The sequence below is a fragment of the Pseudoalteromonas sp. 19-MNA-CIBAN-0066 genome (genome assembly GCF_040308705.1).
In the GTDB taxonomy this organism is placed as follows: Bacteria; Pseudomonadota; Gammaproteobacteria; order Enterobacterales; family Alteromonadaceae; genus Pseudoalteromonas; species Pseudoalteromonas nigrifaciens.
In genome coordinates this window covers 1-99532 of sequence record NZ_JBEONZ010000011.1, presented here as the reverse complement: position 1 = coordinate 99532, position 99532 = coordinate 1, and the positions used below count along the sequence as shown (strand labels likewise).

The window sequence follows — 99532 nt, the reverse complement described above, 5'->3', positions numbered from 1 at the left end:
ATCACGTAAAGCCCAGTTGTACAACTGGTGATGGTGGACAAACAAATCCATCAGCGATTCTTCTTGAGAAACTGATGATTTCATTTTATATGTAACTTTACGGATTGCTTTTTTCATAACAACTAATTATATTTAGTTATTATGAAAAAACAAGCCCTAAATACGCTGTATCACAGCGTTTATAATATTCACTATTATTTAGTTCTTGTAACTAAATATCGTCATCGCTGTATCACGCCAGAGGTTGCCGCGTACTTAGAATCTCAGTACAAAAGGTTGTTAAAATCTTGGGATTGTGAGCTTTTGGAGTGCAATGGTGAGCCAGATCACCTTCACCTTTTAATTTCTGCTAATCCCAAGATGCAACCAAGTAAAATGGTGAACAGTTTAAAAACTGCTACATCAAGACTTGTGCGAAAGGAGTTTTCCGAACACTTGGGTGAGTTTTACTGGAAGCCAGTTTTTTACAGCAGAAGTTATTGTCTGGTTAGTTGCGGAGGTGCGCCACTTGAAATCGTGAAGCAATATTTAGCTCAGCAGGAAGGATTTGATTAAAGCCACCACTTCGTGGTGGTGCGCCTTTCACCACCACCTAAATTAACTCGCTTTGGCTCATTAGATTTAGATGGAGCACTTGGCGCTATTGGGTAGACGTTAGTTTACCTCGCGCAGGGTTTTAAAAATTTAACAAGCGCGGCATAAAGCCCCACCTACGGTTTAACCCAAACACCGAGCTTGGTTTTTTTCTACCTAAAACCTGACGCCTAATACCTAAAATCTAAACCTTTACCGTAGGCGTGAGTTTACCTCGCGCAAGGTTTAAAACTTAACAAGCGCGGCATAAAGCCCCGCCTACGGTTTAACCCAAACACCGAGCTTGGCTAATTCCTACCAAAACCTGAAATCTGAAACCTACAACCTAATACCTCAAACCTGCTCTTCCACATCTATTCGCAAAACTGGTACAAACTTGTTAGCAGTGGCTGGCGTATTTCATCACGTTCAAATAATAGTTCGTGTTTAGCGCCGGCAAAGCTTTTTATTACTGCTTGGTTATGTCGGTTTGCCAGTTTATGTTGCGCGGTGTTATCTACTACTTCGTCGCGCTCTGCGCTGGCTATAAACAGTGGAATATTAATACTTAACTTATCAACCGATGCAATAAAGGTAAATGCGGCTTGTAGCCAGCCATAGGTTACGCCACCAAGCTGCAGCAGTGGGTCTTGATAGGTTTGCCTAAAAAATTTATAACGCACTTGGCTGCTAGTTAATGTATTTAAGGCAAACTCATCTGGGCTGTAATCGTTTTGCCCAAGGGCATAACTTTGTGAAAAACCGAAAAGCACAGCTGCGTTAGCAATTAGTTTTGCCAACGGTTTTGGGGTGTTTTTAGTGTGAATGTCAAACATGGGTGCCGATAAAAACAATCCACTAAAACTATTTTCAAAGTGGGCTAAATAGTCAAAGGCAATTGCACCGCCCATTGAGTGGCCAAGCAGTATTTTTTTGCCTTGCCAGTGATTATCAACAATTTGTTGATTAAATAAATGCAGATCGTGGCGATAATCAGTAAAACATTTTACATAGCCTTTATGCTTATTAGCTAAGTGTCGGTAAGAGCGACCTTGCCCTTGATGATCAACAATAAACACGGCAAAATTATTAGTGTACAGCTCCCACAATAGCTCTTTGTATTTATCAAGCCCTTCTATGCGCCCTGAGCTAATTACAATCGCGGTATGCGCCTGCTCAGGTTTTGCATAGGCATAAAATAACTGCCCGGCAGGAGTATTTAAATAGGCTTTAACTAGGGTGTTGTTATAAAAATCATTAATACTGGGTTGATTATTAACAAGCTCGTTTTCGCTACTGTAAAACATTCACTACTCTTTTATTATTGGTAAAGTAACCATGGCGCACAGGCCACCTTGTGGTTTATTTGATAAAACCAAGCTGCCGCCATGAGCAATAATGGCATTTTTAGCAATTGCTAAACCTAAACCCGTGCCACCACTCACTCGGTCACGCGCATCTGACTGCCTAAAAAACGGCTCACATAACTTACTAAGCTGGTTGTTTGGTACACCTGGGCCATCATCACATATTTCAATATAAATGGCATCACCGTGCTTTAGGGTAAGGCTAATAGTGTGCTGTGCATATTTAATCGCGTTGCGCAGTAAGTTTTCCAGTGCGCTGGCAATTAGCGCTTCATCGCAATTTAGCGTTACCGCCGCCGAGCCACTTACCTGCAGTTGCTTGTTATGCTGTTTTGCTTCAAAAGTGGCATCGTTAAGTACATGATCAACAATATCTTGCAGTGACTGTTTGTGTAGCGATAACGCTTGGCTATTTGCCTCCAAACGCGACACTTGCAATACATCGGCAATCATTTTATCAAGCTGGTTGGCTTCCTTTTCTATGCGTAGTAAATATGATTGGCTGGCTTCGTTAGCTTGCATTTGCGCAAGGCCGGTCGCCATTTTTAAGCGAGTAAGTGGCGAACGTAGCTCGTGTGATATATCGGCCAGTAGGCGCTTTTGTGCGCTAATTAATTGCGCTAATTGGTCGGCCATACGGTTAAAGTCGCGCCCTAATATTCCCAGCTCATCTTTACGATTAGCGGATATAGCAGCCCGGGCTGTTAAATCGCCGGCAGAGAGTTTAATAGCCGCTTTTTTTAAGCTATTAATAGGGGCAATTAAGTTACGGCTAAATAAAAAACTCAAAATAAGTGAGGCAATAATCGCAATCGATATTTTTATCCATTTAGGCATTAACATTAAGCGCACGAATAGCGGCGGCTGGTGGTTTATGTCTATTTCGTATAAATAAAAATGGCCCTCAGGTACATTTATACTGATAGGGCCAAAGGCCTGAAAATGCTCGGTAAATATTACCTGCGGCAGCATATTTTTACTAAAATTAAGCAAGCTTAAATCAATATTGCTCGGCACTTCTTTACTGGTTATAAAGTCATCGCTTTGCGCGGCACTTAAATACAATAACTTACGTTTTGATAGCCTAGGGTGAGTAACAATATCGCTCAAGGTACGCTGATGCTTGGTAACTGCGCGCTCAATACTTTTAGCGGTATGAGCGAGGTTTTTTTTCATCGGCCCTTTTAATGGCTCATTACTGAGAACATTAATTAGCGTAATATGGCTTAAAAAAACAAGCGCAGCTATGGTGCCTATAATGGTAAGCCAGAACCAAATAAATACTTTAAAAAACAAGTAGTGATGCGGTTGCTTTAGCCACGCAAAGTAGGGCGCTTTATTCGCCTTGAATAAAGACATAGCCCGTCCCTCTAATGGTTTTAATTAGCTCGTTAGGTAAGTGCTCAGCTATTTTTTTACGAATGTTGCTAACGTGCATATCAATAGAGCGATCAAACGAGGCTAAGCGCCTGCCAAGTACATCTTCACTTATTTGCTCTTTACTAACCACCTCGCCAGCATGTTTGGCAAGTAATGCGAGTATTTCGTATTCGGTGCCAGTAAGGGTTAAGGTTGTTTGTTTAATTAAGGCTTCACGAGCAGCCAAATTAATAGTAACCCCGTTAACCACTAATTTATTATTGCTAGTGGCATTCATGGTGGTTATATGTTCAATTCGGCGCGTAATTGCTTTAACTCGAGCAAGTAATTCACGATGATTAAAAGGTTTAGGTATGTAATCGTCTGCGCCAAGTTCAAGGCCAAAAATACGATCAAAATCTTCGCCTTTGGCGGTAAGCATAATTACCGGCGTAAGCTTGGTTTGCCTAAGTTGTTTAAGTACTTCAAAACCATCAAGGGTAGGCAGCATTACATCAAGTAGTATTAGTGCGTAGTCGTTCGCTTGCGCTAGCTTTAGGCCTTGCTCACCGTCGTGTACGCTTTGCACGCTAAACCCTTGCGCAGTTAAATACTCGCTTAATAGCTCACACAAACCTGTGTCGTCATCAATCATTAATAGTTTCATTTTCAAACCCTTGGGTTGTGCCGTATGTGCTGATTTTACCTGCTTAATAGTACAAAAGTGAATCTTTACATAACCTTTACACTGCTTTGCGTTACTTTGCATTGCAGCGGGTATAGTTAGCTCAACAGATTAAAACAACCAATCCAATAGTAAAGGTAATGATTATGACTAAAGTAAATACACTTTCAAAACTAGTACTTATTTGTGGCTTAGCAACCGCTACTTTCGGTGCAACCAGTGTTATGGCCAAAGGCGATATGCATAAGCAAGGTCGCCACTCACAAGCGCACTTTTTACTATCGGAGCGCGGCGCTGATAAACTCGATTTAACACAAGAGCAGCAAACTAAATTAGAAGCTATATTTGCAGCACAAAAAACGCAAATGCAAGCACTTAAAGGCACCGACAAAGAAGCGCGCAAAGCACAGCGTACCGCTCACAAAGCTAAAATGGAAAGCTTGTTATCAGCTGCAACGTTTGACGAAAATGCAGCAAAAGAGCTACTAGCTCAACGCCACGAAAAAGGTGAAGAAATGGGTTTAATTAAATTAAAAACTCAACACCAAGTATGGCAAGTTTTAAATGCAGAGCAGCAAGAAAAGTTTGCAAAAATGCAAAAGCGTATGGGTAAGAAAAAACATTCAAAATAGCTTTTAGTTGGATAAGTTTTTGACTAGATAAAATAAAACACCGAGTTCAATTTGAGCTCGGTGTTTTGCTTTGTATGTTGTTTAAGTAAAACAAGGTGTCAGGTTTTAGATAGAGACAAATCCAAGCACGGTGTTTAAATTACCCGTAGGCGGGGCTTTATGCCGCGCTGGTTAAAATTTAAAAACGATTGCGCGAGGTAAACTCTCGCCTACAAACTCTAGGCAAAACCTACTTACTACTTAAAAAAGTCATCTTCATTTTTTGCCATCATGGCTTCTATGTCTTCAATCATGTCTTGGCTAAAATCTTCAGCTGAAGTAATAGGGGCTGAAATTCTATTATTTTCAAACGACCATTCGCCTAAATCAATAAGCTGACAACGTTTTGAACAAAACGGGCGGTGTGGGCTTTGCTCTGACCATTCAACCTTACTTTTACAGGTTGGGCAGTTAACAATAGTTGGCATAGTAATCTCTCAATCTTGTTTTAAATAGTGCTGTCTAATAGCCAAACTCTAAGTCAGTTTAAATGCTTTTAGTATTGTATTGGCTTTTAGAGGGTCGTATCATTTTTCTGATACCTGATACCTGATACCTGATACCTGATACCTGATACCTGATACCTGATACCTGATACCTGATACCTGATATTAAAAACTCGTTACCCGGTTAATCTCAGCTAACGAGGTCATGCCGTCGGCGGCTTTACGAATGCCCGATAAACGCAGGTTATTAAATCCGGCTTTAAGCGACACTTCAGCTATTTCTAGTGAGTTACCACCGCGCATTATAATTTGTGCTATTTCTGGGGTAATTTTCATTACTTCGTAAATACCTACACGTCCTTTATAGCCATCGGTACAGTTTTCGCAACCTTTAGGAGCATACAAGGTCATTTCACTAATTTGCTGCTGGCTAAAACCTTGGCGTAGCAGTTCTTCACTAGGTAAATTTTCAGGCGTTTTACATTGAGGGCATAAGCGGCGCGCTAGCCGCTGAGCTATAATTAAGCTAATTGAACTTGCTACGTTATATGCAGGTACGCCCATGTTTAATAAGCGGGTAATGGTTTCGGGCGCTGAGTTAGTATGCAGAGTCGAAAGCACTAAGTGACCTGTTTGCGCCGCTTTAATAGATATTTCGGCGGTTTCTAAGTCACGTATTTCACCTACCATTACTACATCGGGATCTTGGCGTAAAAATGCGCGCAATGCGTTGGCAAAGGTCATATCGGCTTTAATATTAATTTGTACTTGGTTAACCCCTTCGAGGTTAATTTCTACCGGATCTTCGGCGGTACTAATATTACGCTCAGGCTGGTTTAATATATTTAAGCCGGTGTAAAGCGATACCGTTTTACCCGAGCCAGTAGGCCCAGTTACTAATATCATCCCTTGTGGTTGCTCAAGCGCATCCATATACAGCTTTTTTTGCTCGGGTTCGTAACCTAATACATCAATGCCAAGCATGGCGCTAGATGAATCAAGAATACGCATTACAATTTTTTCGCCCCACAAGGTGGGCATGGTGCTTACCCGAAAGTCGACACTTTTACGTTCGGTTATTTTTAGCTTTATGCGGCCATCTTGTGGTTTACGCTTTTCGGCAATATCAAGGCGCGACATTACTTTAATACGCGCCGACAGCTTAGTTGCTAAAGTGTTTGGTGGGCTGGCTACTTCGTGTAAAATGCCGTCAATTCTAAAGCGAATACGGTATTTGTGCTCGTAGGGTTCAAAGTGTAAATCAGACGCACCTTTTTTAATCGCATCCATTAATATTTTATTAATGTAAACAATGATTGGTGCATCGTCTTTATCATCATCTTTAGAGGTGTCTTTTTGTATATCGGCGTCTAGTTCGGCAAATTCTTTAAACTCGTCATCACTTAAATTTAAGCTGCCAGAGGCATCAAGCAATTGTTCTATTTTTTTATCGAGTTGAATGTAGTCAACCACTACCACTTCGCAAGACAAGCCGGTACTAAATTCAAAGTTTTCAAATGCGCCGTAATCGGTAGGATCAGAGGCGGCAATATACACTTTTCTGCCTTTTTGTACTAAAGGCAAAATATGATGTTTACGGATCAGTTTTTCTTTTACTAACTCAGGAGAAATAAGTGCAGTATTAAAGTCTTTTAAATCAAAAAAAGGCACCCTAAATAAATCAATGCATTGCGCCGCTAAATCTTTACTGTCAATTTTTCCACATTTAGCAATAAGCTCAGCAGTAGAGGCAAACTCTTGCTGTTTAGTTTTTACTATACCGGCATCAACACGGCCAAGGGTAATAAATTTTCTTAATAACGGTGAGTTAATATTCATTGCGCACCTGTATAAATCCTTCAATAGTTAGCAATTTATCAGAAAAAAGCAGGGATTACATTGCCCATCACAATCTAGGCTAATTTTAGCAACTAAAATAACTGTTTTTATAATTTATGGCTATTTTAACGCCAGTTTTAAATAGCCTTTATGTAAAGCTATTAAGTCGTGCTTAACCAAAGCTAAGCTACGATCGTTATCTAAAATATCATCTGCTTGTTGTTGTTTTTGTTCACGCGACATTTGCGCGGCAATAATACTATTTACTTGCTCTAAGCTTATGTTATCACGTTTAACCGTGCGCTCTATTTGCACATTTTTTGGCACGTCTATAAGTAAAGTGCGGTTACAGTATTTATCGAGGCCGTTTTCAAAAAGTAGCGGGGCAACCAGTATCACATAAGGGCTGGTGGCATTATTTAAATCGGTAATAATTTGCTGGCGAATAAGTGGGTGTAACAGGGCATTTAACCAGTTTTTATACTCAGTATTGCTAAAAACTAGCTCGCGTAAAGCACTGCGGTTTAAACTGCCGTCGGCTAAGAGTATATCAGCACCAAAGTGTGTAACAATTGCCTTTAGCCCTTCGCTGCCTGGCTCAACTACTTGGCGCGCAATAATGTCGGCATCAACAACGCAAATATCCAGCGCTTCAAGCATATTGCTTACAGCCGTTTTACCACAGCCTATACCGCCAGTTAAACCCAGCACCCAATTATTTATGTTTGTTACTTTAACAGTTTGTTCGCTCATATTAGTAACCAATTAAATTAAAGTAGCTAGTTTGCAATTGCTCGCCCCATAACATGGTGATCCAGCCTGCAATAGCAAGGTAGGGGCCAAACGGAATGGGGGTGGCTTTGTCTTTACCCTGAATAGTTAATAGCGCAATACCAATAATGGCGCCCACTACGCTCGAGAGCAAAATAATGGTTAATAGTGATTGCCAGCCAAGCAAAGCACCAAACACGGCAAGTAATTTAAAATCGCCATAGCCCATGCCTTCTTTACCGGTAAGTAATTTAAATAGCCAAAATACGCTCCACAAACTCAAATAGCCGCAAGCAGCACCAATAATGGCATCAGTTGGGGTAACGGTATAGCCCAGTACTGCAGCAATAAGCGCCAGCCATACTAATGGCAGGGTAATTTGGTCAGGCAGTAGCATATGGTCAATATCAATAAAGGTAAGTGCCACTAAAGCCCAAGTAATTGCTATATAAAGTAAAGCTTGCTCGGTAGCGCCTAGCTTATACGCAACTACTAAGCTTAATAGTGCAGTTATTGCCTCTACAATAGGGTAGCGAGCCGATATAGGGTTACTACAACTGGCGCATTTACCTTTTAAAAATAACCAGCTAACAACGGGTATATTTTGCCACGCTTTAATTGCAGTTTTACATTTAGGGCAGGTAGAGTTGGGTTTTACTAAATTAAAAGTTGAGTTTAAAGACTCGCTTTCATCTGCTTTATTACTTTTAAGTTCACTTTCTAACAGCAAGCGGCATTCGCCTTGCCATTCGCGTTGCATCATTAAAGGTAATCGGTAAATAACTACATTTAAAAAACTGCCAACACATAAACTCACCAAGCCAATAGTGGTTAAATAAAACCATAATTGGCTTTGCATTACTTCTATAATACTTTGCATATAACGACCAAATAATTAAATAATGAGTTTAAAAAAACTAAATAACAGAGCCTAGTTGGAATATAGGTAAGTACATGGCAACAATTAAACCACCTACTAGCACGCCTAGTACTGCCATAATCATCGGCTCTAATAGGCTTGATAGTCCATCTACTGCATCATCAACTTCTTGCTCATAAATAGTCGCTACCTTACCTAGCATGCCATCGAGCGAGCCTGACTCTTCACCAATAGCCACCATTTGTATTACCATATCAGGGAATATTTTAGAGTTACGCATTGCCCAGTTCATTTGATTACCCGAGCTAACTTCGGCTTTAATATCTAAAATGGCATAACGATAAACCGCATTACCTGAGGCACCTGCAGCAGAGTCCAGCGCATCAACTAGCGGTACACCAGCCGCAAAAGTAGTCGAAAGCGTACGAGCGTAACGGGCAACAGCAGCCTTATTCAAAATAACGCCAATGATTGGTAGTTTTAAAATGGCTCTGTCGGTAGCGTCGCGCAGTTTTAAACTTTTAAGGTGCGCTTCTTTAAACGCCCAGCCAAATGCAAACATTATTATAAGTATTATCCACCAGTACTCTTGCATAAATTCCGATATACCAATTACGAACAAGGTAAAAGCAGGCAGTTCAGCACCAAACCCAGCAAAAATATCCTGAAATTGCGGTACAACAAATATTAGTAATATGGAGGTAACAATAAGTGCGATAACTAATACCGCAATAGGGTAAAACATCGCTTTTTTAATTTTTGATTTAAGCGCTTCAGACTTTTCTTTATAAATCGCAACCCGGTCGAATATTTTATCTAAAGCGCCAGACTGCTCTCCCGATGCCACTAAATCGCAATATAAATCATCAAAATAACGCGGGTGGCGTCTTAGTGCTTGCGATAGCGGTTGCCCAGCTTTTACTTCATCAGCAATGGTTTCCATTAATTTACTAACGCTTTTATTGGATGAGCCGGAACCTATCATTTCAATTGACTGAATTAGCGGTACGCCCGCCATCAGCATTGTAGCAATTTGCCGAGTCACCAAAGCAATATCTTTTGGGGTTATTTTTTGTTTGCTTGCGATACCAAAAAGGGGCTTTGCTTTACGTTTAACTTTTGAGGGGGTGATACCTTGTTTACGTAATTGGGCTTTGACTAAAGCAATACTTGCGCCTGACATCTCGCCTTCAAGGCGTTTACCACGAGCACTTACGCCTACCCACTCAAAGGTATCAAATCCTTTTTTGTCTGGTTGTTTTGCCATTACTGATCCTCGAAGTAAGTAAGTTTACAGTTTGCATGAGATATTTGCCCGTGGGACCAGAAGTTAGGTCCTAAGAAGCGATCATTTTTACAGTCATAACTGATAAATGTTAATACTAAATATAAGATTAACACTGGTATGAGTGCTATGTGATATTTAATTTTTTTTCTTTTTAATATTATCTCACCTGAATTGTTGTAATAAATTAACACGCCAATAAATAGAAATAAAAATGTTTGAGGGATTGGCATCACTACTATCCCACTAAAAAGTGAATATGATAACGCTCCTACAACACATAGAAAGCAGCTTTGGTAGTAACCTCCACCTTTTTTATTTAATCTTTTTATGGAGGAGTTTATCAATTTATATAATAAATATAAGAATAAGGCTGTTGCTACTGCACCCCAGTCATATATAACTTGCAAAATACTATTATGTGGGTGGCTTACACGGAAGTGCTCATTATAATAACTCCCAGGACCATTCCCAATAAGTAGATTTTTCAATTGTAAGTTTGTTATTAAGTCATGCCAAATCTGAACTCTGCCAGAGCTTGTTGTCCTTAATACGTATGTAAATGATGTGTTGAAAGAAAAATATAAAGAGTTAAAAATAAAGAGTGTTACAGCTAAGATAATGAGAAAAGTTATTTTTTTTAGTGTGGTAACGTTATATATTTTTAAAATATACCCAATAAATATTGTTGCTAAAGTTGCTATTATTGCTCCTCTAGCACCTGTGATGAGGAGCAGTGTTAGATTAAAAATTAAAAATATAGTCGCTATTCGCTTTAATTTAATATCATTTAAATAATAGATGAAAATAGGTATGCTAATAACTTGTATTTGGTTAAAAAAGCGAATGTTATTAAAACCAAATATAATATCATCTGCTGTCGGTATGTTTTTATCGAAAATATAAAAGCTATAGTTTAAAAGTGAACAACAAATAATTACTATGTTGAATGAGGCGATGGATAAAAAAATAATAGGTAAATTTTTACTTAAGTTTATACCTAAAAAGATTAGGTTGATAAGTAAAATAGAATGTAAAAAATAGTGTAGTGATGTAAATAGGTGCTCACTATAAAAGACCGATAATATTCCTGATGAAACTAAAATATATAATAAAATAGAATTTTTTTTGCTAATTTTTGGAATGAATCTTATTGTAAAACAAGTAGTAGTTAATAAAACCACTTGCATAAAGCGTTTTGAATCATAGAGTTGGGAAGTTAATATATTTAATAAAAAAATAAAAAATAAAAAAAATGTAGGTAAAAAATAGTTAGTGTCACAGACATAGAAAGGGGCAGAGCCCCTTTCTTTAAATCGATTAAGTGCCACGACAATTTGATGGTAAGTATTTGTCGTCAACAGTACCAGCTGAACATGTCCATTTGATTGAACCCGTTCCTGCAACGCTAGGAGTAAATACTACTGTTTTTCCGTCTTCAACTTTAGCTGTATATGTAACAGTTATCACACCGGCATCAACAACAACGCTTTTAACTGCATTGCCAGTGATTGTTGTTCCAGTTGGTAGACCAGCGGCGGCATTGTCGGCAGGCCAGCCTGCTTCTGATACGTAGTATTCAGTTACTGCTGCTTTAGCTGATGCGCCTAAAGTGATTCCTTCACTTACATGAGCGCGCTTTGTATAATCTTGATACGCAGGCAACGCGACTGCTGCCAAAATACCGATGATTGCTACTACAATCATTAATTCAATTAGGGTAAAACCCTTTTGACTTTGTTGTGTCATTTTTTCCATGTTCCTCTCCTAAAGGATAGTGTTTTTTGTAAGCTAAATAAATTATGTTAGTAAAGTGTGTAATCACGTTAGCTATTGTAACTGCTTTATCTTACGTTTTTTTTAAAATCGTTAAATTACTAATACCTGACCCAGTGCCTAGCTAACTAATGCTGGATAGGTTTTAGCAACTATTAAAATTACTCTGTTAGATCTACTTTAGCACTAAAACAGCTGATTGAAAGCGGCTTTAACTGCATTTCATCGAATTTTAAAAACTTTCTTCACCCACTACTTGGTATTAATGTTGTTTATTTAACTCACAGCTTTCATCAAAGTAGCCGTGCGGTGTAAAACAATACCTGAAAGTAGTTCTTTAGAATTGGTTGAAAGTTAATTCATTCATCCTAGAGGCTTACATTAGCACTATTTCGTATTATATGAAGCACTAAAATTAACAATTTGTTACAGTGTAAGCCTTTCGGCGTATTTAATGCTTTTTTAATCAGTTTGTCAACGCATTAGGGAAACATAATATTTGTTATTTAGTTTAATTATTAATCAAATCGCATTGATAAATCGATTGATTGTAAGTTTTTTGTTAACGCCCCGCTCGATATAAAGTCTACCCCAGCTTGTGAGTAAGTTTTAAGCGTTTGTAGGGTCATATTGCCCGAAACCTCAAGTTTTGCACGTTTGTTAGTAACTACTACAGCTTGCTTAATTTGCTCTACGTTAAAGTTGTCGAGCATTATAATATCGGCACCCGCATCTAGCGCTTGTTTTAGATCAACAAGTGATTCAACTTCTACTTCTATTGGTTTGTTTGGTTGGTTTTGTTTAGCTTGCGCCACGGCTTTGTTTATACCGCCACACGCTGCTATGTGATTTTCTTTTATTAAAAACGCGTCGTATAAACCAATACGGTGGTTTGCACCGCCGCCACATTTAACGGCGTACTTTTGTAAAATGCGTAAACCAGGTATGGTTTTACGGGTATCGAGTAGCTGGGTTTTTGTACCCGCAAGTTCTTTTACATAATGAGCTGTGGTAGTAGCAGTACCCGAAAGTGTTTGTACAAAGTTAAGTGCTGTACGCTCGGCAGTTAAAATAGCGCGAGCCGAGCCAGTTGCTGTAAATAAAGTACTGTTAGCTTTAACTGCATCGCCATCGTTTACTAGTACATTTACTACAACGCTTGGATCTACTTGCTTAAATACTTCAATAATTAGGTCTTTACCACAAAATATGCAGTCTTCGCGGGTAATTACTTTAGCGTTCGCTTGCTCGTTTTCAGGAATAAGTTGCGCGGTAATGTCGCCATTTTCAGCACTTTGGTAATTTAAATCTTCACCAAGTGCAAGAGTAACTAGTTGACTAACTAAAGTGTGTGGAATAGGCATAAAAAAGCTCGTAACAGTAAATAAATTAAGCAAATTTTACTATGTTTGAATTGCAATAACCAGCTTTGTGGTAAAGGCTGGTATCAGGTTTTTGGTAGAGAGCAAAGCAAGCTCAGTGTTTAGGTTACACGTAGGCGGGCTTTATGCCGCGCTAGTTAAAATTAAAAAACTGCGCGAGGTAAACTCGCGCCTACAAGTTCAAGATCAATCAAGCTCGGTGTTTGGTAAGCTTTTATTGCTGCGTCTATCATTTTTAAATTAAATCCTTTAGCATCGATGTTATGTCGATCTTTTGATTTAAATTATGAACATAGATTTAAATGGGGTGGTCAATAGTGCTGTGCAGCGTGGTTGTACGCATTTTGATGAGCGCCCGAGTGATACTGATGTTTCTTTATTGGTAATTCACAATATATCCTTGCCGGCGGGGCAGTTTGGCACGCCCTATGTTGATGATTTATTTATGGGTACGCTTAATTGTGAAGCGCATAGCAGCTTTAGCGATTTACACGGTGTGCGGGTGTCGGCACATTGCTTTATTAAACGCAGCGGTGAGTTAGTGCAGTACGTGCCATTTACTAAGCGAGCATGGCATGCTGGGGCGTCTGAATTTAATGGGCAAACTAACTGCAATAACTTTAGCATTGGCATTGAGCTTGAGGGAACCGACACCACCGCTTATACTTTAGCGCAATACACTAGTTTAAAAACACTAAGTAAAGCCATAATGCAACGCTATCCAAATATAACAACAGAGCGAATTGTAGGGCATTGCGATATAGCACCAGGGCGAAAAACAGACCCCGGTAGTAGCTTTAACTGGCATTTATTTTTAACTATGCTTAAACAATCAGGCTAAGTGAGTAACAACAATGATTTTGGTTTCGATAATAATTGCATTAATACTTGAGCGCTTAGGTGCTCGTTCAGCCCATTGGCAAATTAGCTACTACGCAGACGGTTATGTAAATCGCTCGGCAAACCTGCTCACTAATAAAGGCGTATTTGGCTCGGGCGTTGGCTTTTTAGTGTGGCTACTTTTACCTGTACTGGCTATTGGTTGTTTATATTTGCTGTCTGACTTTGTGCTGTGGCAACTTATTTTTAATGTAACAATATTATTAGTCTGCTTTGGTTGTGCTAAACAGCGTGCTTTATATAAGTCGTACTTAAACGCTTTAACCCGAGATGATAAAACCGCAGCGACCTTATATGCACTGCAAATAGGGCAAAATCGCACCGAAGAAGAACAAGACGGCGAAACTGTTGGGCAAACCCTGGCATGGGTTAACTTTAGATTTTACTGCGCGGTGATTTTTTGGTTTGTAATATTAGGCGTAGCCGGTGCGGTTTTATATGCACTCGTACGCACATTCGCCGATTTAGTAACGCAAGATGAAGACGAAATAATAGCAAAGCATTCTAAAATGCTACACAGATTATTATTTTGGCTTGACTGGTTACCAGCGCGTATTACCAGCTTTGGTTATTTAGTAATAGGTAACTTTAATAAAGGCACTAGTTGCTGGTTACGCTACGCGCTTGATTTTTCAAGCCCTAACCGCAAAGTGGTTACTTACACCGCCTTAGCCGCAGAGCAAGTAGAAAAACGCTACTACGACTGCGCGTACGAAGCCACTTGTATGATTAAATTGGTAAAACGTAATGTATTGTTTTATTTAGTACTGATTGCATTATTAACCCTGTTTGGTGGGCTGGATTAAAGGGCAGGCTTTAGGCGTCAGGTTTTAGGAAGAGATAAAGCCAAGCTCGGTGTTTGAGGTTATACGTAGGCGAGGGGCTTGCCACCGCGCGCACGTAGTGCGAATGTTTTAAGTAATTATAGTTTTTGTTAAAAATATCGCGCCAGCAAGCTTGGCACTTACAAATTCCAGACAAAAGATAAAACTAAGCACGGTGTTTGGATTGTGTAAGTGCGGTTTTACACTTCTCTTTTCAAACAAAGATACTATTTCACAAAGAGAAGGCAATGAGAGTAAATGAGAAAACATTAAAAAGTTATCATTTTAAGCTATTACTTTTCACTGCTCTAAAGCGCAGCGCTCTTAACCTCCTTATGAATAAATGGGCTGTAATTAAAGTTACACTGCGGGCTATGGGGTGTTTACTTATTTTTGACTGCTAACACCTAAACTCTCCGCTATCACTTTTACCCTCCCTGGTCTGACCAATTTATTTTCGTCTCATTTACCTTTCTTTATTTATACTATTTTGTGTATTCTTTAAACTTTGCGCTGAATGCGTTACGCTGGCTAAGTGTCCTTAAAGCTACTGTAAATTGACAGCAATTAGGCTTTTTGTTACCGTATATCAAAATTTGGTATGACCAATTTACCTTTTGGTTAAATTGTTCAGTTCAAAGCCTGGTTTTAAGGGCTTTTGGTATTTATACAACGCGGACGTTGACTGATGTCTTTAAAGATTAAAGCTGCAAAATTATCGGATGTGATTTTACAACAACTTGAGAACATGATTCTTGAGGGATCGTTGGCACCAGGCGAAAAACTGCCACCGGAGCGTGAGTTAGCTAAGCAATTTGAAGTATCGCGGCCATCACTGCGCGAAGCGATTCAAAAGCTTGAAGCGAAAGGTTTAGTAACTAGGCGCCAAGGCGGCGGTACGTATGTAAAAAATCAGCTAGAAGAAGGGCTTACTGATCCGCTGTTTGATTTGATCAGTAAACATCCAGAGTCGCAGTTTGATTTACTTGAATTTCGCCATGCATTAGAAGGGATTGCTGCGTATTACGCTGCACTGCGTGGCACCAATAACGATTTTATTAAAGTAAAACAAAGCTTTGATCAAATTGCTTTGGTACAAGACGATTTACAACAAAAAGCGAAAGCAATAAATGCTTTTCATTTTTGTATTGCAGAGGCGTCACATAACATTGTTTTACTACATTTAGTGAGAGGCATGCAGGCATTGCTTGAGCAAAATGTATTACAAAATTTAACCGTGTTATTAACAAAATCAGATATCAGTAACCAATTAGGCCACCACCGTGGTTTGCTAATGGATGCTGTTATTGAAGGTAAGCCCGAAGAAGCACGCTTAGCTAGTAATGCGCATTTAGCATATATAGAAGAAGCATTACTGGAAGCGGGTAAAGAACATTCGCGAATTGAACGCAGTTTAAGACGCACCAAACAAAATTAAGCAAATACATCCTTACTCAAAATTAGTAAGTGGGATGTGTTAAATACACAACATTCGTATTTTAAACATAAGGAAACCTCCATATGTCTGAAGTCAATAAAATTGACGTAGACGCGCTAGAAACACAAGAGTGGTTACAAGCTCTTGAATCGGTTGTGCGCGAAGAAGGTGTTGAACGAGCTCAGTTTTTACTTGAGCAAGTGTTAGAGCAAGCCCGTTTAGATGGCGTAGATATGCCAACGGGTATTACCACTAACTACGTCAATACAATTCCGGTAGAGCAAGAACCTGCTTACCCGGGAGATGTAAATATTGAACGCCGTATTCGTTCAATAATTCGTTGGAACGCGATTATGATTGTATTGCGTGCATCGAAAAAAGATCTCGATTTAGGCGGCCATATGGCGTCTTACCAATCGTCTGCGGCATTTTATGAAGTGTGTTTTAACCACTTTTTTAAAGCACCAAACGATGTAGATGGCGGCGACTTAGTTTATTACCAGGGGCATATTTCTCCAGGTATTTATGCACGCGCATTTGTAGAAGGGCGTTTATCGGCATCGCAGCTAGATAACTTCCGTCAAGAAGTAGGTGGCGAAGGTTTACCGTCGTACCCGCATCCTAAATTAATGCCTGAATTTTGGCAGTTTCCTACGGTTTCTATGGGCCTTGGTCCTATTTCGTCTATTTACCAAGCACGCTTTTTAAAATACCTAGACGGCCGCGGCTTAAAAGACACTAAAAACCAACGTGTATATGCGTTTTTAGGTGATGGCGAAATGGATGAGCCAGAATCACGTGGCGCTATTTCATTTGCTGCACGCGAAAAGCTAGACAACCTATGTTACTTAGTTAACTGTAACTTACAGCGCCTAGATGGCCCAGTTATGGGTAACGGTAAAATTATTCAAGAGCTAGAGGGCCTATTTAAAGGCGCTGGCTGGAACGTAATTAAGCTAGTGTGGGGCAGCGGTTGGGATATATTACTGGCTAAAGATAAAACCGGTAAGTTATTACAACTAATGAACGAAACGGTTGACGGCGATTACCAAACGTATAAAGCAAAAAATGGCGCGTATGTACGTGAACATTTCTTTGGTCGTTACCCTGAAACAGCTGCACTTGTTGCTGATATGACAGATGACGAAATTTTTGCGCTTAAGCGTGGTGGTCATGAGCCATCTAAATTATTTGCTGCATTTAAAAAAGCAGAAGAAACCAAAGGTCGTCCTACTGTTATTCTTGCTAAAACCGTTAAAGGTTACGGCATGGGTGAAGCGGCTGAAGGTAAAAACATTGCGCACCAAGTTAAAAAAATGGACATGTCGCATGTTGCACACCTACGCTCACGCCTAGGCCTTGACGATTTAATATCTGAAGAGCAACTAACCGAACTGCCTTATTTAACGCTTGAAGAAGGCACTCCTGAGCACACTTACTTACACGCTCGTCGTGAAGAGCTTAAAGGTTATACACCTAAGCGTATTGCACGCTTTAGCGAAAAGTTAACAGTGCCAGAAGTAGAAGCGTTTAACCCGCTACTTGAAGAACAAAAACGTGATATTTCTACCACTATGGGTTTTGTTCGTGCACTTAATATTTTATTAAAAGACAAAGGCATTGGTAAAAACATAGTACCTATTATTGCCGACGAAGCACGTACCTTTGGTATGGAAGGCTTGTTCCGTCAAATTGGTATTTATAACCCACATGGCCAAAACTACACACCTCAAGATCGCGATATTGTTTCTTACTATAAAGAAGCTACATCGGGTCAAGTACTGCAAGAAGGTATTAACGAGTTAGGTGCAATGTCGTCATGGGTTGCTGCAGCAACATCGTACAGCACCAACGATTTACCAATGATCCCATTTTACATTTACTACTCTATGTTTGGTTTCCAACGCGTTGGCGACATGGCATGGATGGCAGGCGATCAGCAAGCACGTGGTTTCTTATTGGGTGCAACAGCTGGTCGTACTACGCTTAACGGCGAAGGCTTACAACACGAAGATGGCCACAGCCATATTCTTGCCAGCACAGTACCTAACTGTATTTCTTACGATCCAACGTATGCATACGAAGTAGCGGTTATCATTCAAGATGGTATTCGTCGTATGTATGGTGACGATCAAGAAAACATTTACTACTACTTAACGTTAATGAACGAAAACTACCATCAGCCAGCTATGCCAGAAGGCGCTGAAGAAGGTATTCGTAAAGGTATTTACAAGCTAGAGAGCTACGCAGGCAAAAAAGCCAACGTACAGCTATTAAGCTCGGGTACTATTATGACTGAAGTACGTAAAGCAGCTAAAGTATTGAGCGAAGACTACGGTGTTGCGTCTGACGTATTCTCGGTAACGTCTTTCAACGAGCTAACGCGCGATGGCCAAGATGTTGAGCGTTTTAACATGCTTAACCCTGAAGGCGAGCAAAAAACAGCGTATATCACTAGCGTATTAAACGATTCAGTAACGGTTGCAGCAACCGATTACATGAAAAACTACGCAGAGCAAGCGCGTTCGTTTATTCCTAGCAATAACTATAAAGTGTTAGGCACCGATGGTTACGGCCGCTCTGATAGCCGCGAAAACCTTCGTCGTCACTTTGAAGTTAACGCAGACTACGTTGTAGTTGCTACGTTATCTGAACTTGCTAAACGTGGTGAAGTTGAAAAGTCGGTAGTTATTGAAGCACTTAAAAAGTTTAATATCGACACCAACAAACTTAACCCACTGTACGCATAAGAGGTTTGCAATGAGTATTGAAATTAAAGTACCCGATATCGGTGGTGATGAAGTAGAAGTAACCGAAATCTTAGTAGCCGTTGGCGACGTTGTTGAAGTTGACCAAGCATTACTAACCGTTGAAGGCGACAAAGCATCAATGGAAGTGCCGGCCGATACAGCTGGCACAGTAAAAGAGATTAAAGTAAGCGTTGGCGACAACGTAGCTACTGGCTCTTTAGTGTTTATCTTTGAAGGCGAGAGTGAAGGCGAAAGTGCAGATAAAAGCGCAAGTGCAGACAAAAGCGACAGTGCAGCAGAGCAAAAAGCGCCTGCAACTGACGCTAAACCAGCACCAGCGGCTTCTAGCTCTGCAGCACAAGACGTAACCTTGCCAGATATTGGCGATGACGAAGTTGAAGTAACTGAAATTTTAGTAGCCGTTGGCGACAGCGTTAGCGAAGATCAGTCTATTTTAAGCGTTGAAGGCGACAAAGCATCAATGGAAGTGCCTGCGCCGTTTGCTGGCACAGTTAAAGAAATTAAAGTAGCGACTGGCGATACAGTAAAAACCGGTTCATTGGTATTTGTATTTGAAGTAGCGGATAGTGAGTCTGCAGCACCAGCTGCTGAGTCAACACCAGCCGAAACTAAAGCAGCACCGGCAGCCGAGCAAAGCTCAGCATCAAGCACAAAAGAAGTTAACGTGCCTGATATTGGTGGCGACGAAGTTGAAGTGACCGAAATTTTAGTAGCCGTTGGCGACAGCGTTACTGAAGATCAATCGCTACTAAACGTTGAAGGCGACAAAGCGGCAATGGAGCTTCCGGCACCGTTTGCAGGCACAGTTAAAGAAATTAAAGTAGCTACGGGCGATAAAGTATCGACCGGCTCGTTAATTTTTGTTTTTGAAGTTGCTGGTGGCGCACCTGCTGCAGCCGCTAAGCCTGAAGCCGAAAAGTCAGCACCTGCTGCTAAAAGCGAAAAGCCAGCGCCAAAAGCCGAAACAGCGACGCAATCTGCTCCAGCAGCTAGCAACGAAAGCTTTGCTGATAACAGCGCGTATGCACATGCATCGCCTGTGGTACGCCGCTTAGCACGTGAGTTTGGTATAAACCTAGCTAACGTAAAAGGCTCTGGTCGTAAAAACCGCGTAGTAAAAGAAGACGTGCAAAACTATGTTAAAAACTTAGTTAAGCAAGTTGAATCTGGTCAATTGTCGGCAGGTAAAGGCAACGCAGGCGGCAGTGAGCTTGGGCTTATTCCATGGCCTAAAGTTGATTTTGCTAAGTTTGGCGAAATTGAAGAGAAAAAACTATCGCGTATTCAAAAGCTATCGGGTAAAAACTTACACCGTAACTGGGTGCAAATCCCACATGTTACTCAGTTCGACGAAGCCGATATAACCAGCCTTGAAGAATTCCGTAAAGAGCAAAATGCCCTTAACGAGAAGAAAAAGCTAGGTGTTAAAATTACGCCATTAGTATTTGTAATGAAAGCCGCAGCAAAAGCGTTGGCCGAATTTCCAACTATTAACTCGTCACTGTCTAACGACGGCGAAAGCTTAATTCTTAAAAAGTACATTAATATTGGTGTAGCGGTTGATACGCCAAATGGTTTAGTAGTACCTGTGTTTAAAGATGTTGATAAAAAAGGCATTATTGAACTATCGCGCGAGCTAATGGAAGTATCAGCTAAAGCACGCGACGGTAAGCTTACCTCGGCAGATATGCAAGGTGGCTGTTTTACTATTTCAAGCTTAGGCGGTATTGGCGGTACGGCATTTACGCCGATTGTTAACGCGCCAGAAGTGGCTATTTTAGGTGTGTCTAAATCTGAAATGAAGCCAAAATGGAATGGTAAAGAGTTTGAACCAAAACTTATGGTGCCATTGTCAATGTCGTACGACCATAGAGTGATTGACGGTGCGCTAGCAGCACGCTTTACTGTTACGCTGGCAAGCTACATGAGCGATATTCGTCAATTAGTGATGTAATTGCTAAAAATGTATGAAATCAAATCCCAGTCAGTTGTTTTTTGCTGGGATTTTTACCATTTGCAATGATACAATCTTTGCACAGAATTTCTGCCTCGCAGAAGCATGGCAGTTAAACCTTGGGGCTGTGTCCCGTTCAAATAATTAAGGTAATAGCATGAGCAACGAATTAAAAACTCAAGTTGTTGTACTAGGCGGTGGTCCTGGTGGTTACTCTGCGGCTTTCCGTGCTGCTGACTTGGGCTTAGAAGTTACACTAGTTGAGTCTCGCGATACACTAGGCGGTGTATGTCTAAATGTGGGTTGTATCCCTTCAAAAGCGCTTTTACACGTAGCTAAAGTAATTGATGACGCAGCGGCAATGGCCGAGCATGGCGTTACTTTTGGCGCACCACAAATTGACTTAGACAAAATCCGTTCATGGAAAGACTCTGTTATTGGCCAACTTACTGGTGGCTTAACTAGCATGTCTAAAATGCGTAAAGTTAAAGTTGTATACGGTTACGGTAAATTTACTGGCAGCAACACCATTGCTGTTGAAGGCGCCGACGGTACAACAACAATTACGTTCGATAACGCAATTATTGCTGCAGGTTCTAAACCAGTTAGCTTACCTTTCATCCCAGAAGATGATCGCGTAATTGATTCAACTGGCGCACTAGAGCTTAAAGATATCCCTGAAAAGCTACTTGTACTTGGTGGTGGTATTATTGGCCTAGAAATGGGCACAGTATACCGTGCACTAGGTTCAGCAATCGACGTAGTTGAATTTGCTGATCAACTAGTACCTGCTGCTGATAAAGACATTGTTAAAATTTACCAAAAGTACGTAAGCGACAAATTTAATGTAATGCTTTCTACTAAAGTAACGGGCATTGACGCAAAAGACGATGGCCTATATGTAACGTTTGAAGGTAAAAACGCACCAGCAGAACCAGTACGTTACGACAAAGTACTTGTAGCAGTTGGCCGTACACCAAACGGTAAGTTACTTGATGCAGATAAAGCAGGCGTTAACGTTGATGATCGCGGCTTTATTAATGTTGATAAGCAGCTTAAAACAAACGTTGAGCACATTTTTGCAGTGGGCGACATTGTTGGCCAGCCTATGCTTGCGCATAAAGCGGTTCACGAAGCACACGTTGCAGCTGAAGTTATTTCTGGTCAAAAACATTACTTTGATCCTAAATGTATTCCTTCAATTGCCTACACAGATCCAGAAATGGCGTGGGTTGGTGTAACTGAAAAAGAAGCAAAAGAGCAAGGCCTTAGCATTGAAACTGCGGTATTCCCGTGGGCTGCATCAGGTCGTGCAATTGCATCTGCACGTACTGAAGGTTCTACTAAGCTTATTTTTGATAAAGAAAGTGGCCGTGTAATCGGTGGCGCTATGGTTGGTATTAACGCAGGCGAAATGCTGGGCGAAATTGGCCTAGCAGTAGAAATGGGCGCAGATGGCGAAGACTTAGCACTTACCATTCATGCTCACCCAACATTGAACGAATCAATCGGCCTAGCAGCTGAAATTTACGAAGGTTCAATCACTGACTTACCAAATAAAAAAGCAGTTAAAAAGAAAAAGTAATTTCTTTTAGTTAATTGTTTAAAAACCCAAGCCCAGCTTGGGTTTTTTTATGGGCGAAAAGCAGGTTTTAGGTATCAGGTTTCAGGCAGAGATCAAACCAAACTCGGTGTTTAGGCCGTCCGTAGGCGGGGCTTTATGCCACGCTTGTTTAAGGTTTAAGATTTAAAAAAACATTGCGCGAGGTAAACTCCCCCTACAGGGTTGGGTGTTTATTGTAGGCGGGGCTTTATGCCGCGCTTGTTTAAGGTTCAAAAACATTGCGCGAGGTAAACTCCCGCCCACGGGGGGGGTTGTAGGCGGGCTTTATGCCGCGCTTGCTGGTAACAAAATTAAAAAACATTGCGCGAGTTCAAGTAATATAAATACAATCCCAATGAGGATAAAAAGCAACACTCTTAACTAAAGATGCTCTAAGGGGATTTGCTACTATATAACGAGCACAATTAGTTAAGTCGCTTTCATCCCTAATTAAATGGTCATAAAAATCAGGTTGCCACAGCTTTTGTATTAAAAATTGCTCCCTTGCTTGTTTTGTACAGCGACCTTTGAATGTACGAATCAAGCAGCTAAGAGAAGAGCTCATTTTTAATTGAAATAACCAATGTATATGATCGGGCATAAACACAAAGGCAATCGTTTTAGATGCGTCTTGTTCCTCCAGAATTCTCATTTCATTTATTAATAATCTATTTAAATAAAGATCAGTAAATAAGCATTGTCTGTCATATGTAACTAGAGTTACGTTGTAATAGTGATTAGCTAAAGATACACGCCCTTTACGAAGTAGCTGTGATTTTTTCATTTAAAATAATCATTAGAAAAGTCATAATTTAAAAGTAGCAGTAATTTTTAAATTTGCCTAAGGTAAAGCTTTACGCCGCGCTTGTTAAAATTAAAAAACATTGCGCGAGGTGATCTTCCGCCTATAGGGTTGTATCACCTTGTTAATACCTAAAGCCCTTACATATCTATTTTCATCAAATTTAGCTACAATGCGCGCCTAATTTATTTAAGGTAAACCCCCAGTGAAAAATGCCGTTTTAGCATTACGTGCCCAACAAATAAGCGAATCGCGCCGTGAGTTTAACGCTCGAGGCGCTAAAATGACACGTTGCCAGCAATGCCTACTTGCAGAGCTTTACTGTATTTGTGAAGGGGTTGTACAAGCCGATTGCGACGCCGCTGTGTGTTTACTTATGTATCATAATGAAAGCTTTAAACCTTCAAATACTGGGCGTTTAATTGCCGAAATAGTACCTGAAAACTATGCATTTAGATGGGACAGAACTGATCCCGATGCCAAACTTTTAGCATTAATAAACGATCCTCAATATCAACCTATGGTTGTATTTCCTGCTGAAGATGTAGAGCCGGGCAGAGCGGTAACTGAAGTAAATATAACAGCCGGTAAAAAACCGCTACTTATATTTTTAGACGGCACCTGGCGCGAAGCTAAAAAAATGATCCGCAAAAGTCCGTATTTAGATAACCTTCCGGTATTGTCGATCACTGCCGACAAACTCTCAGACTACCGCCTTCGCGTTGCTCCCCATGCGCATCAACTTGGCACCGCAGAAGTGGCCATTATGGTGTTAGCGTTAGCGGGAGAGAAGGATGCAGCCTCTAAATTAGAACAGCACTTTATAAAATTCCGCGACGCGTACTTATTAGGTAAACGCAATAAAGGCAGGCCAGAGTAAAAGGGCTGGTTTCAGGCAGAGATTAAACCAAAATCGGTGTTTAAGTTGCTCGTAGGCGGGGCTTTATGCCGCGCTTGTTAAAATTAAAAAACAGATCGAGGTAAACTCCCGTCTACAAGTCGGTCTATATCACTTATCTATAGCTTAAAAGCTAGAACCTTATATCTATAGCTTTTAATATTTTTATAATTTATTTCCTGCTTCCCTCACGTTACTCAAAAAACAAACTACTCTTTTAACAATAGTTATTTGTAACTAAAAATACACTCAATACAATCAACTTTTTTACTATTTAAAAAATAAAACAAATAAAAAAGCATTACAATTGCGCCTTTTACATTTATAAATTATCCTTCAGCGATATATCACCCTAAGGGAATATCATTCAAATGAGTCAGCAAAAACAAGCTATAGTCGACCAGGAAGTTACTTTTGGTATTGATGAAGAACTACTCTCTACTACAGATTTACAAGGAGTCATAACTTACGCAAATGATAATTTTTGTAAAGTTGCTGGGTATACATTAGACGAGCTAGTAGGTAATAACCATAGTATGGTGCGCCACCCAGATATGCCCAAAGCTGCGTTTGCCGATTTATGGTCTAATTTAAAAAATGATATTGCTTGGCGAGGTGCAATTAAAAACAGATGTAAAAATGGTCAATACTACTGGGTTGACGCATTTGTAACGCCAATTTATGAAAATGGAAAAAAAATAGGCTATCAATCTGTTAGGCGCCGACTATTACCTGAGTACTTAAACAGCGCAGAAAATCTGTATAAGCGTATTAATAGTGGCAAGTCTATAAATACATTTACTCATAAGCTATCGGCACTCAAACTCCCTCTATATTTATGCTTTAGTGCACTTTTTGCTTGGTTAGCTAGTTATTCACTGTGGTTTATTTTGCTGTTTATTCCTCTGCCATTTGTTATTTATTATGATCAGCTCGTTTTATCACAGCGATACCTTAAAAAAAGAAAAACTGAGTCAGACAGTATCTCTCGCCATGTGTTTTCGGGCAGTAATATATTTAGTTTTGCTGATTTTCAAATTAAATTACTCGAAGGAAAAGTCACTACAATAGTAGGGCGGATCATCGATGGAACATTGAGTTTAGAAAAGGGTGCCAACTCGCTCAAAGCCGTTGCTCAAAAATCTAAATTGGGAGTTGAAAAAGAAGCTGCAGAGCTACATCAGGTTTCGTCAGCGGTTGAGCAAATGGTTAACTCAATTGATGAAGTTGCCAAAAGTACTGTTATAACTACCCAGAAAGTAAATCAAGCGCATTCAAATTGTGAAGCAGCTACGCAGGCTATGTCGCAAACTATGGATAAAGTTTCTTTACTCGCAAATGAGGTAGATAATTCAGCTAATTCAGCAACAGAATTAGCCAAAGAGGCAGGTAAAATTGGCGATATCATGCAAGAAATTCAAGGTATTGCAGATCAAACTAATTTACTTGCGTTAAACGCAGCCATAGAGGCAGCGCGTGCTGGAGAGCATGGTAGAGGTTTTTCTGTCGTTGCAGATGAAGTTCGCGCACTATCAAGTAGAACCCACTCTGCCACTGAGCAAATACAAACATCTATAGCAGAAATGCAGTCAACGTTATTAAGCTGGTCTAAAACGATGGAAGTTGGAAAAAACGCTGCCGAAGACTGTGTTAAAGAAACACGCCAAACACAAGACGTTGTTTCTCAGGTGCATCTTTCTATTAGTGATATTTCAGATCTCACGAGCCAAATATCTACAGCTGCCGAAGAACAAAGTATGGTATCGCAAGAGATTAGCCGTAACATTTACAATATTAGTGAAACCTCAAGCGAAAACCTAACTCAAGCACAATTAGTAGAAGTCGAATCAGATTCTATTGATAAACGCTCAAAAATGCTTGCATCATTAGGGCTATCTTTCAAAGTAGATTAAAGGGCGGGTAAGAGCAGGTTTCAGGCATTAGGTTTTAGGCAGAGATTAAGCCAAAATCGGTGTTTAAGTTGCCCGTAGGCGGGGCTTTATGCCGCGCTTGCTAAAATTTGCGCGAGGTAAACTCCCGCTTACGGGGTGTGTTTATTGTAGGCGAGGCTTTATGCCGCGCTTGTTAAAATTTGCGCGAGGTAAACTCCCGCTTACGGGGTGTGTTTGTTGTAGGCGGGGCTTTATGCCGCGCTTGTTAAAAATCAAAAAAGCGCAAGGTAAATTTCCTACTACAAGTTCTGTATTTTTGTTTGTTTAATATGGGTTTTTAAAAGCGTAAAAATTTGAGAAGCAACGTAAGGAATTTAAAGTTTTCTTGAGGAAAGAAAAATTGGGGCGATTGACGGGGCTTGAACCCGCGACAACCGGAATCACAATCCGGGGCTCTACCAACTGAGCTACAACCGCCACAACACACCTTGGTTGGTGTGAGGCGCATAATACATAAAGTATTAAAAGTTGTGAAGCAAAAAAGTGAAAAAAATTAAAAAAAGAGTGGAGTAGCATGTTTAGCGTGCGTTTCGCACGAAAAGTAGTCAAGTTAACTATTGTTTTAATAAGTAACTGGATTAAATCTCATTCATGCAAACCCATTATCTAATGAATCTAAAATGTAAATAATATATAATTTGCCGATAAAATCAGATGAACGACCTTCAGGGACCAAAAATGGAATCGGTACTCAATTGGCTTAATGAAAACTCAGGCCTAATTTTACACTATGGAATACAAGCGGTAATAGCGCTGGTTATCTTTTTATTAGGTGGGCGAATTGCAAAATTTTGTGCAAACTTAACCGAAAAAGCATTCGACAAAAAGAAAGTAGACAAAGCAGTAGGCTCATTTGTTTCTAGTATTGTATTTGCCATAGTATTTATGGCGACCGTTTTAATGGCGCTGTCGCAAATAGGGATCGAAACAACCTCATTTATTGCTATTTTAGGTGCTGCGGGTTTAGCTGTAGGTTTAGCATTGCAAGGATCGCTTTCTAACTTTGCATCAGGCGTGCTGATTATTTTACTACGCCCTTTTAAATCGGGCGACTACGTAGAGGCAGGTAATAAAGCCGGCACTATTAAAAAAATCGAAATATTTTCAACAGAGCTGCGCACCCCAGATAACAAAGTTATCATAATGCCAAATTCAAAAATCATGTCAGATGCAATCGTTAATTACTCACGAGAGTCAACACGCCGTATAGATTTAGTCATTCGTGTAGATTACGATGCCGATTTACGCAAAGCGAAAGAAGTGCTTAAATCAATACTCGATAGCGAGTCACGCATTTTAAAAGATCCGGCTTATAACGTATCAGTATCTGAGCTTGCTGAATCAAGCGTAAACTTTATAGTTCGCCCGTGGGTTGAGTCAGCCGATTATTGGCCTACATACTGGAGTTTACTCGAAGAAATTAAAATCATATTTGATGAGCAAGGGATCAATATTCCAGCTCCTCAAATGGATGTACATTTACGCAAACAAGATTAATTTACTTACAGCTATACAAAGGTTATTTTTAAATGAAACTAAAGCTTTTATCAATTTTAGTTGCAGCAACAGCAGCAACTAACGCATTTGCAGACGACGCTGAGCAAAAAACCTGGGAAGTTACCAGTGAGCTAGGCGCTATTATTACCAGCGGTAACACCGAAACCACCACACTTAAAGGCGGTATTAAGGTATTGCATCATCTAGAACGTTGGAATAATGAGTACAAAATCGACGGTATTTATAAAGAAGACGAAGTAGAAAACGACGATGGTACAAAAGACAAACAGCGTACTAACGAAAAATACGCTATTTCTGCACAAGGCAATTACAAATTAAATGAAAAACACTCGCACCTATTCATTTATGGTTCACACGTTTCAGACTATTTTGGTGCCTATAGAAGTGAGTCGGTAGTTTCTGCTGGTTATGGTAGGCGTTTAATTAACGAAGACACTATGTGGCTAAATGCCGAAGTCGGCCCAGGTTATAAACGTTTTAAATACCCAGACGAAAGCAGCGAGGTTGACGACAACGGTAACTCACTTGCGGGTGAGTTTGAAGGCGAAATTATTGCCTTAGGTAAGTTAGATTACAACTGGCAGATTTCTGATAACGCCCGTTTTACGCAACTAGTAACAGTAGAGTATGGTGACACCAACACCAAAACACGTTCAGAAACTGCACTACTTGCTAAAATAAATGGTTCATTACAAATGAAGGTTGCTTACAACATTATTAACAACTCAGACGTTGCTGATGACAAAGAAAGTACCGATACAGAGACCTCACTAACATTGGTTTACAGTTTTTAACCAATAATACCAAGTTAATGACATTTAAATGACTAAGGGGGCGAAAGCCCCTTTTTTATTAGTTTAATAGTAATGTACAATACACAGCAATTCTTGTTGTAGACCTAGGGAAATACCCACTCGTGAACGTTTTTAAACACTTGTTTAGTGCTTTAGTATTAATATGTAGCTTTAGCACATTAGCACTCACCCCGAGTGCGTCGCAAATAGAGCAATTTAAAAAATTACCAAAGTCTCAACAGCAGGCATTGGCAAAGCAGTATGGTGTTGATCTATCGGTAATAACTGGGTCAAGCCAATCAAGTAATCAACCTACTGTTGAAGAACCAACAATTGGTGAGCGCGATTCTACACAGCAGCAAAACCAAGCAGAAATTAACAAAAACCAATTCAAACCAAAAACAGACGAAGTAAAACCATTTGGTTACGAACTTTTTGCCGGTGAACCGACTACATTTATGCCTAGCGAAACCGCAGCAGTGCCCGACACCTACTTAGTAGGTCGTGGCGATCAGCTACTAATCAATTTTTATGGTAAAGAAAGTAATAACTTTGAAGTAATAGTCGATCGCGAAGGGCGCATTAGCATTCCTAACTTAAGCCCAGTACAAGTAGCGGGTTTAACTTTTGGTGAGGTTAAAGAGCTAATAAAAGTTAAAGTAGAACAAGAAATAATTGGCGTTAAAGCTTTTGTGTCACTTGGTCAGCTACGTAGTATGCGCATAATGGTATTAGGCGAAGCCTATAAGCCAGGTAGCTATAGCGTATCGTCGTTAACTACTGTATCGCATGCATTATTTGTAAGTGGTGGTGTGTCGGATATTGCCTCATTACGTAATATTCAGGTAAAGCGTGCGGGTAAGGTAGTTGCTAATTTTGATTTATACGATCTACTTATTCATGGTGATAGCAGTAACGATATAACTTTAAAACCAGGTGACGCCGTATTTGTACCTTCAGTTGGTGCTCAAGTAACGGTAGAAGGCTTAGTTAAACGCCCGGCTATATTCGAACTTAAAAAAGGAGAAACTGCGAAAGAGTTGTTAGCTATGGCTGGTGGCTTAAAACCAGGTGCCTATACTAAAAATGCAGTGGTAGAACGTTTTAATAACAACCGTAAAGAAGTGCTAACTGTAGACTTTTCAGCTGAAAATATAAATTATATTCCGCAAGACGGTGATCGCGTACGCTTTAATACCATAAGCTCGCAATATAAAAACTCAGTTAATTTAATTGGTGCCGTAGTACGCCCCGGTAGCTATGAATGGCATCAAGGTAAACGTATTTCCGATGTACTAAAGTCGGTACGTGGCGACCTACTTCCGCAAGCTGATTTAAGCTATGGTTTAGTAGTACGAGAAGTAAACATTAATGGCGATATACAAGTACATCAGTTTGATGTAGCTCTCGCCATTATTAAAAATAGCGAAAACGACTTAGCTCTGAGCGCTAACGATAAAATAATTATATTTAGCCGATTTGAAGAAAAACAGGCTGAGCAGTTAGCGCTTAAAAATATGGCACTAAGCCAAAAACAGCAAGAACAGCAACTCAAAACAGAGCTGTGGCATAAATACGAACAAAAAGAGTTTGAAAAATACGTTGGTGCCGAACTAAGTATTAATACTGCATTGCAAAATAGCGATCAAACTTTAACTATTTCTCAGGTGTCTAAAAAAACAGCGGATAATAAAAGCTTAGTATCAGAGGAGTTTACCTTCTTTAGCCGCAATAAATTGTTATCGCCGATAATAGCTAAATTAAAACAACAAGCATCACTTAATAAAGAAATGCAGCTAGTTGAAATTAATGGCAGTGTAACGTACCCAGGTATTTACCCATTAATGGTTAATGGAAGTGTTGTTGATTTAGTTACCGCTGCAGGCGGTTTGCTTGAGTCGGCTTATACAAAACAAGCAGAAATAACACGCATAGCAATTAACGATGGATCTCAAATTGAGCATGTTAGATTCGATTTAGCAAGTGCCATTAAAGGAAACCCTCAAAGTAACATTACACTGCGCAGTAAAGACAGTATCAATATTTTTGCAATTCCAAACTGGCAAGAAAACGTAAAAGTAACTTTAAAGGGCGAGCTATTATTCCCAGGAACTTACACAATTCGCCGCGGCGAAACATTGACTAATTTACTAGAGCGTGCGGGTGGATTTTCAGATTTTGCAGAGCAAAAAGCTGCGGTGTTTATTCGCCAATCGGTTAAGCAGCAAGAGCAACAGCAGTTAGCGCGTTTGGCAACTGAACTGCGTCGCGATGTGGCATCTAAAAGCTTTCAAGACTCTGTAAGTAGCAGTGCGCTTTCGTACGACGAAATGAACAAGTTACTTAACGATTTGGCTAGCGTGGAAGCAGTTGGGCGTTTAGTGATTGACCTGCCTTTAATTGCAAATAACCAGCAAAACTTAGTGCTACAAGATGGCGATACACTTTACGTGCCTAGTAAGCGCGACTCTATCAGCGTAGTGGGAGAGGTTAATTATGCAACTACTCACTTATATAAAGCGGGTATAAGCGTAGACGACTACCTTAAGCTAAGTGGTGGCCTTAAAGAGCGTGCCGATGACGACCGCATTTATATAATTAAAGCGAATGGCTCGGTAAAAATACCTAACACGGGTAATTGGTTTGCAGTTAATAACTCAGAGCAGTTAGAGGCTGGTGACACCATAGTAGTACCTATGGACGCAGGGCATATGGATAAGCTAACGCTGTGGAGCACAGCTACCCAGATCCTTTATCAACTGGGTGTCGCAGTTGCAGCAATTGGTAGTCTTTAATTTAGAGCAGTTTTTTTATAAATATTTGTTGAGTCGATTCTAATATGATAAGCATAACTAAAAAGGTGATGAAGTGAGCACTGAAAGTTCAGTCAAAAATATTGAGTATAATAATCAGTCACATGTATCAAACGATGTACTCGAATTAGGTGAACTAATTATTATTCTTTGGCGTTGCAAGTGGTTCATTGCTATTTTAAGTACAGCTTTTTTACTCTTATCGATATTTTATGCGATTAATCAGCCTAATATTTATCGTTCTGAAGCACTTATTATTCCAACAGTGCAGGAGAAACCTTCATCATTAACATCACAATTTGGTGGTATCGCTAGTTTAGCGGGTATAAATGTTGGAAGCGCTAATGCTGGGAATAATGTTCAACTAGCGTTAGAAATAATGAAATCTCGTAAATTTATTGATGCATTCATAAATAAACATCAAATATTGGCTGATTTAATGGCTGCTGAAGGCTGGGATTCTAATTCGCAAAGTCTCTTATATAACAAAGATTTATATGATATTGATAATAAGGTCTGGTTAAGGAAGGTTGCTCCACCATTGGAAGCAAGACCTTCAGCACAAGAGGCATATAAACGTTTTTCGAAAATACTTAGTATTGAAGAAGATGAAACGACTGGCTTAGTGAGAGTCGCGATTGAACACTACTCAGCTCAAGTAGCAAAGAATTGGGTAACTCAACTTATTTTAGATATAAATTCAGAGATGAAAAAGCGCGATGTAGATGAAGCAATTAAAAGCCAAGACTTTTTAACTAAACAGCTTAAGACAACCAAAATTGTAGATATGCGCTCTGTTCTTTTCGGCCTTTATGAAGAGCAATCTAAAACAATTATGTTTGCAAACGTGCGTGATGAATATATTTTTAAAACAATCGATCCAGCTTTCGCTCCTGAAGAGAAAGAGAGTCCTCGTAGAGCATTAATTTGTATTCTTGGGGCTATTGGTGGGTTTCTTATTAGTATTTTTTTGGTAGTGGCACGTCTACTTTATACCCGTCCAAGAGTAGCTTAATTATGATTTATTTTGATTCCAATAAAAAAGATTGTCACAGGGAAGAACGCCCAAATGAGTAATATAATCTCTCTAATGGTTGCTTTTTTTACTTGTTTTTTCATTATTTGTCTTTGCGAACCTGTAGCTGTAAAAATGGGTTTAGTTGACACGCCAAACAATAGAAAAAAACACGAAGGGCAAGTTCCTTTGGTTGGTGGGGTGGCAATATATATTGGTGTATTGATTTCTTCACTAATGCTTTTAGATTACACACATACTTTCCAAGTTTACATACTTACATCTTCTATTGTTTTGATGGTAGGTGTACTTGATGATCGCTTTTCACTTAGCGTAAAACTTAGGGTGGTCGTTCAAATTTTATTGGCTTTGATAATGTTTTATTGGGCTGATGTATCGCTAAAGAGCCTTGGTAATATTTTGGGTTTTTTTGAGGTGGAATTAAATAGCTTTAGTGTGTTTCTAACTATTATTGCGGTTATTGGAGGGATAAATGCCTTTAATATGGTAGATGGTATTGATGGGTTAGCTGGTGTATTAAGTATGATTAGCTTTATCGCTTTAGCTATTCTACTGGGTACTGCTGGTTCGACATGGTATTTGCTTTGTTTGTTATTTATTTCAGCCATCACAGCCTTTTTACTATTCAATCTTCGCTGGCCAAGTAAGCAAATGAATAAGGTATTTATGGGGGATGCTGGAAGCATGTTAATAGGATTTACAGTGGTATGGCTTCTGTTGATCGGAGCAGATGAAAAAGTTGCAGCATTTAAGCCAGTAACAGCCTTGTACTTAATTGCAATTCCCCTTATGGATATGGCTGCAATAATGTATCGAAGAGTCAGAAAAGGTAAGTCGCCTTTTGATCCTGATCGTGACCATTTACACCATATATTTGAACGTGCAGGCTGCACCAGAAAACACTCGTTAGTAATTATTTCTCTGATGTCTATAACATGTGCTCTATTAGGTAGTGTTTTAGATTATTTAGGAGTACCTGAGTGGATATTATTAACTATCTTTATTTTAATATTTATTCTTTATTGTTACGCCCTATCTCGTATATGGCGAATATTAAGCTGGGTAAGAAAACATTAATCTAAAAGAATAAATAAAGGTGAATTCATGAGTATTAAAGTATTAACTGTTTTTGGAACAAGACCAGAAGCTATAAAAATGGCACCTCTTGTAAATGGATTTATTACAGACGAGCGATTTAATTCAAAAGTTTGCGTTACAGGTCAGCATCGAGAAATGTTAGATCAAGTATTAGAGTTATTTGAAATCACTCCAGATTATGATCTCAATATAATGAAATCAGGCCAAACTTTACCTGAGATAACATCAAAAATACTTGTTGAACTTACTCCAGTGATAAAATCATTTAAGCCAGATCTAGTTTTAGTTCACGGAGATACTGCAACAACTTTTGCAGCTAGTTTAGCCGCATACTATGAGCAGGTGCCAGTTGCTCACATAGAAGCAGGTTTAAGGACCGGAGATATATATTCACCATGGCCAGAAGAAGCAAATAGAAAGCTTACAGGAACCCTAACGAAGCTTCACTTCGCTCCTACAGAATCCTCTAAACAAAACTTGTTAAATGAAGGCTATCCAGAAAAAAACATAACAGTTACTGGCAATACTGTAATTGATGCGCTATTTCATATTCGAAAAATTTTGGAGTCAAATGAACCTTTAAAAGCAGAGCTTAAACAGCAATTTCCTTTTCTAGAACAAAATAAAAAAATAATTTTAGTAACGGGACATCGAAGAGAAAGTTTTGGTGACGGTTTTGAAAATATTTGTAAAGCGCTAGCAAGCGTAGCAAGTGCTTATCCAGATGCTCAAATTGTCTATCCTGTTCATCTCAACCCTAATGTACAAGAACCTGTAAATCGTGTATTAAAAGGTATCGATAATATTTACCTAATCGAGCCTCAGCAATATTTACCATTTACCTACCTAATGGATAATGCTTATATTATCTTAACGGACTCAGGCGGAATACAAGAAGAAGCGCCGAGCTTAGGTAAGCCGGTATTGGTAATGCGTGATACAACTGAAAGACCTGAAGCCTTAGAGGCTGGAACTGTAAAATTAATTGGAACTGATAAAGATAGAATCATCCGAGAAATAAAATTATTGATGGATGATGACACAGAATATAAAAAAATGAGTCAGGCGCATAATCCATACGGTGATGGGATGGCTGTTAAGCGTATCCTTGATGAAATCAGTAAGAAAAATTTTAAATAAAAAATCTTTAAAGTTTTAATAAATTAAAAAGTAATTGCTATGAACCTATACAAAGCGATATTGAGTGTTGGAACGTCTCGTTTAGTTTCTGCGTTTATAGCATTTTTAACTTCTGTAGTGATAATGAATGAGTTATCAGTAACCGAATATGGGGACTTTTACTTTTATTTATCTATAATCACATTAGCTACTACATTGCCTTCTGTAGGTATTAATAATAGTTACGTATTTAATTGTGATACATCTTTAGAGCGGAAGTTCATATCAATAAAAATGTTAATCGCGCTTGCTTTGTCAGTTTGTGCATTAATACTATATATTTTAAGTTTAATACCAGACCAGTTAATTATTGTTTGTTTAATTACCGGGTTTTGTTTATCTATTTTTGATTCACATCTATCTAATTTACAATGCAAAAAAAAATTCTTTAGTTATGCTATTACGCTTCCTCTTAAAAATATAGTAATTTTAATTACTGCTTTATTTTACTTATCTTCATTTGATAATCCTGTTTATATCTATTCGTATTTATCTGTCGTTATTTTAATCATATTATTATTTATCTATTCCAAGCATATTAATTTCAAGCTAAATTTTTCATTATTTAGTAAAATGGCCGGAAACTTCTATTTTTTTGAAATATCTTCACTAATAATGATACGCTCAGAAACATGGTGGTTAAAATACTATAGTGATGGAGGACAAATAGATGGTAAACAGTTAGGAATATATGGCGTCGCATTTACTGTTTGTGCAGTCGTTTCGATTGTCTCTACAGCGATAAACTCTGCATTATTACCTTTTGTTAAAAATAAACCCTCATTATTAAAAATTAAAAATATAATTATATTGTTCTTACTATCATCGTTTTTCTTAGTTTTATTTTATTTTGTAACTTATTTGATTGTTCAGTATTTTTTCAGTGAAAAATACGGAGAAGTTATATTTTATTTAGGTCCAATCCTACTTGGAATGCTATTTAGCTTTCTCGCTGGGTTCGTTCGTTTAGAACTGGTTAATCGAAATCTTAATACTTACCTTAATAAGGTATATACGTTTCAATTGTTGCTTACAATTATATTAGGAGGGGGGCTTATTGCCTTCTTTGGTATTTTTGGTGCGATAACTGTTTTCGCTGTTGTACGTTTTATAGGCTTAATACTAATACTTTTAAAATATGATTATAAAAATGATAAAATCTCTCTTTAAAAAGAGTCCAAACTTTAAGTTTGTAGGCAAAAAAACATTGATATCAAAAGGTAAGTTTTACTTTCCGGAAGAAATTTATATTGGTGATTATTGTTACGTAGGCCCTGAAGCGTATTGGTATGGAGTTGGTGGAGTAAGCATCGGACCAGGGACATTAATTGGTCCTCAATCGACTATTTGGACCGCAAATCATAACTATGAATCACAAACTTTGGTCCCTTACGATGAAGAGATCATTAAAAAGAAAGTTACAATTGGAAGTGTTTGCTGGCTCGGTTTTGGCGTAAAAATATGTCCAGGAATTAATATAGGGGATGGAGTGGTTATTGCTATGGGAAGTGTAGTAACTAAAGACATACCTAGTTATTCGATAGTAGGTGGAAACCCTGCAAAAATAATAGGGCAAAGAAAGAACTTAGATGAATTTAAGCAGTTGCTTAAAGAAAAAAAATACTATTTAGAGTCTAAAAATGGATAAATTTAAATGTTTGATTAGAGGAGCCTACGGGGCTTCCAACTTTGGTGATGATGCTCTATTGGATGTTATATATACAAAGTTACTATCAAAATATTCAGAGCAAGAAATAGCTATTTGGGGAAGTAATAATGCTTACATTTCGAAATGCTACCCAAATTCAAAAGCGATTGTTAAAAAAGATTTATATAAGACAAGGTGCAATAGCCTGATATATGGTGGCGGGACTCAGTTCTACGACTTTGGAAAAGCAAGAAGCTCCAAACAGTTATGGGACCTATTATTAAATCCAAGCTATACACTAAATAAATTAAAGAATAAGTTGTTCAATAAAGGTATTAAGCCTATTGAATATGATAAGGAATTTTATTTAGCCGTTGGCTTAGGCCCATTCTTACCCGATTCTAAAGTAAAAGAAAATGTACTTAAAAGAATGAAAATCTCTAACTTTGTTTCACTAAGAGATAATAAAAGCATGTGCTTTGCTGAAGAAGGAGATGTTCAGGCAATTAAAACTGTTGATATTTGCCTATCTAAAACGATAGCTGAAGGAAAAAAAGATAATGGTCGCATTGCTGTTGTGCTTAGAGATTGGGAACATACACATAGTGAATATACAGTTGAATATCTTTTCGAACAGGTTAAAGGGTTAGAGCTTTCAGAAGTAGACTTTATTACGTTTGGCCCCGATACAAAATTAAAAGAGTTCCTTAAAGAAAATAACTTGAGCTCATTTGAGTGGGACCCATATTCAATGACCATAAATGAGTTTTTAGAAACATTTGGTAATTATAAAATGGTGTTTTCTAGTCGTTATCATGGCGTAATATATTCCGTACTTCTTGGAATTCCTGTTATTGCATTACCAATCGAGCCAAAATTAATCCAAGCTTCTATAGAGCTCAATGGTGTAATTCTTTATAAACCTCAAATGGGCTTTAAGCATTATAAAAATCAGATTGAAAATAATTATGATAAAATATCTGCTGATTTATTAGAGACTAAAAGACTCAAGTTTATTGAGTCAAATAAAACGATAGATACCTTATTAGCGAGCTTATAATATGCACAATTTTGTAATTTTAATTGATCGTCTTTATACCCTTGATGGCGATCATAAAACGATAGGGGGCATCCAAACCTATTTAAGTGCGTTAGCAAAGGTTATTTTTGATAACTTTAAAATTAAGCCTGTTATTTATCAAAGCGCCAAACATTTTTTTGAGATTGAACAACCACATTATATTGTTAAGGGAGTAGATACTAACGGGCAAATTAATCCCAAAAAAACATTTGAGTATCTTAAATCTGAAAACTCAGTAAAAAGTACCTTATTAATTTGGGGTTCTGATCAATACTCTCAACCTAGCACTAAATTTGAATCAATTAGTATCCAACATGGTATCGGTTTTGATACTGAAGCTATGCACTCACCTTTAAAAAGAGCATTAGTTAATTACGGTTTAACGTGGGTTTATAAAACATTACAACGACATAAAGCGATTAAAATTTTTGAAAACTCTAAAGCAGCGGTGTGTGTTGACTACAATTTTTTAAACTGGTACCGAACTTATCGTTCGAGTGCACAAATTTCAAATAAGATACATGTAATACCTAATTTTACTGATATACCAGCAGAGCCAATTGAAAAAAGTAACGACAAAATAAGTATTGTATTTGCAAGGCGCTTTGTTGACCGGCGGGGTGTAGATATTGCGCTTCAGCTAGCAAGTAAACTAGTTAGTAAGTACGATAATGTTGAGTTTTATTTTGCTGGAGATGGCCCGAAACTTCCACTAGTCAAAAAGCTTGTAGAGTCTCATGAGCGTGTATTTTTAACTAAATTTGATTCTTCAAAATCAATCGACTTTCATCGTGATTTCTCAATTGCAATTGTTCCTTCTGTAGGCTCGGAAGGAACTTCATTATCGTTACTAGAAGCAATGGCTTCAAATTGTGCAGTTGTTGCATCTAATGTAGGTGGTATGACAAATATTATTCTTAATAACTTTAATGGCTCATTAGTCCCCCCCACATTTGACGAGTTTTACAAAGAACTATGCGATTTAATCGAAACGAAAGAGCGATTAATAACATATCAAAAAAATGCATATATCACGGCTAAGAGTTCATTCTCTAAGGCTAATTGGGAAAAAGAATGGGTAAAAGTCTTAAACTTAACATTGAAGTAATCCTTTCTTATTTTTGCTTAGTTTGGATTTGGGTAACGATTTTTTTACCTTCAATGAAATTTTTTGTTTTCAGCCCTGCTTTAAATTTAATTTGTTTAGCTTTTGCTCTAGCTATTTTAGCTTTGGGTTATAAGTATTTTACTATTAACAGGGAAGGGCTTTTTGCCCTAAGTATCTTAACTTTATTGTTTGGTTATTTGGTACTTTCATTTTGGCAAGGACGCGCAACTCTCAGTTTCGAGTATGTTTTTAAGTTAATAAATATTATTTGTATTGTAATTTTAGGGGTTATATTTTCCAGCAAAATAAATTTATCAGGTACATTTTTGATGAAAATCGCAGCTTTGTATGGGCTCGCCTTCTGTAGCTTAAGCTTTTTAGGTATCATTAAGGCCTCGCCTTCGGGTGCGTTAAGTTATCTAAATTTAGGCCTACCCATTGGAATTACGGTCTTGGCTTGCTATCTACTATTTTTAAGAGAAAAAAGAGTTATATTAAAGGTTTTTCTGCTGCTATGTTTTGCTTTTTCTTTCTTTATGGTTTTAAAAACGCCTGCTCGTGGTGTTCTTTTAGGAACTTTACTGCTTTTAATATATATGAGCTTTAAATATAAAAGAAAAAGATATTTACTCTATGTTTTTCTTATTACAGCGCCTGTTGTTGTTACCTACTGGGAAGAAATATACACTCTTTCATCTTTTGTCATTGCAAAAATGGAACGTCTGATTTTTAGTATTGAAGAAGAAGCTAGGTATACTTATTACATTGAAGTATTTAACTATAGTTCGGAACAGTTTTGGGGTTACGGTTTAAGATCTTACGTACCACTTTTAGGGTTTTATCCTCATAGTTTAATGTTAGAGTTTTTAATAGTGGGCGGCTTTGCACTTGCTTTATTGTTTACTCTAATAATTATTTTTACTTTAGTAAAAATATATAAAAACATAGGCAATAAATCTGATCTCGATTTTATATTTTTAATAACAATTTACTTCCTAATACAATGGCACCTGTCGTATGAGCTTAGCTCTGCTTACGGACTTTTTTTATGTCTTAGTATTGTTTTAAGTAAAAAATCAAAAGAGTTAAAGTTAGCTTGATTGATATATTCAGGAGCCCGTAATGAGAGTGAAATTTTTTATAGCTAAAGTATTGAGCTTTGTACCAGATAAGCTTTTCTCAATAATTAAGTATTCTTTATATCATAAGAAAATCCCTAATTTAAATGGCAGCAGTTTTAGTGAGAAGCTGCTTAGTAAAAAATGTGGTTTGATGGGGAGCGAAGAAAAGCAACTCCGTGAAACCGTTACTGACAGGCTGCTAGTTAGAGACTTTGTAGAAAAAACAACAAGTGGTGTAGATTTAATACCCTTGCTTTGGTCTGGAAAAATATTCACTAAAAAGATTTGGGATGGGTTACCAGAACGGTTTGTGATTAAAGCTCGCCACGGTTCTCAAATGGTAAAAATAGTCGATAAAAATAAGTGTCAGTTTAACGAAGTTTATAATGCGACCGAAGAGTGGAAAAAAACAGATTACTACCTGCTAGGAAGAGAGTGGGTGTATAAAAATACACCAAGAGAATTAGTGGTCGAAGAGTTTATCAGCTTTAACTCTGATGTACCGCCTGACTATAAGTTTTTTTGTGTCAATGGCAAGGTCGAGCTAGTACAAATAGATTTAGAGCGATTTAAAGATCATAAAAGAAATCTTTATAGCAGAGACTTTGAGCAATTAGATGTGAAGCTTATTTACCCTTCTGGTGAGCCAACCAAAAAGCCGCGTTTATTTGAACAAGCTTTAGATATAGCTGAAAAATTATCGCAAGAATTTGATTTTATCAGAGTTGATTTATATATACTGGATGAGAAAATTTACTTTGGTGAATTAACTAACTTTCCTGAAAATGGCCTTGGAGCCTTCGAACCTCAAAGTTACGATCAAGCACTAGGTGCTAAAATGAGATCAAATAATGCCTGATAAAATAGCCGTATTAATGTCTGTTTATAAAGCAGATTCACTTGTTTACTTAATTGAATCAGTGGAGAGCATTCTAAATCAGACATATCAACAATTTCATTTTTTCATAGCTGTAGATGGAGTTGTCGATAGTGATTTGAATGACTTTCTAACTGTACTTAATACCAACGATAAAGTGAGTGTATATTTTAATCAGTACAACGAAGGTCTAGCTACTAGATTAAACGAGCTACTAAACATAGTCCAACAAGAGGATTATAATTATATTGCAAGAATGGACGCAGATGATATTTCGCACGTAGATCGCTTTAAAAAGCAGCTTGAATTTATAAAAAAAAATGGCCTAGATATTTTAGGTAGCGATTTAATAGAAATAGATGAGAACGGTACTCATCAGCAAGAAAAAAAGATGTTTAGTGACCCCTCCGAAATTTTAAAAAATATTGTACGAAGGTGCCCTGTTAACCATCCAACGGTATTTATGAAATCTGAAGTGTTTACTAAAGATAACTTTAGATACGATGCAACACTATTAAACACTCAAGATTACGACCTATGGATCAGGTTATTAGAGCAAGGTTATAAGTTTGGGAACCTAAACGAACCATTATTGTTTTTTAGAGTGGGTAATAATTTCTTTGAAAGACGCAGTAAAAAAAAGGTACTTAACGAAGTTAAACTCAAATTTTTTGCATGGCAAAAGTTATCAAAAAAACCTTTAGATTTAGCCTTTATAGTTGTGTTTTTTTTAATGAGAGTTTCACCAACGAGGGTCAAAAAGTTTGCTTATAAGAGGTTCAGATAATGGATAGCGCAGTTGTAATCACAACTAAAGATAGAATTGACTACTTAGAAAGAGCTGTTAAATCTGTTTTTTCTCAAACTTTGCTGCCTGCAGAGTTGGTTATTATAGATGATTGTTCAGTTCATCAACTTCCAGATAATCTTTTAAAAAGGTTTCAAGAATTAGCTATACAACGAAACATAAATTTTAATTACATTTATAACTCTGAATCAAAAGGAGGCAATTACTCTCGTAACTTAGGAATTAAAACAACCTCTAGCTCTATTGTTCATTTTTTAGATGATGATGATTATTGGCTTAATGGCAAAATTAAAGATCAATTAGAACAGTTTGAAAGTAATGAAAAAGTAGGCTTAGTTTTTACAGGGAAATGTTTCGTACAAGATACAGATCTCGATATTATAAAAAGAAAAAGTAGACATAAAAAATTAGAAGGTTCTATTTGGAACGGAAACTATGTTGGCTCTACTTCAGGGGTTGCAGTTAAAAGAGAGTTTCTTGAGCGAACGAAGGGCTTTGATAATAACTTACAATCATTACAAGACTATGATCTGTGGATTAGAGTGTTAGAACTAACTAAGGGTATTTGGGACACTAAACATAACCTAATTTACACAGTGCATTCTAATGTAAGCAAACAAATTACAGGTAATGTTGATAAGCATCTAAATACGGTAGCCTATTTAAAAGAAAAATATAAGCAAAAGCTCAAAACAATACCCAGCAAAGATAGAAAAGTGTTCGAATCAAGATTAGAGCACGTTTTAGCTAGGGCTTATCGAAGCCAAAAAAGTAATCGTTATATAAAACATGCGCTTGCTTCTTTGTGGTTACATCCATCAATAAGAACGTTCCTTTTGTTCTTTAATATCAAATAGCATTAAATAGATAGTTATTAGTCAACCTTATGGTTAATAAAATAAAACCTAAGTTCTTTACGAAATATTTGGTAACGGGTGTTGGAGGTTTTTATTGGTGCAGCTACAAGTAAAAAATTATTAGCTGCAAGGTATCAAGTTGTAGTCATGGGTAACCTCAATGAATATTACGATGTAAACCTAGAGCTAGTCCGTTTAGTTTTATTTGAACGCCATAACAACATTATCTTTATTAAATTAGATATAACCGAACGTGTATTACTGGGTGAGCTTTTAAAGCCGAGCAGTTTGATAAAGTCATTCATTTAGCGGCACAAGCAAGGGGACGCTACTCAATTGAGTTCCTCAACGCGTACGCCGATTCAAATTTAGTAGGGCATTTAAATGTACTTGAAGCGTGCCGTCACCAAAAAGTTAAGCACCTAATTTACACATTATCTAGTTCGGTAAATAGTTTAAACGAAAAAACGCTGTTTGAAACCGAAGATGGTGTCTAAGACTCTGTATTATTTTATGCTGCGAATAAAAAGCAAATGAATTAATAGCGCATAGCTATTCACTCTTATATGGTTTACTAACAATAGGGCTGCGTTTTTTCATAGTTTACGGCCCATGGGATCGCCCGAATATAGAGCCGTATATGAGGATGTATCAAATTGTGTGGGTAAGCTTCTCGCCTATGACTTACCTATCTCAATTTTAACTTCATTACCTAATACCTCTTTATATTTTTCGGCCAAACCCGCTTTAGCTTCAACATCGCCATGTTGCCGCTAGATACATGATTTATTACTGTACTGAAGTCGAAAATGCCCACCTAAGAATATAGAACAGGGTGATCTTTAGAACAGGGTATTTTATTTTTTACCAGCCCTTTTATATTTTAAACCTGTCCTTTAATTAGTCATTTACATGTGGACTGCATCGGGTATAATTATGCGCTCATTTAGTTTGATGTTGTATATACTGCAATTGATTTAATGTGCAGATAGCTATGGAAAGCGAGTACTATTACCAGTAAACCTCGAAATAAATCGCGAGTATCCCGTAATAAATAAAAATACACTTCTCCAAAGCCAGTCACAAAAATCAATTCTCAGTGCAGTAACGCAAGGTAAAAGCGACGAGCCAAAACAAAAAATACAATAACCTTTATGCAATTTGTAATTGTAGTTTTAATCTCACTTATAAATATCAAAATTTAAGCTGCATCAGTACGTAGGAACTGCAACCTAGGGGCGGAAGCGTGGGGGAATTTACGTGGTTAATTTTTTTGTAGGCGCTAAGCTTACTGGCGTGATGGGTAAAGGTTCGTAATCTCTATATTTTAGTGAGCTCCATCTACTCTTATTTATTTCTACTTTTGTAATGGGTGATGAGTGAGTTTGGTATTTTACTGAAAACTGTTTTCATTTGAATTTACTCATAAATATCGTATGAAAACCCTGATATAATTTCAGCGTTAATTAAGATAAAGTTACACAACTTTTACAAACTATAGCCTATTGCTTCACAATGGTGCGCATGCTTTAATTAGCCAGTTAAAAACAAGTGCTCACCAAGGTTGGTGGGCAAGTGCAATATTTAAAATAATTTTGGGATTCTACAATGGCGTTAAGCTGTAAATCACTCGCATCAATACTCGCAATACTAAGCATGACAGGTTGTACTATTATACCTGGTAGTCATTTTGAAGGCATCAACCCAGGTGTGCAAACTCAGAATCTTGAAGAAGATCTCGAAAAAGTAAATATTCAAATAATAGATTCAAAGCTAATAGCTGCAGAAAAACAAAAATACCAAAAGATTAATAACTTAGCTAAAGTTACAGCCTTGGATACATCAAGCTACCAATATAAGCTGGGTGTAGGCGACGTTATAACAATAGGTGTATGGGACCATCCCGAGCTAACAATACCAGCTGGAACGCAACGTACAGCAGAATTTGACGGTTTTAGAGTGCAAGAGAATGGAACAGTAACCTTTGCGTATGCTCCAAATGTACCCGCTGTAGGAAAAACCATTCCACAAATACGTGATGCACTTGTAAAGCGTCTTAGTCGAGTTATAGAAGAACCTCAAATAGATGTGAAAATAGTTAGTTTTAAAAGTCAAAAAGCTTACGTAACAGGTGAGGTGGCCAAGCCAGGCGTATATCCAATAACAGAAACACCTCTTACACTTATTGATGCGTTAAACCAAGCTGGCGGTTTAAATAGTGCAGCAGATTGGCGAACAGTGACATACACCCATAATGGAAAGACTGAAATAATAAAGTTAGATGACTTTTATACAAATGGTGATATATCGCAAAATCGACTTTTAGAGCATGGTGATATAGTGCACGTAAACCGAAACGATGCACAAAAAGTATTTATGTTAGGTGAAGTAAAGCGACCAGGTACATTAAAAGTAAATCGTTATGGGTTAAATTTAGCTGAAGCACTAAGTGATTCGGGCGGTATAAATGAAGGCAGTGCTGATGCTAATGGCGTATTTGTAGTGCGTAAACGAAACTTAGAGCAAACAGGTTTAATTGCAGATGTATATCAATTGCATGCAAAAAATATTACAGCGATGGTTATAGCAGAACAATTTAAGTTACAACCAAACGACATAGTTTATGTAACGTCGGCACCATTAGCACGTTGGAATCGTGTAATTAGTTTACTATTACCTTCGGTAAGTGCTATCGATAAAATAGATGATACAATTGACTCTGTAAGCAACTAATCGGAGAGAATATGTTTGATTCAGTTTTGGTTGTATGCGCGGGTAATATTTGTAGAAGTCCTACCGGTGAATATGTTTTAAAGCAAAAGCTTAAAGGTAAAAATATTAAGATCTCATCAGCGGGGTTAACAGCATTGGAAGGCAAACCTGCAGATGCAAAAGCTAAGCAAATTGCAGAGTTGCATGGAGTTAATATGAATGCTCATAAAGGGCAACAGCTTACATCGGCATTAATTGTACAGAACAGTGTAATATTGGTAATGGAAGAGCGACATTTAAGTGACATACACGCCCGTTATCCAGAAGCTCGTGGTAAAACCTTCTTACTTGGTAAATGGATTAACAACGCCGAAATACCAGACCCATATAGGCAAAGCGAAGAAGCTTTTGAACACGTATATAAGTTAATTGATAGCGCATGCAGCGCTTGGCAAAAGTATTTATAAGGAATGGCTAATTAATGAATTCTCAGCCAAGTACAACTCAAGCAAATAAACAAACTGAAAATGTACAAGATATAGATTTAATGGTATTTGTAGGCGCCATAGTTGACCGGAAGTTTTTAGTACTAAGCGTTACAATAATATTCATGCTTATGGGGATTGTTTACGCAAAATACTCGACACCTGTTTATCAAGTTAACTCAATTTTGCAGGTAGAAAGCTCAGGCTCAAATGTACCGGGATTAGCTGACGTAGGTGGTATGTTTGAATCGTCGAGTAACTCAACTGCAGAGATTGAATTGCTAAAATCGCGAAGCATAATAGGTGAAGCAGTAGATAGCCTTAAGCTTGATGTAGTTGTTACCCCAAAATTTTTTCCTTACATTGGAGAAAATGCATACAACTCTTTTTCAGCGATTAAACCAAATCAATTAGCAGAACCTAAATATGGTGCCGATAGTTATGCTTGGGGAGGAGAGGCTATAGATGTGTTTAGGTTTAAAGTACCTAAATCGGCTATAGGCAAAACTTTTATTTTAAAAGCGACTGATAACGATACTGTGGCTTTATTAAATAGCGATGAAGAGCAAATACTAAAAGGTAATGTAGGCGAGGAGCTAACCAATGGAAGTTTTGCGCTAACAGTTAAGAGTATTAATGCGCGGCCAGGTACTGAATTTTTAATTGTTCGCAAAAATCGCCACAGCACAATTTTGGCTTTACAAAACAGTTTAATAGCGAGTGAGCTAGGTAAAAGTACGGGTATAATCGCACTTGAAATGTTACATAAATCACCTGGTTATGCTCAGCAAGTAATAAATAAGATTGCACAAATTTATGTACGCCGAAATGTTGAGCGTAATAGTGAAGAAGCGCAAAGTTCACTCGACTTTTTAAAAGTACAACTTCCAGAGATAAAAAAACAGCTTGAAGCTGCAGAAGCTAAGTACAATAATTACAAAATTAAACAACAGTCTGTTGATATAAGCTTAGAAACACAATCAGTACTCGATCGCGTTGTAACCTTAGACACAAAACTACAAAACTTAGATTTACAGCGTTTAGAATTAAGCCGGAAATTTAAAAGTGAACACCCACTTTACCAAGGCTTAGTTGAAAAAATAAACGAGATGAAAAAGCAAAAAGAGCAGCTTGTACAAGAAGTTGGCAATTTACCAGCCACTCAGCAGCAGCTGTTGAGTCTTAGGCGCGACGTAGAAGTAAACAATCAAATTTATATGTTGCTTTTAAGTAAGGCTCAAGAGCTTGACATAGTTCGCGCAGGTACTGTGGGTAACGTACGAATAATCGACTCAGCAGAGTTAAACTCAACAGGCCCAATAAAGCCTAAAAAGCCATTAATCGTAGTGATTGCAACAATTTTAGGTGCGTTGCTGTCAATAACTATAGTAATTATGCAAAAAGCACTTCATAAAGGTGTTGAAGACCCAAGCGAAATAGAGGCATTAGGGTTGCCTGTATACGCAAGCGTTCCCTACTCGGAACATCAAGAAAAATTAATAAATTTTACTAAATTGCGTAAGAGTAAAGCAGCTAAAGCTAAAAACATACTCGCAGTTGATAACCCAGCAGACCTTTCAATTGAAGCATTACGTAGCTTACGTACCAGCCTGCATTTTGCGATGATGGAAGCTAAAAATAATATCATAGCTATATCGGGCCCAAGCCCCGGTGTGGGTAAGTCGTTCATATCGGTTAATTTAGCAGTAGTACTAGCGCAAAGTGGTAAAAAAGTACTTATTATTGATGCCGATATGCGTAAAGGCCACTTGCAAACGCCGTTTGGTTTAAAGTGGAATAATGGTTTAAGTGATTATTTATCAGGGCATTTGAATCTAGAGCAAGTTACTAAGCCAACCAGAGTTGAAAACTTACATGTAATCACGCGAGGGCAAATACCGCCAAACCCTTCAGAACTATTAATGCACTCTAATTTTAGTAAATTAGTTGAAGAAGTAAGTGCAGCTTACGACATTATAATTATCGATACTCCACCTATACTCGCAGTTACTGATCCTGCAATAGTAAGTGCTCATGTTGGTACAACGTTATTAGTTACGCGCTTTGGGCAAAACCATTTGCGCGAGATTGAACTAACCCGTAACCGTTTTGAGCAAAATGGTACATATGTAAGAGGTGTTGTATTTAATGGTGTTGTTAAAAAAGCGAGTAACGCTTATGGCTATTACGGTTACTATAATTATGAGTATAAAAGCGATAAATAAAGAAAAAAGCCTAAAATTTAGTTTAGGCTATTTCAATGTAGAAAAGTATCTCAGAGGATAAGTAATTAGCTCAAATGCAATAAATCATATTTCGGGCTGTATAAAAACAGCTTTCCCACAGATAATTGCTAAAATATAAAGGTATTTGTTGTGAAAATATTAGTAACTGGTGGTGCAGGTTTTATTGGTAGCGCTGTTATTCGCCACATTCTCTCTAACACTAAAGATAGTGTCATTAACCTTGATGCGTTAACGTATGCGGGGAACTTAGAGTCACTTCCAAAGGCGGAAGATTCTAACCGATACTATTTCGAACATGTTGATGTATGCAACCGTGCAGAATTAGATCGAGTTTTTAAAACACATAAACCTGATGCAGTAATGCATTTAGCAGCAGAAAGCCATGTAGACCGCTCTATAACTGGCCCCGCTGAATTCATTCAAACTAATATCATAGGCACTTATAATTTACTAGAAGCAACTCGAGAATACTGGAATGCATTAGATATTAAAGCTAAAGAAGCGTTTAAGTTTCATCATATTTCAACCGATGAAGTATATGGTGACTTGCCTCATCCCGATGAGCAGGAAGGAAGTGCTTTGGGTAAAGATCTACCTTTATTCACTGAGCAAACGTCATATGCGCCTAGTAGCCCTTATTCAGCTTCAAAAGCATCAAGCGACCATTTAGTTAGAGCTTGGTTACGCACTTATGGTTTGCCAACTATTGTCACCAACTGCTCTAATAACTACGGGCCTTATCATTTCCCTGAAAAGCTAATACCATTAGTAATACTTAATGCGCTTGAAGGTAAAAACTTACCAATTTATGGTAAAGGTGACCAAATACGTGACTGGCTATATGTTGAAGATCATGCACGTGCACTTTATAAAGTAGTAACCGAAGGTGAAATTGGTGAAACTTACAATATAGGTGGTCATAATGAGAAACAAAATATTGAAGTAGTGCAAACTATTTGCAGTATCTTAGATGAGTTTATACCTAAAGATTCTAAATACTCAGAGCAAATAACATTTGTAACTGATCGACCAGGTCACGACCGCCGCTATGCAATAGACTCATCAAAAATGAGTGAAAAATTAAATTGGGCACCTATTGAAACATTTGATACGGGCCTACGCAAAACTGTTCAATGGTATTTAGACAACCAGCAGTGGTGTAAAAATGTGCAGGATGGCTCGTATCATCGTGAGCGTCTTGGTGAAATAAATACGCAAGCTCAAGGAGAGTAACATGAAAGGAATTATTCTTGCAGGGGGCTCAGGCACCCGCCTTTACCCAATTACTATGGGGGTATCTAAGCAACTACTACCAATTTACGATAAGCCGATGATTTATTATCCGCTATCGGTATTAATGCTAGCGGGTATTAACGAAGTTTTAATAATCACCACCCCAGAAGACAACGACTCATTTAAACGCTTACTAGGCGATGGCTCACAATTTGGTATTAAATTAACTTACACTACACAGCCTAGCCCTGATGGGTTAGCACAAGCCTTTATTTTAGGCGAAGAGTTTATAGGTAATGATGATGTATGCTTAGTACTTGGAGACAACATTTTCTACGGGCAAGGATTTACACCAAAGTTAAAACATGCGGTTCAAAACGCTAAAAATGGCCAAGGTGCAACTGTTTTTGGCTACCAAGTAAAAGATCCTGAGCGTTTTGGTGTGGTTGAGTTTGACCAAAACCAAAAAGCAATTTCTATAGAAGAAAAACCAAGTAATCCAAAGTCACATTATGCGGTAACGGGTTTATATTTTTACGATAACTCGGTTGTTGAATTAGCTAAAAAAGTGAAACCGTCTCATCGTGGTGAGCTTGAAATTACTTGCCTTAACGAAATGTATTTAGAGCAAGGCAAGCTTAATGTAGAAATGTTGGGCCGTGGTTTTGCGTGGTTAGACACAGGCACACACGAAAGCTTGCTAGAAGCCGCCCAATTTGTAGAAACAATCGAAAAGCGCCAAGGCTACAAAATAGCCTGCCTAGAAGAAATTGGTTTTAATAATGGCTGGCTAACTAAAGAGCAAGTTAAAAAACTAGCTCAGCCATTTATAAAAAATAGCTATGGCCAATATTTAATGGAACTAATAAAAGAATAAATAATGATTGTACTCAACAAACCACTTACTCCAGACCTAAAAAAACTGACCGCGTACTTAGCGCAAGTTAATAACACTGGCTGGTACACAAATTTTGGCCCATTGCACGAGCAGCTTACTAAGCGCCTAGAAGACTACTTAGGGGTAAAAAATTTACTGCTGGTATCTAACGGAACGCTCGCAATACAAGTAGCGTGTAAATCTTTGAATATTAACTCAGCTATTACTACGCCCTTTAGCTTTGTAGCAACAACCAGCTCTTTATTATGGCAAGGAATAGAAACCGCATTTAGTGACATAGATGCAAAAAGTTATAACCTGTGTCCTAAAGCGTTAGATAAAGCCCTAACACAAGATAACCATTACAATGGCATTGTAGCAACCCATGTTTACGGAAACCCGTGTGATGTAAGCGCCATTGAAAGCGTTGCAAATAAGCATAATAAAAAAGTAATTTACGACGCTGCACATGCATTTGGTGTAAAAGTTGGCGATGAATCCGTACTTAATTTTGGTGATGCCAGTACCTTAAGTTTTCATGCCACTAAAGTATTTCATACCGTGGAAGGCGGCGCGATTGTTTTTAAACACAAAGCCGATTATGAAAAAGCTAAAGAGCTAATTAACTTTGGTATACAAGCGGGTGGTACTTTAGGCGAGCCAGGTATTAACGCTAAATTGAATGAATACCAATGTGCGGTGGGTTTAACATTACTCGATCAAATTGAACAAGTCATAGAGCACAGGTCAGCACTATTTAATCTATATTGTGAAGAGTTAGAAGGAATTGTTGAAATACCACAATGGCATACAAAAGCGAATATTAATGGTGCTTATATGCCTATTTATATCGCTGATAAAACATTACAAAAAAAAGTAATAGATGCATTAGCGAAACAAGATATTCAAAGTCGTCGTTATTTTACTCCCTCACTTGATGCTGCTTACAGCGAGCAATATAGCTTTGGTTGTAATGTTAGTCGAAAGATTGCAGGTGGTGTACTGTGTTTGCCTTTACATAATTTTATGAATGAAGACGATGTAACTACAGTAACCTCAATAATAAAGGACACATTATGAATTTTGCTGTAATGCAACCTTACCTATTTCCTTATTTAGGCTATTATCAACTTGTTAATGCTGTAGACACTTTTATTTTTTATGATGATGTTACTTACATTAAAAACGGTTATATTAATCGCAATAATATTTTAGTGAATGGCCAAGCTCAACGTTTCACTGTGCCAGTGCCTGGAGCATCTTCAAATATACTAATTAAAGATCTAAACTTTGACCCTAATGTAAAAAAAACATTAAAAACAATCAGTCAAGGCTACGCAAAAGCCCCCTATTTTAATGACGTTTACCCAATTATAGAAAAAATACTAACGAGTACCGAACGCCAAGTACATACGCTATGTGCAAATAGCATCACCTCCGTATTTAGCTATTTAGGCATAAATAAGCAATTTAAGTTTTCAAGTGAGCTTGAGTATAACCGTGATTTACCAGCTGCTGATAAGCTAATTGCAATGGCAGGTTTACTTAATAGTAAACACTACATTAATAGCCCTGGAGGTAAAAATTTATATAGCAAAGAGTACTTTGCTGATAAAGGGGTAAACCTATCTTTTATCGAAATGCGAAGCGTCAACTACCAACAAGGTAAATCAGAGTTTGTGCCTTACTTGTCGATAATTGATGTATTGATGTGGAATAGTAAAGAGCAAGTAAAAGCGCTTTTAAGAGAATATGAGGTAAATTAAATGAATAAAGTATTGTTGATTGGTGCATCTGGTAGTTTAGGTAAAGGAATAACAGCTGAGATATACAAAAAAATCAAAGTTACCGGCACTTATAATAACACTGTTATAGATAATAAAAATATTGATACCGTACAGCTTGATATAACCCATCGTGATAGCTTTCAAAGCCTAGATACGGATTATGATAGTGTTATTTTAGTCGCAGGCTCGATGCCAGCAGCAATGGAAGGCTATGATCAAAATAAGTATTTTGACGTTAATGTAACAGGCACATTAAATGTTCTTGAGTTTTGTAGAATAAATAATATTAAAAAAATCATCTACATTATGACATTTTCAGATGTGTCTGGTTCATTTTACACTGGTGTTCCAATAAAGGAGTCTGATCAACGCACTCTTACTTATACAGGTGATCATGCTGTTTACGCTATATCTAAAGTAACTGCTTGTGAATTGGTCGAGCATTATCACCAAGAATATGGTTTGCAAACCATGATATTTCGTATTCCAACGGTATATTGCTGTGACGATAACGTTAACTATCATGTAGATGGTAAGCCTAAAACAAAAGCTTATATGCAAATGATACGGTCAGTCATGCATAATCAAAAACTTGAATTATGGGGCGAATTAGAAAATGCTAAAGACATGCCTTATATTAAAGATTTTGCTCGCTTAATACTTAAAGCCATTGAGCATCCAACTGCGCAAGGTTTATTCAATGCAGGAACCGGTAACCCAGTCAGCTTAAAAGAATTTGCGGATGCAATCGTTGACGTATTTGCAGAGGGTGATGTGGTACTCGAACATAAGCCTGAAAAGCCGTCTCAACCTAACTTCACTTTTGATATGAGTAAAACTGAGACCACTTTTGATTATAAGCCACAGTTTGGCATTAAAGACCTACTTATAGATATAAAAGAAAATTCTCCATCATCTGTATTCGAATTAACGAAATGAAAAAGCTCTTAATACATTTAGGGTTGCCTAAAACGGCAACCTCCACTTTACAGCAAAATGTTTTGCAAACATTACATGATTCAAATAAAGTTAATTTTTTAGGTAAAAACTTAGAAGTTAGCGATAAAACAGGCAAAGTAACAATCTTCAATTATAGTGGTAAGTACATTCGTGATGCTATAGAAGAAAAAATACCATTTGAAGACGCTGTAAAAAAACTTGAAGCCGAACTTCATGACGATAAATTAAACATATTCAGTGATGAAGGGCTTATGGTCGCTTACCCCGGCGCTGATAACCTACCTTTGAATAGAAAGTTAGCTAATCTAAAAAAACTCATAGCCCCATACAAAACTGAAGTTGTAATTACTTTGCGAGAGCCAATTGATTATTTTTATTCGTTGTATGTGCAGTTGTATCCTGATTTTTACTCAAAAATAAAAAGTTTAAATACTGTCGAAAAATGTATTAACAAGTTTTTAAAAGAGCCTGATAACATTTTATTTGAATCATTCCTTTTCAATAATTATTTACCTTATCTTAAAAGTAACTTTGATTTAAAAGTTACTCACTTTGAAGACATAAAAAATAACCCTGAAAAATATTACATGGCATGGTCTGGTTTACTAAATGTATCTCCAGAAAATTTTCAAACTTTATTTGAAAAAAAACATGTAAACGAAAAGAAAAAAACTGCACAGGGTTCGCAAAAAGTAGTTTCGCTAAATTTTATAGAGTCTAAAGCTAGAAATTTACTAATAAAGGCAAAGCCAGTATTTGTATTTATAAAGCTTATTTATAATTTTACAGGACTAAAAAAACTATTTAATAGGCGAGTATATATTTCGAGTGTGCATAAAAAGCCTAGCGGTGAAGCATTAAGGCAGTTGAAACTGCTTTTCGAAAGTACAGAAAAAAATGTCTGAACTAAAAAATAAGGCTATATTCGGGTTTGCATGGAATTTAGCTGAAAAATTTGCCACCAAAGGTGTGACAGTTATTACCACGCTACTGTTAGCGTGGTTTTTAACGCCAAATGATTATGCGTTAATTGCCATGCTTACGGTGTTTATTGCTCTTTCTACGGCATTAGTTGATGCGGGTATTGGTCAAGCCCTTATAAGGATGCCCGATGTTAAAGACGAAGACTTAAACACTGCTTTTTTTATAAATATAGCGCTCAGTGGGCTTATATACTTGCTTTGTTATATAGCGGCACCATATATAGCTACTTTTTACGATGAACCGCTGCTTACCTCCCTGATACGAATAGTCACGCTTAGTTTATTTTTTCAAAGCGTAATAGTGGTACCTAAAAGCCTACTAGTTAAAAAATTAAACTTTAAAGCGCAGCTTAAAATAGTGTTGCCAGCAGCTTTTATTTCATCAGGGGCAGCTATTTTATTCGCCTATTTAAAGTTTGGGGTATGGGCACTTATATTCCAAATGCTAATAATGCATGCTGTGCAAGCCCTGTGTTATTGGGTTATCAGCATATGGCGGCCTAAATTTAAGTTAAGTTATAACTCGGTAAAAAAGTTAGCTGGTTTTTCTTGTTTTGTCGTCCTCGATTCTTTATTTGCAATACCCTTTGCTAATATGTACTTAATTGTATTACCCAAGTTTTTTGCAGCAAGTTTATTAGGTTACTATTACTTTGCACAAAAAATAAAAGATATTCTGCTCGATTTATTTATAGGTGCTATTCAAACCGTTACCTACCCAGCACTTTCGCAAATACAGCAAGATAATGCCCGTTTAAAAACTGGTTACCGTAAAATAGTACGCATAACGACCATTTTGGTTTTTCCGCTTCTGTTATTTACAGCGGCAATAGCTAACTTAATTTTTGATATTTTATTGCCTGAGAAGTGGCAGGGTGCAGTGCTTTATTTACAACTAATGCTTGTTGCCTCTGTGTTATACCCACTGCATTCAATTAACTTAAACATATTAAAAGTGAAAGGCAGGGCAGACTTATTTTTTTATGTTGGGTTATTTAAAAAAGTAGTAGGTATTGTGGTATTTATATTTACCATTCAATACGACATTGTAACTGTTTTAATAGGACAAATAATTGTAAGTAAAATAAATTACTTACCAAATGCATATTACTCAAATAAATTAATAGGCTACACACTAAAAGAGCAATTAGCAGATTTTATGCCTACGCTTATTATCACAAGTTTTATAGCTGCTGCGGTTTACAGTATGCAAGGTAAGTTGGCTCTAACACCAATTCTGGAGTTAACAGCCTTTATTGTATTAGCTCCTCTAGTGTATCTAGTGGCTGGTTATGTTACTAAGCTGAAGGCATTTACAGAAACAATAAACTTAGTAATGCGCAAATAGTATTAAAGGATTTATATGGAAAACGAAAAATTTGATCTCGATGCTTTCAGGGCGCAGCCATTACCTACGGAGGAAGAGGTTATGGCAAACTGGCAAGGTGATATTGATAAGCCAGTAGTAAGCATTCTTTGTCATATGTTTAATCAAGAAAGGTATATTGAAGATGCTTTTCGAGGTTTTTTAATGCAGAAAACCGATTTTGTATTTGAAGTGATAGCACATGATGATGCGTCAACGGATGGCACTAGCGATATTGTTAGAGAGTACGCTAAACGGTACCCTAAAATATTCAAGCCTGTTATACAAACAGAAAACCAATATTCAAAAGGTAAAAAACCAAGTTTATTGAGTTCAGCGCACGCTAAAGGTGAGTATTTTGCATTATGTGAAGGGGATGACTTTTGGATTAATGAAAATAAATTACAGCTTCAAACTGATGTATTAAATAATAATAGAAAAGTAAATTTAGTTGTGCACGATTCTTTAGTAATTAACAATCAGGATGATCTTATTAAGGACGCTTTTGGAAGCCTGAACTTTAACGATGGAATTGTCCCTGTCAATGAAGTGTTTTTAACCGATGGTCAGTTTGCCCCTACAGCCTCATATTTTTTCAGAAATGTTAGTTTACAATTTTTGGCTGATTACTCGGAATCTCCAGTAGGAGACTTTTTAATTGAAGTTTTTTTAGGTATGGAGGGGGTATTCTTAATCTCAAATAAAATGAGTGTTTATAGGCTGGGTAGTGACAATTCATGGACTAATAATGTTCTTAATAATATTAATATGAGAATAGTACACGGAGAAAAAATGTTAGCAACATTAAATAAAATGCAGAATGACTTACCCCAAGATAAAAAATATTTAGTGGAATATAAAAGAAAAGCTATTTTTCATGGATTGGCAATTTCGCATTTCCATAAAAGTAAATTAGATTCACTTTTATTTTTTTCGAAATCACTAGATTTTAAAAACTTGAAAATTAAAAGAGCTATTTTATATTTTAGGTACGTTGCGATTAATAAGTAATCTCCTCGTTTGAGACATTAAGGTTGGTAATGTGAATAAAAAAATATTGATTGTCATTGCTTCCATTGGAGGAGGTGGTGCTGAAAGAGTGGCAGCCCAGTTATCAAATTATTTTAGTGACCAAGGCCATAATGTTAAAGTGTGCTATTGGAACGAAGCTAAAAATAGCTACAAAATTAATAGTGGTGTATCTCTTTGCAAGCTCAATGCTAAAGCTAGAGTTTATACTCTCTCTAAAACTATAAAGGTATTTCAGCCAGATGTGATTTTGAGCTTTACCGATGTGTCGAATGTTATTGCATATTATGCAAAATTACTAGCCCGTTCAAAAGCCATATATATCCCCTCTATACATAATGACCTTAAACTTAGAGATAGCCATATTGAAATAAATTTAAAAAATAAGGGGCTTGATTTATTTCATAGGCATGTGTGCAAAAAAAGTGACAAAGTGGTGGGCGTTTCTGAAGGCGCGAAAAACTCTTTTATAAAATACTATAAGGTACCTCCTAATAAATGCTGTTGCATATATAATCCTATCTATATTAAACCCGAACTCAAATTACGAAACTTGAATGAAGATAAAGACAGTATAAAGATTGTAGTTGCAGGGCGTTTAACTAAGCAAAAGAATTATCCACTTTTACTTGATGTTGCTGAGAAGTTAAAAGGGTTAGATTTTAATTTTATTATTGATATTTATGGTGAAGGTGAACTGCGCACCCAACTTGAAGCGCAAATACAAGCTAAAAACTTAGCAGCTCGTGTAAACTTAAAAGGGTTTTCTAAAAATTTATCAACAAGTTTAGCTAATTATGATTTATTTCTAATGACCTCTTCTTGGGAGGGATTTGGTAATGTTCTTGTGGAGGCATTAGAGAACACCCTGCCTATAATATCAACAGATTGCCCTTCAGGACCCAGAGAAGTGTTAGGTAACGGCGAGTTTGGAAGTCTCGTGCCTGTTAATGACTCTAACGCCATTGTAGACTTGATAGTAACAGGGAATTACAAAAAAGAATTTGATTTAATTAAGTTGAAAGAGCACCTTAGTCAATTCACCTTAAACTCAGTTGGTGATAAGTATTTAAATCTTTTTAATGAGCTTTACGAGCAAAGTAATGATTGAATTAGAAACTATTAAGCATAAATTGAATCTATACCGCCGCTATCCCCATTGGAGAAAGCAAGGTGCTATTTTTATTCATGTACCAAAAGTAGCAGGTACCAGCATTAATAAAGCAATTTATGGCCGTACTTTAGGGCATTACACTGCTGTAGAAATTAAAAATAAATTTCCTAATTTATATAATGAATGTTTTGTATTTTCGTTTGTTAGAAACCCATGGTCACGCGCTGTATCAGCCTATAAGTTTGCTAAGCAAGGCCGTACTGAGAGTATGGGAGTATACAAACCTGAACAATACCAAATCCCGGAGTTTGAAACCTTTGAGCGTTTTGTAAAAGAGTGGCTTGCTTTACGTGACATAAATGAGCTTGACTATATATTTCAGCCTCAAGTACGTTTTTTGACCGATAGTAACGGCGAAATAATTGTTGATTATGTTGAAAAGTTAGAGAATTTAGCAAACGGCATTGCTGAAGTAGAAAAAAATCTTAATAAAAAAATAAATGTTGGTCGAGCTAACTCAACCTCATCTGCTGATGATTACCGTAGTTACTATGCTAACCAAGATCTTATAGATTTGATTTATAAAATTTATGAAAGCGATATACAGACATTTGGTTACGAATTTAAATGAAAAAAATGAAAGCACTACACGTTATTACAGGCTTAAATGATGGAGGCGCGGAAGCTGTTTTATATCGCCTAACTACGTCTAAAAGTTCTACCTTTGAGCATACAGTTATTTCATTAATGGATGAGGGAAAGTATGGGGATTTGTTAGTAGAGGCTGGTGTAAATGTTTACTGTTTAAACATATTAAATAGTAAGTTAAGTATTTTCCGTGTGTTTAAAATATTTAGTTTAATAAAAACACTAAAACCAGATGTTGTACAAACTTGGATGTTTCATGGGGATTTGTTTGGTGGTGTGTTTTCGCGTTTAGCAGGTGTTAAAAATATTGTTTGGGGAGTCCACCACACAACATTAGTAAAAGGAGAGTCTAAAAAATCAACAATTTTAATTGCCAAAATAAATGCTTTTCTTTCGAAGTTCATTCCTAAAAAAATTATATACTGTGCTGAAAAATCTAGAGAGATTCAAGAGTCAATAGGCTTCTCTGTTAATAAAGGTGTTGTTGTTAGTAATGGTTACGATGTTAGTCAGTATGTCTGTAATAAAAAATTAGGTATAGATTTTAGAAATGAATTAACTTTATCTGACTGTTTTTTAATAGGTCACGTTGGAAGATATGATCCGCAAAAAGATCATAAAAATTTATTGTTAGGTTTAGAGGCATTTTCAAATAAATTTTCAGGTGCGTTTAATGCTATTCTAGTTGGTACTCGTTTAGATAGAAATAACCCAGAATTAATATCTTTAGTTGATACCCTTGGGCTGAATGATAATGTACAGCTGGTAGGGCGTCGTAATGATATACCTGCTGTTATGAACGCCTTAGATATATTTGTTTTATCATCCTCTTTTGGCGAAGCTTTTCCCAATGTATTAAACGAGGCAATGGCTTGCGGTACGCCTTGTATTACTACAGATGTAGGTGATGCGGCTCTGATTGTAGGTGATACCGGTTGGGTGGTTTCGCCAAAAAAACCACAGTCGTTAGCTGATGCTATTTTAGATGCAAGAAATGAGAAGTATAATTCCCCTGAAAAGTGGGCTTTAAGAAAACAAGCTTGTCGTCAACGGATAGTAGATAGCTTTAGTCTTGATAAAATGGTTAGCGGTTATGAGAGTGTTTGGTTAAAGGGTATAAGTAATAGAAAGAAGTATTAATAGGAGTTACTTATTATAAATTGCGTAGTCTAGTTTTATACGATGAACACCTGCCATCATTATAATATCTGTTATGGTATTGGACTAGTTAATATACTGAAATACGTAGATAGCTTTATCATAGTAAGTGAAAGTTTAACTTACTTATAGTTTGTTTGGTATTTATTATTTATGCACTATAAATGTTAACTATTTTAAAATGTACAAACTATTTAGGCAGGCTTTAAATGAAGTTTTTTAGATTTATAAGCTGTTTTTATTTTTATGAAAAACCTTTAACTATATAGGTTCTTAAGTTATGAATTGGTACTTAGAAACGTCTTTTTTTTATGACTTGCCTAATTTTTTAATTTGTATTCTTGTTGTTTTAATTATGAGCAACTTAGTTAAGCTACCACGTAATTATACGCTAATTTTACTAGCACATTGTTTTGTACCCTTTATATTAAATGATGTTGTTTTTCCAGCAAGCTATATGTCGGATCAGTTTAGATATATAGCAGCTGTAATGGAAATACGCAGTGGGGAAAATGTAACTGAGCTCGCGAGTACGGTAGAGAATGCTAGTTGGATGCTTGCTTTTATACCGCTACCATTTATTGAAACAGTGCAAAGCCTAGGTTTTTTTAATAAGCTTATATATATTTTAATGTTTATATTTTTATATAAGAAAGGAGTGCTTAATCGATTTTCGGCTTACTTTTTATTGTTGTATCCTAGCGTTATACTTTATACAGGGCTAGGCTTACGCGATACACTTATTTTTTGTTGCATGATGTTAACTACTTACTTTGCTATAAAGCGTAATTTATTGTTAATGATATTGTTTATAGCCCCTCTTTACTTCATAAAATTTCAAAACTTTTTTTTAATGCTTCCCTTATTTACTTTTGTTTTATTCAACCTAGGCGAAAAGGGATTATCTGCTCGTAAAGGCTTCGTTGTTTTAACTATTTTGGCCATTGTGTTGGTTGCGAGTTTTCCCATTGCTGCGCCATTGATTAATAAATACCGCTTAGCTATGTTCCAAGAGGATGGCGGCATTAATGTGTATGAAGTCCCCTTAGTTAATGATATAGGAGACTTTATTTATATGGGGCTGACCAGTGGCTTGTATTTTTTTGCAAAGCCCTTTCCTTGGGAGGCGCGTAGCCCTTTACAGCTAATTCAAGCATTCGAGAATGTAATTATTATGTTTATTGTCGTTAGGTTAACCATCCAAGCATGGAATAAAAACATAAATAAATTAATATTTTGGTTAGTTTTATTTATAGGATCACTCTCGGTATACGGGTTGGTAGTTTTTAATTATGGTACAGCTGCAAGATATAGATTTCCATTTATTGCGTTGTATGTGGTTTATGTAGCTTATGTATGTAATGTAACCCATGTTTTCAATAGGCAGTTAAAGAATTAAAAATATTAAAATACAATAATATTACATATTAGTGGTTTAATACTTGAATCAAAAATAGATTTTTATAATTACCTCAAGAATCGACAAGGTCATTAGTGGGTTGTTGCTGTTGTAATTTTAGTTCAATTAAAATTTCAGCATACGTTATTTATACATATGTAAAACCAATATCTTTAGTGTCTAATCAGTTATTGAATGAAGGTTAATACATATGGCATAAGTAACTTATGGTTGGGGGTGGTTAGTTAAGGGGTTGTAAGTGAAGTTATTGTATATTGTTAATTCATCAGCGTTTTTTTGCTCGCACTTTTTAGAGCTTGCTTTAAGAACTAAAGCAAGAGGTTGTGAGGTGGTTATCATAGCGGGTGATGGCGATATGGAAATGGAGTTAATTAAATTAGGATTTGAGTTTCATGCAGTAAATCTTTCCCGCAAAGGAGTTAATCTACTCGCCGAGATTAAATTTATTTTAAAGCTCAATAGACTTATTAAATTAATTAAACCTGATATTATTCACTCATTCACAATTAAACCTATTATTTATACAGGTGTTGTTAATCTTTTTAGTAATATGAAATGCTTAAACGTAGCTTCTATAACTGGATTAGGTAGTGCATCATTATCAAAAAGGTTAAAACATAAGGGGCTTTGGTTTTTTCTTACAAAGCTATATAAGCTAGTATTTTTAAAAAAAAATACTGTAGTTATTTTTGAAAATACTGATGATTTAAAACTTTTTTCTGATTTAAAAATCGTGAATGCGAACAGTGCTCACTTAGTTAATGGGGCTGGTATTGATACGACTGAATTTATACCAAGTTTAGATAAGGTAGAGCCCTATAAAGTTACAATGGTGAGTCGGTTATTAAAAGATAAAGGTGTTTTAGAGTTTATAGAGGCGGGCCGTATACTCAGGGAAAAAGGTACTAATGTGGTTATGCAGTTAGTTGGAAGTACCGATTTTGGAAATATATCATCTATAACTAAGGAGGAGTTAGACTCAGCTGTGAAACGTGGTGATGTAGAGTATTTAGGCCAGAGAGATGATATTAAGTTTATATACCAAAAGTCGCATGTTGCATGCTTGCCTTCTTATAGAGAAGGTTTGCCAAAGTCATTAATTGAGGCTGCAGCATGTGGTTTACCTATAATTACAACAGACGTACCTGGTTGTAGGCAAATGGTTTTCAATAGTAAAAATGGCTGGTTAGTGCCAGCTAAAAATGCTATGAAATTAGCCGAAGCGATTGAACTAATATTAAATTCACCAGGTAAACTAGATGAAATGGGCAAACAGAGTCGCATTGCAGCAGTAATGCTGTTTGACTATGAGGTTGTGATATCGAGCTTTCACGAGATATATGGTCTAGAGAATAACTTTGAATTAAAGGTATGATATTGAATATAGCGATGACAGGAGCGACAGGTTTTCTTGGTAGTCACCTTATGGAAAGTTTAAATAAAGAGAAGTTGACTATTATTGGAAGAAACCCACCACCTTTTTTTAAGGGGGATTTTCAGTATTTAGATATTTCTGAACAATTAAACGTGCCTCTTAACTTAGCTAATGTAGATGTGGTTATACATTGTGCTGCTAGGGTTCATATAATGAATGAGGCAGCAAGTGATCCGCTAACTGAGTTTAGAACTGTAAATACCCTTGGAACAATTAACTTAGCAAAACAAGCTGCACAAGCTGGTGTTAAACGCTTTATATTTTTAAGCTCAATTAAAGTAAATGGTGAAAGTACAAGTGGGAAAGATCCTTTCACTGCAAGCGTTAACTCAGCTGCCGAAGACCCTTATGGTATCTCGAAAGCAGAGGCTGAACAGCAGTTGTTAGAACTTAGTAAGCATACTGGCATGGAAGTTGTGATTATTCGCCCACCACTAGTATACGGTGAAGGAGTAAAAGCAAACTTTGCATCACTGATGCGTTTTGTTGATAAAGGGTTGCCACTCCCTTTTAGAGCTATTACAAGTAACAAGCGTAGTTTAGTGTCTGTTTATAACTTGGTTGATTTAATTAAGGTATGTATTGAGCATCGAAAAGCGGCTAACCAAGTGTTTTTAGCGTCTGACGACTATGATTTATCAACGGCTGAAATGGTAGCGTTAATGGCTAAGGTGCAAGACAAAAAGAACCTTGCTTTACCCATACCTGTTTGGTGTTTTAAACTAGCTGGTAAATTATTCAATAAAAACGATATTATTGATAGGCTTACAGGCTCGCTTCAATTAGATATAAGTCATACAAAAAGTACCCTAGGCTGGACACCACCATATTCAGTGGATTATGGTTTTAAACTTGCCGCTAAAAAGCCTTCAACGGAATAATTATTGGATTTATAAATGATACGTTTACTTGATTTTTTGTTTTCACTTTTTGGATTATTGTTTGCAATGCCATTTTTAGTGATTTTATACATAATTGGTTTATTTGATACGGGCTCACCTATTTTTATGCAAGAGCGTGTTGGTCGTGATAAGAAGCCATTTACGCTCGTTAAGTTTAGAACTATGACTGTTGATACTGCATCAGTTGCAAGTCACTTAGCGAGTACAGCCTCAATAACGCCCTTTGGTGGCTTTTTGCGTAAAACTAAGCTTGATGAACTTCCACAGCTTTGGAATGTACTAAAAGGCGAAATGAGTTTAGTTGGCCCACGCCCTGGTTTATTCAACCAAGAAGAGCTAACGCAAGCGCGTGAAGCTAAAAATGTGTTCGCAGTGCGTCCAGGCATTACAGGTTTAGCCCAAGTTAACGAAATTGACATGTCTACCCCTGGACTACTTGCAAAAACAGATCGTGAAATGATTGATACATTAACAACTGGTAATTATTTTAAATATATACTAATGACAGTTACCGGGAGTGGTAGTGGTGATAGGGTTAAATAGAGTTTATTATTTCTACTGAAAAAGTGGTACGCCCTACAAGTATAACCGCTGCAAGCAAGTACATGGCTGAGATAGAACTAAAAGGTTTATTACAGGAACTAGGCGCTAAATACAAAGCATGCTTTAGCATGGTCCGCTTTGGTGATTTTTAGGCTCATAGGTTTTGTTGTATCATTATTTCACCGCCAAATAAAAGAAGGTCTGAAAATAACGCTTACTCACTCAGTTATAAGCAGTTACTTGCTGATCACTTCCGAAGCTACACAACTTGCAATACAATAAGTCGCTCAGGATAAAGGCGATGATGCGTTTGTACTTGATATTGACAACTCGGTAAAAATAATTGATTTGGCTACCAAGACGGTTTGGATTACTGGCCTCGAAATTAAAACAGATGATATCGCGTATGGCGATATATAAGTAAAACGCAAAGGCTTATGCATATGTGAAGAGCTGTAAAAAAAGTTATTAATAGGCGAGAAGTTAGAGTATAGCTTACGTGAGTGTGTGATGACCTCAGACAGGGTAATGCTACTGTTCAGTGAATTTAATTAATGTATTTATTGATGCTCTTAATATCGCATGCCATAACTTAGAACATGAAAAATTCGTCAGCTATTACTCGATGCACCAATCGGCTTTAATCCAACCGAGGGTATTTGTAATTTAGTATGGTATGCCAGACTTGAAAATTACCCCGAAGGTAATAAAAGCAATGTGGTTAATTTAAAAAATTATAAAGCATGCTTAATGTATCAAGTTGAGATGGCTGTTCAAATTAAGCTGTAACTAAGTTAAGGTATTATTATTTAATACCTTTAATCTTTAATCTTTAATCTTTTACGTCGAATCGTATTGGTTGCAATGGATTTTTATTATCTAGGACATGAACAAACATTATGAATGAAGAAAAGTTAACCCACCTCAAAGCGCTCGAAGCTGAGTCAATTCATATAATGCGTGAAGTGGCTGCAGAGTTTGATAACCCTGTAATGCTTTACTCTGTAGGTAAAGACTCTTCGGTATTACTACATTTAGCACGTAAGGCATTTTACCCTGGTAAAATTCCTTTTCCATTAATGCATGTAGATACAAACTGGAAATTTAAGGAAATGATTCAGTTTAGAGACCAAATGGCTGAAAAGCATGGCTTTGATTTAATTGTTCATAAAAATCCAGAAGGCATGGATATGGGAATTAGTCCTTTTGTACATGGCAGTGCTAAACATACCGATATTATGAAGACACAAGGCCTTAAACAAGCACTTGATATGAACGGTTTTGATGCTGCATTTGGTGGTGCTCGCCGTGACGAAGAAAAATCTCGTGCTAAAGAACGTGTTTATTCATTTCGTGACAAAAATCATCGTTGGGATCCAAAAAATCAACGCCCAGAACTTTGGAATGTTTATAACAGCAAAGTCGATAAAGGTGAAAGCATTCGCGTATTCCCACTTAGCAATTGGACTGAGTTAGATATTTGGCAATACATATACCTTGAAGGTATTGAAATTCCATCATTGTATTTTGCTCAAGAGCGCCCTGTTGTTGAACGTGACGGTACATTAATTATGGTTGATGATGAACGCATGGAACTTGAAGAAGGCGAAGAGGTTCAGCAAAAAATGGTTCGCTTTAGAACATTAGGTTGTTATCCATTAACAGGAGCTGTTGAGTCTGTCGCTCAAACATTACCTGAAATTATCCAAGAAATGCTGCTTTGCACTACATCAGAGCGCCAAGGTCGAGTAATAGATAACGATTCTGCAGGTTCTATGGAGAAGAAAAAAATGGAAGGTTATTTCTAACCATACGTTAGAAGCTTTAAGAGACAAGTTATGAATAAGTTTAAAATAATGTATTTATAACTTCTTGTTATTAACCTATTACGAACCAAATTTCAGAGAAAATTATGTCACAAAAAACAAATTTACTAGCAACCGATATTGAAGCTTATTTAAAGGTTCATGAAAATAAAGATATGCTACGTATTCTAACGTGCGGTAGTGTAGATGATGGTAAGTCGACTTTGATTGGTCGCTTGCTTTACGATAGTAAAATGATCTTTGAAGATCAGATGGCTGCTATCGAAAAAGATTCAAAACGCTTTAATACAACTGATAATGATTTTGACTTAGCGCTTTTAGTTGATGGTCTCCAGTCTGAGCGTGAACAAGGTATTACGATTGATGTAGCGTATCGTTATTTTGCAACTGACCAGCGCAAGTTTATTATTGCTGATACTCCAGGACACGAGCAGTATACTCGTAATATGGCAACCGGTGCTTCTACCTGCGATTTAGCAATTATTTTGATTGACGCTCGCCATGGTGTGCAAGTTCAAACACGTAGGCATAGCTACATTTGTTCTTTGCTTGGAATTAAGAATGTAGTAATTGCTATTAACAAAATGGATGTAGTAGGTTATGAGCAATCTGTTTATCAAAACATTAAAAAGGATTACCGAGAGTTTGCTAAAAAATTATCTTTTGATGATATACGGTTTGTACCAATCTCAGCATTACGCGGCGATAACGTAGTAAACGAAAGTGAAGCTATGTCATGGTATCCTGGCTCTACGCTGATGAAGCTGTTAAACACAGTGCAAGTTAATCATGCTAAAAATGATGAATTCAGACTACAAGTACAATATGTTAACCGTCCAAATTTAGATTTTCGTGGCTTTAGTGGCACAGTTGCAGCCGGTGATATTAGAGTTGGAGATACTGTTGCGTCATTACCATCAGGTAAAGAAAGTAAAGTTAAGTCAATAGTTACTTTTGACGGTAATCTTGAAAAAGCGTCAGCGGGTATGGCTATTACACTAACTCTTGAAGATGAAATTGATGTGAGTCGTGGTGATATGTTGGTCCGCCCTCATCAAAAACCTCATTCCTCTGCTAATTTAGAAGCTGATGTAGTTTGGATGACCGAAGAAGCGTTGCATGTTGACCGCGAATATGAAATAAAAGTAGGTAGTAAGTCTGTTTTTGGTCACGTTGAAGTTATTAATTATAAAGTAGATGTGAACACATTAGAGCAAAAAGAAGCCTCGCAACTAGACTTAAATGAGATTGGTAACTGTCAGTTTGCTTTAACGGCACCTGTACAATTTGACGCTTATGACCTCAATAAACACACTGGTGCGTTTATTATTATTGACCGCTTAACTAATGTAACCGTTGGTGCCGGCATGATTCGTAAGCCTTTAGACGCTAAAATGAATAAATCGCAAAGCCAACATTCAGCGTTTGAAGTTGAGTTTAATGCCTTGGTTCGTAAACATTACCCTCATTGGGATGCAAAAGTAATTCGCTAGATTACTCATGCTAAGCATTGCGGGCTTTTTGAGCCCGCATTTTTGTTTTATTAACTATGGATGGCTACTATAATTATGCCATTAGATGCTTATCTAACGCTTTTTATTTTTGCACTGACTGTTACTGGCTTAATTGTTATTCAAGGGAAACCTGTAGCTGTTTTTGGAGCGACACTCATTGCTTTGATTGCTTGTGATTTGGTTACTAAAAAGCAATTTTTAACAAGCATTGCAAACCCTGGTTTAGTGACTTTAATTTTACTTATATTGTGCTCTTTAGCACTTGAGAAAACACGTTTGCTAAGGGTTGTAGCATCTAAAATAATTGTGAGTAGTTATCATTCTACTTGGTTTAGGTTATTTGGAGTTACTACTCTCTTTTCGTCTATTTTGAATAATACAGCTGTTGTAGCTACACTGCTTTCGCCTATTCGTAATAACCCCCATCATTTTGCCAGTAAGTTATTATTACCTTTGTCGTATGCCTCTATTTTAGGTGGAACGCTTACGCTAATAGGTACCTCTACTAATTTGATCGTTAATTCAATGTATATTGAGGCTTCTGGACGTTCACTATCGTTTTTTTCGTTTACAGCAATAGGGGCTATTTTAGTTGTTAGTTGTGGTGTTGTTATGTATTTTTGTACAAATATGTTACCTAGTATTGAGCAAAAAAAAGTAACATCTGAAGGGTATTTTATTGATGCGAAGGTAACTGAAAACTCTGAGCTTATAGGGCGCTCCGTTGAAGCTAATGGCTTGAGGCATCTAGAATCATTGTTTTTAGTTGAAATAGTTAGAGAAGGACACTTAATTAGCCCAGTGTCTCCTTCTGAGGTTATACACTACTCTGATAGACTTATATTCTGTGGAGAAATTACTAAGTTACTACAATTGGGGCAATTTACAGGCTTGGAAATTTTTGCTGAAAAAAACGGTACGTTAAATAGTAATTTAACTGAAGTAGTTGTTAGACAGGAAAGTATTATAGTTGGTAAAACCTTAAAAACAACGGGGTTTAGGGCTTTATTTGATGCTGCTGTAGTTGCTATTAGACGTGATGGTGAGCAGGTCTCCGGAAAGTTAGGAGATGTTGTAATTCGTTCTGGTGACTTTTTAGTTTTAGCTGTGGGCAAAGACTACAAAACAAGAACCAATATTAGTAAAAACTTTTTAGTACTTTCTGGTGTTGAGCCTGAATCCAGAATCAATGGCTGGCGTGCTTGGTTATCTATTGGAGGGTTTATTTCAATTATTATGCTGGCCGCTTTTGGTGTTCTAGACTTATTAGAAGGTTTAGTGTTATTGCTCGGAGGGTTATTGTTCTCTCGTAGTTTAACAGCCAATGAGTTGGTTAGGCGCTTTCCGGTTGATATTTGGGTAGTTGTGTCATCGGCGATTTTACTCTCAAATGCATTAGTCAATTCTGGTGTAGTAGCCATTCTAGGCGATTTTATTGGGCAGTTTAACGATCCAAACTATATATATGTTGCATTAATTTTTGTTTATATAACAACTTGGTTAATGACTGAGTTTGTTACTAATAATGCGGCGGCAGCGTTAATGTTTCCTATAGGTTATACCATCGCACTTGGATTTGGCGTAGATGTATTGCCATTTGTTATGACAGTTGCTTTTGCTGCTAGTGGAAGCTTTATAAGTCCTTATGGTTATCAAACTAATTTAATGGTTTTTAACGCAGGTAATTATAGGTTAAATGACTTTGTTAAAATGGGCTTACCTGTAAGTACCGTTTATGCTGTGGTTGTTTTAATTTGCATACCAGTGTTTTTCCCGTTTAAGTAGGTATTTGATGTACAAGGGAAAGATTTAAATTGTATTTCGTCGGTGTTGGGTTGTCTCGGGCCGTATAAGAGTTGAAGGTAAGGTATATAAATGAGCCAGAACGAAAATATTGTATGGCACGCACAAACAGTGTCACGAGAGCAAAAGCAAGGTCATAAAGGGCATAAGCCTGTTTTACTTTGGTATACAGGGTTAAGTGGATCTGGTAAGTCGACGATTGCTAATGCGGTAGAATTGAAACTATTTGAATTGGGTTGCCATACTTACTTGTTAGATGGTGATAATGTTCGCATGGGCCTAAATAAAGGGCTTACGTTTAGCGATGAAGATCGTATTGAAAATATTCGTCGCATTAGCGAAGTTGCTAAGCTATTTGTTGATGCTGGGTTAATTGTGTCGACTGCATTTATTTCACCATTTTCTACCGATAGGACTCAGGCTCGCAGTATTATGGCTAAAGATGAGTTTATTGAAGTGTTTATTGATACCCCAATAGATGTATGTGAAAGCCGTGATCCTAAAGGTTTATACAAAAAAGCAAGAGCTGGTGAAATACCTAATTTTACGGGGATAAGCTCTGCTTTTGATGTGCCAATATCACCAGAGGTACATATAAAAACAGCGCAGCAAAGTATTGAGCAAAGCGTTGAACAAATTATTCAGTATTTAAAGGAAAAAGAAGTTATCAAACTATAAGTATTCAGATATTAGATACCAGAATTATTGAAATGTTGACTGCTTAGTTAAGCAAAGTACTTTGACTTCTGACTTTGAGACTATTATGAAATACGATGTTTTTAATGGTGATGCTGATGGCATTATCGCATTACTACAGTTACAGCTCGCTAATCCTATAGATACAGTAAAGGTAACTGGGGTGAAGCGTGATATACAGTTACTAAAAAAAGTGACTCCACAATTAGGTGATTGCATCCGCGTGCTTGATATTTCAATGGAAAAGAATATGTCAGCTCTGCACGATGCATTAACAGTAGGCGCTAAGGTGATGTATGTTGATCATCATAAAACAGGTGATATACCTAATCATGCCAATTTATTTTCTCACATAGATCTTGATGCAAATATGTGTACTAGCTTAATTGTTAGCGATTTACTTGATAAGCAGTTTCACTTATGGGCAATAACGGCTGCATATGGCGATAATTTATTTGCAAAGGCAGATGCTGAAGCTGATAAGTTAAAATTGACAGAATTGCAAAAATCGCAGTTAAAAGCGTTTGGTACGTATATTAATTATAACGGTTATGGCAGTGAAGTGGCAGATTTACATTTTGCTCCAGAGAAGCTTTACGAGCAGCTTTTACAATATAAGTCGCCACTTGATGCTATAAATGATGAAAATTCTGCTTACTATACTCTAGAGCGTGCTTACAAAGCTGATATGGAAAAAGCGGCTGGGGCTAAAGTGTTACATGATTGTGGTACTGCTAAAGTTATTTTATTGGATGACGAGCCTTGGTCCCGCCGTGTTAGTGGTGTATTGGGTAATGATTTAGCGAATCAATCACCAAATAAAGCTCACGCAGTCGTTACTTATAATGATAAAGGTAGTTTTACCGTAAGTGTGCGTGCACCATTAAATAATAAACAAGGTGCAGTTGATATTTGTAGTAAGTTTGCAACCGGGGGGGGAAGAGCCGCTGCAGCTGGTATTAACGAATTGCCGAAATCACAAATTGACTGCTTTATTAAAACACTTATAAGATATTACAAATAGCTTTGTAATATCTATTGGGCCTAAATTTCTGTTGCTTTTAACACATTAATTTAAATACACTATTTCTTGAAGAGTGTCTCGCGTGAGACACTCTTGAGACAGTTTTTAGGCATTATTTACTGCACCAATAGTCACATTACTTATATATTTTAACTGTCTCAATCAAGCGCTTAAGCTGCAATTGCTCCTTAAGCGTGTAACAAATAAATCATCATTTAAGACTAATTACATTAATGAGTTTTTTGTTATAGTTATATTATTGTTAACTTCAAACCTCATCATGGGTTATGCCCTTTAATTGAACCGCAAAGGAACGTGTTATGGATAGCTTTATCCGCTCAATTATTAATGCCCCGCGTGCTAAAAAGCGTGTTATTACTTTATGTATCGATTCACTTTTTATAGCAGTCGCTTTTTGGTTAGCCCTTATTGTTAGGCTTGATAGCTTTGAGCCATTAAAAAGTGCTGATAATTGGCTGTTGTTATTGATGTTAATCCCCACCGCTTTGTATGCGTTTATTAGTTTAGGTTTATACCGCGCTGTACTGAGGTACATGAACTCGCAAGCGTTATGGGCTATTGTGTTAGGCACATTTATAACCACAGTAAGCTTGGTGTTGCTAGCTTTTTTTATTAAAATAGATATTCCGCGTACGATGCCATTTATTTTTGCTTGGTTATGTTTATTAACCGTAGGTGGCTCACGTATTATAGTGCGCGCACTGATAGGAAGAATGACCACCAGCAACAAAGATGCGGTCATTATTTATGGTGCGGGCTCGTCGGGGCGTCAATTAGCGACTGCTTTAAATGCAGGCCCTGAGTATTTTGTCAGTGCGTTTATTGATGACGACGTGACAAAACATGGCTCTATAATACAAGGCATACCGGTACGTGCGTTTAATGACATACATGAATTAATAAAAAAACGTAAGGCAACCAAAGTGCTGCTTGCTATGCCTAGTGAAACACGTGCAAGGCGCAAAGAAGTACTCGCACAACTTGAGCCATTACCGATTAAGGTACTTTCGATTCCGGGTATGGCCGATATAGTCGAAGGTAAAGCGAAGCTTTCTGAATTTAGAGATGTTGAAATTGAAGATTTACTAGGGCGCGACCCAGTAACTCCTAAAGATGATTTAATGACTGCCAATATAACAGAGAAAGTAGTCATGGTTACTGGTGCTGGTGGCTCAATCGGTTCAGAACTGTGTAGACAAATAGTGAAACTCAAACCAACTAAATTGGTTTTGTTTGAGCGCAGTGAAATTGCCCTTTATTCAATTGAAAAAGAATTGGGTGAATACATAACTAACAACACACTAAATATTCAACTCATCCCTATTATGGGCTCAGTACAACGTGTAAATCGCCTTGAAACGGTAATGAGAACCTTTGGTGTGCAAACCATCTACCATGCCGCTGCTTATAAGCATGTGCCATTGGTTGAGCACAATGTAGTAGAAGGTGTACGTAATAATGTATTTGGTACCTACTACGCCGCAAAGGCCGCTGTTGAGGCTAAGGTAGATACCTTTGTATTGATTTCTACTGATAAAGCCGTACGCCCGACAAATGTAATGGGCGCGACTAAACGTATGGCCGAGCTAGTGTTGCAAGGTTTAGCACAAGAGCAGGGGGCTAAACACCAAACACGCTTTTGTATGGTGCGCTTTGGTAATGTGCTTGGTTCAAGTGGCTCAGTTGTACCGCTATTTCGCCGCCAAATAAAAGAAGGTGGCCCAATAACATTAACTCACCCTGATATAACTCGTTACTTTATGACTATTCCCGAAGCCGCTCAACTTGTAATACAAGCAGGCGCTATGGGCAAGGGCGGTGATGTATTCGTACTCGATATGGGCGACTCGGTAAAAATAAGTGATTTGGCAACTAAAATGGTTAGATTGTCGGGCCTCGAAATTAAAACAGATGATACCCCGCATGGTGATATTGAAATTAAATGTACCGGTTTACGCCCAGGTGAAAAGCTGTATGAAGAGCTATTAATAGGCGATAACGTAGAGCAAACACCGCATGAGCGTATAATGACTGCACATGAAGTAATGCTGCCACTCAGTGAGCTTAATGTATTTATTGATGCGCTTGATATTGCCTGCAATAACTTTGAGCATGAAAAAATACGTCAGCTACTACTTGATGCACCAACTGGCTTTAACCCCACTGATGGTATTTGTGATTTAGTATGGAATGCCAGACTTGAAAATGAATCTAAAGATAATACTGAAAGCGTAAGCAATGTGGTTAATTTAAGTAAATCATAAAGAATAAGTGTTAGACGTTAGCTATCAAGTATAAATAGAGATCTGATAGTGATTAAAGTTAAGAGTTAATGAAAAAAACCAGTGGTTTTAGGGAAATAAAAATGAAAATTGCAGTAGTTGGCACAGGCTATGTAGGCCTCTCTAACGCTATGTTATTAGCACAACATAATGAAGTTGTTGCACTCGATATTGATGAGCAAAAAATAGCGCTTTTAAATGATAAACAATCACCTATTGTTGATACCGAAATTAGTGAGTTTTTAACGCGTAGTGATTTAAATTTTACAGCCACTACAGATAAAAATGCAGCATATAAAAATGCAGACTTTGTGATTATTGCCACGCCAACCGATTACGATGTAGAAAATAACTATTTTAATACTAGCTCGGTTGAAGCAGTTATTAAAGAGGCTACAGCGCATAACCCTAGTGCAGTTTTAGTAATTAAATCGACAGTACCAGTTGGTTTTACGCAAAATATTAAAACAGAGTTAAATGTAGATAATTTAATATTCTCGCCTGAGTTTTTACGCGAAGGTAAAGCTTTACACGATAACTTGCATCCATCACGAATTGTAGTAGGTGAGCAAAGTGAACGTGCAGAAGTATTTGCTAACTTACTCAAGCAAGGCGCTATCAAAGAAGATATTGAAGTACTATTCACTGATTCAACAGAAGCTGAAGCAATTAAACTATTCTCAAACACATACTTGGCAATGCGTGTTGCTTACTTTAATGAGCTCGACAGCTACGCTGAAGCACATGGCTTAAACTCTAAGCAAATTATACAAGGGGTAAGTTTAGACCCACGTATAGGTAACCATTATAACAACCCTTCGTTTGGCTATGGTGGTTACTGTTTACCAAAAGATACAAAGCAGCTACGTGCAAACTATGCAAATGTACCAAACAACATTATTGGTGCAATTGTTGATGCAAACACCACACGTAAAGACTTTATTGCGGATTCAATTATCAAGCGTGAGCCTAAAGTAGTAGGCGTTTACCGCTTAGTGATGAAAACAGGGTCTGATAACTTTAGAGCGTCTGCTATTCAAGGGATTATGAAACGCATTAAAGCCAAAGGTATTGAGGTTGTTGTATTTGAACCAGTGCTTGAAGAAAACGAGTTTTACCATTCGCGTGTTATAAAAGACTTAAATGAGTTTAAGCAAATATCGGATGTAGTGGTTTCTAACCGTATGGTTGAAGAGCTTAGCGACATTGCAGATAAAGTATATACACGCGATTTATTTGGAAGTGATTAATAGCTATTTAGCTATAGTAATTTGGATATACAGTTTTAGGTATCAGTCACAGCTTATTACGTAATTAAACGACTCTTTGCTAGTAACTAGTTTTTATTGTTTGACGTTCGATACCTCTTTACCCTTTTACATATAAAGGAATATTATGAAATATTTAGTAACAGGCGCAGCTGGCTTTATTGGTAGTGCGGTTGTAGAGAAACTAACTGCTGCAGGACATCAAGTTGTCGGTATTGATAACTTAAATGATTACTATGACGTTAACCTTAAGCTTGCACGCCTTGATCGTATTAAGCATGAGCAGTTTGAGTGTAAAAAGGTTGATTTAGCAGATCGTCCAGCAATGGCTAATTTATTTGAGCAAGAGCAGTTTGACCGCGTCATTCATCTTGCGGCACAGGCTGGTGTGCGTTATTCAATTGAAAACCCACATGCTTACGCTGATTCTAACTTAGTGGGCCATCTTAATATTCTTGAAGGCTGTCGCCAAACAAAAGTGAAGCACCTAGTTTATGCATCATCGAGCTCTGTGTATGGCCTAAATGCTAAAGTTCCTTTTGAGACTTCTGACTCAGTTGAACATCCTGTTTCTTTGTATGCAGCGACTAAAAAAGCCAATGAGTTGATGTCGCACAGCTACTCGCATTTATACGATATTCCAACAACTGGCTTGCGCTTCTTTACCGTGTATGGCTCGTGGGGCCGTCCAGATATGGCACCGTTTATCTTTACTAAAAAGATATTAGATGGCGACACCATTGATATTAACAACAATGGTGATATGTGGCGTGATTTTACCCATGTAAATGATATTGTTGAAGGCGTCGTGCGTATTGCTGATGTTTTACCTGGGCGTGATGAGCAATGGACGGTAGAGCAAGGTACGCCTGCTTCAAGTTCAGCGCCTTACGCTGTATATAACATAGGTCATGGCTCACCCATTAGCTTAATGGATTTTGTGAAGGCAATTGAAGATGAGCTGGGTATAGAAGCCAAGAAAAACTTCCGTGAAATGCAGCCCGGCGATGTATACCAAACCTATGCTGATACCCAAGACTTATTTGCCGCAACTGATTACAAACCACAAGTAGGCATTAAAGAGGGTGTTGCTGAGTTTATTACTTGGTATAAAGAGTTTTACAATAAATAAAAAGTTTAAATTAATATAAAATATAGCTGTTAAAACTAAACGTTAAAAAGACTGAGTCTAATTTGGACTCGGTCTTTTTGTTTTTTGCTATGTTGTTTTATATTACATAGTACTTTTAAAAAGATAAAATTATTCAGCTTAGATATATTGCTTAGCTGTTAATTTATAAAAATATTAAAACGATTAATTAAATTAAAGGACTACCCTTGAAAGCTGTTATCCCTGTTGCCGGTTTAGGCACTCGTATGTTACCTATGACCAAAGCCATTCCTAAAGAAATGTTGCCTTTGGTTGATAAGCCACTTATACAGTACATAGTTAACGAATGTGTTGCTGCAGGCATTAAAGAAATTGTATTAGTAACGCACAGCTCTAAAAATGCGATTGAAAATCACTTTGATACTAGCTTTGAACTAGAAGCTACATTAGAGAAGCGCGTTAAGCGTGTTTTACTTGATGAAGTACGTTCTATTTGCCCACCTGATGTAACCATTATGCATGTACGACAAGGTGAAGCTAAAGGCTTAGGCCATGCTGTATTGTGCGCCAAGCCTATTATTGGTGATGACGATTTTGTAGTGGTATTGCCAGATGTAATACTCGATGCTTATACCGCTAACCAAAAAACTGAAAATTTAGCTGCTATGATTACCCGTTTTAACCAAACGCAAGCAAGCCAAATTATGCTTGAGCCTGTAGCACAGGAAGATGTAAGCAAATACGGTATCGCTGATATTAACGGGGTAGAACTAACCCCAGGTGAAAGTGCCGCTATAAATGCCATGGTTGAAAAGCCAGATGTTGATGTTGCACCTTCAAACCTAGCTGTTGTTGGCCGCTATGTATTAAGTAAAAATATTTGGCCGCTACTTGCTAAAACTCATGTTGGCGCTGGTGGCGAAATACAGCTTACCGATGCGATTGATGCACTAATAGCACAGGAAACAGTAGAAGCGTTTCATATGAGTGGCCGCTCACATGACTGTGGCGACAAACTCGGTTATTTAAAAGCTATTGTAGAATACAGCATGCGCCATGAAAGTTTAGGTGATGAGTTTACTGAACATTTAAAATCGCTTGTAAATTAGGGTTGGCTGTAAAAAAATAATTGTAGCCACTTTTTGTAGTTCAGAAAACAGCCGTTTAACTACTAAGAACTATAACGTATAAATCATATCAGCCCGTTACTTAACGGGCTGATATGATATTCACTTACTTAAATAAAACCTCGCCAAATAGCCATTTAACATTAATCGTCGTTGCCACGAGGAACAGCAAAACCCTCACACTCACCGTTATCTAAATCAATAAAGGTAATAGGCTGCTCACTCTCCATAGTATTAATGTAATTTTTAATAAACGGAATAACAAACAGCTGCCTAAGCCTATCGTCACACATTAACTCTGTTGAATTTGTGTTCGTCACGTTATAGTCGTCCGACATATCATTGCGTATTAATAGCGGATTGTTTTCAGGCTTTTTAAGCCAATATTCTAATTGGCCTAATGCGCTATCCCCCCAATTACCGCTAAACGGGATAGGGGTTGAAATAAGCTCAATGTTAATCTCATTAGCAACAAGATTATGTGAGCGACAGTAGTTTAATTGTCGGTTCATGACCGATTGCACACACTCATCGACTGTATATGTTTGCTTATCGGCCCAATCAAAACGACTTATGCCAAATTTATAAATAACCTCCCTAGTACCTTTGGTTTGAATAATACCGCTCCATACATAAAAAATAATATGGGTATGCGAAAAAGGGCTATAAGCCGGCACGCTTTTTATTTTCTTATCAGCTGTTGGCAGTAGTAATGTAGGCTGGTCGACCCCCGGGTAATTTGAAAAATTCCTCACGTAGTCAGTTTCACCATTAGTGTATGTAATGTGAGCATGAATGCGTTGCTTACCTGTGCTTTCTTTTTCACCACGCTCTACCTGTACCGACCATATAGGGTATAGTTTAAACTTATTTGAAATTCGGTATAAGTCGTTAATAATTTTTGCATCACTGCTTATCATGTCACACACCTTTGCACCGTCTTGTCTTTTTCTAAGTGAAGACAATGTTGTGCGTGCTATAAAGTAATCGGCAATAACAATATCAATGATGTACTTATCTTTTTGTTTAATATAGTTTTTAAAGTCTGGGCGTTGATACTCAGGAACATAATCAGATGTGTATACTTTAATATCAGTTACATGCGCTGCATCACTAAATCTTTGTAGCTCTTTTTTCACGCTTGCTTTAAATGTTTTAATTTTTTGAGGTGTGTTCATGTCTTCAAGATCATAAGACACCGCCTGTATATTTTTTGCATATTTGAGTAACTTAGTGGATGTTTCGGCTATGCGCTTTTCAATTTTATTTCTTGCCTCTGAAAATTCAGCGATTAAGGTATAGCGATAATCGCGTTTTGAGTGAACATAATTCACTTCAACAGTTAACGATAATAAGTTTTGATCTGCGACTCTTCTATTATCAAGTATGTTATCTAATTTATGCTGTAACGTTGTTTGAAGCTGCACTGCATGGTTTGTTTTTTGCGCTATTAAGGCACAAGGGCACAGCGTAATATTGCCCTCTTTAGTAATATACTGAGATAAGTAGCTCAACATTCGCCGACGCGGCTTTGAGGGCTTTTTGGTATACCCTAAAAATTGTGTAATGTGTTTTTGACACGCCCGCTTATGGCTAGAGGCAGAGTAAGGAATGGTGCACTCGTACTGTTTAAACAAACCAATAATAGGCTGAAACATCATCCTGTTACTAAATTCATCATACCATTGGCTTTTATTGAGCTGCTTTAATGGCATATCCATTAGCTTAGCAAACGCAGTTTGAGCCACGTCTAAATCTACCTCAAATTCTTTAGTTGATGGGTACGCCAACGTATTACCTGGGCATTGTTTGCAAATCATAAGTAACCTCTTTTGGGTTAGTAGTAAATTAAATGCGCATAAGCGCGGTATGAGTATTAAATGGTATAGGTGTGGCATGCGCTTGTTTGGCGTTAAGCAAGCAAACGCATAGCCATTACCTGTGTGTGCTTTATGCAATCCCGCGTTCAATCATCATTTCATTAAACGCAAAGCCATCTTGCCTTGACGCATTGGCAACATAGGGTGCGTATACGTCAAACAATAAACGTGTGTCGCTGTGGCCTAGCATGTGCGAAATGTAGAGTGGGTTTTCGTGCGCTGCGATATGCAGTACAGCAGCGGTATGGCGTGTTTCGTAAGGGCGGCGACGTGCAAGCCCCGCGTTATTGAGTGTGGGGTACCACAGTTGAGTACTTACAAAGTGGGTATCAAGCGGTTTACCTTTGTGAGTAAACACAAATTCACTGGTTGTTTGTTTTTGTAAGCGTTTAAATAGCGAAAAGAGTGTATTACACATTTTTAAGTCGCGGCGCGACTTAGGTGTTTTTACATCTCCCAATTCACCATTAACCCAATTGTGGCGAATACGAATAAGGCGATGATTAAAGTCGATATCTTCCCAGCGCAGGCCGTGTATTTCACAGCTACGCATACCGGTCCAAAATCGCACGGTAAAATAATCACGCCATTGTGTAGGGGTACATTCTAAAAAGCGTTGTACTTCATCTGCGGTTAGTGGCAGTGAATTAGCGCGTTCTTCTTTTAAGGTTTTATAGCGGCGTAATGGGTAAGTAAAGTCATGCTCTTCGGCGGCTAAACTTAAAATAGCCACAAACGGCCATAAAATACCGTTAATGCGTTTATTAGAAAGTTTACGGGCCCCTTTGGTATCGCATATCATTAAGCTTTCGCGAAAATAGTCGACATTAGCTAATTTGATCTCATTAACTAATATATTGCCAAACTCAGGAATAAGGTAACGGTCGAGCGTATTACGTACCACGCTTTGGTAGCTGCTTTTCCATTTTGCTTTTTGGCGATCGAACCATTCATTCGCGTAATCGTTAAAAAATGGATAAAGGCGATCGGGATCTTTAGCGCGTTGCAAAGCTTCAAACTTAGCCACTTTTTTGCTTTCAGGAAAGTAATCGCGATACTGAAACGTATCTAAGTCAATTTCAGCATTGATTTTTTTAAGCGTTGCATTGGCTTTTTTAATATTAACAGGGGTTGCCATGAGCTTAGTGCCTTCACGAAAGCGCTGCCCATAAATGTGTAAATCAAATTGAATACGCCCATTGGGGCGAATGCGAATGTGAGCCATAAAGGCCTCCATCAGTTAATGGATCTATAAATAGATCTATCCCTCACCGATGGAATTCGTTAGAATTGGATCATCGGCTGGGTCGGTTTAAAGTCAGCGCAGCCGGTACGGGGTAGGGAGGTTGCCGCCTCTTTACCCCAACTGCTTATAAGATACCAACCCGCAATAATACGTAATCAATCTGAAGTATTACTTAATTAAGCGAATTGGTATTGTTCCCAATTGTGTTAATACCACTATGCTGTTACGCTTTAGGCATTAAATTCACAATTGTTCAAAATTTCACTATTAAATATAGCAAGCGCTGTATATTTGTCCAGTGTTTTGTTGTTAATTTGTCGATTTTGAAATTTTAGCAAACAATGTGAGTGACTAACGCTAATGCGCCCAACATAAACACATTAGCGTTAGTAGATAATTTAAACATCATCAAACCCCATACCAGGAAGTTGTGGATCACTAAAGTCTTCCCCACGTTTCCCAAGTTTTTTCTCCAATGCTTTTTTAGCTTCTATTACCTTGTTCATTTTTTCAGGTGCAAGTTCAATATCATCAATACATTGATATGGATTGACAGAGTCTTTATCGCTATAAAAACCGAGACTACGTTTTCCATCTTCATCTAACAACATTTGCAACTTGATTTGCTTAGCTGTTGTGATATCACTAATTTTCACTTTTGAAAGTGCACTTAAGTTAATGCGGTAAATCATAGACGATGTTTCTTTGATATGCTGTGTGGATAAAAAACAATTACCGCCAGTTTCTTCAGTTAACCCAGCTAACATTACGCAATTACTGTCTATGTACAATAGTGCTTCGTTTGCTTTTTTTACTATGCCCATATTACGATAACTTGTAATTTCATCTTTTAAGGTATAGATACTGATAACAAGCTTTTGCTCAACGACGTAGTTTATTTCTTTTTTATTAGCATAATCACGTAAAGAAAGTAACGAGTTGGATATTACGTTATGACCATCACTAAATACTGCTCGTTCATCATCAGTATATATAGTCACAGTTTCGGATTTAGTTGATAGAGCGAGGTTTTTTAAGTTTTCAACGCCATCCTTATTCAATAATAAGTCAAATTTTGGTGTAAACCCTTCAGGAACATCAAATGGGATAATTCTGTTGTCACGTTCGATACGAATTTTCGATTCTGCTTTATTTGTTTCAAATGAATCGTAAGGCGTATATGAATTTGCGATATTGGCCATTTCTATTGCTGAGGCTGTTGGTATTGTTAGCTTCTTTGCTTGTTCAACAAACATTAAAAAATCAAGGTGTTCTGCCACTATCTCTTTAGCTAGAATATATATACGTGACTCGCCTTTTGTTAGGGTGTCAACGTGTGGGTAGGGGTTTTTGGAAGTGTACTCGATATCGACTTCAATATTGGTCTGTTGTAAATGGAGGCTCAAACACTGCTTAAAGCTACTTGCTGATAGACTCCACTGTCCATCTTTTAATAACCAATCTTTTTCAACATCTAGACTGATTATTTGCATGCTATCACCTGTCCCCATAATTATTTTGCATGTTTTATCATTGATAATAAATGAAATCCGAGCTTCAGCATCTAATTTTATTACGCTCTTTAAAAAATCACTTATCGAAGTTTGCTCTTTTGGTTTAAGAACTATTTTTGCCATCATTAGTTACCCTTATTTTAAGGTTATATTTAAAAAGTATTGTTCCAACGTTTGCGCTAGCAATGTCGAAGGAATGAGTGTTTTCAGTGTGATAATTAATTGAGTGTTCCCACCAGGCGTTTTATGCCAGTTTAAATTATCGCCTTTACGTAAAAACTGGTTCTTAACCATATTTAATTTATTACTGTTAATACTTTTTCTATTTTGGATTAGTAAAAAAGTAGCCGTGTAATGCTTTAATGGCCCTTTGTGGCAAAGGGCTTTAAAAGCTTGCAATGTCTTTTGGTTGCATTTACACGAAAATTGAATATCAAGGGTTTCGATATTTGATCTATCCTTTGGTGTGTGAAGAATTACTTTAGGTTTACCCAATGCTTTAAGCGCTTTTAGCTCTTTAGAGGCAAAGTTAAAATATTGTCCTTTTGCTAATTGACGCCACTGAATATTGGCTGTTTTAAAGTCTAAGGTTTTATTATTTAGTGCTTCAAATACTTTTTTACAAAAGTAATTAAACGTATTCGTATTTTTATCGATAAAATCTTCAGGTAACGAGCTCTTCCATATAGTTTTAAAATCACATTTATTAAATGTAGAAGGCTGTTTATTGGTCGTAGTAACTTTACCTCCCATGAGGGGATTTAATTTCAGTTTTTTTATAATTTGGCTCTCTGGTAGCTCAGGCTGAAACTTCTTTTTATCCTCACTACTAAGTAATGAGTACTCTTGGCTAAGTGAGTTTAAAATACGCGAAATATCATTTGAATCTACAGGGATATCAAATATATAGCGAAGCTCTGCTCGTGAGTATTGACGATAAGCAGGTTTGAGTAATGTAATTGTTTTTTCCATACCATGAAGGTAATGACGACGAGTCGTTGCGTAGCTAGAGTGTCCCAGCTCCTTTGCTATAGTGTCTAATAATAACCCGGTATTCATTTCGTCAAATGGTCGGCCTTCTAACCAAAAGTCAAAACGTGCTAAACAGCTTTCTTTAGATAGCATTGCCTCTGTTGCTTCATCTTGAAGGATATTTGATAAGTGACAGCCTTGACGTTGATAAGCGAGATGTAATCCCTGTAAGTAAAGTAATTCAGCACCACCATGACGCAAATGATGGAAACGTACTTTAGGACCGAATAGTGCTTTTAGTGCTTGAGTTACAGGGTAGATATAATAGGTTGAACGCAAGCCTATAGATTCGTGTTCAAAAGCGAGTAAAGGCTTCGTGTCATCGCAGCCTGTTTTGATTTCTAATAATATTCCTATAAGTTTGGCTGCCGGCTCTGGCATAAATACAGTAATTATTCTCGGCTTTTTACTTTTAGTCGTCCCCTCTGGCGTATTTCTTATAGCGATACTAAAAAGCTGCTTTTTTTGTGGGTTTATAATAGTAATGTCACCTAAGCAAAGCCTTAAAACTTCGCCTCTTCGCATAGCTCCGTAATACCCTAAGATGACTGCTATGCTGGCAAATAGTCGTTGCATAGCATGCCCATTTTTTGAAGAAAGTAATAGCTCTACGGTGCTGTTTATCTGAGACACATTTAAGCAAAATGGATCAACAAGAGAAGGCTGCTCAGGGCGCTCGAATTGCTCTAGATCTAACTCATCAGTGAGCTCTTGATGTGCTGCACTGCGAAGGAAATTATATAAATGCCACGGTGTTGTTTTTTCATCTAAACGTTCGAACTCTTTATGTGCCCAACAATGTAACGCTTCTGGGTTCGTGGCATCGTCAAAGCTTAATGGGTTTAAGCTTTTATAAAAGTTTGTATAGCGGTCAATACTTTGAGAAAGGAGTGTCTTTTTGTGAACCCCACCTTCATTAAATAGCTCATCAGTAAAATGAAAAAACAGTTTAGGTATTATATTGTCGTCATCCCAAGTTGGCGCAGTAGGCCTCATAACATTTTTTTGGGATGATAATTTATAGTATTTAATAAGTTTTTTATGAGGCCATGCATCGGCGAGTGCTTTTTTTTCTGCCCCTGCAACCGCTTTATTCATCGGGGGAATGAATAATACATTTTCTTTTGCCGTATCAATTGTATGAGATTTTGTGGATTCAAGTGGCGATACATGACGCATAGGATCACTTAAGTTACGTAATAATCTTGGTGGCACAGCATAGTGGTGGTGCCAGAATGATTGAAAAGTACGCAACCATTCTGCGGGACTCATTGCAGCGAAGTAATATGGCTCAGTATCTACCCAACGATTAATAGCATCCAATAATGATTTTGTTGTTAACGCCTCCTCAGGGAGATAGTTATAAAAGTTTTGCAAAACCCTTAAAGGGAAAGCTGGCAGTGGGTAACGTGTGAAGCTCGTGTTGCTTTCATCTGCATATGAAGCAATAGGTTTAGGGTGTGACACTTTGAGTGTAAATTGCCCTTCGAAAAACTCAATACAGGTAGGTGTTGATAATATTCTTTGCCAGTACGATAAATGCAGCGGTGCCACTTCAAAGTTCAACACAAGCAATACCCAACCTAAGTCATGCCATCGCTTAACTATAAAAGATTCACGTTGTGACTCATATCGGGAAAAACATTGACTAGCTCGTAGATTTTTTTTATGTATGTTAAGTAGCCATATCATTGAGTCATCTGTAAAAGCTTGCTCTTTTACCTCTGGTAACTGCCAATTACATATTTCTTTCAAATAAAATAAAACGTGATCAAGTGCGTTTAAAAGCACTCGTTGTTTACCTGTGGGTATACTTTTAATTCGTTTATTAATTTCGTTGAGCTGCTCTTTCGATAGTGCTCGTTCATTAATATTCAAAGAGTTAATTAGATCACATATCCACTGAAGGTTACTAGTTTCCTCGCAATCCATACCTAGCTCTACACGGTAGGTAATAATAGTCTGAGCCGTTAGTGCTTTTTTAGCCATGATTTACTCCTTTTACCTCAGCTAAATTTAAAAACTCAGGGATTTTATTTAAAAAAGAGCAAAACTTATTTAGTGCGATAGGAAATAGCTCATCGCTTCCTAGTTGTTCTCCATAATTTGCATGCCCCATAAGTCGACTTATGTCTTGAGACGTGAGCGTAGAGGATAATGATGTTAATGCATGCTGGGCAAAAAAGTGTCGTAGATGATAAGGTACTATTTTTACTTCCCCTGGATTAGCTTTTGACCACCACTTAGCCATAAACGGTCGCAAAATTTTTGCTGATAATGGCTTTACCTCTAAATTTTCATCAATCAAAAACCACATTAATGGAGAGTCAAAAGTAGTAGATGAATGACGTTGCAAGTTTTGCAGTAAAAACTCGTAGCGTAATAATGCAAGACGAAAATATTCACATAACCAAATAGTACGATAACGACCTTTATCAAAAATGATGACAGAGTGCTTATCGAAGCAATATTCTTTTTTAAATGTAATTTCGTGTGTTGGACGTGTACTTGTTAATACGATATATAATAATGCAAGTTCATATACTCTAAAGTTATACAGCTCCTGTAAGCTTTCTAGCGTATGTTTACTTTGCTCAAGCTTTTGGCCTTGTAAGTGAAGTTCATGAAAAAAGCGACGTACTGAATCAACATTTACATACCGTATTGAACCTATAAAAATAGGCGGGGTGTTTATATAGTCTCGTTTTACTGTCGATATATCATAGTATAAAGAAGGTATTTTCCCTGCTGTACTACATAGGTAGTCTTGTTGTTTGGTCGTATAGCGAATGATTTGAGAGTCGTTATGCAAAATAGGCTTTGCAGCGCTAAACAGCTTTAATAGCTCAGGCTCATAGACAGCTTTAGAGAGTCGATCTAAGTAATATGTTTGGGCAATAAAAATATCAGATCTTATTTGGTCACTGCTGCGTCTTTGATAATGAAAAGCACTAGAATGATGTAAGTTATCAACTCCAAGTAAAACTGCTTTTGCTGGTGTCGTTAGACTAGGATCGCATTGAACCATTTTTTTGAAGTAATTAAACAAAACATCCTTACGAACTAGGTATTTTCCTTTTAATACAGAAGGAGTTCGCCATTTGTCATTAATAAAACATAAGAATACCTCTTTCTCAGCTTGGCTCATCACCCAGCAATTATTAGCTTGCTTCGTTTTTGTTATTGCATCAGAGAACCAGTGATTTAAACCATTTGGAATAGGTTGCCATTGCCAGTTAATACCGCCTTTAGTTGGGTAAGCAATAGCATATTCTACCCATGAAGGGTTATTTCTACGGACACTCCTTAAACTGTGTTGTTGACAAGGATTATTACCACTAACAATGGTGATATCTGGAATATCTTTGATTGTTCTACATGACGTGAGAGCATCAGACAGCCATAGGTATAAGAAGTTAAAAAGTGCGCGATCATATGCTGTTACTTTTGTACTTGGTGATGGTTTATATAGTTTTTTTAATCTTATTACAGCTGTCAATAACTTAAGAGCATAATGCCTAGCATTGGGGAATGGGGCTCCACTGTTTTTATATCTTTCTTTTGATTTTATGGCTTCATTACTCATCGTTTATACACTTCTCGTCTGGTTGTTCGTTATTGAAATTGGTTAACTTTAAAGCTAAATAGTAGGCCTTCCTCAGCACACTAGTGACGCTTAAAAACATGAATAAATCCCATGGAATTTATTCAAAAAATTATGCAAATGAATTCAGTTTTTATCAGGTTCATTTACCTCCTCTAATACTTGACGGAGATACTTGAGCTAAATGACTAAGCTGTTTTTTACTGGGTACAGCTAAATTAAGTGACTTAGCGTTGTTATGCCGACCGTGTAATTGCTGTGGTAAAGATTTAAATTCAGGTGCAAGTAGTGCTGGCTTTATTAGCGCAAGGGTGGATATTACTGGCTCAGATTCATCATAAATAATGAATGAAGCATGTAACTTAAATGCTGCATTATGACTGAGAATAATTTTGATCAGAGGCATAATAATTAATGCTATATACTGTCCTTCTTTTTTACTCTTCAAGACAGGTATAGGGCTAGAATCAAGCAAACATTGAAGCTGTTCAATTGAAAGAAACTGAATGTCGGGTAGTTTTTTCTGCGTAAATTTCTCGTCTGATACCAAAGCAGTCAGCGTTGGGTGCTGTTGCAATTCAAGCGCGTTTAACGGTAGTTTTTTAATCTTTGGCACAACAATAGCTCCCTATATAATTTAATTTTACGATTATCGATATGTTCATTTTGTTATTAATTAATATTGCTCTGAGCTTTACTAAAAATAGAAAAAGTGCACTTCAAAGGATGTAAATCTAATAACGTTTGTATTACCTCAATGGGTAACTCACTAATGCACTGGTTTACTTTTAAATCCGCGATATCATTTTTAATCAGCTCTCCTAATAGTGGGTGAGTTTGTAATTTGGCCTTAGCAAGCGGAATAGCTTTTTGTTTGTGTTTCATTATTTTCCCCGTAAATTTAATCTAAACTGGCAACCTGTTTTAGGTTGCTTCTTCGTTATGCTCAAATTTGAAACTACACTTATAAGCACTTTTCTGAATCAAAAAACTGCATTTTGGTCATTTAAATGGACATTTTTTTTCAGAAGGTGCTTTTTTGTATTATTTAAAGTTAAATAAACCTTTTTTGTAATATAAAAAACAATGCTTAAATATTGTTTTTTGTTTTCTTACTGGTTTATTTGTATTACTCATTAATATATGGAAGAAGCTCTTAAAAAAAGGAGAAAGTGATTATTTCGACAAATAGTTCACAAGCATGCTCAAATAGCTCCCCCTTTTTTTACATTATTCAAAGTTAAAGAAACCTTTTCTGTACTTCATAAATTTACCTTTTCAATTTTTATTGATTAACGTGTTCACGCTTAAATCATGATAAAACTATTCTCTTTCCGCTGTGGCGATTAACTCCTGCTTTGTAGACCTACTTATTTGAAGTGCTGAATATAAACATCTAAAAACGTTCAAAATGAGCAAATAGCTAAAATGTGAATAAGATAAATCGTAAAGGGATTTTTTGAATGGGTCTAAAATTAGAGCACCCCTTTTTGTACTCTCTAAATTTCGCATTTAAAAAAATCGCTTTTCTATTGGGTAATTTAATTACATTTCAATTGGTTAGTTTTTTATTGTTTTTTAATAAAAAACTGTTTTTTTGATTTTTTAAGAGTTAACGACACCGTTTCACTTTTCTAAAAGCAGATTAGGTCTTTTTTATATGTAAACTCGGATCAATAAATCTATAAATGAGCCTTCTCAGTTATTAGTTAATGCAATAACCGAGAAGGCATTCACGGATCAATATGTCTACAATTTAAAAAACACGTCAGCTTTAGAAAACATCGCCATCATAGAAAGGCTGGCCATGGTAAATAGTGTTATCACCTGCGTAGATAGCATTTTGATCACTCATTGCTTTCACAGTATTAAAATTCAAATGGCAACTCTCTATTATTGGCCAACCCAGTTCATGGCTAACAATCATGAGCTGAACATCACTTTTCTCTTGAAGTTCAGTACGAATAACACCAAAAAAGTGCTTCATGTTAATACTGTCCGCGCAAGCCAATATGTGAACACTCTCAGATGCAAAAGCTGCTTTAAGGTATTCAATAAGTGGGGGATGGTTACTAACAATGTTTATCATAAAATGCGACGCATCACTGTTAGTGAGGCAATGTTCTATGGCTGTTTTTACACCTACTTTTTCTAATTCGATATTCATTTTAAAACTCGCTATTTGCTTAATTGAATATTCAAAATATCAAAGACAGATATCCTTTCAGAAAAAGTACTAGTTAGTTAAGCTGCTGTTTTAAAATTATTTTGTTTTTTAATGAGTGAAAAAAGCTTTTTTAAGGGATAAGGTAACAAAGTAAAAAAGCCCTGCAGCAAAAGACCGGATCACATTGACTATTGCTTTATACGAAGCAGTCTTAGCTAGGTGCTTGGACACAGGGGAGGGCTCTCGCGGGCATAAAAAAACGGTGGTTTTGTAGTTTAATAGGCTGGTTTAATATTACAACTGAAGAGCAAGGTAGTTCTATTAATGATAATTTTTCTAAAGTACGTCGGAACCAGAGCAAAGCAGATCGACATTGTGGCGTTGAATAGTTGTCAATGATAGCTATATAAATTGAGGTAAGTTACAGATGAGAACAACTCACCAAAATAGGGGGCAAAACCCAGACTTTATCGCTGTTGTTACATGTGGGAAATTAACTGCTCGCTCAAACCCGCTTGCGGAAATTGAAATAGCGCAAACCGGTCTTACAACAGCGGGTCTTCGTGCATTTGCTAATTTAATTGGCTTGAATGTGAGTGATATTGCAAAAGCAATAGGGACAACCGAGCGAACGTTAATTCGCAGTAAAGAAAAGCCATTAAATAAACAGATCAGTGAACATACATTAGAGATAGCTAGACTATCTGGGGTCGGGGTGGCTTATTTTGATGATGTTAAACGCTGGAGCCAGTGGCTAGATACGCCTCATATGCAGTTTGATAATCACCCTCCGCGCGCGATGATAAATACAATTCGCGGCCGTGAATTGATACACCGCATCATTACCGGACTGCAATATGGGTTTACTGCGTAATGGGTGGAACTGGTGGTTAGTGACCTCAGGCTAACCGGTTATATTTACTACTTTTAATTATATACAGCTAGAAGTAGTAAGCATGAGGGTGTAAGTATCTTTGTGTCGTTCATGTCCGTATTCACACCTACACTAAGTAGAGCCGTTACATTGAACGCCCTTAGCGCTCAATAAGAGCAAGTAAAGTTTGGAGCCAATCGGCTAAGATAATTGTAGTGAAGTCGGCCAAGTTAATTGACGCTAGATAGTTTGTTTAAAATGCTCACGTGCCTAAGAAGCCCTTATTTTATAAGAATATTGCCAAATGTTTAGTCGATCGACAACAGCATCTTTGCTTACTTTTCACTTAACCCACAGCTATCCATGAACTGACTAAAATGCACTTTACAGTGATCATAAAATGTCTGAGTCAGCCTATTCATGGGGGGTGATGTAGAAGTAATAAAACCATAAACAATTTCTATTTCAGGCTTAAAAGGGATAAGTTTTAAGTCATCATTTTGAAACTGTTGTGCTATCAGCTTGTTTACAATCGAAATACCCACCCCATGTTTAGCCAATGTACAGGCAGTGGGTACAGTATGTGTTTCCACTCTTACTTTTAAGCGAACATTGCTTTGTAAAAATGCATGCTCAATTCTCCTACGCGAATGTCGTCCTTGTCCAAGTAATACTAAGCTTTCATCACGTAAATCTTCAGGCTGAAGTTCTCGAGCATTAGCAAAAGGATGGCTACTTGATACCGCGCACACTAGATTACTACTAATTATAGGTTCACAAAGTAAATTATCATGATTTTCAGGAAGCTGTATAAAACCACAATCGAATGCTTTATTTGCAACTAACTCACAAGCCCTAGCAGGACTGTGACTATCTAAGTTAATTTTTACATTTGGGTGATCTTTTAAAAATGATGCAACGGCTTCGGCCAAAGGTCCCGCAACAAAACTGCTAGGAGCAACAATATTGAGATGGCCTACATGCGATTGATGGATATTTTTTGCTAGTTGTTCCACTCGGTACACACTTGCTAACGACGTTTCTACTTGTTTATGTAAGGCAACTGCTTCATCAGTAGGAAATAAACGTGCTTTCTCTCGATAAAATAAAGAAAAACCAACTTTACTTTCAAGCTGTGCAATAAGTCGACTAATACCAGGTTGAGTTAAGCCTAATAATTTAGCAGCCCCTGTTGCAGAGCCTGTTTTTATTACTGCGTCAAACGCTTCCAAGCTGTTCAAAGTAATTTTTTGTTGGTTCTGTTGCATATCATTCATAACGAATTGTTATAGCCTAATGATTAAAAGGTATAATATTGCATACACTTTAGTAAATAGTAAAGTCTAGGTTAATAAAATGATAACCTAAACTTTTGGAGCTCAACCTATGGAACGTTTAATGTTTAAGCAATCCGTAATATCACTCGCCATTGCTACAGCATGCCTAACTGCGAGTCATACTGTATCTGCCGAAGACGTAACGGCAGAAAAAAGTGTCGAAAGAATCGCAGTAACTGGTTCGCGTATTAAACGCCAATCTGCGACAGCAAGTCCAATACAAAATATTGATTTAGAGGCATTAAATGCTAATGGTTCGCTCTCATTAGGTGATGCATTACAAGAACTTCCTTCAGTTGGCTCCAGCTTAAATGGTAATGGCTCAGCAGGCTCTAGTCACGGTTCATCTAGTTTGAATTTACGTAATTTGGGTGCTAACCGTTCCTTAGTGCTTGTTAACGGTCATCGCTGGGTGAATGGTGCCGGTTCACGCGGCTTTCGTGATTTCGTTGATATGAATACGATTCCTCAAGCAATTATTAAACGCGTAGAAGTACTTCAAGATGGTGCTACAGCTATTTATGGTGCAGACGCTATTGCCGGTGTAGTGAACCTGTATACCTATGATGACTATGAAGGCCTTGAAGTAAAAACTACCTATGGTGAAACAACTAAAAGCGACAGAGAAACGTTCAATATTGATATTTTATCTGGTGTCAATATTAACGATGCCAACTTAATGTTCGCTGCAAGCCATGTTGATCAAAAGCCTATTTATACACAAGATAGAAATATAACCGCGGTTCCATTAAATGGATTAACGTCGGCGACACCGCAAGGGCTTTTTTTCGAAGATAATTTAGCGACCGTAAACGGCCTTACTCCTTCATCAGGGGGGATCACTCGCAATCCAGGCAAGGACGGTAATAATATTGATAACTGGCGTAAAGTGAATAGCGATGATACCTATAATCGTTATTACAATAACTATGTAACAGGTCCTAGCGAGCGTTCTTCATTATATACACAATTGGTTATGCCAATAGGCTCAGTAAACTTTAAAGCTGAAGCGCTGTATAATTCACGTGAATCAGATCAACAGTTTTCACCCGCACTATCTCCGATCCGAGGAAGTCGCGGCTTTGTTATTGCTGATGACGCAAGGGTAAACCCTTTTGGGGTTGAGTTCTCTGGTAGCGACTTCAAACATAACGCTTTCTTTATGAATAATGGCTATCGAGTCAACGAGCAAAAAGTTGAAACAACACGATTTGCTATTGGATTAGACGGTGAACTGTCTAATGACTGGTCATGGGATAGCTTTGCATCATGGGCAAGTAATAAAGGCGAATTTACTTCTAATAACCAAATGAATTTAGATAAGCTAGCATTAGGCTTACGTGCATGTGATACGACAGGCATTGATGCCGATGTGACAGACTTAGTTTCAGGTTGTGTGCCAGTAAATATTTTTGCCCCACTGACCGACGACATGGTTAACTATATAAACTTTACTGGCCATGATAAAAATGAAGCTAGCCAACTAGACTTTACTGCAAATATTACCGGCTCTTTATATGAACTACCCGCAGGCTATATTGGTGCAGCTTTTGGTATTGAATACCGTAAAGAAAAGGGCGAAGACACACCCGACAGTATCATCAACTCAGATCCACGTATTAACACTTATAGAACAACCACATCTTCACCTCGTGAAGGGACTACCGGTGAATACGACTTAAAAGAAGCTTATGCAGAGTTTAGCATTCCTCTTCTTGATGATAAGCCTCTCGCTGAATATTTAGAGCTGAGTTTAGCGGTACGTTACTCAGATTACAGTACGTTTGGTTCGACTACCAATAGCAAAGTTGGCTTACTTTATACACCCTTTGAGCAACTTACTTTACGAGCAAACTGGGCTGAAGGCTTCAGAGCGCCTTCAATTTTAGAACTTTTTGAAGGTGAACGCTTAACTTATAAAGCAGTTAATGATCCTTGCTCTACTGATAATAATTTAGCAGGTTGCAGCGGTGTGCCAACCGATTATTCGCAGCCATTTAGCAACGTACAAGTAACAACAGGCGGTAACCGTCAGTTAGTACCTGAAACTTCAAAGAACAAAACCGTAGGCTTGATTTACGAATCTAACCTTATTGAAAACCTAAGCTTTACTTTAGATTGGTATGAGATCGAAATAAATAACACTATAAGTGAGTTTGGTGCGCAAAATAACCTTGATTTATGTGCTTATCAAAACAAAAATTGCGACACCATTACGCGAGATAGTAGCGGTGAAATCATAGATATTTTAGATGGCCCGGTTAATCTTAATGCGACACGTGTTTCAGGCATTGATTTTGTCTCATATTACACGTTGCAAACAGACTTTGGTGACTGGTCGTTCAATGCAAATGTATCAAAATTAAACACTTTAACTGAATACACGACCCTGTCTGATGGCTCAATAGAGCAGGAAGATTTAGTAGGCACTGCAGCATCACGTGAATCTTACCCTGAATGGCGCGGTACTTTCTCAAGTACGTGGAAATATAATGGATGGACAGCTAATTATAACCTTCGTCATATCGACTCTACGACTGAGCAATTTCTAGGAGAGCCTCGCGGTATAGGCTCTGTGACCTATCACAATATCTCTGGTGGTTATCAGTTTGCAAACAACCTTGGTGTTAAATTAGGGGTTAATAACCTTGGCGATAAGCAGCCACCTGCTTCGTTAACTAATTTAAATATTAACTTTGATCAAAATACCTATAATCCAGTTGGCCGTTATATGTATTTGCAACTCACTTACTCACTTTAATGAAAGTCGTTAAGCCTGCTTTTGGGCAGGCTATGTTTATATAACTAGGAGATAAATTTATGAAGTCGGCTTTCAGTTTGTTAACCCCAATTGAGTCAGAAGAAATACCCTTGGTGTTCGATTCACCACACAGCGGGATTCATTGCCCCGATGATTTTAATGCACAAGTACCCTTAGAGTTTATAAAGTCGGGGTGGGATGCCTTTATAGACGATATTTGGCAACCCATTACTGGAAAGGGAGGTTACTTATTGCATGCAAATTTCTCACGTATGTATATAGATCCAAATCGTGCACCAGATGATATTGATCCCGCATTATTAGATGAGTCATGGGATCGATGTAAACCAACTAAATACAGCGACCGTGGCATGGGGTTAATTCGTCGTTACGCCTTACCCGGAAAAGCCATGTATGATAGAAAGTTAACGCGAGAAGAAGTAACCCATCGTATTGATCATTACTATTCGCCATACCATACCCAACTGCAGACTTTATTAGATGATTTATACACTCGACACCAAGGTGTATGGCATGTTGATTGTCACTCTATGAAGTCAGTAGGGAATGGCATGAACATCGATGCAGGTATAGCACGTCCTGATATAATTTTGGGTGATAAAGATGGCCAATCAGCAGATCCTGAATTTGTAAATGTGATTGCCCAAGCATTCACTCATAAAGGCTATAAAGTGGTAAAAAATACACCCTATAAAGGCGGGTATTTGGTGAGTAATTACGGTAATGTTGCTGCAAATCGCCACTCTGTACAAATAGAAGTAAATCGTGCTTTATATATGAATGAGAAAAAATTCGAAAAAAATGAAAATTATGAGCAATTTAAGCGTGATACTTCCTTTGTGGCTCAACAATTAGCTGCTTATGTGTCTGCTCAAGTAGGTAAATAATAATGAGCGAAAAAAATTATAGCAATGAAAAGAAGGGCTTGAACCCTATTATCATACTGTTAGGTATCTTGTTTTTAGCTACGCTACTTACTTATATTGTTGACTCTGGAGTATATGAAAGAGACGGCAATATGGTAGTTGCCAACAGTTATAATATTATTGATAAAGATAAGTCGTTATCAAACCTATTCAATTATCAAGATGCGGATTTAGTAAAAGCCGAACCGGTGAGTATTATTGGTACATTTATGGCGATCCCTTCAGGCCTTGAACAAGGCTCAGGGTTAATATTTATGGTACTTATCATTGGTGGTATGTTTGGTATTCTTACAAAGGCGGGTACGATAGATGCAGGGCTTGAAAGGTTACTGAGCTTAGTACAGGGTAATATTTATGTGCTCGTTATTCTGCTCATGATCGTATTCTCCGCAGGCAGTACGTTTTTAGGTTTAGCATCTGAATATTTACTTATAATCCCACTCATGGTTGGCATGGCCAACCGATTAGGGTTACCTAATATTATAGGCTTCGCTATTGTATGTGTTGCAGTAAAGGCAGGGTATTTGTCATCGGTAACAAACCCATTACCTTTAACTATTGCTCAACCTCTACTCGGGCTACAGATTTTCAGTGGAGCAAGTGTACGGTTTTTCTTTTATCTAGCATTTTTAGCTGTCGGCATTGGCTTTGTACTTTTTATGATTAAGCGCCAAGGTTTTAAAAATGAGCAAGTACATTTTCATAGCGAAAAACTATCAACACGCCATGTCATCATATTGCTTACTCTTACTAGTGGTATTGCTTTATTAGTTTATGCATCAACACAATGGCATTGGAAACACCATGCACTAAGCGCCTATTATATCGCACTTAGTATGGTGCTTGCTGCTATTTCAGGTCTCAGTGCAAACCAAGCCGCGCAAGCGTTTGTTGACGGAATGAAAAAAGTGTTACTTGCTAGCATACTCATTGGCGTAGCAACTGCAGTTGCTGTGGTGCTAAAGCAAGGCATGGTTTTAGATTCAATTGTACATTTTTTAATGTCATTTATAGGTGAAGGTAATGCTTACTTCGCTGCGACAGGCATGTTTGTATCACAATTAATGCTAGATTTTCTAATTCCTTCAACGTCGGGGCAAGCAGCCGTAAGCATGCCTATTTTAGGGCCAATCGGTAATTTAGCAGGCGTATCTGAGCAAACAACGATAGTCGCATTTTTGTTTGGTAATGGTATAACCAATATTCTTACCCCTACCTCAGGCACTTTATTAGCCTACCTAGCCACCGCACGAGTTGGATGGGGCGAATGGGCTAAATTTATTTTTCCACTTTGGTTAATTTATATCGTGCTTGCTATTGTATTATTGCAAGTGTCGGTGTTCATCAACTTTTAAAACAACACGCGCTAAACATTCAACTATTTTTGATAATGGTTGAATGTTTAGCTTAATGAACGTGTGATTTATAGGCTCGATTTTTAATTGCTAGGTGATTTTTAAAAGTTTAAAACTATTCAGCTCAGTTATGTTTACAGAGCAAGTCGAACTTCTCAAAGAACCGAGTTACGTTATTCAAAGTAAGGGGTTATTTGATTTAAATTTCAACCATACCGCCTTAATAAGAAGCTAAAAAATAGTTGCTTATACTTTAGCGACGTAGGGTTAGGAGGCATTTTTTGTCTTTCTTAATTGACTTGATATGTTTTTGATACCAGAATATATTAAATATTGGTATTGGAGGTTGGCATGGCGAAAAATACAAGTGTTACATTAGGTGAGCATTTTGACTCATTTATTAGTCAGCAATTAGAGACTGGTAGGTATGGATCTGCAAGTGAAGTTCTAAGAGCTGGATTAAGAGCCTTAGAAGATCAAGAATTGAAAATGAACAATCTAAGGAATATGTTGGTTGAGGGAGAAAACAGCGGAATAGCTGACTATTCATATGACACACTATTGAGTGACTTAGATAAAGAAAATCATTGATATGAAATTTCATATATCTAAAAAAGCTAAATCAGATTTAATAAAAATCGCTCGTTACACGTAACTTAACTGGGGCAGGCAGCAGAGAAATGACTATTTAAAATTACTTGATAGCGTTTTTCATCAAATTGCAGAAGAACCAGAGCTAGGTTATATTTGTGATTACATTAGAGAAGGCTATAGAAAGCGACCGCAAGGGAGTCATGTCATCTATTACAAAGAATTCGGCAAGAAAGAAGTTGTAATTATTCGAGTTCTTCATAAAAGCATGGATATACACCGGGCTCTCTGAAAACGTAACTGGCCAACAATACTGTCTCAGATAGACTCAAGTGGATCTATACGCGTTCGCCATTGGCGTTTATTAGACAATGGCTGCTCATCCAGTTTATCAATGCGCCTTGCTGAACGTTCAGAAATACCTGCTTTCGCAGCCGCGATAACTTGGCTATTACGCTTTCTATGTTTCATATAAATAGTGACCTGCTGATCAGTGATTCGTGTTCCCGGCACAGTGAACTCCTCCGTTCTGCTGTACCGAACCTTATCAGATAAACCGGCCAAGATAATTGTCGCTAGACCGGCCACCGTAATTGTCGCTTAATAACTTGGGCAACCGGCATCTAAAAGTAGCGTTGGCAGATTTTTGAGCCTTTTGGCTATTTCTTGAAGGTATGCAATCAATTCATTTGGATCACACATAGGTGAGAGTTGCTCGGCTACTTGCAAAAAGTTTACCTTGCCTCCACGTTCAAAACCGTCACCCCACTTAAACAATCGCGTTACCATTTCAGGATCTGCTTTCATTGGCGCAAAGTCATAAATAGGCGCAAACGAAATCTTATTCTCTTTTTTGTTGAAGTACCCCTTGATAAATCAAGGGGATTCTTGTCGTCAACGGTTTAAGCATTGTGATACTAGATCACTTTAGACTTCTAAAACCTCTTACAAGCATTTAATGTGTCGGTACTACCTACCGCCACAAATTATTTAAGCTATTAGCCTTAATCTCTCATTATGGATATTAATAGCGTAAGCGCACTGTTTAAATGCTCGCTTACAAACAATTGAAATATTAGACTCATGACCATCCCAGGAAGAATACTTCCGAAAATTACAATTTTTATGATTAAAAGGGAAGTAAACTTCTGTTTTGTGGGAATATCGTACGAGGTGTCAGAAATATATTTTAACTTGTACTCTGGTATAAATTTAATACAATCAGTAAATCAATATATAAATACAGGGTCGTTATGGGTACTATAAGTTTTCGTGTCGATGATGATGTGAAAAAGCGTTCTTACGCTGCACTAGAAAAATTAGGTATAACTCCGTCAGAGCTACTAAGGCAGACACTAGAATACGTTGCACAAAGAGAGGCGTTGCCGTTTAAATCCGCGCTACTGACAAGTGAGGATGAAGCGTTAATTACTGTAGCAAAAGCGCGTTTAGCTGCTCCCAAAATAGGTGTCAAAACCTCGCTAGATACCCTATGAACATTACGCAAATTTAATGCTCGATATCTAATGAACCACCTTTAAATAATCATATGGTAAATATTAATGAATTACTAAGAGAAGAGTAGCTACTTTGATTTGGCTCTAATTTGCCAGTAGTGTTACTTTTCTTCTTACTAAGTATTTTTTAAAATTTAAAAGAGGGCAGTTACACCAGGCTCATTATAAACTTGAGGAAATCGACTTCACCCCATTTTGGCGTTTTATACACCATAATTATTAATTGCTGATAACTATATATTCCCCAAGCCGTCTAAGCCACTACCTAATTCAGCATAATTAACCTATCACTATGAACCTGATTAATAACACTAGCCATAATTTTAATATCGCAACAAATTCATATAGCTTTGGTATTTTTTAATATTGATAGTTCATGGATATTTTTAAAATATAGCCACAGGTAAATTGCTATACAAAGGGGCGCAAACATGAATAACATATCACGAAAATTAGCAGATTCGCTTGAGCAATTACAGCAGCTTCAGGCGTCAACCGCATTATCATGATAATACGATTGCTGAATTTTTTGCCACGATTAAAAAGCGAATAATTAAGTGTAAGAGATACCCACACGATAAGATGCGAAAGCTGGGAAGCCCAAACCAACCTCAAAAACTAAATATTCTGTCGACGCTTGCTGTAAAAAGTATACTGATATATCCTAATCAGGCTCCAAGATGTCAAATAAAAGTTAACTAAATGTTTTTATTTAGGGGTGTTTCATTATTGATAAAAGGGAATATTTATCATTTGAGCCGAAAAACTCCGTCCTAAAGGTCGGGGATGTAAGGTTTTAGCGCAACGCGCTAACAATAGAGCTTGAATCTTACGAAAACACTGTGTATCTTGTAAGGCATGAAAGAGATAGCGGTTAAACAACGGTTCTACCCAACACCTGAGCAAGTAACCTTACTTGAACAGACGTTTGGCTGTACGCGTTTTGTTTACAACTCTATTCTTCGTTGGCGTACTGATGCTTACTACAATGAGCAAATCAAGATTAACTACAGCAAAGCATCAAGCTATCTAACTGAACTCAAGAAAAACCCTGAGTTCCCTTGGCTTAATGATGTTTCTAGCGTTCCTTTGCAGCAAGCAATCAGAAACCAACAAACTGCTTTTAAGAACTTCTTTGAGGGTCGAGCTAAATACCCAACTTTCAAAAAGAAGCGCTCGAAACAAAGCGCACAACTAACCAAAGCAGCATTCAGATATACTGATGGTCAGTTGTTCATGGCTAAATCTAAGCAACCTATAAATGTTCGTTGGTCGCGAGAGCTGCCTAGCGAACCAACCACCATTACAATTAGCAAAGACAGTGCGGGTCGCTACTTTGTATCTTGTCTGTGTCGCTTCGAGCCAAAACCACTATCGATTAGTAAAAATACAGTCGGTATTGATTTAGGTTTGACTGACCTTGTTATTGCCTCCAACGGTTTCAAGTCTGGAAATCCCCGTCACACCAAGCGTTACGCTAGTAAACTAGCTAAGACTCAACGTGTGCTATCGAAGAAGAAGAAAGGTTCTTCTAACTTCCACAAAGCCAGAAAGAAAGTCGCTCGCGTTCAAGCAAAGATTGCTGATTGTCGTCACGACTTCACCCACAAACTGACTTCCCAATTGATAAACGATAATCAAGTGATTAGCTGTGAAAGTCTGAGCGTAAAAAACATGGTCAAGAATCGAAAACTTGCTAAAGCAATTAGCGATGCCAACTGGGGCGAGTTCGTGCGCCAACTTACCTACAAAGCTGAGTGGTACGGTCGAACTGTAGTTAAGATTGATAAGTGGTATCCAAGCTCTAAACGCTGTAATTGCTGCGGTCAGGTTGTCGATTCCTTGCCGTTACATATCCGTAAATGGTCGTGTCCTCAATGCTCTAGCGAGCTAGACCGCGACATAAATGCGGCACTGAATATTAAAGCTGTCGGGCAGACAGTGTTAGCCTGTGGAGCGTAAGTAAGACTTTAGATTCTTTTGAATTTAAAGCGATACGCTATGAAACAGGAATCCCCCTCCTTTCCCGACTTGTCGGGCGCGAAGCGAGGTGGGGGAGGATGTCAACACTATTCACGGCTGAAGGTATACAGGTTGATTTAATTAACACCACTTTAAGCGATCTTGCCGGGCGATTTGCCTTTAACGGTTTACCTTTAGGTTTATATCGTTTAGATGTTTCAGGCGAAAATGTTGAAGCTCAATCTTTTGATATTACAATCGATAGTAAGCAAGTAATGTTTGATGTCGTCGTTGACATAGTACCAAGCATTTTAATCAACACTGAAAACGTTGTCTTTAATGGTGAAAACTTAAGAGTTTCTTGGGATGTTGCAGGACTAGACCAAAATGATGAGCTAAATGTCAAACTAGTTCATGCTAGTGGTCAATTAAATCTTGCAACTGAATTGGCTGCTCAAGCTGGTCAGATAATTTGGCCTGTCGATATTGCCGAGCAAACGGTAACAGTAGTGGTTGAGCTAGCTAATGACGAAACTGTTAATGCGAGTGCCCAAGTTGTTGTTATTCAAAAGAACAGAGCGCCCGTAGTCAACATAGCAATTCCAGATCAGGAAGCACAATCGGGTCTTGCGTATAGCTTTACCTTTGATGCGCTAACTTTTACTGATGCTGATGAAGGCGATGAGCTGACTTATTCTGCAACATTAGAAGATGGTACAGAGTTGCCAAGCTGGTTGAGTTTTGAAGCAGACACTAGAACTTTTTCAGGTACGCCTGGTGATGCACATATTGGTATGGTAACTATTGCCGTATCTGTTACCGATGGTGAAATTTCACAGCCTGTAACAGAACAATTTAGCATTAATGTAGTGGCTGCACCTGTTGTTGAAAAACCCGTTGAAGACTCTAGTGATAATGATAATGATAATGATAGTGGTAGCTTAGGCTGGTTCAGTTTAATTTTAATTGTATTCGCTTTTACCCATGAACAACTCCCACTAAACGCTGCGCGTTTTGAAGGAGTTTCAAAAAGAAAGCCTAAGCTACCTTTTTAGGCTGGT

The 99532-nt window shown here is 37.5% G+C and carries 84 protein-coding genes, 1 tRNA gene and 2 pseudogenes; 63 read left to right on the top strand and 24 right to left on the bottom strand.

Annotated features, from left to right (window positions below; translation table 11 throughout):
- Positions 1–141 precede the first annotated feature (141 nt).
- Positions 142–555 carry an IS200/IS605 family transposase gene (tnpA, locus tag AAEZ18_RS09015; protein ID WP_262976927.1) on the top strand — a complete coding sequence of 138 codons (414 nt, stop codon included), beginning with the start codon at positions 142–144 and terminating at the stop codon, positions 553–555.
- A 392-nt stretch (positions 556–947) separates the two neighbouring features.
- On the opposite strand, the gene AAEZ18_RS09010 is transcribed toward tnpA, so the two are convergent.
- The 3 genes from AAEZ18_RS09010 to AAEZ18_RS09000 are packed head-to-tail and all read right to left on the bottom strand — an operon-like array spanning position 948 to position 3966.
- A complete protein-coding gene (locus tag AAEZ18_RS09010; protein ID WP_350594544.1) occupies positions 948–1880 on the bottom strand; it encodes an alpha/beta fold hydrolase in 933 nt (310 codons plus the stop codon).
- 3 nt (positions 1881–1883) lie between these two features.
- Complete coding sequence (locus AAEZ18_RS09005; RefSeq protein WP_350594542.1) at positions 1884–3299, bottom strand: ATP-binding protein; 1416 nt, start codon at positions 3297–3299, stop codon at positions 1884–1886.
- Positions 3277–3966: a response regulator gene (locus AAEZ18_RS09000; protein WP_350594540.1), complete on the bottom strand. Its 690-nt coding sequence runs from the start codon at positions 3964–3966 to the stop codon at positions 3277–3279. The genes AAEZ18_RS09005 and AAEZ18_RS09000 overlap by 23 nt, the downstream gene beginning before the upstream one ends.
- Positions 3967–4130: 164 nt before the next feature.
- On the opposite strand from AAEZ18_RS09000, the gene AAEZ18_RS08995 reads away from it, so the two are divergent.
- On the top strand, positions 4131–4616 hold the full coding sequence (locus tag AAEZ18_RS08995) for a Spy/CpxP family protein refolding chaperone (RefSeq protein WP_086996570.1): 486 nt from the start codon (positions 4131–4133) through the stop codon (positions 4614–4616).
- Positions 4617–4852: 236 nt separating this feature from the next.
- Here AAEZ18_RS08995 and yacG read toward each other — a convergent pair whose 3' ends face one another.
- The 8 genes from yacG to nadC form a co-directional block, all read right to left on the bottom strand.
- Positions 4853–5083, bottom strand: coding sequence for a DNA gyrase inhibitor YacG (gene yacG / locus AAEZ18_RS08990; RefSeq protein ID WP_011327088.1), 231 nt, complete (start codon positions 5081–5083; stop codon positions 4853–4855).
- A gap of 183 nt (positions 5084–5266) precedes the next feature.
- Positions 5267–6940 (bottom strand): type IV-A pilus assembly ATPase PilB, encoded by a 1674-nt coding sequence (gene pilB, locus AAEZ18_RS08985; RefSeq protein WP_350594538.1) that lies wholly within the window; start codon positions 6938–6940, stop codon positions 5267–5269.
- A gap of 120 nt (positions 6941–7060) precedes the next feature.
- Complete coding sequence (gene coaE / locus AAEZ18_RS08980; protein ID WP_350594536.1) at positions 7061–7693, bottom strand: dephospho-CoA kinase; 633 nt, start codon at positions 7691–7693, stop codon at positions 7061–7063.
- A gap of 1 nt (position 7694) precedes the next feature.
- Positions 7695–8591, bottom strand: a complete 897-nt coding sequence (locus tag AAEZ18_RS08975; protein ID WP_350594533.1) for a prepilin peptidase — start codon at positions 8589–8591, stop codon at positions 7695–7697.
- 37 nt (positions 8592–8628) lie between these two features.
- The gene (locus AAEZ18_RS08970; protein ID WP_350594531.1) at positions 8629–9858 is read right to left on the bottom strand and encodes a type II secretion system F family protein; all 1230 of its coding nucleotides are present in this window, start codon (positions 9856–9858) and stop codon (positions 8629–8631) included.
- On the bottom strand, positions 9858–11207 hold the full coding sequence (locus AAEZ18_RS08965; protein WP_352255304.1) for an O-antigen ligase family protein: 1350 nt from the start codon (positions 11205–11207) through the stop codon (positions 9858–9860). Before AAEZ18_RS08965 ends, AAEZ18_RS08970 begins: the two co-directional genes overlap by 1 nt.
- Positions 11197–11634 (bottom strand): pilin, encoded by a 438-nt coding sequence (locus AAEZ18_RS08960; protein WP_350594526.1) that lies wholly within the window; start codon positions 11632–11634, stop codon positions 11197–11199. Before AAEZ18_RS08960 ends, AAEZ18_RS08965 begins: the two co-directional genes overlap by 11 nt.
- Before the next feature lie 536 nt (positions 11635–12170).
- Positions 12171–13016 carry a carboxylating nicotinate-nucleotide diphosphorylase gene (gene nadC / locus AAEZ18_RS08955; RefSeq protein ID WP_350594525.1) on the bottom strand — a complete coding sequence of 282 codons (846 nt, stop codon included), beginning with the start codon at positions 13014–13016 and terminating at the stop codon, positions 12171–12173.
- 304 nt (positions 13017–13320) lie between these two features.
- On the opposite strand from nadC, the gene ampD reads away from it, so the two are divergent.
- The 6 genes from ampD to lpdA all read left to right on the top strand — a co-directional run bounded on the left by ampD (position 13321) and on the right by lpdA (position 22506).
- Complete coding sequence (gene ampD / locus AAEZ18_RS08950; RefSeq protein WP_192532782.1) at positions 13321–13875, top strand: 1,6-anhydro-N-acetylmuramyl-L-alanine amidase AmpD; 555 nt, start codon at positions 13321–13323, stop codon at positions 13873–13875.
- A 13-nt stretch (positions 13876–13888) separates the two neighbouring features.
- On the top strand, positions 13889–14740 hold the full coding sequence (gene ampE / locus AAEZ18_RS08945) for a beta-lactamase regulator AmpE (RefSeq protein ID WP_197182925.1): 852 nt from the start codon (positions 13889–13891) through the stop codon (positions 14738–14740).
- A gap of 706 nt (positions 14741–15446) precedes the next feature.
- Complete coding sequence (gene pdhR, locus AAEZ18_RS08940; protein WP_011327101.1) at positions 15447–16196, top strand: pyruvate dehydrogenase complex transcriptional repressor PdhR; 750 nt, start codon at positions 15447–15449, stop codon at positions 16194–16196.
- A gap of 83 nt (positions 16197–16279) precedes the next feature.
- Positions 16280–18946, top strand: coding sequence for a pyruvate dehydrogenase (acetyl-transferring), homodimeric type (aceE, locus tag AAEZ18_RS08935; protein ID WP_011327102.1), 2667 nt, complete (start codon positions 16280–16282; stop codon positions 18944–18946).
- A 10-nt stretch (positions 18947–18956) separates the two neighbouring features.
- Positions 18957–20921 (top strand): pyruvate dehydrogenase complex dihydrolipoyllysine-residue acetyltransferase, encoded by a 1965-nt coding sequence (gene aceF / locus AAEZ18_RS08930; protein WP_192532805.1) that lies wholly within the window; start codon positions 18957–18959, stop codon positions 20919–20921.
- Positions 20922–21078: 157 nt separating this feature from the next.
- The gene (gene lpdA, locus AAEZ18_RS08925) at positions 21079–22506 is read left to right on the top strand and encodes a dihydrolipoyl dehydrogenase (RefSeq protein ID WP_192532804.1); all 1428 of its coding nucleotides are present in this window, start codon (positions 21079–21081) and stop codon (positions 22504–22506) included.
- Between the two features lie 349 nt (positions 22507–22855).
- On the opposite strand, the gene AAEZ18_RS08920 is transcribed toward lpdA, so the two are convergent.
- Positions 22856–23308, bottom strand: coding sequence for an REP-associated tyrosine transposase (locus AAEZ18_RS08920; RefSeq protein ID WP_089367699.1), 453 nt, complete (start codon positions 23306–23308; stop codon positions 22856–22858).
- A 223-nt stretch (positions 23309–23531) separates the two neighbouring features.
- Between AAEZ18_RS08920 and AAEZ18_RS08915 the strand changes: the two genes are divergently transcribed.
- Positions 23532–24206 (top strand): tRNA-uridine aminocarboxypropyltransferase, encoded by a 675-nt coding sequence (locus AAEZ18_RS08915; protein WP_350594520.1) that lies wholly within the window; start codon positions 23532–23534, stop codon positions 24204–24206.
- Between the two features lie 389 nt (positions 24207–24595).
- Entirely contained in the window at positions 24596–26137 is a 1542-nt protein-coding gene (locus tag AAEZ18_RS08910; protein WP_350594518.1) for a methyl-accepting chemotaxis protein, read from the top strand.
- A gap of 380 nt (positions 26138–26517) precedes the next feature.
- Here AAEZ18_RS08910 and AAEZ18_RS08905 read toward each other — a convergent pair.
- Positions 26518–26593, bottom strand: a tRNA-His gene (locus tag AAEZ18_RS08905).
- A 261-nt stretch (positions 26594–26854) separates the two neighbouring features.
- On the opposite strand from AAEZ18_RS08905, the gene AAEZ18_RS08900 reads away from it, so the two are divergent.
- From AAEZ18_RS08900 to galU, 44 genes are all read left to right on the top strand, one after another.
- Positions 26855–27673 (top strand): mechanosensitive ion channel family protein, encoded by an 819-nt coding sequence (locus tag AAEZ18_RS08900; RefSeq protein WP_011327107.1) that lies wholly within the window; start codon positions 26855–26857, stop codon positions 27671–27673.
- A gap of 32 nt (positions 27674–27705) precedes the next feature.
- Entirely contained in the window at positions 27706–28488 is a 783-nt protein-coding gene (locus AAEZ18_RS08895) for a DUF481 domain-containing protein (protein WP_179807200.1), read from the top strand.
- Positions 28489–28610: 122 nt separating this feature from the next.
- Entirely contained in the window at positions 28611–31283 is a 2673-nt protein-coding gene (locus tag AAEZ18_RS08890) for an SLBB domain-containing protein (RefSeq protein ID WP_350594515.1), read from the top strand.
- 73 nt (positions 31284–31356) lie between these two features.
- Positions 31357–32316: a Wzz/FepE/Etk N-terminal domain-containing protein gene (locus AAEZ18_RS08885; RefSeq protein ID WP_350594513.1), complete on the top strand. Its 960-nt coding sequence runs from the start codon at positions 31357–31359 to the stop codon at positions 32314–32316.
- Between the two features lie 54 nt (positions 32317–32370).
- Positions 32371–33414, top strand: a complete 1044-nt coding sequence (gene wecA / locus AAEZ18_RS08880; RefSeq protein ID WP_350594511.1) for a UDP-N-acetylglucosamine--undecaprenyl-phosphate N-acetylglucosaminephosphotransferase — start codon at positions 32371–32373, stop codon at positions 33412–33414.
- Between the two features lie 27 nt (positions 33415–33441).
- A complete protein-coding gene (wecB, locus tag AAEZ18_RS08875; protein ID WP_350594510.1) occupies positions 33442–34575 on the top strand; it encodes a non-hydrolyzing UDP-N-acetylglucosamine 2-epimerase in 1134 nt (377 codons plus the stop codon).
- Positions 34576–34614: 39 nt separating this feature from the next.
- Positions 34615–35784: an oligosaccharide flippase family protein gene (locus AAEZ18_RS08870; protein ID WP_350594507.1), complete on the top strand. Its 1170-nt coding sequence runs from the start codon at positions 34615–34617 to the stop codon at positions 35782–35784.
- A complete protein-coding gene (locus AAEZ18_RS08865; protein ID WP_248280161.1) occupies positions 35765–36262 on the top strand; it encodes an acyltransferase in 498 nt (165 codons plus the stop codon). Before AAEZ18_RS08870 ends, AAEZ18_RS08865 begins: the two co-directional genes overlap by 20 nt.
- Positions 36255–37322: a polysaccharide pyruvyl transferase family protein gene (locus AAEZ18_RS08860; protein WP_170072629.1), complete on the top strand. Its 1068-nt coding sequence runs from the start codon at positions 36255–36257 to the stop codon at positions 37320–37322. Before AAEZ18_RS08865 ends, AAEZ18_RS08860 begins: the two co-directional genes overlap by 8 nt.
- Position 37323: 1 nt before the next feature.
- The gene (locus tag AAEZ18_RS08855) at positions 37324–38451 is read left to right on the top strand and encodes a glycosyltransferase family 4 protein (RefSeq protein ID WP_350594505.1); all 1128 of its coding nucleotides are present in this window, start codon (positions 37324–37326) and stop codon (positions 38449–38451) included.
- Entirely contained in the window at positions 38418–39551 is a 1134-nt protein-coding gene (locus AAEZ18_RS08850; protein ID WP_350594503.1) for an O-antigen ligase family protein, read from the top strand. Before AAEZ18_RS08855 ends, AAEZ18_RS08850 begins: the two co-directional genes overlap by 34 nt.
- A 22-nt stretch (positions 39552–39573) precedes the next feature.
- Positions 39574–40431: an ATP-grasp fold amidoligase family protein gene (locus AAEZ18_RS08845; RefSeq protein ID WP_350594501.1), complete on the top strand. Its 858-nt coding sequence runs from the start codon at positions 39574–39576 to the stop codon at positions 40429–40431.
- Positions 40424–41236, top strand: coding sequence for a glycosyltransferase (locus AAEZ18_RS08840; RefSeq protein WP_170072632.1), 813 nt, complete (start codon positions 40424–40426; stop codon positions 41234–41236). Before AAEZ18_RS08845 ends, AAEZ18_RS08840 begins: the two co-directional genes overlap by 8 nt.
- Positions 41236–42114 (top strand): glycosyltransferase family 2 protein, encoded by an 879-nt coding sequence (locus AAEZ18_RS08835; RefSeq protein ID WP_170072633.1) that lies wholly within the window; start codon positions 41236–41238, stop codon positions 42112–42114. Before AAEZ18_RS08840 ends, AAEZ18_RS08835 begins: the two co-directional genes overlap by 1 nt.
- Before the next feature lie 299 nt (positions 42115–42413).
- The gene (locus tag AAEZ18_RS08830) at positions 42414–42611 is read left to right on the top strand and encodes an NAD-dependent epimerase/dehydratase family protein (RefSeq protein WP_350594550.1); all 198 of its coding nucleotides are present in this window, start codon (positions 42414–42416) and stop codon (positions 42609–42611) included.
- A gap of 1111 nt (positions 42612–43722) precedes the next feature.
- Positions 43723–44847, top strand: a complete 1125-nt coding sequence (locus AAEZ18_RS08825; protein WP_350594498.1) for a polysaccharide export protein — start codon at positions 43723–43725, stop codon at positions 44845–44847.
- An 11-nt stretch (positions 44848–44858) separates the two neighbouring features.
- The gene (locus AAEZ18_RS08820; protein WP_350594495.1) at positions 44859–45293 is read left to right on the top strand and encodes a low molecular weight protein-tyrosine-phosphatase; all 435 of its coding nucleotides are present in this window, start codon (positions 44859–44861) and stop codon (positions 45291–45293) included.
- Positions 45294–45307: 14 nt separating this feature from the next.
- Positions 45308–47536 carry a polysaccharide biosynthesis tyrosine autokinase gene (locus AAEZ18_RS08815; protein ID WP_350594493.1) on the top strand — a complete coding sequence of 743 codons (2229 nt, stop codon included), beginning with the start codon at positions 45308–45310 and terminating at the stop codon, positions 47534–47536.
- Between the two features lie 150 nt (positions 47537–47686).
- Positions 47687–48790 (top strand): dTDP-glucose 4,6-dehydratase, encoded by a 1104-nt coding sequence (gene rfbB / locus AAEZ18_RS08810; RefSeq protein WP_350594491.1) that lies wholly within the window; start codon positions 47687–47689, stop codon positions 48788–48790.
- Position 48791: 1 nt separating this feature from the next.
- The gene (gene rfbA, locus AAEZ18_RS08805; protein WP_350594488.1) at positions 48792–49667 is read left to right on the top strand and encodes a glucose-1-phosphate thymidylyltransferase RfbA; all 876 of its coding nucleotides are present in this window, start codon (positions 48792–48794) and stop codon (positions 49665–49667) included.
- 3 nt (positions 49668–49670) lie between these two features.
- Complete coding sequence (locus tag AAEZ18_RS08800; protein WP_350594487.1) at positions 49671–50747, top strand: DegT/DnrJ/EryC1/StrS family aminotransferase; 1077 nt, start codon at positions 49671–49673, stop codon at positions 50745–50747.
- A complete protein-coding gene (locus AAEZ18_RS08795) occupies positions 50744–51433 on the top strand; it encodes a WbqC family protein (protein WP_350594486.1) in 690 nt (229 codons plus the stop codon). The genes AAEZ18_RS08800 and AAEZ18_RS08795 overlap by 4 nt, the downstream gene beginning before the upstream one ends.
- Positions 51434–52393: an NAD-dependent epimerase/dehydratase family protein gene (locus tag AAEZ18_RS08790; protein WP_350594484.1), complete on the top strand. Its 960-nt coding sequence runs from the start codon at positions 51434–51436 to the stop codon at positions 52391–52393.
- The gene (locus AAEZ18_RS08785; protein ID WP_350594482.1) at positions 52390–53319 is read left to right on the top strand and encodes a hypothetical protein; all 930 of its coding nucleotides are present in this window, start codon (positions 52390–52392) and stop codon (positions 53317–53319) included. The genes AAEZ18_RS08790 and AAEZ18_RS08785 overlap by 4 nt, the downstream gene beginning before the upstream one ends.
- Entirely contained in the window at positions 53312–54745 is a 1434-nt protein-coding gene (locus AAEZ18_RS08780) for a lipopolysaccharide biosynthesis protein (RefSeq protein ID WP_350594480.1), read from the top strand. The genes AAEZ18_RS08785 and AAEZ18_RS08780 overlap by 8 nt, the downstream gene beginning before the upstream one ends.
- Positions 54746–54760: 15 nt before the next feature.
- Positions 54761–55774, top strand: coding sequence for a glycosyltransferase family 2 protein (locus tag AAEZ18_RS08775; protein WP_350594478.1), 1014 nt, complete (start codon positions 54761–54763; stop codon positions 55772–55774).
- A gap of 31 nt (positions 55775–55805) precedes the next feature.
- Positions 55806–56903 (top strand): glycosyltransferase, encoded by a 1098-nt coding sequence (locus AAEZ18_RS08770; protein ID WP_350594476.1) that lies wholly within the window; start codon positions 55806–55808, stop codon positions 56901–56903.
- Positions 56896–57537 carry a sulfotransferase family 2 domain-containing protein gene (locus AAEZ18_RS08765; protein WP_350594473.1) on the top strand — a complete coding sequence of 214 codons (642 nt, stop codon included), beginning with the start codon at positions 56896–56898 and terminating at the stop codon, positions 57535–57537. Before AAEZ18_RS08770 ends, AAEZ18_RS08765 begins: the two co-directional genes overlap by 8 nt.
- A complete protein-coding gene (locus tag AAEZ18_RS08760; protein WP_350594472.1) occupies positions 57534–58694 on the top strand; it encodes a glycosyltransferase family 4 protein in 1161 nt (386 codons plus the stop codon). Before AAEZ18_RS08765 ends, AAEZ18_RS08760 begins: the two co-directional genes overlap by 4 nt.
- A gap of 298 nt (positions 58695–58992) precedes the next feature.
- On the top strand, positions 58993–60111 hold the full coding sequence (locus AAEZ18_RS08755) for a hypothetical protein (RefSeq protein WP_350594471.1): 1119 nt from the start codon (positions 58993–58995) through the stop codon (positions 60109–60111).
- A gap of 259 nt (positions 60112–60370) precedes the next feature.
- Complete coding sequence (locus AAEZ18_RS08750) at positions 60371–61507, top strand: glycosyltransferase family 4 protein (RefSeq protein ID WP_350594468.1); 1137 nt, start codon at positions 60371–60373, stop codon at positions 61505–61507.
- Complete coding sequence (locus tag AAEZ18_RS08745; protein WP_350594466.1) at positions 61504–62448, top strand: UDP-glucose 4-epimerase family protein; 945 nt, start codon at positions 61504–61506, stop codon at positions 62446–62448. Before AAEZ18_RS08750 ends, AAEZ18_RS08745 begins: the two co-directional genes overlap by 4 nt.
- A gap of 15 nt (positions 62449–62463) precedes the next feature.
- Positions 62464–63012, top strand: a complete 549-nt coding sequence (locus tag AAEZ18_RS08740) for a sugar transferase (RefSeq protein ID WP_350594465.1) — start codon at positions 62464–62466, stop codon at positions 63010–63012.
- Positions 63009–63164 (top strand): polysaccharide biosynthesis protein, encoded by a 156-nt coding sequence (locus tag AAEZ18_RS19925; protein WP_502935380.1) that lies wholly within the window; start codon positions 63009–63011, stop codon positions 63162–63164. The genes AAEZ18_RS08740 and AAEZ18_RS19925 overlap by 4 nt, the downstream gene beginning before the upstream one ends.
- Positions 63154–63294 (top strand): polysaccharide biosynthesis protein, encoded by a 141-nt coding sequence (locus tag AAEZ18_RS08730; RefSeq protein WP_350594461.1) that lies wholly within the window; start codon positions 63154–63156, stop codon positions 63292–63294. The genes AAEZ18_RS19925 and AAEZ18_RS08730 overlap by 11 nt, the downstream gene beginning before the upstream one ends.
- A 617-nt stretch (positions 63295–63911) precedes the next feature.
- Positions 63912–64820 carry a sulfate adenylyltransferase subunit CysD gene (gene cysD, locus AAEZ18_RS08725; RefSeq protein WP_350594458.1) on the top strand — a complete coding sequence of 303 codons (909 nt, stop codon included), beginning with the start codon at positions 63912–63914 and terminating at the stop codon, positions 64818–64820.
- Between the two features lie 104 nt (positions 64821–64924).
- Positions 64925–66331 (top strand): sulfate adenylyltransferase subunit CysN, encoded by a 1407-nt coding sequence (gene cysN, locus AAEZ18_RS08720; RefSeq protein WP_350594456.1) that lies wholly within the window; start codon positions 64925–64927, stop codon positions 66329–66331.
- Positions 66332–66406: 75 nt separating this feature from the next.
- Positions 66407–68137: an SLC13 family permease gene (locus AAEZ18_RS08715; RefSeq protein WP_350594549.1), complete on the top strand. Its 1731-nt coding sequence runs from the start codon at positions 66407–66409 to the stop codon at positions 68135–68137.
- A 90-nt stretch (positions 68138–68227) separates the two neighbouring features.
- On the top strand, positions 68228–68833 hold the full coding sequence (cysC, locus tag AAEZ18_RS08710; RefSeq protein WP_350594454.1) for an adenylyl-sulfate kinase: 606 nt from the start codon (positions 68228–68230) through the stop codon (positions 68831–68833).
- Between the two features lie 85 nt (positions 68834–68918).
- On the top strand, positions 68919–69875 hold the full coding sequence (locus tag AAEZ18_RS08705; protein ID WP_350594452.1) for a DHHA1 domain-containing protein: 957 nt from the start codon (positions 68919–68921) through the stop codon (positions 69873–69875).
- Positions 69876–70195: 320 nt separating this feature from the next.
- Entirely contained in the window at positions 70196–72160 is a 1965-nt protein-coding gene (locus AAEZ18_RS08700) for a polysaccharide biosynthesis protein (RefSeq protein WP_350594450.1), read from the top strand.
- A gap of 101 nt (positions 72161–72261) precedes the next feature.
- Entirely contained in the window at positions 72262–73428 is a 1167-nt protein-coding gene (locus tag AAEZ18_RS08695; protein WP_350594448.1) for a nucleotide sugar dehydrogenase, read from the top strand.
- A 145-nt stretch (positions 73429–73573) separates the two neighbouring features.
- The gene (locus AAEZ18_RS08690) at positions 73574–74578 is read left to right on the top strand and encodes an NAD-dependent epimerase (RefSeq protein WP_350594446.1); all 1005 of its coding nucleotides are present in this window, start codon (positions 73574–73576) and stop codon (positions 74576–74578) included.
- Positions 74579–74784: 206 nt separating this feature from the next.
- Positions 74785–75666, top strand: coding sequence for a UTP--glucose-1-phosphate uridylyltransferase GalU (gene galU, locus AAEZ18_RS08685; RefSeq protein WP_350594444.1), 882 nt, complete (start codon positions 74785–74787; stop codon positions 75664–75666).
- A gap of 161 nt (positions 75667–75827) precedes the next feature.
- Here galU and AAEZ18_RS08680 read toward each other — a convergent pair whose 3' ends face one another.
- The 8 genes from AAEZ18_RS08680 to AAEZ18_RS08645 all read right to left on the bottom strand — a co-directional run bounded on the left by AAEZ18_RS08680 (position 75828) and on the right by AAEZ18_RS08645 (position 87127).
- The gene (locus AAEZ18_RS08680) at positions 75828–77504 is read right to left on the bottom strand and encodes a hypothetical protein (RefSeq protein WP_350594441.1); all 1677 of its coding nucleotides are present in this window, start codon (positions 77502–77504) and stop codon (positions 75828–75830) included.
- A gap of 130 nt (positions 77505–77634) precedes the next feature.
- Positions 77635–78789, bottom strand: a complete 1155-nt coding sequence (locus AAEZ18_RS08675) for an Arm DNA-binding domain-containing protein (protein ID WP_350594439.1) — start codon at positions 78787–78789, stop codon at positions 77635–77637.
- Between the two features lie 419 nt (positions 78790–79208).
- On the bottom strand, positions 79209–80450 hold the full coding sequence (locus AAEZ18_RS08670; protein WP_350594438.1) for a hypothetical protein: 1242 nt from the start codon (positions 80448–80450) through the stop codon (positions 79209–79211).
- 9 nt (positions 80451–80459) lie between these two features.
- On the bottom strand, positions 80460–83345 hold the full coding sequence (locus tag AAEZ18_RS08665) for a site-specific integrase (protein WP_350594437.1): 2886 nt from the start codon (positions 83343–83345) through the stop codon (positions 80460–80462).
- The gene (locus AAEZ18_RS08660; protein ID WP_350594434.1) at positions 83338–84942 is read right to left on the bottom strand and encodes a site-specific integrase; all 1605 of its coding nucleotides are present in this window, start codon (positions 84940–84942) and stop codon (positions 83338–83340) included. Before AAEZ18_RS08660 ends, AAEZ18_RS08665 begins: the two co-directional genes overlap by 8 nt.
- A 160-nt stretch (positions 84943–85102) precedes the next feature.
- Entirely contained in the window at positions 85103–85576 is a 474-nt protein-coding gene (locus tag AAEZ18_RS08655; RefSeq protein ID WP_197108479.1) for a hypothetical protein, read from the bottom strand.
- Between the two features lie 56 nt (positions 85577–85632).
- Positions 85633–85845 carry a hypothetical protein gene (locus tag AAEZ18_RS08650; RefSeq protein ID WP_197108494.1) on the bottom strand — a complete coding sequence of 71 codons (213 nt, stop codon included), beginning with the start codon at positions 85843–85845 and terminating at the stop codon, positions 85633–85635.
- Between the two features lie 889 nt (positions 85846–86734).
- A complete protein-coding gene (locus tag AAEZ18_RS08645; protein WP_350594432.1) occupies positions 86735–87127 on the bottom strand; it encodes a hypothetical protein in 393 nt (130 codons plus the stop codon).
- A 427-nt stretch (positions 87128–87554) separates the two neighbouring features.
- Between AAEZ18_RS08645 and AAEZ18_RS08640 the strand changes: the two genes are divergently transcribed.
- Positions 87555–88001 (top strand): Xre family toxin-antitoxin system antitoxin, encoded by a 447-nt coding sequence (locus tag AAEZ18_RS08640; protein WP_350594430.1) that lies wholly within the window; start codon positions 87555–87557, stop codon positions 87999–88001.
- Positions 88002–88336: 335 nt separating this feature from the next.
- On the opposite strand, the gene AAEZ18_RS08635 is transcribed toward AAEZ18_RS08640, so the two are convergent.
- Positions 88337–89269, bottom strand: a complete 933-nt coding sequence (locus AAEZ18_RS08635) for a LysR family transcriptional regulator (RefSeq protein ID WP_352255283.1) — start codon at positions 89267–89269, stop codon at positions 88337–88339.
- A 130-nt stretch (positions 89270–89399) separates the two neighbouring features.
- On the opposite strand from AAEZ18_RS08635, the gene AAEZ18_RS08630 reads away from it, so the two are divergent.
- The 5 genes and pseudogenes from AAEZ18_RS08630 to AAEZ18_RS08610 form a co-directional block, all read left to right on the top strand.
- Positions 89400–92099 (top strand): TonB-dependent receptor domain-containing protein, encoded by a 2700-nt coding sequence (locus tag AAEZ18_RS08630; protein ID WP_231618030.1) that lies wholly within the window; start codon positions 89400–89402, stop codon positions 92097–92099.
- Positions 92100–92158: 59 nt separating this feature from the next.
- Complete coding sequence (locus AAEZ18_RS08625) at positions 92159–93007, top strand: N-formylglutamate amidohydrolase (RefSeq protein WP_197182952.1); 849 nt, start codon at positions 92159–92161, stop codon at positions 93005–93007.
- A 2-nt stretch (positions 93008–93009) separates the two neighbouring features.
- On the top strand, positions 93010–94401 hold the full coding sequence (locus AAEZ18_RS08620; protein ID WP_197182951.1) for a YfcC family protein: 1392 nt from the start codon (positions 93010–93012) through the stop codon (positions 94399–94401).
- Between the two features lie 351 nt (positions 94402–94752).
- Positions 94753–94992, top strand: a complete 240-nt coding sequence (locus AAEZ18_RS08615) for a type II toxin-antitoxin system ParD family antitoxin (protein WP_008113998.1) — start codon at positions 94753–94755, stop codon at positions 94990–94992.
- A gap of 79 nt (positions 94993–95071) precedes the next feature.
- Positions 95072–95284 (top strand): annotated as a pseudogene (locus AAEZ18_RS08610) (type II toxin-antitoxin system RelE/ParE family toxin); the annotation flags it as partial.
- A gap of 29 nt (positions 95285–95313) precedes the next feature.
- Here the strand turns inward: AAEZ18_RS08610 and AAEZ18_RS08605 are convergent.
- Together AAEZ18_RS08605 and AAEZ18_RS08600 are read right to left on the bottom strand one after the other, a co-directional pair.
- A pseudogene (locus tag AAEZ18_RS08605) lies at positions 95314–95505 on the bottom strand (IS21 family transposase); the annotation flags it as partial.
- An 87-nt stretch (positions 95506–95592) separates the two neighbouring features.
- Entirely contained in the window at positions 95593–95799 is a 207-nt protein-coding gene (locus tag AAEZ18_RS08600) for a hypothetical protein (protein ID WP_024606882.1), read from the bottom strand.
- 446 nt (positions 95800–96245) lie between these two features.
- On the opposite strand from AAEZ18_RS08600, the gene AAEZ18_RS08595 reads away from it, so the two are divergent.
- The 3 genes from AAEZ18_RS08595 (at position 96246) to AAEZ18_RS08585 (ending at position 99526) form a co-directional block, all read left to right on the top strand.
- Positions 96246–96488 (top strand): type II toxin-antitoxin system RelB/DinJ family antitoxin, encoded by a 243-nt coding sequence (locus tag AAEZ18_RS08595; protein ID WP_350594425.1) that lies wholly within the window; start codon positions 96246–96248, stop codon positions 96486–96488.
- Positions 96489–97367: 879 nt separating this feature from the next.
- The gene (locus AAEZ18_RS08590; protein WP_350546504.1) at positions 97368–98471 is read left to right on the top strand and encodes an RNA-guided endonuclease InsQ/TnpB family protein; all 1104 of its coding nucleotides are present in this window, start codon (positions 97368–97370) and stop codon (positions 98469–98471) included.
- Between the two features lie 98 nt (positions 98472–98569).
- Complete coding sequence (locus AAEZ18_RS08585; RefSeq protein WP_197183111.1) at positions 98570–99526, top strand: putative Ig domain-containing protein; 957 nt, start codon at positions 98570–98572, stop codon at positions 99524–99526.
- The last annotated feature ends 6 nt before the right edge of the window (positions 99527–99532 follow it).

Bases quoted from the DNA above. Each gene is read 5' to 3' on its own strand.
- yacG (WP_011327088.1), bottom strand. From the start codon at position 5,083: ATGCCAACTATTGTTAACTGCCCAACCTGTAAAAGTAAGGTTGAATGG.
- AAEZ18_RS08675 (WP_350594439.1), bottom strand. From the start codon at position 78,789: ATGGCTCACATTCGCATTCGCCCCAATGGGCGTATTCAATTTGATTTA.
- cysD (WP_350594458.1), top strand. From the start codon at position 63,912: ATGAATGAAGAAAAGTTAACCCACCTCAAAGCGCTCGAAGCTGAGTCA.
- AAEZ18_RS08690 (WP_350594446.1), top strand. From the start codon at position 73,574: ATGAAATATTTAGTAACAGGCGCAGCTGGCTTTATTGGTAGTGCGGTT.
- AAEZ18_RS08850 (WP_350594503.1), top strand. From the start codon at position 38,418: ATGGGTAAAAGTCTTAAACTTAACATTGAAGTAATCCTTTCTTATTTT.
- AAEZ18_RS08670 (WP_350594438.1), bottom strand. From the start codon at position 80,450: ATGATGGCAAAAATAGTTCTTAAACCAAAAGAGCAAACTTCGATAAGT.
- AAEZ18_RS08815 (WP_350594493.1), top strand. From the start codon at position 45,308: ATGAATTCTCAGCCAAGTACAACTCAAGCAAATAAACAAACTGAAAAT.
- AAEZ18_RS08760 (WP_350594472.1), top strand. From the start codon at position 57,534: ATGAAAAAAATGAAAGCACTACACGTTATTACAGGCTTAAATGATGGA.
- AAEZ18_RS08645 (WP_350594432.1), bottom strand. From the start codon at position 87,127: ATGAATATCGAATTAGAAAAAGTAGGTGTAAAAACAGCCATAGAACAT.
- AAEZ18_RS08835 (WP_170072633.1), top strand. From the start codon at position 41,236: ATGGATAGCGCAGTTGTAATCACAACTAAAGATAGAATTGACTACTTA.
- rfbA (WP_350594488.1), top strand. From the start codon at position 48,792: ATGAAAGGAATTATTCTTGCAGGGGGCTCAGGCACCCGCCTTTACCCA.
- AAEZ18_RS08870 (WP_350594507.1), top strand. From the start codon at position 34,615: ATGAACCTATACAAAGCGATATTGAGTGTTGGAACGTCTCGTTTAGTT.
- AAEZ18_RS08790 (WP_350594484.1), top strand. From the start codon at position 51,434: ATGAATAAAGTATTGTTGATTGGTGCATCTGGTAGTTTAGGTAAAGGA.
- AAEZ18_RS08590 (WP_350546504.1), top strand. From the start codon at position 97,368: ATGAAAGAGATAGCGGTTAAACAACGGTTCTACCCAACACCTGAGCAA.
- AAEZ18_RS08700 (WP_350594450.1), top strand. From the start codon at position 70,196: ATGGATAGCTTTATCCGCTCAATTATTAATGCCCCGCGTGCTAAAAAG.
- AAEZ18_RS08820 (WP_350594495.1), top strand. From the start codon at position 44,859: ATGTTTGATTCAGTTTTGGTTGTATGCGCGGGTAATATTTGTAGAAGT.
- AAEZ18_RS08960 (WP_350594526.1), bottom strand. From the start codon at position 11,634: ATGGAAAAAATGACACAACAAAGTCAAAAGGGTTTTACCCTAATTGAA.
- AAEZ18_RS08615 (WP_008113998.1), top strand. From the start codon at position 94,753: ATGGCGAAAAATACAAGTGTTACATTAGGTGAGCATTTTGACTCATTT.
- AAEZ18_RS08660 (WP_350594434.1), bottom strand. From the start codon at position 84,942: ATGAGTAATGAAGCCATAAAATCAAAAGAAAGATATAAAAACAGTGGA.
- AAEZ18_RS08745 (WP_350594466.1), top strand. From the start codon at position 61,504: ATGATATTGAATATAGCGATGACAGGAGCGACAGGTTTTCTTGGTAGT.
- AAEZ18_RS08705 (WP_350594452.1), top strand. From the start codon at position 68,919: ATGAAATACGATGTTTTTAATGGTGATGCTGATGGCATTATCGCATTA.
- wecA (WP_350594511.1), top strand. From the start codon at position 32,371: ATGAGTAATATAATCTCTCTAATGGTTGCTTTTTTTACTTGTTTTTTC.
- AAEZ18_RS08910 (WP_350594518.1), top strand. From the start codon at position 24,596: ATGAGTCAGCAAAAACAAGCTATAGTCGACCAGGAAGTTACTTTTGGT.
- wecB (WP_350594510.1), top strand. From the start codon at position 33,442: ATGAGTATTAAAGTATTAACTGTTTTTGGAACAAGACCAGAAGCTATA.
- AAEZ18_RS08600 (WP_024606882.1), bottom strand. From the start codon at position 95,799: ATGAAAGCAGATCCTGAAATGGTAACGCGATTGTTTAAGTGGGGTGAC.
- AAEZ18_RS08755 (WP_350594471.1), top strand. From the start codon at position 58,993: ATGAATTGGTACTTAGAAACGTCTTTTTTTTATGACTTGCCTAATTTT.
- ampD (WP_192532782.1), top strand. From the start codon at position 13,321: ATGAACATAGATTTAAATGGGGTGGTCAATAGTGCTGTGCAGCGTGGT.
- AAEZ18_RS08765 (WP_350594473.1), top strand. From the start codon at position 56,896: ATGATTGAATTAGAAACTATTAAGCATAAATTGAATCTATACCGCCGC.
- ampE (WP_197182925.1), top strand. From the start codon at position 13,889: ATGATTTTGGTTTCGATAATAATTGCATTAATACTTGAGCGCTTAGGT.
- AAEZ18_RS08680 (WP_350594441.1), bottom strand. From the start codon at position 77,504: ATGATTTGCAAACAATGCCCAGGTAATACGTTGGCGTACCCATCAACT.
- aceF (WP_192532805.1), top strand. From the start codon at position 18,957: ATGAGTATTGAAATTAAAGTACCCGATATCGGTGGTGATGAAGTAGAA.
- AAEZ18_RS08620 (WP_197182951.1), top strand. From the start codon at position 93,010: ATGAGCGAAAAAAATTATAGCAATGAAAAGAAGGGCTTGAACCCTATT.
- cysC (WP_350594454.1), top strand. From the start codon at position 68,228: ATGAGCCAGAACGAAAATATTGTATGGCACGCACAAACAGTGTCACGA.
- AAEZ18_RS08970 (WP_350594531.1), bottom strand. From the start codon at position 9,858: ATGGCAAAACAACCAGACAAAAAAGGATTTGATACCTTTGAGTGGGTA.
- AAEZ18_RS08650 (WP_197108494.1), bottom strand. From the start codon at position 85,845: ATGAAACACAAACAAAAAGCTATTCCGCTTGCTAAGGCCAAATTACAA.
- AAEZ18_RS08780 (WP_350594480.1), top strand. From the start codon at position 53,312: ATGTCTGAACTAAAAAATAAGGCTATATTCGGGTTTGCATGGAATTTA.
- pilB (WP_350594538.1), bottom strand. From the start codon at position 6,940: ATGAATATTAACTCACCGTTATTAAGAAAATTTATTACCCTTGGCCGT.
- aceE (WP_011327102.1), top strand. From the start codon at position 16,280: ATGTCTGAAGTCAATAAAATTGACGTAGACGCGCTAGAAACACAAGAG.
- lpdA (WP_192532804.1), top strand. From the start codon at position 21,079: ATGAGCAACGAATTAAAAACTCAAGTTGTTGTACTAGGCGGTGGTCCT.
- AAEZ18_RS08630 (WP_231618030.1), top strand. From the start codon at position 89,400: ATGTTTAAGCAATCCGTAATATCACTCGCCATTGCTACAGCATGCCTA.
- pdhR (WP_011327101.1), top strand. From the start codon at position 15,447: ATGTCTTTAAAGATTAAAGCTGCAAAATTATCGGATGTGATTTTACAA.
- tnpA (WP_262976927.1), top strand. From the start codon at position 142: ATGAAAAAACAAGCCCTAAATACGCTGTATCACAGCGTTTATAATATT.
- AAEZ18_RS08860 (WP_170072629.1), top strand. From the start codon at position 36,255: ATGGATAAATTTAAATGTTTGATTAGAGGAGCCTACGGGGCTTCCAAC.
- AAEZ18_RS08665 (WP_350594437.1), bottom strand. From the start codon at position 83,345: ATGGCTAAAAAAGCACTAACGGCTCAGACTATTATTACCTACCGTGTA.
- AAEZ18_RS08625 (WP_197182952.1), top strand. From the start codon at position 92,159: ATGAAGTCGGCTTTCAGTTTGTTAACCCCAATTGAGTCAGAAGAAATA.
- AAEZ18_RS08865 (WP_248280161.1), top strand. From the start codon at position 35,765: ATGATAAAATCTCTCTTTAAAAAGAGTCCAAACTTTAAGTTTGTAGGC.
- AAEZ18_RS08785 (WP_350594482.1), top strand. From the start codon at position 52,390: ATGAAAAAGCTCTTAATACATTTAGGGTTGCCTAAAACGGCAACCTCC.
- AAEZ18_RS08855 (WP_350594505.1), top strand. From the start codon at position 37,324: ATGCACAATTTTGTAATTTTAATTGATCGTCTTTATACCCTTGATGGC.
- AAEZ18_RS08845 (WP_350594501.1), top strand. From the start codon at position 39,574: ATGAGAGTGAAATTTTTTATAGCTAAAGTATTGAGCTTTGTACCAGAT.
- AAEZ18_RS08695 (WP_350594448.1), top strand. From the start codon at position 72,262: ATGAAAATTGCAGTAGTTGGCACAGGCTATGTAGGCCTCTCTAACGCT.
- AAEZ18_RS09005 (WP_350594542.1), bottom strand. From the start codon at position 3,299: ATGTCTTTATTCAAGGCGAATAAAGCGCCCTACTTTGCGTGGCTAAAG.
- nadC (WP_350594525.1), bottom strand. From the start codon at position 13,016: ATGCCTATTCCACACACTTTAGTTAGTCAACTAGTTACTCTTGCACTT.
- cysN (WP_350594456.1), top strand. From the start codon at position 64,925: ATGTCACAAAAAACAAATTTACTAGCAACCGATATTGAAGCTTATTTA.
- AAEZ18_RS09010 (WP_350594544.1), bottom strand. From the start codon at position 1,880: ATGTTTTACAGTAGCGAAAACGAGCTTGTTAATAATCAACCCAGTATT.
- AAEZ18_RS08975 (WP_350594533.1), bottom strand. From the start codon at position 8,591: ATGCAAAGTATTATAGAAGTAATGCAAAGCCAATTATGGTTTTATTTA.
- AAEZ18_RS09000 (WP_350594540.1), bottom strand. From the start codon at position 3,966: ATGAAACTATTAATGATTGATGACGACACAGGTTTGTGTGAGCTATTA.
- AAEZ18_RS08800 (WP_350594487.1), top strand. From the start codon at position 49,671: ATGATTGTACTCAACAAACCACTTACTCCAGACCTAAAAAAACTGACC.
- coaE (WP_350594536.1), bottom strand. From the start codon at position 7,693: ATGAGCGAACAAACTGTTAAAGTAACAAACATAAATAATTGGGTGCTG.
- AAEZ18_RS08900 (WP_011327107.1), top strand. From the start codon at position 26,855: ATGGAATCGGTACTCAATTGGCTTAATGAAAACTCAGGCCTAATTTTA.
- AAEZ18_RS08635 (WP_352255283.1), bottom strand. From the start codon at position 89,269: ATGCAACAGAACCAACAAAAAATTACTTTGAACAGCTTGGAAGCGTTT.
- AAEZ18_RS08740 (WP_350594465.1), top strand. From the start codon at position 62,464: ATGATACGTTTACTTGATTTTTTGTTTTCACTTTTTGGATTATTGTTT.
- AAEZ18_RS08775 (WP_350594478.1), top strand. From the start codon at position 54,761: ATGGAAAACGAAAAATTTGATCTCGATGCTTTCAGGGCGCAGCCATTA.
- AAEZ18_RS08595 (WP_350594425.1), top strand. From the start codon at position 96,246: ATGGGTACTATAAGTTTTCGTGTCGATGATGATGTGAAAAAGCGTTCT.
- AAEZ18_RS08995 (WP_086996570.1), top strand. From the start codon at position 4,131: ATGACTAAAGTAAATACACTTTCAAAACTAGTACTTATTTGTGGCTTA.
- AAEZ18_RS08895 (WP_179807200.1), top strand. From the start codon at position 27,706: ATGAAACTAAAGCTTTTATCAATTTTAGTTGCAGCAACAGCAGCAACT.
- AAEZ18_RS08585 (WP_197183111.1), top strand. From the start codon at position 98,570: ATGTCAACACTATTCACGGCTGAAGGTATACAGGTTGATTTAATTAAC.
- AAEZ18_RS08640 (WP_350594430.1), top strand. From the start codon at position 87,555: ATGAGAACAACTCACCAAAATAGGGGGCAAAACCCAGACTTTATCGCT.
- AAEZ18_RS08825 (WP_350594498.1), top strand. From the start codon at position 43,723: ATGGCGTTAAGCTGTAAATCACTCGCATCAATACTCGCAATACTAAGC.
- AAEZ18_RS08795 (WP_350594486.1), top strand. From the start codon at position 50,744: ATGAATTTTGCTGTAATGCAACCTTACCTATTTCCTTATTTAGGCTAT.
- AAEZ18_RS08920 (WP_089367699.1), bottom strand. From the start codon at position 23,308: ATGAAAAAATCACAGCTACTTCGTAAAGGGCGTGTATCTTTAGCTAAT.
- AAEZ18_RS08715 (WP_350594549.1), top strand. From the start codon at position 66,407: ATGCCATTAGATGCTTATCTAACGCTTTTTATTTTTGCACTGACTGTT.
- AAEZ18_RS08840 (WP_170072632.1), top strand. From the start codon at position 40,424: ATGCCTGATAAAATAGCCGTATTAATGTCTGTTTATAAAGCAGATTCA.